The sequence below is a fragment of the Geodermatophilus nigrescens genome, assembly GCF_900129495.1.
Classification (GTDB): Bacteria; Actinomycetota; Actinomycetes; order Mycobacteriales; family Geodermatophilaceae; genus Geodermatophilus; species Geodermatophilus nigrescens.
In genome coordinates, this window is sequence record NZ_FQVX01000004.1 from 1 (window position 1) to 113,831 (window position 113,831).

A 113,831-nucleotide genomic window follows, 5' to 3' on the forward strand; every position below is an offset into this window, starting at 1 on the left:
TGCAACGCGTCCACGACCGGTGGCGCACCTGGCGACCCGACGGCACCGAGATCCTCATCACCACCACCCGGCTCCGCACCTGACCCCACGACCCGACGCGCCGCCGCCCACCCGGACGGCGGCCCGGCGGCATGCCCGGGTGCGGCCGGCGGGCGTGCGAGGGTGGACGGCGTGACCGAGAACCTCTGGGTGCGCATGACGCAGGCCGATCCCGGCCACTCGGCCGCCTACGTGCAGCGCTTCCGCGACCTCGCCGCCGGCGGGATGGACATCGTCGGCGAGGCCCGGCTGGTCGACGCGATGCTGCCCCGCGGGGCGCGGGTGCTCGACGCCGGCTGCGGGCCCGGCCGGGTGGGCGAGCACCTCGCCTCGGTGGGTCACGACGTCGTCGGCGTCGACGTCGACCCGGTGCTGATCGCCGCCGCCGAGCAGGACCACCCGGGGGCGCGGTGGCTGGTCGGCGACCTCGCGGAGCTCGACCTGCCCGACCGCTTCGACGTCGTCGTGTGCGCCGGCAACGTGGTGACCTTCCTGGCGCCCTCGACGCGGGTCGAGGTGCTGCGGCGCTTCCGCGCGCACCTCGCCGACGGCGGCCGGGCGGTGGTCGGCTTCGGCGCCGGGCGCGACTACGCCTTCGACTCCTTCCTCGACGACGCCCGTGCCGCCGGCCTCGAGCCCGACGTGCTGCTGTCGAGCTGGCACCTGCACGCGTTCACCGCGGACTCGGACTTCCTGGTCGCGGTGCTGCGCCCCTCGTGAGCCCGGTCAGCTGACCTCGGCGAGCCACCCGACGACCCGCAGGTCGCCGTCGAGGTGGACGACGAGCGTCTGCCCGTCGGCACCGCGCAGGTGCGCCTCGAACAGGCCGTCGCCGTCGACCTCCAGCCACTCGATGGTCGCGCCGGGGTGGTCGGCGAGGGCGGCGGCGGCCACCTCGACGGCGACGTCGGCGGTGAGCTCCGGCGGGAGGGACGGGCGCGGACGGCGGACCCAGGCGTGCCGGCCGACGGTCTCGTGGGTGCGGTTCATGGCGGACCTCCTCGCTGCCCGCGGCGCCGGGGCGGTGCCGCGATGGGTCCGACCCTCGCGGCCCGGCCTGGCAGGACCCTGTGCACGGCGTGCCAGTTCGCCGCGACCCGCCGCCGGCCGGCACCTGCCGCGTTCCGGGCCGCGGGCGGGCACCCCCAGATCGCCAGCCCGCCACCGGGCATGCAGACGACCTCCGCCCCTCCCGGACCGTCGTGGGCGCAGGCCTCGTACGAAGGGTCCGGGGCGCAGCGCAACGTCGTCGGCCCCACGGTGAACGACAGGGCACCCGTCGCGTCGACGCCCGCGTCGCGGGCCGTGGTCCGCAGCCAGGGATGCAGGGGCGCGACGCCGTCGAGGGAGGTCGGCTCGACGCAGACGCCTGACTGGCCGGCGACCGTCACCGGGCATGCGAGCGTCAGCAGCGAGCCGTCGTCGAGGACCACCTGGACGTCACCGACGCCGACGCGCACCTGGTCGGCCGACCGCCCGTCCAGCGACCGCAGCAGCCGGTCGGCCTCCTCCACGTCGCCCACCCGATCAGCGTCCCAGCCCGTCCTCGTCGCGTTCAGGGCGCGACTCCGCGATCATGGAGCTCGCGTGACGACACGCGGGGAGACGGCGGCGTGTCGCCACCGCAGGTCCATGATCGCGGGGACGGCGGCCCGCAGCCAGGGTCAGCGGGCACCGAGGGCGAGGGTCAGCTCGAGCACCGTCGTCGGGTCGTCGAGGCGGGCGCCGTACAGCTCGCGGAGCTGGCCCATCCGGTAGCGGACCGTCTGCGGGTGCACGAACAGCTCGGCGGCCACCTGCTCGCGGCGGCCGTGGTGCAGCAGCCACGAGCGCAGCGTCTCCAGGAGCTTCTCCCGCGGCCCGGGACCGAGGTCGTCGAGCGGCGCCAGCACCTGCGCGCGCAGGTCGGCCAGCGCCTCGCCGTCGGCCCGCAGCACCAGGTCGGCGAGCCGGACCTCGGTGTCCACCGGCGCCTCGCCGTCGGGGAGCAGGCCCAGCTGCAGCGCCCGCAGCGCCCGCGAGTACGAGGAGCGGGTGTCCTGCCACGGCCGCGCCGGGCCGACGACGGCGCCTCGGCCGGCCAGCGAGGACAGCAGCGCCGCGCGCGCGAAGCCCTCGGCGTCGGGGACGAGCAGCACCGCCCGCTCGGTGGAGGGCTCGGCGCCGGGCAGGTCCTCGCCGGCCTGCAGCGTGCGGGAGTCGAGCACCCCCAGCGCGCCGCGGGCGTCGGCCTCCGGCAGCAGCACGGCGGTGAGGGTGCGCGGCGGCGTCCAGTCCGCCCGCTCGGCCGCGACGTTCAGCTCGTAGGCGGGCGCGCCGGTGACCAGCAGCTCCGCGAGCCGCTCCAGCTGCCGGCGCCGCTCGCGCCCGCTGGCCGCGAGGTGGTCGGCGTGGCCGGACGCGCTCGCCGCCGACAGCCGGTCGATGTAGGCGAACACCAGCTCGGCGAAACGGGCCAGCGACCCCGCGGGCATGCCGGCCGCCACCGCCGTCGCGCTCAGGTGCCGCCACGCCACCCGGGCCCCCACTCGGTAGGCGGCCAGCAGCGCGTCCATCGACCGGCCGGTGCGCGCCTCCCCGCGGCCCAGCGCATACGCGCCCTGGATGGCGGGGTCGATCGGCCGGCTGGCGTCGACCCCGCCGGCCGAGGTGGCGAGCTCCAGGAACCCGGCGAGCGCGAGCTGGACGGCGTTTTCGATCTTGCGACCCATCGGCCCGCGGAACGCCTCGGCGTAGCTGGGGACCTCCACGACGATCGCCGCCACGGTCCGCTCGGCGACCGCCGGCAGCTCGGCCATCACGGCCTCCGCGACGTCGGCGGCGAAGGTCTGCTGCTGCACCGTCACGTGACCTCCTCGTGACCTCACTTGTTCGCTCCGAACAGTATCCGCGTCCACGTTCACGTCGAAGGCACAGGTAGTTACGCGAGCCGCAGGGAACTGTAGGGACATGACCGCGACCGTTCCGCGCCCTTCCCCGGCCCGGCCGGCCCTGAAGGCGCTGCGCGACCGCGCCCTGCGCCTCGCCGAGCTCGTCACCACGCCCCTGCTGCCCGCCGACTACCTCGACCTGATCGACCCGCTGCGGTCCGGCGCCGCGCTGCGCGGGCGCATCGAGGCGGTCCTGCCCGAGACGCGCGACGCCGCGACCGTCGTCATCCGGCCCGGCGCCGACTGGCAGCCGCACCGGCCCGGCCAGTACGTGCGGATCGGCATCGACGTCGACGGCGTCCGCATGTGGCGGGCGTACTCGATCACCTCCGACCTCGGCCGCACCGACGGCTGCTTCACGGTCACGGTCAAGGCCATCCCCGGCGGCAAGGTCAGCAACCACCTCGTCCGCCGCGCGGAGCCGGGCACCGTCGTCCAGCTCGACCAGGCCACCGGCGAGTTCTGCCTGCCCGCGCAGCTGCCGGCCAAGGCACTGTTCGTCACCGCCGGCTCCGGGATCACCCCGGTCATGGGCATCCTGCGCAACCACCCCGAGCTCGCCGACGTCGTCCTCGTGCACTCCGCGCCCACCGCCGACGACGTCGTCTTCGGCGCCGAGCTGCGGCAGCTGGCCGCCGACGGCCGGATCCGGCTGGTCGAGCAGCACACCGACACGGCCGGGATGCTCGACGCCGCCGCGATCGCAGCGCTCGTCCCCGACCACGCCGAGCGCGCCACCTGGGCGTGCGGGCCGGTCGGCATGCTCGAGGCGCTGGAGGAGCACTGGGCCGCCGCCGGCCTCTCCGACCGGCTCTACACCGAGCGCTTTCGCCCGAAGGTGCTGGTCGCCGGCGAGGGCGGCACGGTCACCTTCACGAAGAACGGGACGTCGCTCGAGGCCGACGGGGCCACCCCGATCCTCGACGCCGCCGAGGAGGCCGGCGTCCTCATGCCCAGCGGCTGCCGCATGGGCATCTGCTACGGCTGCGTCCTCCCGCTGCGCGAGGGCGCCGTCCGCGACCTGCGCACCGGCGAGGTGACCACCGCCGCCCCGGGCGACGGCGTCCTCGTCCAGACCTGCATCAGCGCCGCCGCCGGCGCCTGCGACATCGACCACTGAGCAGGACCCGGCTCACAGACCACCGACCCCCCTACGCGACACCGAGACCCAGAGGAGCCGCATAGACATGACCGTGCTGCAGAAGAAGGCCGACAACCCGATCGAGCACCTCACCCCCGAGGACATCGAGCTCATCGGGAAGGAGCTCGACGAGATCCGCCAGGGCGTGATGGACAGCCGCGGCGAGGCCGACGCGCGCTACATCCGCAAGGTCATCGACGTGCACCGCAAGATCGAGCTGGGCAGCCGTGCCGTCCTGCTGGCCTCCGGTTTCCCGCCGGCCTGGATCGCCGGGACGATCGGCCTGTCGATCGCCAAGATCCTCGAGAACATGGAGATCGGGCACAACATCCTGCACGGCCAGTGGGACTGGATGCGTGACCCGAAGATCCACTCCACGACGTGGGAGTGGGACATGGCGAGCCCGGCCGAGCAGTGGAAGCACTCGCACAACGAGCTGCACCACACGTACACGAACGTGATCGGCAAGGACAACGACCTCGGCTACGGCATCATGCGCGTCGACGAGGACCAGCCGTGGACGCCGATGTACCTCGGCCAGCCGCTGTGGAGCTTCATCAACGCCTGCTTCTTCGAGTACGGGATCGCCGCCTACGACCTCGAGCTCGGCGCCGTGATCGCCAAGAAGCAGACCGGCGACCCGGAGTTCCGCCGCCGGGCCAAGCAGGTGCTGGTCAAGATCGGCCGGCAGGTGCGCAAGGACTACGTCATCCACCCGCTGCTGTCGGGCCCGAACTTCGTCGCCACCCTGGCCGCGAACTTCACCGCGAACATCGTGCGGAACCTGTGGTCGAACTCGGTCATCCTCTGCGGGCACTTCCCCGAGGGCGTCGAGACCTTCGAGAAGAAGTCGATCGACGGCGAGACGCGCGGCGAGTGGTACCTGCGCCAGATGCTCGGCTCGGCCAACATCTCCGGCTCCAAGGCGATGCACATCCTGACCGGCAACCTGTCGCACCAGATCGAGCACCACCTGTTCCCGGACCTGCCGAGCAACCGGTACGCCGAGATCGCGCCGAAGATCCGTGACCTGTTCGACCGCTACGGCCTGAACTACCACACGGCGCCGCTGCCGCAGCAGGTCGCGTCGGCCTGGCACAAGATCATCCGGCTGTCGCTGCCGAACGGCTGGCTGCAGAACACCACCGCCCGCAACCTGCCCACCCAGCTGGGCAAGCTGTGGAAGATGACGACGGGCAAGCCGCGCGTCCGGCGCGTGCTGCTCCGCGAGCAGGCCGCCATGGCCGCCGCTGCCTGATCCACCGCGCACGACAGAGGGGCCCGGGACGACGTCGTCGTCCCGGGCCCCTCTGTCGTCACTCGAACCGGACGGTCACCCGGCCGTTGATCAACGTGATGTCCCCCCGGTAGAAGCGCTGGCCCTGGTTCCAGCCGGACCCGACGGCGTCCCCCGTGGGGTAACCCAGCCGGCCGTTCTCCCAGCCCTGGGCCGCCCAGGCGGCGAGGAAGGGGCCCTGGACGGCGTAGGCGGTGCCGGTGCCGAGCCACCCGCCCGTCTCACCGTTCCAGTAGAGCGAACCGCCCTGGAAGTGCTGGCCGCACCCGCCGCCGCGCAGGCCGCAGAACATCTCGGAGGTCGGGTACCCCAGGCTGCCGTACTCCCAGCCGTGCCGGGCCCACCGGTCGGCGAAACGCCGGTCGACCACCCGGGCCCCCGTCGCCGGCGACCAGTAGACCGAGCCGTTCTGGAAGTGCTGGCCGCACCCGCCGCCGCGCAGGCCGCAGAAGGTGTCCGAGGTCGGGGAGCCCAGCGGTCCGCGCTCCCAGCCCTGCGCAGCCCAGCGATCGCGGATGGGCCCGAGGACCGCGAGGACGCCCCAGTTGGTGTCGTAGAGCGAGCCGCCCTGGAAGTGCTGCCCCACCCGGTGGTGCACCCCGTGGAAGGGATCCGACGTGGGATAGCCCAGCGGCCCGAACTCCCAGCCGAACTGGCCCCAGCGGACGCCGGTCGGTGCGGTGACCACGTGCGCACCCGACCCCGGGGACCAGTACACCGAACCGGCCTGGAAGTGCTGACCGCAGCCGCCGTTCCGCAGGCCGCAGAAGGCCGCGCCGGTCGGGTACCCGAGCCGTCCCCACTCCCAGCCCTGGGCCGCCCACAGGTCGGCGATCGGCCCGCTGCGCACCGCCACCGCTCCGCTGGCGGGACTCCAGTACACGCTGCCGCCCTGGAAGTGCTGCCCGCAGCCGGTGTCCCGGAGTCCGCAGAAGGCCGCGGAGACGGGATAGCCGAGGGGGCCCCGCTCCCATCCGTCCGCCGCCCAGCGGTCCCGGATCGGCCCGTCGATGCGCACCGGGCTCGTGCGGGCGGACCGGTAGATCGACCCGTTCGCGAAGTGCTGGCCGCACCCGCCGTCCGGCAGGCCGCAGAAGGTGTCGGACGCGGGGACGCCGACGCCCAGGACCAGGGAGCTGAAGGCGCCCCCCGTCCGCTGCCAGGCCTGGACGAGTGCGCTGTCGGTGAGGGCGTAGGCCGCCGCGGAGCGGTCCAGCGACCAGAACAGGGACCCGTGGTCGAAGTGCTGCCAACAGACCACGTCGTCCATGCACAGCTTGGTCTCGCGTGGGGCGCCGAGCACGCCTGCCGGGCCGCCGAGTGCGGCGTACTTTGCCTCGATGCGGTCGCCGTCGATCCCCGGGAGACCGGCCGGAGCCGTCGTCGCCGGCGCGGACGTCACCTCCGCCGGGAGCGCCGGCTCCTCGGCGAGTGCCTGCCCGGGCGCGAGCAGCGCGCCGGCCAGCGTCACCGCCGCGACCGCGCCGTGCAGCCAGCGCGGTGCGCCGCGCCCCCGTGTCCCCATCGTCCGCTCCTGGTGCCTCGTCCCCGCACCGGCGCGGGGGAGGCGGACGCTAGGGGCGGCCGGCGAGGTCGACACGCCCGACACCCCGCCCGTCGGACGCACGTGACCGGGACGGGACCACGGCGGCGGATGACGAAGGGGCCCGGGACGACATGTCTTCCCGGGCCCCTCTGCGGTCAGCGGCCGGTCAGGGCCGCAGCGCCGGTGCCGCGTAGTTCAGCGGCAGCAGGAGGGCCGGGTCGCTGATCGGCACCTCCCACACCGCGTCGCCGCCGTCGGGGTCGATGACCTGCCCGGTGCGCAGGAAGGTCGCCACCTGCCGCTGGCCCTGCAGCGCCGCCGGGAGGGTCAGCTGCAGCAGGAAGGAGTGCGGGTTGTTGGCCGCGTTCGCCGTCCTGTCGTTGCGGTAGAGGCTGGTCCGCGACCACAGGTCCCCGGCGTCGACCAGCGTGTACGACGTCGGGTTGGGCACCGTCTGGTCACCGAAGGCCACCTGGACGACGACCCGCTCGGGCGCGATGAGCGGCGAGAAGGTCTCCGGGCTGCCCGGCCGGGACAGCCAGGTGGCCCGCGCCAGGTACTCCTGGATCGCCGCCGCCCCCGGCACGGTCAGCGTCACGGGGCCCTCGCCGCGCAGCGGCATCTGCTCCTGGAAGAAGCCGCGGGTCGGGTCGCTGCTGTTGAGCAGGCCGGCCGCCTGCAGCGCCTGGGTGGTCAGTGGCCGGAACGACGGCGACAGCCGCGCGATCTCGGTGATCGGGCCGCCGGGCACGTTGAGCACCGAGCGGGCGATCGCCGGGTCGGCGCCGGTGACCATCGTCCCGTAGATGCCACCGAAGCTCTGGCCGAAGTAGGTCACCCCGCGGCCGGAGAGGTCGGCGCTGCCGTTGCGGTCGACGTCGGTGCCCAGCGAGCGCACCAGGGTCATGACGTCCGCGGCGGTCTGCCGCAGCGCGTCCCGTGACGACGCCGCGGCGATCGCCCCGGTGGCCGAGGAGCCCTCGGTGTTGCCGATGACGCCGTCGCCGTTCTGGTCGACGCCCCGGCCGTAGGACGACAGCCGCGTCGTCTGGCCGCCGCTGGTGACGACCCACTCGCTGCCCGGCCCGTAGCCGTGGCCGACGACGTTGGTGCCGATCGTGGCGAGGCCGGCGTTGGCGTTGCCGACGGCGGCGAGGAAGACGCTCGTCGTCGAGGCGGTGAAGCCGTGGCCGAAGACCGCCGTCGGCCAGCCACCCGTCGGGGACGTGCCCGGCGGGAGGACGGCGACGATCGGCAGCCGGGCCTTGCCCACCGGCGCCGGGCCGCCGTCGCGGGTGGGCGTCTGCCGGATGGAGACGTCGGGCTGCAGCCACGACGGCGCCTCGTAGGAGCCGAAGACCAGCGTGCTGCCGGCCGGGTAGGGCGGGAGCACCACCGGGACGGTCTGGTCGGCGGCGCCGCGGTCCTGCAGCTGCGCGACCGTGGTGCCGGCCGCCGGGAAGACGCCCTCGATCCGCAGGCCCGGCACGATGCCCTGGGCGCGGAGGGCCGCGCCGCTCTCGATCTGCCGGCGCAGGTCGAGCAGGCCGTCGGTCGCGCTCAGCGTGGTGAAGATGTCCTGGGTGGCCTTGTTGTCCGGGCCGCCCTGCACCTTAAGCCGGTACGTCGTGCCGGGCGCGAGCTGCTCGGCCGGGTGGGCGTACAGGGTGTTGGTGGCCGGGTCCCACACGACGCGGTCGACGCCGGTGCGCCACCCGCCGTGCTCCTCCTGGACGGTGATGCGCGCGGCGGTCGCCGCCGGGTCGACGGGCGAGCTGAACCGCACGGCGATCCGCGGGTCCAGGTCGAAGCCGTCGAGCTGGTTGAGCGACTGCACCAGGCCGCAGGTGACCGGGGCCCCGCAGTCGGCCGTCGGGAGGGCGACCCGCCGTCCGGTCAGCTGGGCCGGGTCGCGGACGGTCAGGGAGTTCGACGGGAAGACCGAGAGGGGCTCGGCCTTCTGCGGGGCGGCCAGCGCGGGGGTCGCGGTGACCGAGAGGGTGGCCGTGAGGGCCAGCGCACCGAGGAGCGACGAGGTCGCCCGGTGCCAGCGTCGTTGCTGCACAGGCTTCTCCAGATGGAAGGGACGAACCGGTCCTTCCTAGCCTCCGGTGAGCCGTATCACAACTGGCGGGTGTTGCAGCCGGTCCTGCTCCACGTGGAACACCGGTGCCGACCGGGCCGTCGCCGTCCGCCCCGAGGACGCCGCAGCGGCCCGGAGCGGGGTGCTCCGGGCCGCTGCGGGCGCCTGGCTGGGTGGCCGTGTAGCGCCTAGTTGGCCATGTCCACGAAGCGGCTGTAGTGGCCCTGGAAGGCGACGGTGACGTTCGCGGTCGGGCCGTTGCGGTGCTTGACCAGCATGATGTCGGCCTCGCCGGCCCGCGGGGACTCCTTCTCGTACATGTCCTCGCGGTGGATCATCATCACCATGTCGGCGTCCTGCTCGATCGAGCCGGACTCGCGGAGGTCCGACAGCATCGGCTTCTTGTCCTGGCGCTGCTCCGAGCCTCGGTTGAGCTGCGACATCGCGATCACCGGGACCTCGATCTCCTTGGCCAGCAGCTTCAGGGCACGGGAGAACTCCGAGACCTCCTGCTGACGGCTCTCGACGCGCTTGCCCGACGTCATGAGCTGGAGGTAGTCGATGACCACGAGCTTGAGGTCCTGGCGCTGCTTGAGCCGCCGCGCCTTGGCCCGGATCTCCATCATCGTCATGTTCGGCGAGTCGTCGATGTAGAGCGGCGCGTCGGCCACCTCGCCCATCCGGCGGGCCAGCTTCGACCAGTCCTCGTCCGACAGCGTGCCCGCGCGCATGTGGTGCAGCGGCACCTTCGCCTCGGCCGACAGCAGCCGCATGGTGATCTCGTGCTTGCTCATCTCGAGCGAGAAGATGACGGCCGGCATGTGGTGCTTCACCGTGGCCGACCGGGCGATGTCGAGCCCGAGGGTCGACTTGCCCACACCGGGGCGGGCGGCGATGACGACCATCTGCCCGGCCTGCAGGCCGTTGGTCAGCTCGTCGAGGTCGCGGATGCCGGTGGGCACGCCGCGGGCGGTGCCGCCGCGGGAGGCGATCGCGTCGAGCTCGTCCATCGTGGGCTGCAGGACGTCCTCGAGGCGCGAGTAGTCCTCGCTCATCCGCTTCTCGGTGACCTCGTAGATCTCCTGCTGCGCGCGGTCGACGATGTCGTCGACGTCGCCCCGCCCGCCGGCCGCGCCGTAGCCGAGCTGCACCACGCGGGTGCCGGCCTCGACCAGCCGCCGCAGCGTGGCCTGCTCGGCCACGATCTGCGCGTAGTAGCCGGCGTTGGCCGCCGTGGGCGTGGAGGCGATGAGCGTGTGCAGGTAGACCGCGCCGCCCATCTTCGACAGCTGGTCGGTGCGGTTGAGCTCGGCGGCGACGGTGATCGCGTCGGCCGGCTCGCCCCGGCCGTAGAGGTCCAGGATGCAGTCGTAGATCACCTGGTGGGCCGGCCGGTAGAAGTCGTTGCCGGTCAGCTGCTCGACGACGTCGGCGATGGCGTCCTTGCTCATCAGCATGCCGCCGAGCACCGACTGCTCGGCGGCGACGTCCTGCGGGGGCTGCCGGTCGTACTCCGGCGCCGTGGCCTGCGGCCGGCTGAAGTCGTCGGCGACCGCCACCTGGTACCTCCCTGTGCTCGTGGGCGCGCGCGGACACAGCCCGGGCGGGAGCCCGGGCCCGGTGGGGGAGCACCAGGACGCGCGACGCTCGTGCCCGAACGTCCGTCCGAGCACGTTGCTACCGGGAGCCACCGACAGTTCTCCGCCGGGACCCGGTGCCGCAGAGGACGGTAGGAAACCGACGGCCGGTCCGTCCAACACCCGTGTGCACCGCGTTCTGCACAACTTGTGGACAAGTCGGTGGACAGCCCGAGTCGACATGTGGAGACGGGCGGGACACCGACCGGCCATCCGCGGGTCCTGCGGGTGTCACCTGCGGGCGCTCCGCCCACGGGCTGTGGACACGAAGAAGTCGGGCGATCCGACGTCCGGGCGTGTCGTGTCGTCCCGTCCGGAACACCGGTCCCAGCAGCCCACCCGCCGGGTCGTACGAGCCCCCGGGCGGCCCCGCGCGCGGCACGGGAGACTGGCCCGGTGGACCCCGCGGACCTCGGCAGCTACCTGTCCACCCGGCGCGCCCGCGTCCGTCCGGCCGACGTCGGCCTGCCCGAGGGCCCCCGCCGCCGGGTGCCGGGCCTGCGCCGCGACGAGGTCGCGCGGCTGGCCGGCACCTCGGTCGAGTACTACACCGAGCTCGAGCAGGGGAAGGCCACGCACCCGTCCCCGCAGGTGCTCGCGGCGCTGGCCCGCGCGCTGCGGCTCGACGGCGACGAGCGCGACCACCTGTTCCACCTGGCCGGCCTCGCGCCGCCGTCGTCGGGCGGCAGCGGGCACGTGCAGCCGGCGATGCTCACCCTGCTCGACCGCCTGGGGACGACGCCGGCGCGGGTCATCACCGACCTCGACGTGACCCTCGCGCAGAACCCCATGGCCGAGGCCCTGCTCGGCGACGCCGGGCCGCGGACCTGGCCGGCCGCGAGCTTCGTCTACCGCTGGTTCACCGACCCCGCCGCACGGGGCCTCTACCCCGCCGAGGACCACCTGCGGCACTCGCGGGAGAGCGTGGCCGACCTGCGCGCCGCCGTCGCCCGCCGGGGGCGCGACGACGAGGCCGAGGACCTGGTGGAGCGCCTGCACGCGGCCAGCGACGAGTTCGCGGCGCTGTGGGCCAGCGGCGACGTCGCCGTGCGGCGCAGCGTCCGCAAGCGGATCGTGCACCCGACCCTGGGCGTGCTGGAGCTCGACTGCCAACGCCTGGTCAGCGACGACGGCCGGCAGCGGCTGCTGTTCTTCACCGCCCCGCCCGGCAGCGCCGCCGTGGGCCAGCTGGAGCTGCTGTCGGTGGTGGGCCGCCAGGACCTCGGGACCCCCTCCGGGGCCTGAGCGCCCCCGTCAGGCGCCCGGCACCCGCCCGGCCAGTGCCAGGACCGCCAGGAGGGCCGAGCGGTCCAGCGGGGCGCCGTGGGACCCGAGCGCCGCGCCGAGGTCGGCGTCCAGCGCGGCCACCGCGTCGTGCCCCGCGGCGAGCAGCCGGCGCCCCTCGCCGGTCACCCGGAGCCCGGCCCGCCGGCCGCGCCCCGGGCCGGCGGGCTCGACGGCACCGAGCTCGACCAGCCGCCCGACGGTCGCGTGCACGCTCTGCGGCGTCACCCGCGCCCGCCGTGCCAGGTCGGTGTAGGAGAGCCCCTCGTCGCGGGCCAGGTGGCCGAGGACGCCGAACAGCCGCAGGGACAGGCCCAGCGGCGCCAGCCGGCTCCCCAGCAGGTCCTCCACCGCACGACCGGCGACCACGAGCGCCATCGCGGCGCTGTCCGGCGGCCGGTCTGCCGCTCCTCCGGGTCCCGTCACGGACGGATCCTCGCAGCACCGTCGGTTTCAGCCTGACTGATACCGTGGACGCACTCGGAGAGAGGAGTCCCATGGCCGCCGTGCTGCTCAGCGTCCACGTGGTCGTCGCCGTCGTCTTCGTCGGCGCGGTGACGATCGCGGTCAGTCTGTTCCCCCGCTACGCCCGGGAGGCCCTCGCCGACGGGACAGGCAGCGGGTCCAGCAGCGGGTCCATCAGCGGATCCGGCAGCGGGTCCGGAGCCGGGGTGCCGGCGCTGCGCCTGCTGCACCGGGTCACCCGCGTGTACGCCGTGCTGTCCCTGGCCGTGCCCGTCTTCGGCGTCGCGACGGCGAGCGCGCTGGGCGTCCTCGGGAACGCCTGGGTCCTCGCGTCGATGGCGCTCACGCTGCTCGCGGCGGGCCTCCTGGCCGGCGTCGTCCTGCCCGGCCAGCAGGAGCTGCTCGCCGCGGCCACCCGGACACTGCCGGCCGGCGGCACGCTCGTGGCGGCGCGGGCCCGCGTCGCGCGGCTGGCGGCGGCGTCCGGGGCCTTCAACCTGGTCTGGGTGGCCGTCGTCGTCCTGATGGTCGTGCGCCCGGGGTCGACCACCGGTGTCTGACCCGGCCGCCCGCCGGCTGGGCGTGGCCACCGCGGCCGAGCTGGTCACCCTCGCCGTCCTGCTGGGGAACCTCGCGACCGTGCACTGGGCGCCGCTCGCCTCGGCGGTCGGGCCGCTGCACGGCACCGCCTACCTGGTGACGGCGGTCCTGGCCTGGCAGCTGCCGCTGCCCCGCGGCGTGCGGCTGCGGGCCCTGGTGCCCGCGGTGGGCGGGCTGCTGGTGCTGCGGGCGGCCGCGCGGCGGGCACCCGGGACGGCGGCGCCCCCGAGCCCGTGACCGGCGCCCTCACCGGCCCCGGAGACGCCGCGGGGGGCGCCGGACACGGTGTCCGACGCCCCCCGGGCGGTGCTGCGGTGCGTCAGCCGGCGACGACGTCGATCGCCAGCTGGGTGGTGACCTCCGGGTGCACCCGCACGGTGACGGTGTGCTGGCCGGTGGTCTTGATGCTGCTCGGCAGCTCGATGCGGCGGCGGTCCAGCTCCGGGCCACCGGCGGCCGTGACGGCCGCGGCGACGTCGGCGGTGGTGACGCGGCCGAAGAGACGGCCCCCGTCGCCGGCGCGGGCCGGCACCCGGACGGTCAGGCCGGAGAGGCGGCCGGCCACGGCCTGCGCCTCCTCGAGCGACCGCACCTCGCGGGCGGCACGCGCCCGGCGCAGCGACTCGACCTGCTTCTCGGCACCGCGGGAGGCGACGATGGCCAGGCCGCGGGGGAGGAGGTAGTTGCGGGCGTAGCCGCCCTTGACCTCCACCGTGTCACCGGAGGACCCGAGACCGGTGACCTCCTGCGTCAGGATCAGCTTCTGGGTGCTCATGGTCAGCGCGCCGTCGAGGTGTAGGGCAGCAGGGCCATCTCACGGCTGTTCTTGACGGCCGTGGCGACGTCCCGCTGGTGCTGGCTGCAGTTGCCGCTCACGCGGCGGGCACGGATCTTGCCGCGGTCGGAGATGAACTTCCGCAGCAGGGTCGTGTCCTTGTAGTCGATGTAGGTCGCCTTGTCCTTGCAGAACTGGCAGACCTTCTTCTTGGGCTTGCGCACGGGGGGCTTGGGCACTGGGTTCTCCAGGTACGGCTAGATCTGGGTAGAGAGGGATCAGAAGGGCGGCTCGTCGGACGGGCCGGCCGGAGTGGACCAGGGGTCGCTCGCCCCGCCGCCACCGCCGCCGAAACCGCCACCACCGCCGCCGCCGAAACCGCCGCCACCGCCGCCGCCACCCTCACCGCGGGCGGCACGGGTGACCTTCGCGGTGGCGTAGCGGAGGGAGGGGCCGATCTCGTCGACCTCGAGCTCGATCACGGTGCGCTTCTCGCCCTCCTTCGTCTCGAACGAGCGCTGCTTGAGGCGCCCCGAGACGATGACCCGCGAGCCGCGGGTGAGGGACTCGGCCACGTTCTCGGCCGCCTGCCGCCAGACGTTGCAGCGGAGGAACAGCGCCTCGCCGTCCTTCCACTCCTGCGACTGCCGGTCGAAGGTGCGGGGCGTCGAGGCGACCGTGAAGTTGGCGACCGCGGCACCCGACGGCGTGAACCGCAGCTCCGGGTCGGAGGTCAGGTTGCCGATGACGGTGATGACGGTCTCGCCGGCCATGCTCAGTGGACCTCGGGCCGCATCAGCTTGGTGCGCAGGACCGACTCGTTGAGGTTGAGCTGGCGGTCGAGCTCGGCGACCGCCGCGGGCTCGGCCTGGATGTCGACGACGGCGTAGATGCCCTCGACGTGCTTCTTGATCTCGTAGGCCAGGCGACGCCGGCCCCAGATGTCGGTCTTGACGCTGCCACCGGAGTTGGTGACGACGGTCAGGAACCGGTCGAGGGAGGGAGCGATGGTGCGCTCCTCCAGGTCGGGGTCGAGGATGACCATCAGTTCGTAGTGACGCACGGAGAACCCCACCTCCTCTGGTCTGGGCGGCTGCAGGACGTCTGCAGCAGGAGGGTCGTACACGCGTCGCGCGCCCTGCCTGCCGGGACGGCACACGGGACGCGCAGGTCAAGGGTACCAGCGCGGCCGCCGACCCCGGCCGGGGACGGCGGCCGCAGGCGCGCAGGTCAGGGGCGCCGGCCGCCGGGCGCGCGCAGGGCGAGGTGCGTGCGGACGAGCGCGGCGGTGGCGCCGGCCAGCGCGACGACGGCGAGCAGCGCCGGGAGCGGCAGCCCGACGGCGGGAGGCGGCCCGTCGGCGGTGACGGTGCTGCTCTCCTCGTCGATCGCCGTGCCGTCGAGACCGCGGAGGTCGCCGGAGACGGGCACCGGGACGCCGTCGTGGTTCCCCGGCAGGCCGCCGGCACCCGCGCCGGGTGCACCGGCCGCGCCCCCTCCGGAGGACGCCGCGGGGAGGCCGGGAGCCGCCGCGACCGCGTCGCCCACCGGCGCCATCGCCGCGGCGGCGCCGCCGAGGTCGTAGCCGTACGGCTCGCCGTCGACGCCTCGCGCGGCCGGGGCGGCGGCTGCCGGGGCCGGGGCCTCCGGCGCCGCCTCGGGCTGCGGCGTCCCGGGGACGGGCGGCTGCGGCAGCGGCACGTCGACCGCCGGCAGCTGCGGCAGGCCGACCGACGGCAGGTCGGGCAGCGGCAGCAGCGTGTTCACGACGAACGGCGTCGGGACGCCGATCTGCACCTGCGTCTGCCGCCCGTCGACCGTGACCGGCTGGTCCTGCGGCAGCCGGCCGAGCGCCTGCGTCGTCACCCGGGTCAGCAGCGAGCCGGCGACGGAGGTGTCGGGCACGACGACGCGGTACGTGTAGGTGATCGCGCACTGCGGGAACACGCAGGTCCGGTCGAACCGCTCGCGGTGCTCCGCGTCCCTCGGCAGCGGGTGGGTGCCCGACGGCGTCTGCAGCGTGACGTCGGTGAACACCTGCGCGGTGACCAGGGACGGCAGCAGCCCGCCCCCGCCGACCTGCACCGTCCTCGGCTCGATCCGATTGACGAAGGCGACCTCGCCGCCCGGGTCGACCGAGACCAGCGGCGGGGTGAGGTCGCGGATCTCGACGGTGGCCGACGGCGCCGCGCTCGCGGAGGGAGCCGGCAGGACCGCGCCGCCCAGCACCGCGACCCCGGCGAGCACCAGGGCGGCGAGCCCGCGCCGGGCCCCCCGCCGGACCCTGCCGTCCCGCGCCGTACCGGTCCCCATCCGCGCACCGCCCCGTCGTCGTCGACGTCTCCAGCGGGGATCCGCCGTTCCTGGTGTCCCAACGACGGCCTCCGCGCGGCGATACGGGTGGGTGCCCGATCGGCGCCGAACTACTGTCGCCGGGGTGGCTGCACACCCGATCGGCGTACACGTCGGCCCCGGACTGACCGAGGACAACCAGCTCGACGACGGCGGCCCGCTCGCCCGCGCCGCGGAGATGGACGCCGACGGCGTGCAGGTCTTCCTCGGCGACCCGCAGGGCTGGAAGGCGCCGCTGCCGCGCCCGGACGCCGAGGAGCTGCTGGCGTCCGACGTCGCCGTCTTCGTGCACGCGCCCTACGTGCTCAACGTGGCCTCGACCAACAACCGCATCCGCATCCCGAGCCGGAAGAACCTCGCCGTGAACGCCCGGGCGGCCGCGGCGATCGGCGCCCGCGGGATGGTGGTGCACGGCGGGCACGTGCTGGCCAAGGACGACCCGGCCGCCGGGTTCGGCAACTGGCGCAAGACGTTCGCCCGGCAGGCCGAGGACGGGGGCTTCCCGCTGCCGCTGCTGATCGAGAACACCGCGGGCGGCGACAACGCCATGGCCCGCGAGCTCGGCGCCGTGTCCCGGCTGTGGGACGCCGTCGGGGAGTTCGGCGCGGGCTTCGTCCTCGACACCTGCCACGCCTGGGCGGCCGGCTGGGACCTCGCCACCGCCGTCGACGACGTCCGGGCGGTCACCGGCCGCATCGACCTGGTGCACCTCAACAACAGCCGCGACCCGCAGGGCTCCGGCCGCGACCGGCACGCGCCGCTCACCGCGGGCGAGATCCCGCTGGAGCTGCTGCTCGAGGTCGCCCGCGCCGCAGATTGCCCGGTCGTGTTGGAGACCCCGGGCGACGCCGCCTCCCACGCCGAGGAGGTCGCGCTGGTCCGCTCGGCGCTGGGCTGACGGCCGGCCGGGCGACCTCCCCCACGGCGTCCTGGCTCAGCCCACGGCGTCCTGGCTCACCGCCGACGGTGAGCTAGGACACCGCATGATCAGGCGGCCTGATCGTGCGCGGTCGCCGGCGCAGGACCACCCGGTCCTCCGCGCCGTCCAGGGGGCCGCCGGCGGGGTCGTCGACGGCCGGCCAGGAGGTGCGGACGACGTCGGCGTCGGGGCGCCACACGTCGCGCACCACGAGCGCCATCAGCACGATGACGGCGACGTCGCGCACCACGACGCCGAGGAAGAACCACTCGATGCCGACGCCGCGGTCGTCGGTGCCGAGGTACCAGAGCATCCGGACCACCCACAGCACCGCCTCGGTGGCCTGCCACAGCAGCAGCGAGCGCCAGCGCGGGCGGGCCAGCACCGCGAGCGGCAGCAGCCACAGCGAGTACTGCGGGCTCCACACCTTGGTGACCAGCAGGAAGCCCGCGACGAGCAGGAAGGCCACCTGGGCCACCCGCGGGCGCGCCGGCGCGGCCAGGGTCAGCCAGCCGACCGCGGCCACCACCAGCAGCACGCAGACCGCCACGAGCGCGTTGAGCACGACCGGCGTCTCGCCCTCGGCCAGCGGCCCGTCGAACAGGTCGCCGCCGGCCGCGGTGATGGCGATGTTCCACAGCGTGTCCGGATCGGCCGGCCGGCTGCTGTTGAGCCGGAAGAACAGCGACCAGTTCTCCGGCGCGAGCAGCGCCACCGGCAGGTCGGCGACGAGCCAGGCGGCGCCCGCGGCGACGGCGGCCCGCAGCCACACGCGCAGCGTCCCGGCGCGCACGCAGAGCAGGAACAGCGCGCCGAGCACCAGGACGGGGAAGAGCTTCGCGGCGGTGCCCAGGCCGAGCAGGACGCCGGCGAGCACCGGCCGCTCGCGCGCCCAGGCCCACAGCCCGCATGCGGCGAGGGCGACGGCGAGCAGGTCCCAGTTGGTGAAGGCGTGCACGAGCAGCAGCGGCGAGAGGCCGATGAGCGCCGCGTCCCAGGGCCGGCGGCCGGCCGCGCCCAGCACCGCCCGCACGGTGACCAGCGCGCACAGGCTCAGCAGCAGGCAGGTGGCGACGTAGTAGGCCTGCACCGGCGGCACCTGGGGCAGCAGGCCGGCCGCCGTCGCCAGGCTCTCGTAGCCGCGGCCGAGCAGGGCCGCCAGTGCCATGAACGCCCCGGTGAGCACCGGGTACTCGACGGCGGAGTCCAGGTAGGGGAGCGCGCCGGTGTCCAGGCCGTGCAGGCCGAACAGCGGGACGGCGTCGGAGTAGCAGAGGTGGGTGTACTGCACCGACCCGGCCCAGTTGCCGTCGGAGCAGGGCGCCTGCTTGAGCCAGGCGCCCGCGAGCACGACGGTCGCGTAGAGCAGGCAGACCCGCAGCGGCGTCCAGAACAGGGCGCGCCCGGTGACCGCGTGCCGCCCCCACGGGCCGCCGACGGCCTCGCTGGCCTGCGCGGCGACGGGGTCCGACCAGGTCGGCACCACGCGGTCGGGCCGGCGGGACGGCGCCGGGAACGCCGCGGGCCCGTCCGCCGGCGGGGGTGCCGGGGCGGACGGGCCCGAGGGGGTGGAGCTCACGTGCCCAGTGTGCCGGGCGGGTCAGCCGGTGGGCTGGGCCACCTGGCCGGGCGCGGGGGCCGGGGCGGGGGAGCCGTTCTGGTTGCCGCCCCCGTCGCCCTGGTCGCCGTCGCCGGGACCCTGGCCGCCGAGGTCGGGAACGCCGTCCCCGTCGGTGTCCCCGGGGACCGGCTGCGGCTGCGGCGGCGGCACCGGCTGGGTCGTCGTCGGCGGGGTGGTCGTGGTCGGCGCCGACGGCGTCGTGGTCTCCGGGGCCGGCTGCGTCGTCGGGGCCGACTGGGTGGTCGGCGCCGACTGGGTCTGCGGGGCCGTGGTCACCGGCGCCGGGACACCCTCGCCGGTGTCGCCGCGGATCTTCGGCGAGTTGGGCAGGTCCTCCTCCGGCGTGCCGGCGAGGACGGTGTCCATGAACTGCTGCCAGATGGCACCCGGCAGGCCCGAGCCGTAGATGATCGCGCCGTCGCTGTTGCGGATCGGCTCGTAGCGGTCGCTGCCCATCCAGACGGCCGTCGACAGCGAGGGCGTGTAGCCCACCATCCAGGCGTCGGAGTTGTCGTCGGCGTCGATGCCCTGCGTGCCGGTCTTCGCCGCCACCTCGCGGCCGCCGTCGAGCGAGCGGCGCGAGTACTGCGCCACGCCCTCGAGGGCGAAGGTGGTGTCGTTGGCGACGTCGGCCGACATGACCTGCTCGCCGGCGTCGGCGCCGCTCTCCAGCAGCACCGCGCCGGTGGTGTCGGTGACCCGGGCGACGAAGTGCGCGTTGTGGCGCACGCCGCCGTTGGCGAAGGTCGCGAAGCCGACGGCCTGGTCGATCGGGCGCATCTCGTACTCGCCGATGCCGATCGAGGAGCCGGTGACGCCGCCGGAGTTCGGGGCGGTGAGCGTCGGCTGGTCGTCGAGCAGACCGCCGGTGGTGGCGGGCCACGTCTCCGGCATGCCGGTGGCGGCCAGCGCCGTCGCCCGCACGTTCTCCGGGCCGACCTCGTAGGCCAGGCCGTAGAAGGTGGTGTTGAGCGAGCGGGTCATGGCCTCGACGAGCGTGCAGGCGCCGCAGGAGGCGCCGCCGGAGTTGCGCACCGGCGCCTCGCGGTCCGGGAACTCCTGCGGGGAGCTGCCGTCGCGGCGGGAGTTGACGCCGATGCCCTGGTCGAGCGCGGTGGCCAGCACGTAGGGCTTCATCGACGAGCCGGGCTGGCGGCGGGTCTGGGCGTAGTCGACCGCGCCCTCGCCGGCGCCGATCTCCCCGCCGTAGTAGGCGCGGACCGCGCCGGTCCTCGGGTCGACGGCGACCAGCGCCTGCCGCAGGTTGCCCGGCTCGCCCTGCATGACGTCGAGCACGCTGGCGCGCGCGGCGTCCTGCGTGGCCTTGTCCACGGTGGTGGTGATGCGCAGGCCGCCGGCGCGGATCTGCTCGTCGGAGTAGCCGCGGGCCTCGAGCTCGTCGATCGCCTGCGAGACGACCAGGCCCTCGGGGCCGGTGGGGATGCCCAGCGCGGAGGACTCCGGCCGCGGCGCGATCGGCGGGTAGACCGAGGCGTCGCGCTCGGCCTGGGTCATCCAGCCCTCCTCGACCATCGCGTCGAGGACCAGGCCCCAGCGGTCCTGCGCGCCCTCGGGGTTGTTCTCCGGGTCGTAGGAGCTCGGGCTGCGGACGAGGACGGCGAGCACGGCGCCCTGCTGCGGGGTGAGCTGCGCGGCCGGGACGCCGAAGAAGGTGTTCGCCGCGGCCTCGATGCCGTAGGCGCCGCGGCCGAAGTAGATGGTGTTCAGGTAGTTCTCGAGGATGTCGTCCTTCGAGTACTCGTTGTCGAGCTTGACGGCGAGGAAGAGCTCCTGGAACTTCCGGCTGAACGTCTGCTCCGAGGACAGGAAGGCGTTCTTCACGTACTGCTGGGTGATCGTCGAGCCACCCTGCGTCGAGCCGCCGGTGAGGTTGTTCCAGGCCGCGCGGACGATGCCGGTGAAGGAGATGCCGGGGTCGGAGTAGAAGTTCCGGTTCTCGGCGGCGAGGATCGCGTTGCGGGCGGGCTCCGAGACCTGGGCCAGATCGACGTTGGTGCGGTTCGTGTCGCCCAGGCGGGCCATCTCGGTGGTGCCGTCGGCGTAGTAGACGACGGTCGTCTGCGCGTTCTGCACCGAGCTCGGGTCGGGGACCTCGGTGGTGGCGTAGACGACGCCGACGAAGACGCCGAGCAGCACGAACATGCCGACCAGCAGGCCGAGCAGCACCTTCAGCCGGCGACGGCGGCGCTGCTTCTTCGTGCGCGCCTTCTTGCCGCCGGGCGCTCCGCCCGCGGGACGGGAGCCGGTGGGGCGGGAGCCGCCGGGGCGCGAGCCCCCGTCGCGGGCCGACGTCGTGCGACCGCGGGTGCCCCCGGACGGGCGGCGGGCGCCGCCCGAGCCGGGTGCGCGGGCGGCCGGCGGCCGCCGCGGCGGGCCGCCGGACGGCCCGACCGGCGAGGTCTCGTCGTGGGGAGGCACCAGGGAGCCCCTCCTCGGTAGTCGGTGGGCAGGTCTCGAACCGGCCCAGCGTGGCGTTGTCTGCTGTGTGCACCGGGGAGGACGCGCGGGTGCGCACCGTCCCCGGGACGGGTGTGACGGACGGGTCCGGCGGTGCGCCCGGCGGTCCCGCTAGCGCTGCTCGGTGGCCGTGCGGCCCCGCGCGCGCTGGCGGCCGCGCTGCGGCGAGCTCCCCGGCGCCGGCTCGGTACCGAGGACGTAGGAGCAGTCCAGGTGGTTCCAGCCGCAGCCCCGGCACACCTCGACGGCGTACACGGAGAACTCCTCCTGCATCGCGTCCATCCGGGCGAGCTCCGCGTCGGTCTTGGCCTGCCCGGCCACGTGGCCGAGCGCCTCGCCGTACACGTAGTTCACCATCGTCAGGCGCTCGCGCCGGCACACCGGGCACGTCTCGTCGGTGGGCTGCCCGTGGTACCTCGCCGCACGGGTGAGGTAGGGGCTCGCGTCACAGACCTCGAAGAGCCCGGTGCTGCCGGCCTGGACGTCCGCGAGGACGGCTCGCCGGTGCAGCGAGTAGTCCACGACGGAGCGACGTCCGGGCACGGCCGCCAATGTACGCAGGAACGCCAGTCCCGGACCCCGGACGCGGGCACTCCACGCCCCCCGGCGCGCCCCGCGGACGGTGTCCTCGCTCACCTCCCGCGCCCGATCGGGCGACCCCCGCCCGACGGCGGGATCTCGAGTTGCCGCCTCGTTCACACCCCGATGTATCGTCCCGATACATCGACCGGCAGGAGCCGATGGGGGGCGACGTGCTCGAGTTCGCCATCCTCGGACTGCTGCAGCAGGCCCCGATGCACGGCTACGAGCTGCGGAAGCGGCTCGCGGAGGTGCTGGGCGGCCTGCGCAGCATCTCCTACGGGTCGCTGTATCCCGCGCTCAAGCGGTTGCACGCCGCCGGGCTCGTCACCACCGACGAGCCCGACCGGGGGGCACCGCTGCCGGCCGACGCACCGCCGCTCACCGGCCGGCGCGGGAAGGTGGTCTACACGATCACCGCGGAGGGCAAGGAGCGCTTCGCGGAGCTGGTCAGCCAGGCCGGCCCCGAGGCGTACGACGACGGCAGGCTCTTCGGCGTCCACCTCGCCTTCTTCCGGCACACCGCCGCCGACGTGCGGCTGCGCATCCTCGAGGGGCGCCGCCGCACGGTCGAACGGCAGCGGGACGGCCTGCGGTCCTCACTGGCGCGGACCCGGGAACGACTCGACCGCTACACGCTGGAACTGCAGCGCCACGGCCTCGACTCGGTCGACCGGGAGGTCCGCTGGCTGTCCGAGCTCATCGACAGCGAGCGCCGCTCCCCCGGCCCGGGCCAGGACGCCGCGGACCGCGGCGGCAGCGGGCCGCCGGACCACGCACCAGAGCAGGACTGAACCCAGGCCTGCAGGCACGACCCGGCTGCGACCGCCACTGCAGCCACCGCCAGGACCGGAACGGTCCCGCGACACGGACCACCCGGTCCAGGGAGAAGGGAAGACCATGGGAGCTGTCAAGGTCGCCATCGTCGGCGTCGGCAACTGCGCCGCCTCGCTGGTGCAGGGCGTGCACTATTACCGGGACGCCGACGAGACCACCAAGGTGCCGGGCCTCATGCACGTCCGCTTCGGCGAGTACCACGTCTCGGACGTGGAGTTCGTCGCGGCGTTCGACGTGGACGCCAAGAAGGTCGGCCGTGACCTCTCCGAGGCCATCGTCGCCAGCGAGAACAACACCATCACGATCGCCGACGTGCCGCCGCTGGGCGTCACCGTGCAGCGCGGCACCACCCTCGACGGCCTGGGCAAGTACTACCGGGCCACGGTCGAGGAGTCCGACGACGAGCCCGTGGACGTCGTCGCGGCCCTGCGCGAGTCCGGCGCCGACGTGCTCGTCTGCTACCTGCCGGTCGGCTCGCAGCAGGCCGCCGAGTTCTACGCCCAGGCCGCCCTCGACGCCGGCGTCGCCTTCGTCAACGCCCTGCCGGTGTTCATCGCCGGGACCAAGGAGTGGGCGGACAAGTTCACCGCCGCCGGCGTCCCGATCGTCGGCGACGACATCAAGAGCCAGGTCGGCGCGACCATCACCCACCGGGTGCTGGCCAAGCTGTTCGAGGACCGCGGCGTGCAGCTCGACCGCACGATGCAGCTCAACGTCGGCGGCAACATGGACTTCAAGAACATGCTCGAGCGCGAGCGCCTGGAGTCCAAGAAGATCTCCAAGACCCAGGCCGTCACGAGCCAGGTCGACCGCGACATGGGCACCGACAACGTCCACATCGGGCCGTCGGACCACGTGCCGTGGCTGACCGACCGCAAGTGGGCCTACGTCCGGCTCGAGGGCCGCGCGTTCGGCGACGTCCCGCTGAACCTGGAGTACAAGCTCGAGGTCTGGGACTCCCCGAACTCGGCCGGCATCATCATCGACGCCGTCCGCGCCGCGAAGATCGCCAAGGACCGCGGCATCGGCGGCCCGATCCTGTCGGCGTCGTCGTACTTCATGAAGTCGCCGCCGGTGCAGTACACCGACAGCGAGGCCCGCGACGCCGTCGAGGCCTTCATCCGCGGCGACGTGGAGCGCTGAGGAAGGACCCCGTCCCCCTCACCGCTCGCGAGCTCGCGGTGAGCCTCCGGACGGGGCCGTTCCAGCGCGTCACCACGTGAGCAGGCCCGTCCCCCGACCCGGGGGGCGGGCCTGCGGCCTGTCGGGGGTCCGGTGCCGCCCCCGGGCTGCCTACGCTGGCCCGCATGCCGCGCCGCCTGCTCGCGACCGCGCTGGTCCTGCTCGGCGTCGGGCTGACCGGCTGCACGGACGAGGGCGCCGATCGGCAGCCCGGCGACCCCGTGACCGCCGAGGAGGCCGAGGTGCTCGCCGGCCTGCTGGCGCGGGAGACCGAGGAGGGCGGCGCGGACGTCGTCGTCACCGCGCCCTTCGGCGAGGAGGGCCTGCTCACCCTCACCGGCGAGGTCGACCTCGCGGGCTCGGCGGGCCGGGCGCGCGCCGTGACCTCCTACGGCGACGGGCGGCCCGACGACGTCCGCACGCTGTTCTTCACCCGCGAGCAGGTCTGGTTCGGCGACGTCCCCGGCCTGGGCGAGGCGCTCGCGGCCGCCGGCCTCCCCGACGTCCCGTTCGTGCGCCGCCCGCTGGCCACCGGCCCCGACGCGGTGCCGCTGGGCGACGTCCTCGTGCAGGTGGTGCTCAACCTGGGCGCGGAGGACGCCGACGACGCCGGCGCGTTCCTCGGTGCGGTGACCTGGGAGGGGCAGCGGTCGATCGACAGCCGGCTCGCGACGGTCTACGCGTCGGACGCGGGCTGGTCGGTGGCCGTCGACGACACCAGCGAGCTGCTGCTGCAGTACGAGACGGAGCTGCCCGGCCAGGGGACCGACGTGACGGTGACGCTGGCCGACCACGGCGCGCGGACGATCGCGCTGCCCGGTGAGGACCAGTCCCTCGACGCGACCGCGCACCCGGAGGTGGCCGCGGCCCTGGGCATCTGACGGCGCCTCGCACCGGGGCCCGGACATGGGAGGAGGGGGCGGCCTCTTCCCCAGACCGCCCCCTCCGGGGCCATTCCTACCACGGTCCGCCGGGCGGCGCCTCCCGCGACGGCGTGTCGGGGAGGGACCCATCCGGTCGGGGGACCGGGCCGGGTGCCTAGTTGGCCGAGGGGTCGGCCGGCGCGGTCGACAGCACCGCCAGGCGGCCCCGCTGGCGGCCGAGCACCGCGCGCCACAGCTCCGGGCCGGACAGGTCGCTGAGCACGTCGTCGGGGGTGCCGGGCACGCATGCCCAGGCGCCCTCGGCGAGCTCGCCGGCCAGCTGCCCGGGCGACCACCCGGCGTACCCGGCGAACACCCGCAGCCCGGTCAGGCCGCCGTCGAGGGCGTCGGGGTCGGCGTCGAGGTCGACGAGGTAGACGTCGCCGGCCACCCGCCGCAGGCCGGCCGGCTCGGCGCCCTCGCCGGGGCACGCGGCCAGGCACAGCGCCGTGTCGGTCTCGCACGGGCCGCCCACGTGGAACACCCCGGGCTCGACGGCGAGGTCGCACCAGCCGGGCAGCACGTCGCGGATCTCGACCTGGCTCGGGCGGCCCAGGACGACGCCGAGGGTGCCGCTGTCGTTGTGGTCGAGCACGTAGACGACGGTGCCCGCGAAGTTCGGGTCGCTCAGCGCCGGCATCGCCACCAGCAGCGACCCGGGGCCGACGTCGTCGAGGGTGCCCGTGGACAGCTGGGGCACCGCCGCGCGGCGTCGGCCCGGGACGGCCGGAGCGGGGCGGCCGGACTCGGGATCGGGTGACGAGGGCACCGAGGACATCGATCCCAGTGTGCAACAGTCCGGCCTCCGGGGGAGGGCGAGGCCGCACCGTACGGTGAGCAGGTGCCGCGCGCCGACACCTCCGTGCGGCACCTGCTCGCCCGCGGCGACTTCCGCCGGCTGCTGGCCACGCGCCTGCTCGCCCAGTCCGGCGACGGCGTCCTGCAGGCCGCGCTGGCCGGCACGGTGCTGTTCAACCCGCAGCGGGCGGCCGACCCGGTCGACGTCGCCGCCGCCTTCGCCGTCCTGCTGCTGCCCTACTCGGTGGTCGGGCCGTTCGCCGGCGTGTGGCTGGACCGGTGGAGCCGCCGGCAGGTGCTGGTGCGGGCGAACCTGCTGCGCGCCGGGCTGGTCGCCGTCGTGGCCGCGCTGGTGCTGGCCGGCGACGCCGGGGTCCCCTTCTACGCGGCGGGGCTGGCCGTCTTCGCCGTCACCCGCTTCCTGCTGTCGGCGCTGTCGGCGGGGCTGCCGCACACCACCGACCCGGAGTCGCTGGTGCCGGCGAACGCGCTGGCGACGACGTCCGGCGCGGTGGCCACGGTGGCCGGGGGGCTCGTGGCGCTCGGCCTGCTGCAGCTCGCCCCGCCCGGCGACGCCGCCTACGCGGCCGTGGCGCTGTCGGCGGCGCTGCCGTGGCTGGCCTCGGCCGCCGTCGCCGCCGGGTTCGCGACGGCGTACCTGGGGCCGGACTCCGGCGCCGGCCCGGCGCCGGTCGCGGCGCGGGAGGTGCTGCGCGGCATGGTCGCCGGCGCCCGGCACGTGGCCGCGCACCCGCCGGCCGCCGCGGCGCTGGCCGCCATCGGCGCGCACCGGCTCTGCTACGGCCTGCTGACGCTGCTCACGCTGCTGCTCTACCGGAACACGCTGACCGAGGGCGCGGGGACGCTGTTCGCCGGCGGGCTCGTGGGCCTGGGCCAGGTGCTCGCCGCCGGGTCGGCCGGCACGCTGCTGGCGGCCGCCGTGACGCCCGCGGCGGTGCGGCGGCTGGGCGCCCGCGGCTGGGTCCTCCTGCTGCTCGTGGCCGGCGGGGTGCTGCAGCTCGCGCTCGTGCTGACGTTCGCGCCGCCCGGCATGGTCGCCTCCGGGCTGGTGCTCGGCTTCGTCGCGCAGGGCGTGAAGATCTGCGTCGACGCCACCCTGCAGCGCTGCGTCGACGACGACTTCCGCGGCCGCGTGTTCTCCGTCTACGACACGCTGGTCAACGTCACCTTCGTCGCGGCGCTCGTGGCCGGGGCGTTCCTGCTACCCGCGTCGGGGCGGTCGGTGCCGGCGCTGGTGGTCGTCGCCGGCGTCTACCTGCTGACCGCGGCCGGCTACGCCCGGGTCACCCGGACCCACCGGGAACCGGACCGGGGAGCCGGCCCGGCGGCGGCCCGGTAGCGGCGTCCCGGTCGGCGGCTCGGCGGCGGTGGCTCGGCGGCGGCGGCTCAGAGGCCGGGCTCGCACTCCCCCTCGCCCAGGCGCGCCAGCCCGGCGAGGTCGCCGGGGCCGAAGCCCGTCTGGCCGGTGTTGGTCGCGTGCATCAGCGCGCTGGGGTCGTCGACGTGGTCCAGGCCCACCACGTGGCCGAGCTCGTGCATGAGCACGGCGCGGACGTCCTCGCGCCCGCCGGGGGACAGCGCCGCACCGGCCGACCAGCCGGCGTCGAGGGTGACGGCGCCGGAGACGTACACCCACGGGCCCCCCGCCGAGTAGGCGACGCTGCCGCCGAGCCCGGCGACGGTGTCGGCGAGCTCGGGCACCTCCTCCGGCGTCGACCAGCTGACCAGCACCGGCGCCCAGCGGTCGCCGTAGCGCTCGGGCTGGTAGGCCGGGCGCTGCTCCGACCACGCCTCGTCGGTGGTCCCGTCGGCCACGAACCGCAGGCCGGTCGCCGCCGACACCCGCGCGACGGCGTCGGCGACGAGCGCCTCCGCGTCGGCCGGGGCGCCGTCCAGCGCGACGACGTAGTGCACCGGGCGGCAGGGGTCGTAGGCGACGGGGGCGACGCCGTCGGCCTGGCGCTGGACGAAGGCGTACCCGCCGACGTCCGGGGCGGCACCGGGCCGGCCGAGGGGCGCGGCCTCCGACTCGAGGCCCGGGGGCGGGCGGTCGCCGTCCACCCCGAGCAGGCCGCCGCCGGGGGAGAGGTCCGGGGTGCCGGCAGCCGGCGCGGGCAGCCCGCCGGCGAGGTGCGCGGCGCCCAGGCTCAGCGCGACGACGGCGGCGACCGTCAGCAGGGCGCGGGCGGGGGAGGAGCGGCGGCGCGGCGCGGGCGGCGCCCAGGTGCGCCAGCCCGGCGGCGCGACGGGCCGGCCGGTCGCCTGGTCGAGCACCCACTGCGGCACCCGCCCGGTGGGGGAGGTGGGCACCGGCGGCGGGCCCCACGCGGGAGGTCCCGCGGGTGGCACGGCGGGCGGCGGCGGGCCCCACGCGGGAGGTGCCGGCGGCGGCGCCCACGCGGGCGGGAGCGGGCCGCCGGAGCCGGGCAGTTCCGAGGGCCACGGCGGCCGCCCGCCCCGGCCGTCCTGGTGTCCCCCGTGCACGCGCGCCCTCCCCGTCGGTCCCCCGCGGATCCTCCCGGTCCGGGCGCCTCCGGTGTACCGGCCGCGAACGCCCGGCCACCCCGAGGGGGGAGCGAGGTCAGAGGTCGGGCTCGCAGGCCCCGCGGCCGAGGCGCGCCAGGCCGGCGCGGTCGCCGGGTCCGAGCGCGCGCTGGCCGTCGTTGTGCGCGTACATGAGCTCACCGGCGTCCTCGACGTGCCCGAGGCCCACCACGTGCGCGAGCTCGTGCACCAGCACCGCCGACACCGCGCCGCGCCCCTCCGGGGTGGCGGCCCGGTCGGCGGCCCAGTCGGCGTCGACGAGCACGCTGCCGGTGACGTAGACGGCGGGGCCGCCCGCGCGCACCGCGTCGCTGCCGCCGCGCGCGGCGATGCCCCCGCCGACGTCGGGGTTCGCGGCCGGCGGCTCGAAGGAGACCAGCACCGGCGCCCAGCGGTCGCCGTAGCGCGCCGGCTGGAAGGCGGGCCGGTCGCGGGTGACCCGCTCGTCGGTGCTGCCGTCGTGGACGAACGTCAGGCCGGTGGCCGCGGCGACCTCCGCGACGGCGCCGGCGACGAGCTCCTCGGCGCCCGCGGGGGCGTCGTCGGGCCGGAGGACCCAGTGGACGGCGCGGCACGGGTCGTAGGCGACCGGGCTCGCGCCGTCGTCCTGGAGGCCCAGGTACTCCCAGGTGCCCGCGGCGGGGGCCGGGGGCGGGGTGCCGAGCGGGCCGGCCGACGCGCCGGTGCCGGGCGACGGCCGCGTGCCGGCCGGGGCCGCCGCGACCGCGCCCTCGGGCAGGCGGAAGTCGTACCGGTCCGCTCCCCGGGCGTCGCCCGCCCCCCGGCCGGCCAGCCAGAGCAGCAGCCCCAGGGCGAGGACCGCGGCGGTGGCCTCGCGCACCCGGGAGCGGGGGAGGACGGGCCGGCGCAGACCCGGCGCCGGCGGCCACAGCGCGGCCGCGCCGCCCTCGGAGGGCCACGGCGGCCGGCGCGCGCGACCGTCCGGTACCCCTGCGTGCACGCCTGCTCCCGTCCCGCGGTCCGGCGCTCCGTCCTACCGGCGCGGGGCGGGCCGCGGGAGGGGCCGGACGGGGGCCGTCACCCGGGCGGGGGAGGCGCTCAGGACAGGGCGAAGGGGCGCCCGGGCCCGGGCGGGGAGGCGCTCAGGCCCGGGCGGCCCACCAGGCGCGCAGCTCCGCCTCGGCCTCGTCGGGGTCGAGCGGGCCGCGCTCGAGGCGCAGGTCCTTGAGGAACCGCCACGCCTCGCCGACCTCGCGGCCGGGGCCGATGCCCAGGATCTCCATGATCGCGTTGCCGTCGAGGTCGGGCCGCACCCGCGCGAGGTCCTCGGCCGCGGACAGCTCGGCGATCCGGTGCTCCAGCGAGTCGTAGGTGGCCGACAGCGCCGCGGCCCGGCGCCGGTTGCGCGTCGTGCAGTCCGAGCGCACCAGCTTGTGCAGCCGGGGCAGCAGGTCGCCGGCGTCGGTGACGTAGCGGCGCACCGCCGAGTCGGTCCACTCCCCGCGGCCGTAGCCGTGGAACCGCAGGTGCAGGAACGTCAGCCGCGCGACCTGCTCCACGACCTCCTTGGGGTAGCGCAGCGCCGTCAGCCGCTTGCGGACCAGCTTGGCGCCGACCACCTCGTGGTGGTGGAAGGAGACCCGCCCGCGCGGCTCGTGCCGGCGGGTGGCCGGCTTGCCGATGTCGTGCAGCAGGGCCGCCAGGCGCAGCACCAGGTCCGGCGACGCCGCGTCCGGGTCCGCCCGCTCCAGCGCGATCGCCCGGTCGAGCACGGTCAGCGAGTGGGAGTAGACGTCCTTGTGCTGGTGGTGCTCGTCGATCTCCATCCGCAGCGCCGGGAGCTCCGGCAGCACGACATCAGCCAGGCCGGAGGAGACGAACAGCTCCAGCGCCGCGCGGGGGGCGTCCTGCAGCAGCGTCTTGGACAGCTCGGCCTGCACGCGCTCGGGCGTGATGCGGGACAGCTGGCCCGACATGTCGGTGAGCGCCCCGACCACCTCGTCGACCGGGGTGAGCCCGAGTTGGGCGACGAAGCGCACCGCGCGCAGCATGCGCAGCGGGTCGTCGGCGAAGGAGTCCGACGCGCGGCCGGGCGTGCGCAGCCGCCGCGCGAGCAGGTCGCCGAGGCCGCCGAAGGGGTCGGTCACCGTGCGGTCGGGGCCCAGTGACACCGCCATCGCGTTGACGGTGAAGTCGCGGCGGGCGAGGTCGTCGGTCAGCGACGTCCCCCAGGCGACCTCCGGGTTGCGCGACTCGCGGTCGTAGCGGTCGGCGCGGAAGGTGGTGATCTCCAGCCGCGTGCCGCGGACCTCGGCGCCCACCGTGCCGAAGGCGATGCCCTGGTTCCACGTGGAACCCGCCCAGCCGCGCAGCAGGCCGAGCACCTGCTCGGGACGGGCGTCGGTGGTGACGTCGAGGTCGCCGTCGGGGAGGCTCGCGCCGGTGCCGGCGGCCAGCAGCGCGTCGCGCACCGACCCGCCGACGAGGTGCGCCTCGAAGCCCGCCGCGGCGAACCGCTCGCCGAGCTCGACCAGCACGGGGGACACGTCGACCAGCGCGCGCACGGTCTCCTGGACCGCCGGCGGAACGGGCTCGGCGGCCGGACGACTCTGGGGCTCTCCGGACACGACGAGCCAGGGTAGGCGACGTCTCGCGCTACCCTCCTGGCATGGCAGGGACCGGCGGACGAGGGCGCCCCGGGCGGCGTCTGCGCCGGGTCGACGAGACCTCCGCGGGGGGCCTCGTGGTCGCCGACGACGGCGTCTCCGGCCCCCGCGCCGCGCTGATCGGCCGCACCGACCGCCGCGGCCGCCTGCTGTGGTCGCTGCCCAAGGGCCACATCGAGGAGGGCGAGACCCCGGAGGACACCGCCGTCCGGGAGGTCGCCGAGGAGACCGGGATCATCGGCGAGGTCCTCGCCCCGCTCGGGATCATCGACTTCTGGTTCGTGGCCGAGGGCCGGCGCGTGCACAAGACGGTCCACCACTTCCTGCTGCGCGCCATCGGTGGCGCCCTGTCCGACGCCGACGTCGAGGTGACCGAGGTCGCCTGGGTGCCCCTCGACGAGCTGAGCGGCCGGCTGGCCTACGCCGACGAGCGGGCGCTGGTCGAACGCGCGCCGGCACTGCTCGCCGACAGTGCGTGACCCCTCGCGCGAGGTCCGTCCCAGGCACGAGACGCCCGCGGCCGGGACCGGCCGGCGCCGGGGGACCGCGACGCGCTGCCCCCGCACGGGTCTCGGTGCCGGCCTGACCGCGGCGCTGCTCGCCCTCCCGCTGCTCGCCCTCCCCCCGGCGGCCCTGCCGCAGGCCGCCGCCGCCCCGGCCCCGCCCGCGGCCCCGGCGCCCGACCCCGAGCGCCCGGTGACCGTCTCGCTCACCCGCTTCGACCCGCGCACGGTCGCGCCCGGCGGCACGGTCACGCTGGCCGGCACGCTGACCAACACCGGCACCGAGGCGCTCGGCGACCTCGGCGTGCGGCTGCAGCGCGGCGCGGTGGTCACCAGCCGGGCCGATCTGCTGGCCAACGACGCCGACCCCGACCCGGCCACCGCCGTCACGGCCCCGTTCCAGCCCCTCGACGGCGTCCTCGAGCCCGGCGGCACCCTGTCGTTCACCTACACGGCCACCACCGCCGACCTGCAGCTCGACCGCGACGGCGTCTACCCGGTGCTGCTCAACGTCAACGGCACCGACCCCGAGGGCGAGCCGTCGCGGGTCGGCGAGATCGCCACCTCCGTGGTGCAGCAGACCGTCGCCCCCGCGGCCGCGACGTCGGTGGCCTGGCTGTGGCCGCTGGTCGAGCGCACGCACCGGGACGCCTCCGGCGGGTTCGTCGACGACGGCCTCACCGCGCTGGTGTCCGAGAACGGCCGGCTCGACCGGGCGCTCGCCGTCCTCGAGCGGCTGCCCACGGTGCTCGCCCCGGGCGCACCGGACGCCGCCCCGGTCGCCCCCGTGACCGTCGCCGTCGACCCGGCGCTGGTCGAGGAGCTCTCGCTCATGGCCGAGGGCCCGTACGACGTCGCCGGCGAGGAGGGCGCGGGCACCGGCACCGAGGCCGCCGCCGCGTGGCTGGAGCGGCTGCGCGCCGTGGCCGCCGACCATCCCGTGCTCGCCCTGTCCTACGGCGACGTCGACGCCGACGCGCTGGTGGCCGCGGGGCTGCCCGGCGCGGTCGCGCGCAGCCTGCCCGCGGGACCCGACACCACCGGGGACTCGACGGCCGACGACGAGACCGCCCCCGGCCCGGCCGGCGCGGCGCTGCTCGCCGAGGTGCTGGGCGTGACCCCGCGCACCGACCTCGCCTGGGCCGCCGGGGGCTCGCTGCGCGCCGACACCCTCGGCACGCTGCGCGACGGCGGCGTCGAGCGGGTCGTCGTCGCCTCCAGCGCGCTGTCCGGCGGGGAGGCGGTGCTCGGGACCACCGGCGACGGCGCGGCCGCCCGCACCACCGTGCCCGGCGCGGACGGCCCCGTGGAGGCGCTCGCGGCCGACAGCGGCCTGTCCGCCGTCGTCGGCGCGGCCGGCAGCACCGCCGGCGGCCCGCGGGTGGCCGAGCAGCGCTACCTCGCCGAGCTGGTGCTGCTCTCCCAGCAGCCGGTCGCCGACCCCGCAGGGCAGTCCGTGCTGGTGGCCCCGCCGCGCGACGTCGACCCCGAGCCCGAGGCGGTCGCCGCGATGATCGCCGACACCGCGCTGCCGGGGCTGCGGCCGGCCTCGCTCGCCGACCTGGCCGCCGGTCCCGTCGCCGAGGCCGGCGAGCCGGTGCAGCCCGCCGAGGCCGCGGCGCTCGACCCCGAGGGCCTGGCCGACCTCGCCGGCGCCGAGGGCGTGCGCGACGACCTCGCCGGCGCCGTCGTCGGCGACCCCGACGAGGCGCTGGCCCCCTACGACCGGGCGCTGTCCCGGACCGCCTCGGCGTCCTGGCGCGACGAGCCGGCCGCCTTCCGCACCGCCGCCGCCGACCTGCGCGACGCCCTGGGCGACCTGCGCGGCCGCGTCACGCTGCTGGCCCCGGCCGACGGCACCTACAGCCTCGCCTCCAGCGACGCGCCGCTCGTGCTCACCGTGCAGAACGACCTGCCCTTCGCCGTCCGCGTCGAGGTCGAGGCCCGCACCCGCGACAACGTCGGCCTGACCATCGGCGACCTCGGGCCCCAGGAGATCGCCCCCGGCGAGCGGACGACGCTGGAGGTGCCCACCGAGGTCCGCCAGTCCGGCCGCTTCGCCGTCACCGCCGGCCTCACCACGCCCGACGGCGGCCCGCTCGGCGAGGACGTCGCCATCCAGGTGCGCAGCACCGCCTACGGGACCATCTCGCTGTCGATCACGATCGGCGCGGCGGTGCTGCTCGGGCTGCTCTTCCTGCGCCGCGGCGTGCTGTTCCTGCGCCGCCGCGGCCGTCCCGACGACGACGCCGGCCTGCCCGACGGCGCGGCCTTCCCGCCGAGCCGGAGCCCCGTGTGACCGGCCGCCCCCGCAGCGACGAGGACGCCCCGGCCCAGCGGCCGCTGCCGCCGGTGCCGCCGTCAGTGGGCTCCCGCGGGCGCGGGCGCCCGCTGCCCCCGCCGCCCTATCCCGTCGCCCCGCCGCCGGAGTCGCGGCTGCCCGCGCCGCCGCGGCCGGTCCCGCCCGTCCCGCCGCCGGCCCGCCCGCGGCCCGAGGCGTCGTCCCGGCCGGAGGCGTCGTCCCGGCCGGAGGCGTCCCCCCGGCCGGAGGCGTCCCCCCGGCCGCCGGTCCCGCCGCCGTCGACGTCGCGGCCGCCCGCGGCGACACCCCCCGCGACGCCACCCGCGACGCCCCCCGACGCCGGCCCCGCGCGGCGGCCCGACCGGCCGCTGCCCCCGGTGCCCCCGCCGGTGCGCCGCCGCTTCATCCCGGCCGACGAGACGCAGGTCATCCCGATCCTGCAGCTCCCGCCGGTGCCGTCGGCGCCCGGCGAGACCGAGGAGGAGGCCCAGCAGCGCGAGGGCGCCCCCGGCGGCAGCCGCGGCATCCTCCGCGCGGCCGGGACGATGGCGGTGGCCACGCTCGTCTCCCGCATCACCGGCCTGCTGCGGACGATGGTGCTCACCGCCGTCCTCGGCGTCGGGCTGGTCGGCGACGCCTACACGACGGCCAACACGCTGCCCAACATCGTCTACGAGCTGCTGCTCGGCGGCGTCCTCACCTCGGTGATCGTGCCGCTGCTGGTGCACGCGCAGGAACGCGACCGCGACGGCGGCGTCGCCTACGCGCAGCGGCTGTCGACCCTCGCGATCGCCGGGCTGGTCGTGGTGACCGCGGTCGCGGTCGCCGTCGCGCCGCTGCTCACCGCCCTGTACGGCATCCAGGAGGACCCGGAGCAGGTCCGGCTGGCCAACTGGCTGGCGCGGATCCTGCTGGTGGAGATCGTCTTCTACGGCGTCGGCGCGCTCGCGCAGGCGATCCTCAACTCCCGCGGCGTCTACGGCCCGCCCGCCTGGGCGCCGGTGCTCAACAACGTCGTCGTCATCGCCACCGGCGTGCTGTTCGTGCTGTCCGCCGGCCCCGGCGACCTGGAGCCCGCGACGATCACCGCCGGGCAGGTGTGGCTGCTCGGCGGCGGCACGCTGCTCGGCATCGCCGTCCAGGCGCTGGTCCTCGTGCCGCTGCTGGGGCGCGCCGGGGTCCCGCTGCGGCCGCGCTGGGGGCTGCGCCAGACGGGCCTGCGCGAGGCCGGGAGTCTCGGCGTGTGGGTCGTCGTCTACGTGGCGGTCAGCCAGATCGGCGTCATCGTGGCCACCCGGGTGGCCAACGCCGCCGGCCGCGACGGCGGGCTGGGCAACTTCGCCTTCCAGAACGCGAGCCTGCTGTTCCAGATGCCCTACGGGATCATCGGCGTCGCCCTCCTGACGGCGCTGGTGCCGCGGATGAGCCGCGCCGCCGCCCGCTCCGACGTGCCCGGCGTCGTCCGCGACCTCGCGCTGGGCACCCGCCTGTCGGCGCTCGGCCTGCTGCCGGTCAGCGCGGCGCTCACCGTGCTCGGCCCGCCGCTCGCGGTGGTCGCCTTCGGCCGCGGCAACACCGGCCTCGAGGACGCCCGCGCCATCGGGCTGGCCCTCGCGATCGGGGCGTTCGGGCTGCTGCCGATGGCCGTGACGCTGCTGCAGCTGCGCGTCTTCTACGCCATGAAGGACGCCCGCACGCCCACGCTGATCCAGGTGGGCATGGTCGCCGTCCGGGTGCCGCTGCTGCTGCTCGTGCCGGCCGTCGTCGGGCCCGAGCACGTCGTGGCCGGGCTGATGCTCGCCACCAGCGCCACCTACCTCGCCGGCTGGGCGCTCGGGCACGTCGCGCTGCGCCGCCACCTGGGCGGCGCGGGCACCGGCGGGACCCTCGGCCCGGTGCTGCGGATGGTGCTCGCGGCCGTGGTCGCGGGGCTGCTCGGCCGGCTCGTCGTCGGGGTGACCGACGACGCGTTCGGGACCTCGGTGGGGGGCTCGCTCGGCACCCTGGTGATCGGTACGGTTGTCGTCGGAGTCACGGCCCTCGCCGGCTTCGCGCTCGCCCGTGTCCCGGAGCTCCGGGAGCCCCTCGCCGCCGTCCGCGCGCGGCTGGGCCGTGGGTGAGCGCGGGGGTGGCGGGGTACGGGACACCGGTGCCGGGGCGGCGTGCCTCCGGCGGGGAGCAGACAGGGGGTCGGCAGCGTCCGTGACGTCGACGATCACCGGGCTCCCCGACCGCTACCGCCCGCTCGACGAGATCGGTCCCGAGGAGCGCACCGACAGCGGGGTCATCCACAGCTGGCGGGCCAAGGACCGGATCCTCAACCGCGACGTCGCCATCCGCGTGCACGTCCCCGGCGGCCCGCCCGCCCGGGCGTGGATCGCGCGGGCGCTCACCGCCGGCGGCCTGGCCACCCCCGCCCTGGCGATGGTCTACGACGCCTCGGAGGGCACCGGCGGGGAGGCCGGCGTCGCCTACGTCGTCAACGAGTGGATCGACGGCCAGACCCTCGCCGAGCGGCTCGAGTCCGGGCCGATGGACGAGCGCCAGGCTCGCACCGTGCTGCGCCGACTGGCCGAGGGCGTCGCCGAGGCGCACCGGGTCGGCCTGGCCGTGGGCGGCCTGGGCCCCGAGACCGTCGTGCTGCGCCCCAACGGGCTGGTCGGCCTGCGCGCCGTGCCGGCCGCCGCCGGCAGCGTGCAGGAGGACATCGCCGCGCTCGGCGCCCTGCTCGAGTACTGCCTCACCGGCCGCACCTCCGAGGGGCCCGGCCCCGGCCCGGTCATCGCCGCGCCCGACCTCGCCGCCCTGGTCCGCCGCGCCCGCTCCACCGAGCCGGGCGCGCGGCTGGCCAGTGCCGCCGCGATGGCCGCGCTGCTCGCCGAGCGTCCCCGCTCGCACTCCTCGGTCCCCGTCCGCGACCGCGACGAGAGCGACAGCGGCTGGCTGCGCCGGCTGCGCGAGCACCGGGAGGCCGAGCAGTCCGGCGCCCGGCCCGACGCCACCCAGGCGGTCGCCCCGGTCGGCGGCGCGCCGCACCGGCTCGTCCCCGGCACGCTGCCCCCTGTGCCGCCCGCCCCCGCGCACGCCGAGCCCCGGCACGCCGAGCCCCAGCACGCCGAGGCCGAGGACGCCTGGCTCGAGGACGACCGCCGCGACGACGTCTGGGACGACGACGTCCTGGCCGGTGACGACCACGACGACGAGGACGACGAGCCGCGCTCGAGCACGTCCCGCCGGCTGCTGGTCATCGGCCTGCCGCTGGCCGCGCTGGTCGTCGTCGTGCTGCTGGCCCTGTGGGTGGGCAACAACCTGCTGTCGGTGTCCGGCGAGGTCGACTCGCCCGGGACCACGCCCCCGGCCCCGACCAGCAGCGCGCCGGCCGAGGACAGCGCCGCCCCCACCTCCGCCGCGGCCGGGCCGGTCGCCCTCGCCGGCGGCGCGGTGTTCGACCCCTTCGGCGACGGCGAGCCCGAGAACGACGACGAGGTCCCCGCCTCCTTCGACGGCGACCCGGCCACCACCTGGTCCACCCTGAACTACCGGGGCTCGGCCGACTTCGGCAACCTCAAGCCCGGCGTCGGCGTCGTCTACGACCTCGGCTCGGCCCAGGCCGTCGGCGGTGTGACCCTCACGACCAGCACCCCCGGCATCGCCGTCGAGGTGCGCACCGGCGACGCCCCGGACGGCGAGCTCGACTCGTTCGCGGTCGCCGCCGCCGGCACGGTCGACGGCACCGCCGAGCTGGCCTTCGAGGAGCCGGTGACCACGCAGTACGTGCTGGTCTGGGTGACCGGCCTGGTGCCCGCCGAGGACGGCTTCGCGGGCACGCTCGCCGAGGTCGCCGTCACCCCCGCCGGCTGACCACGGCCTGACCACGGCCTGATCGCCGGGCGCCGCCACGCGGCCGCCGGCGGCCCTCCGGCGGGAATCCCGCCCTACGATGCCGCGTTGTGCCGCACGTGACCGATCCCCAGCCCACCCCCGGCCCCGCCACGACGACCGAGATCACCTCCCCGGTCATCCCGCCGGCGGAGCACGATGGCGTCCGTGACCTGATCATCATCGGGTCGGGCCCTGCCGGGTACACCGCGGCGATCTACGCCGCGCGGGCCAACCTGCACCCGCTGGTCTTCGAGGGCTCCCAGTTCGGCGGCGCCCTCATGACGACCACCGAGGTCGAGAACTTCCCCGGCTTCGCCGAGGGCATCCAGGGCCCGCAGCTGATGGACGACATGCGCACCCAGGCCGAGCGCTTCGGCGCCGAGCTGGTCGCCCGCGACGTCACCGAGGTCGACCTGAACGCGACGCCCAAGGTCGTGAAGGTCGGCGACGAAGTGCACCGGGCGCACGCGGTCATCGTCGCCACCGGCTCCAAGTACCGGTACCTGGGCCTGGACAACGAGCAGCGGCTGCTCGGCCGCGGCGTGTCGGCCTGTGCCACCTGCGACGGGTTCTTCTTCCGCGACCAGGACATCGTGGTCGTCGGCGGCGGCGACTCGGCGATGGAGGAGGCCACCTTCCTCACCCGCTTCGCCAAGAGCGTGACCGTCGTGCACCGCCGCGAGGAGCTGCGCGCCTCGAAGATCATGCAGAAGCGCGCCCAGGACAACGAGAAGATCCGCTGGGCCCTCGGCAAGCAGGTCACCGACGTCCTCGGCGAGCAGACCGTCTCCGCGGTGCAGCTCACCGACGTCGCCAGCGGCAGCACCGAGGAGCTCCCGGTGTCGGGCCTGTTCGTCGCCATCGGCCACGACCCGCGCAGCGAGCTGTTCGCGGGCCAGCTCAAGCTCGACGACGAGGGCTACGTGCAGGTGGAGCACCCCAGCACCCGCACCAACATCGACGGCGTGTTCGCGTGCGGCGACGTCGTCGACCACGTCTACCGGCAGGCGATCACCTCGGCCGGCACCGGCGCGGCGGCGGCCATCGACGCCGAGCGCTGGCTGGCCGAGACCTTCGACGAGCGCTGACGAGGACCCCCTCGCAGGGCCGTTCCAGCACGTCACCACGGCGGGCATACCGCACCCCCTCCGCGGGTTATCCACCCCGGAGGCCCACCGGACCTCGACCGACCAGAGGGAGAACGACCATGGCAGGCAACACCGTGACGGTGACCGACGCGAGCTTCGCGAGCGACGTGCTGGGCAGCGACAAGCCCGTGCTCGTCGACTTCTGGGCGGAGTGGTGCGGGCCGTGCAAGATGGTCGCCCCGGTGCTGGAGGAGATCGCCCGCGAGCACGGCGAGAAGCTGACCATCGCCAAGCTCAACATCGACGAGAACCCCCAGATCGCCCGCGACTACCAGGTGATGTCGATCCCGACGATGACCGTCTTCCAGGGCGGCAAGCCGGTGAAGAGCATCATCGGCGCCAAGCCGAAGGGCGCCATCCTCTCGGACCTCGCCGACTACATCTGAGCCGGCGCACGGTCTGACGGAGGACCTCCCTGCCCCCACCGCTCGCACGCTCGCGGCGGGCCCCTGCAGGGAGGCCGTTCCAGACGGTCCCCAGGGCCCCGCTCGTCCGCACCGGACGGGCGGGGCCCTCGGCGTCCGCGGCGCGCGCGGGGCGACCCCCGGCGGGCCGGATGGTGTCGCGCACGGGACAATCGAGGGCACGATGGGTAGCGAGAGCAGCATGGAGCCGCTGGGTCCGGGCAGTACCGGACCGGCGGTGGCCGACGTCCGGGCGGCGCTGCGCAGCCTCGGGCTGCTGGCGGTCGACGCCGCCGCCGGCGAGAGCGTCGGCGAGGAGTACGACCCCGCCACCGAGCTCGCCGTCCGGCACTTCCAGCAGGTGCGCGGGCTCTCGGTCGACGGCCGCGTGGGTGAGGAGACCTACCGGGCGCTGTCGGAGGCGCGCTGGTCGCTGGGCGACCGGCTGCTGCACCACGACCCCGAGCGCCCGATGCGCGGCGACGACGTCACCAACCTGCAGGAGCGGCTGCTCGAGCTCGGCTACGACGCCGGCCGCGCCGACGGCATCTTCGGCCGCGAGACCGAGACCGGGCTGCGCGCCTTCCAGCGCGACTACGGCCTGACCGCCGACGGCACCTGCGGCCCGGGGACGCTACGCGCGCTGCGCCAGCTCGGCCGCAAGGTCACCGGCGGCCGCCCCCAGCTGCTGCGGCAGAGCGCGAACTTCGTCGACAGCGGGCCGCACCTCATCGGCCGGCGGATCGTCGTCGACCCGGGGCACGGCGGCGCCGACACCGGCTTCACCGCCGGGGAGACCACCGAGGCCGACCTGGTGCTCGACCTCGCCAGCCGGATCGAGGGGCGCCTGGCCGCCGCCGGCGCCACCGTCTACCTCACCCGCGGCCGCGACCAGAACCCGACGGCGGAGCAGCGGACGGCGTTCGCCAACGACGCCCGCGCCGACCTGTTCATCTCCCTGCACATGGACGCCCACGGCTCCGAGCACGCCCGCGGGGTGGCCAGCTACTACTACGGCACCGGCTCCGGCACGTCGTCGACGGTGGGGGAGCGGTTCGCCGACCTCGCCCGCCGCGAGATGGTCGCCCGCACCGGCATGCTGGACCTCGGCGGGCACCCCAAGACGTGGGACCTGCTGCGCTGGACCCGCATGCCCGCCGTCCGCCTCGACTGCGGCTACCTGTCCCACCCGGTGGACCGGCTGCTGCTGCTCGACGCGCGGCTGCGCGGCACGGTCGCCTCCGCGGTGCTCGCCGCCGTCCAGCGGCTCTTCCTCCCGGCGGAGGCCGACCCGCCCACCGGCACGTTCGTGTTGCCCCAGAAGGTGTGACGGCCACATCGTCGGCCTACCGGCCGACACCGCGGCCAGGAGCCGTCCCCCTGGTGGGCTGAGCCCTGCCCTGCCGTCCCGGCCGGGAGCCTCCGGCCCCGCGGTCGGTCCGGCATCCCGCGCGGGGCGGCTCACCGGTGTGACCTCTGTGACGGGTGTAGCCCCAGGTGTGACGGGTCCGTCTCACCCGCCGTGTCGGGGAGGCGGACCGGTGCCCGTCCCTACACTCGGTCCGTGGCCTCCACCCCGCCGTCGCACGGCCAGCCGCACCGCACCCCGCCGCAGCAGCACGGGCACGTCATCCCCCGTCACCCGCGGCTGGACCCCCTCGCCGACCGGTACGCAGCCCGCACCCACGGCATGAAGACCTCGGAGATCCGCGCGCTGTTCTCCGTCGTCAGCCGGCCCGAGGTGGTCTCGCTGGCCGGCGGGATGCCCGCGGTCACCGCGCTCCCGCTCGACGCCGTCGGCTCGATGATCGGCGAGCTGGTCAGCGGCATGGGCGCGCAGACGCTGCAGTACGGCTCCGGTCAGGGCGACCCCCGGCTGCGCGAGCGCATCTGCGACGTCATGGCGCTCGAGGGCATCACCGACGCCTCGCCCAGCGAGGTCGTGGTGACCGTCGGCTCGCAGCAGGGCCTCGACCTCGTCACCCGCGTCTTCTGCGACCCGGGCGACGTCATCCTCGCCGAGGGCCCCTCCTACGTCGGCGCGCTCGGCGTCTTCCAGGCCGCCGAGGCCCGCGTGCGGCACGTGCCCATGGACGACGACGGGCTGATCCCGGAGGCGCTGGAGCAGGCGCTCATCGAGTGCCGCGCCAACGGCGACCGGGTCAAGTTCCTCTACACGGTGCCGAACTACCACAACCCGGGCGGCGTCACGCTGTCCGAGCCGCGGCGCCAGGCGATCGTCGACATCGCCGACCGCTACGACCTGCTGGTCATCGAGGACAACCCCTACGGCCTGCTCGGCTTCGACCGGGAGCCGATGCGCGCGCTGCGGGCCCGCGACGCCCAGCGGGTCATCTACCTCGGCTCGTTCTCCAAGACCTTCTCGCCGGGCCTGCGCGTGGGCTGGGTGCTCGCGCCGCTCGCCGTCCGCGAGAAGCTCGTGCTGGCCACCGAGGCGCAGGTGCTCTGCCCGCCGTCGCTGACCCAGTACGCCGTCGCCCGGTACCTCGACACCCAGCCGTGGCGCGAGCAGATCAAGCTGTTCACCGAGCTCTACCGGGAGCGGCGCGACGCCACCCTGGAGTCCCTCGACGCGCTCATGCCGCCCGGCACCACCTGGACCCGCCCCGACGGCGGCTTCTACGTGTGGCTGAAGCTCCCGAACGGCCTGGACAGCAAGCTCATGCAGCCGCGCGCGGTGAACGCGCACGTCGCCTACGTGCCGGGCATCGGCTTCTACGCCGACGGCTCGGGCCGCGAGTACATGCGGCTGTCCTACTGCTACCCCGAGCCGGACCAGATCCGCGAGGGCGTGCGCCGCCTGGCCCGGGTCATCGAGGCCGAGCTGGACCTGCACTCCACCTTCGACGCCGTCGACACCGGCACCTTCCGCGCGGTCGGGCGGCCGACGCACACCGCGGAGACCATCGTCGGACCCGCCAACAGCGACCGGATCGAGGACTGAGCACGTGACCGAGCCCGCCCCCTCCCCCGTGGCCGAGCGCCCGGCCGAGGAGACGCCGCTGCGCGCCGTCGTCCTCGCCGGCGGCCTGACCTTCGAGCGCGAGGTCAGCCTGTCCTCGGGCACCCAGGTGGTCGAGGAGCTCGCGCGCGTCGGCGTCGACGCCGAGCTGCGCGACGCCGACGCCGAGCTGCTGCCGGGCCTCGCCGCGGCACCGGCCGACGCCGTCTTCATCGCCCTGCACGGCGCCACCGGCGAGGACGGCGCCCTGCGCGCGGTCCTCGACCTGGCCGGCGTCCCCTACGTCGGCTCCCCGGCCGCGGCCTGCCGCCTGGCCTGGGACAAGCCCGCCGCCAAGTCGGTGGTCCGCACCGCCGGCGTGACGACGCCGGACTGGGTGGCCCTGCCGCACTCGACGTTCCGCGAGCTCGGCGCGGGCGCCGTCCTCGACCTGATCGTCGCCCGCCTGGGGCTGCCGCTGATGGTCAAGCCCGCCTCCGGTGGCTCCGCGCTCGGCGCCCAGAAGGTCTCGCGGGTGGAGGACCTGCCCGCGGCGATGGTCAGCTGCTTCGCCTACGGCGACACGGTGCTCGTCGAGCGGTTCGTCGACGGCGTCGAGGTGGCGCTGTCGGTCGTCGACCTGGGGGAGGGCCCCGAGGCGCTGCCGGCGGTGGAGATCGCCCCGGAGTCCGGCGTCTTCGACTACACCGCGCGGTACACGCCCGGCCTCACGGAGTACCACGCGCCGGCCCGGCTCGCGGACGACGTCGCGGCCCGCGCGGCGCAGCTCGCCGTCCGGGTGCACGAGGCGCTCGGCCTGGCCGACCTGTCCCGCACCGACGCGATCGTCTCGCCCGACGGCGAGGTGCACTTCCTCGAGGTGAACGTCTCCCCGGGGCTGACCGAGACGTCGATGTTCCCGATGGCCGTGGAGGCCGCCGGGCACGACCTCGGCGAGGTGCTGGCCCGGCTGCTCACCCGCCGGGCCCGAGCCCAGCGCCCCTGAGACCGGCTGCGACAGCGCCCGGGTTCCGTCCGTGACGGAACCCGGGCGCTGTCGTCTCAGGACTCCTCGTCGTCCTCGCGGCGGCCGGTGATGTCCGGCGCCATCTGGCCGATGATGCGCTGCAGGTCGTCGACCGAGCCGAACTCGACGACGATGCGCCCCTTCGCCCGGCCGATCTGGATCTTGACCTTGGTCTCGAAGACGTCGGACAGCCGGCCGGCGAGGTCCTCGACGCCGGGCGCGCTGATCCGGCGGGCGCGCCGGCGCGAGGCCGGCTGCTCGGCGGCGGCGAGGGCCACCGCCTCCTCCGTCGCCCGCACCGACAGGCCCTCGGCGACGATCCGGCCGGCGAGCGCCTCCTGCGCCTCGGCGTCGCCCAGCCCGAGCAGCGCCCGCGCGTGGCCGGCCGAGATGACGCCGGCGGCCACCCGGGTCTGCACCTTCACCGGCAGCTTGAGCAGCCGGATGGTGTTGGTGACCTGCGAGCGGCTGCGGCCGATGCGCTGGGCCAGCTCCTCGTGGGTGGCGCCGAACTCCTCCAGCAGCTGCTGGTAGGCCGCGGCCTCCTCCAGCGGGTTGAGCTGGACCCGGTGGATGTTCTCCAGCAGGGCGTCGCGCAGCAGCGCGTCGTCCTCGGTGTCGCGGACGATCGCCGGCACCGTCTCGAGCTCCGCGGCGCGGGCGGCCCGCAGCCGCCGCTCGCCCATGATGAGCTCGTAGCCGCCGCCGGAGTCGCTGCCGCGCTCGCGGACGACGATCGGCTGCAGCAGGCCGAACTCGCGCACCGAGTAGGTGAGCTCCTCCAGCGCCTCGTCGTCGAAGACCTGGCGGGGCTGGCGGGGGTTGGGGACGACGTCGGTGACCGCGACCTCGCGCAGCTGCGCGCCGGGCACCCCGACGGCCGCCTCGGCCTGGGCGGCGACGGTCGCCGCGGCCTGCGCGGCGGGGGGCAGGAGGGTGACCGGGGAGCCCGCCATCGTCCCACCCGTCTCCGGGGCCCCACCCGCCTCGGGGGCGGGCGCGGCCTCGGTCTGGGGCAGCGTCGGCTGCTCGACCGGGGGAGCGGTGGGGATGAGCGCCGCCAGGCCCCGGCCCAGGCCGCCACGCTTGCTCATCGGGTCTCCTCGGAGGTGGGGACGGGCAGGACGCCGGCGTCGGACTCGGGGAAGGCGCGCTTCAGGGCACCCGACGGCGGGCCCGAGGACGGCCGGATGGCCGGCATCGGCGCGGTGGCCGGGGCCGGCGGGGGAGACGGCGGGCCCATCGGCCGGGGGTCGCGCTCCGGCTGCAGGTGCACGCCGCGCTCGGCGAGCTCGCGGGCGGCCTCGACGTAGCTGGTCGACCCGCGCGAGCCCGGGTCGTAGGTGAGCACCGACTGCCCGTACCCCGGCGCCTCGGACACCCGGACGTTGCGCGGGATGACCGTCGTCAGCACCAGGTCGCCGAAGTGGCTGCGGACCTCCTCCGCGACCTGGTCGGCGAGCTTGGTCCGGGCGTCGTACATCGTCAGCAGGATGGTGCGGACGGCGATCCCCGGGTTGAGGTGCGCCCGCACCAGCTCGATGTTGTTGAGCAGCTGCCCGAGGCCCTCCAGCGCGTAGTACTCGCACTGGATGGGGATGAGCACCTCGTCGCCGGCCACGAGCGCGTTCAGCGTCAGCAGGCCCAGCGACGGCGGGCAGTCGATGAGGACGTAGTGCGGCCGCTGGTCCTCGGGCAGGCCCTGGATGTAGCCCTCGATGGCCCGACGCAGGCGGTACTCGCGGGCGACGACGGACACGAGCTCGATCTCCGCGCCCGCCAGGTCGATCGTGGCCGGGACGCAGCGCAGCAGCGGGCTCGCCGTCGTGGGGTGCACGACGTCGGCCAGCGAGCTGTCGCCGACGAGCGCGTCGTAGATCGACGGCGTCCCGACGGTGTGCTCGACGCCGAGCGCCGTGCTGGTGTTGCCCTGCGGGTCGAGGTCGATGACCAGCGCCCGCAGGCCGAACAGCGCCAGCGCGACGCCGAGGTTGACCGTCGAGGTGGTCTTGCCGACGCCGCCCTTCTGGTTGGCGACCGTGATGACCCGGATGCGGCCCGGCGGCGGGAACGGCTCCTGGTCGGCGGCGTGCAGCACGCGGGTGGCCCGCATCGCCTCCATCGCGATGGGGCTGTCGAACTCCGCGCCGCCGGAACTGGCCGACGAGTCGGCCGCGAGGCTGCTCCGCAGCCGCTGGCCCGGGTCGGTCATCGGGGGTCCTCCCTGCCGTCCCGTTTCACGTGGAACGGGTACGGGTTGCTCTGTGCGTTCCACGTGGAACGCGGCGTAGCCGAGCGGTCACCGCGTGCCGCGCGTCATGACCACCACGGTAGTGGCAGCGTCCCCGAGCCCGGCACCGACAGCCCGCGCGTGGACGTCGCGCATCCCGGCGGCGGTCAGTTGCGGGAGCATCGCCGGCAGCTCCTCGACCGCGCGGGCGCCGACCAGGGCCACCAACCGAGCGCCGGGGCGCAGCAGGCCCCGGCACCAGCCGACCAGCCGGGGGAGCGCCGCGACCGCCCGGGCGGTGACGACGTCGACCGGCCCCACCGCGGTGACCACCGAGCGCTCCTCGGCGCGGCCGCGGACCACCCGCCAGCCGGTGCCGAGCTCGGCGACGACCTCCTCGAGGAACTCCACCCGCCGCGCCATCGGCTCGACGAGGGCGAGCGAGAGGTCGGGTCGGGCCAGCGCCAGCGGGATGCCGGGCAGGCCCGCCCCGCTGCCGACGTCGACGACCCGGGCGCCGTCGGGGACGGCCTCGGCCACCGCGGCGCTGTTGAGCACGTGCCGCTCCCACAGCCGCGGCACCTCCCGCGGCCCGATCAGGCCGCGGGTGACGCCGTCGGAGGCCAGCCGGGCGACGTAGCGCTCGGCGTCGGGCAGCGCCGCCCCGAAGACGTCGCGTGCGACGGGCGGGGCCGGTGGGGCGGACGGGGCGCCGGCCGCCTGCTCGGAGGGGCCGCTCACCGCTCCGGCAGGACCACGACGCGGCGGGCGGGCTCCTCGCCCTCGGACTCGCTGCGGACGCCGGCCACGCCGGCGATGACGTCGTGGACGACCTTGCGCTCGAAGGGGTTCATCGGCGACAGCCGCTCGGGCTGCCCGCTGCCGGCCACCCGCGCGGCCGTGTCGGCGGCCATGGAGGTGAGGTCGGCGCGCCGCTTCGCGCGGTAGCCGCCGACGTCGAGCATGAGCCGGCTGCGGACGCCGGTGGCCTGGGCGACGGCGAGTCGGGTGAGCTCCTGCAGCGCCTCGAGCACCGCGCCGTCGGAGCCGACGAGGTCGTCGAGCTCGCCGCCGACGATGGCCACCGAGGCCCGGTCGCCCTCCACGTCGAGGTCGATGTCGCCGTCGACGTCGAGGATGTCGAGCAGCCGCTCGAGGTAGTCGCCGGCCACGTCGCCCTCGCGGACGAGCAGGTCGGTGCCGCGGGGGGCCACGCCCTCGACGGCCGGCTCGAGCGCGGCGTCGGCGCCGGTCTCGTCGGTGTCGGGGAGCTCGACGTCGGCGACCGGGCCGGTGGCCGGGCTCAGGACGGCGCCGGCGGTGACCTCGGCGGTCGCGGCGGTGTCGCCGGCGGGCTGGTGCGGAACGCTCACGGAGGGACCTCCAGTCGGTGCGGGCAGCCGGGCGTACCCGGGGGTCAGGAGCCGGCCGGCGCCGTCGCGGGGACGGCGGCTCGGGGCCGGCGGGTGCGTCCGCGGGACGCAGGGGTCAGCGGCGCTTCTTCTTCCCGCCGGTGCCGGCCGCGCGGCCGTGCGGCGGGCGGCCGGGGCGGTTGCCCCTGCCGGCGCCGTTGGCCGACGCGCCGCCGGAGCCGCCGGACCCGTTGCCCGACCTGCCCGACGCGGTCGCGCCCCCGGCGCCGGTGCCGTTCGCGGGCGTGCCGTCGGCGGGTGGGCCGTCCGCGGGGCCCGTGGCGGGCGTGCCGCCGGCCGTCGCGCCGCCGGTGGCCGCGCCCGTGGCGCCGTCGGTGCCGTTGCCGTCCTTGGTCAGGGCGACGCCGGGGGTGGCGGGGCGGCCGCTCCTACCGGGGCGGACCGGCTTGGCGCCGGGCTTGGGGGCCAGCGTCTTCGGGTCGATCGCCGGCTTGTCGGCGGCGGCCTTGGCGAGCGCGGCGGGGGAGCCGGGCGGGGGCAGCTTGCGCAGGATGAAGAACTGCTGGCCCAGCGTCCACAGGTTGTTGGTCATCCAGTAGAGCAGGACGCCGATCGGGAAGAAGAAGCCCGTGACGAAGAGGCTGATCGGCATGCCGTAGAGCAGCAGCTTCTGCACCATCGCGGCCTGGCCCTCGACCGGGCCGGAGCGCGCCATGATCTGCTTCTGCGTGATGTACGTGGTGACGCACATGATCACCATGAGGATCAGCGCGACGGTGCGGATGCCGCCCTGGGAGACACCGGGCAGGGCGAGGATGTCGGTGGCCTTCTGCCCCGTCATGTTGAACGACGAGGAGATCGGCGCGCCGAACAGCTCGGCCCGCGCCGCCTGGTCGGTGAGCTCGTCGGACCAGCTGTAGAGGCCGTCGGCGCCCGGACGCAGCCGGCGCAGGACGTGGAACAGCGACAGGAAGACCGGGATCTGCGGCAGGATCGGCAGGCAGCCGGCCAGCGGGTTGACCCCGCGCTCCTTCTGCAGCGCCATCATCGCCTGGCTGAAGCCCTGACGGTCGGCGCCGTACTGCTTGCGCAGCTTCTGGATCTCCGGCTGGATCTCCTGCATCGCCCGCTGGCTCTTGACCTGCTTGACGAACAGCGGGAACAGGATCAGGCGCACGGTGACGACGAGGAACACGATCGCCAGCGCCCAGGTGATGCCGGCGGCCGGGTCGAGGAACGTCGAGAACACCGAGTGCCACGTCTTCATGACGAAGGCGATCGCGGTGTACAGCCAGTCAAGCAACGCCAGCCTCCTGCTGCGGGGTCCGGCGGTCAGCCGGCGGGGTCTCGGGGGCGGGGCGACGGGCGCCGTCGGCGGCGGGCGCCGCGGGAACCGGTCCCGCGGGCGTCGCTGTCATCGACGTGCGGCCGTCGCCGCCGGTTCCGGCGGTCGCCCGCCCGGCGCGCGGCGCCGGGACCGGGTCGAAGCCACCGGGGTGCCAGGGTGCGCACTTGAGCAGCCGCCGCAGTGCCAGCCACGACCCGCGGGCGGCGCCGTGGACGGCGACCGCCTCGGCGGCGTAGGCGCTGCAGGTGGGCGCGAAGCGGCAGCGGGGCGGCAGGGCCGGGCTGATCGCGCGGGAGTAGAAGCCGATCGCCGCGAGCAGGGCGCGGGCGACCGGGCCGCGGCGACGGGGTCCGGGCCCCGCTCCGCCGGTCACGACCGCGTCCGCTCGCGCAGCAGCCGGTCGAGGCCCGCGGCGAGGTCGCGGCGCAGCACCGCCGAGTCGGCGGTGCCGGCCTCGGGCCGCGCGCGGACGACGAGGTCGGCCGTGGCGGGCAGGCGGGACAGCTCCTCGCGGACCGCCGCGCGCAGGCGCCGGGTCACGCGGTGGCGGACCACCGAGTTGCCCACCGCCCTGCCGACGACGAAGCCGGCCCGGGGGCCGGACGCTGCGGCCGGACCGTCCCCGGACACGTCAGGACCCCCGGCCGCGCTGGCCGGGGGTCGGACGGGGAGGTAGTGGAGCACCATGGTCGGCCGACCGGCCCGCCGGCCGGACCGGACGACCGCGGTGAACTCCGGACGCCGGCGCAGGCGGGCCTGCGCGGGCAGCACCTCAGGCGGAGAGCTTCTCGCGACCCTTGCGGCGGCGGCCGGCGAGGATCGCGCGGCCCGCACGGGTGCGCATCCGCAGCCGGAAGCCGTGGGTCTTGGACCGCCGGCGGTTGTTCGGCTGGAAGGTGCGCTTGCTCACGGGGAACTCCTACGGCAGGACGTCGGTGGTGCGGACCCGCCGGTGGGCAGGCACGCTGCGGGGTACGGGGCGGGACGGCACTCGCCGCTCCGCGCGACCCCGGAGGCTGGTCTCCGGGCACCCCGACGGGTACACGGACTCCGCCCATCATAACCAGGGCGGCGGGGAGGACGGCCAGGACCGGCGACGGCCCCTCCGACCGGGCGCCCGGTACGGGACCCGGCCGGGGACCGGGCCCGGTGCGACCGCTCAGGCTGCACCCCCGGGGCGGACGGTTGGTGGCGACGCGCCGACCGGGAGGGGACGACACGCCGAACGACACGCACACCGGGGGCCACCGGGGCGCCGGGACGTCGTTGCCGGGCTGTGGACGGGGCTGTTAGCGTCGCCGTCGCTCCGGTCCGGGTGACCTGCCCGGCACGGGGGCCGACCACCCGGTCGACCTGACCGCCGTCCGCCTCGAGCCGTATCACGACCTCCCTCCCGATCAGCGACGACGCCGGGACCGACCCGCCAGCGGCGAGTCGACAAGGCGCCGTGTCGCCGGTCGTGCACAGCCTGTGGACACTCGTGTGGATCCCGTGTGTCCGGACGTCCACACCCGGGCGCCGCGGCACCGGGGACCCGGGACGCGCGGGACGGTCGGACCACGGGGACAGCACCAGCTTGGGGAGGACACGGTCATGGCCGATGCCACGGAGGACCTGGCGGAGGTCTGGGACTCGGTCCGCGAGCGGCTGGCCACGAGCCTGACCCGTCAGCAGAACGCGATGCTCAACCTGACCCGGCCGGTGGGCCTCGTCGGGGGCACCGCCGTGCTGGCCGCCCCCAACGAGTTCACCCAGACCGTGCTCGAGTCCCGCATGCGCCGGGTGCTGGCCGAGGCGCTGTCCGAGCAGCTCGGCCGCGACATCGGCGTCGCCATCCAGCTGGAGGACGCCCCCGCCGGCGCCACCGAGCCCGAGGCCCCGACCCGCCGTCCGTGGACGCCGCCGGTCCCCGAGCCGACCGACGAGGACCGCGAGCGGGCCGACGACGGCCGCAGCGCCTTCGGTGTCCGCAGCGACGCCCGCCCGCTGGAGCGCGCGCCCCGCGACGGCGCCCCCGGCTACGACGACCGTCCCGCCTTCGACGACCGTCCCTTCGACGACCGCCCGTTCGACGACCGCCCCTTCGACGACCGTCCCTTCGACGGCGCGCGGGCCGAGGCGCCGCGCGGGCGGGAGGACGTCCGGTACCCCGACGAGCGCTTCGGCGACGGCCGGTACCCCGACGACCGCCGTGCCGAGGACCGTCGCGCCGACGAGCGCCGTGCGGACGACCGCCGTGGCGACGACCGCTACGCCGACGCCGCCCGCTACGAGACCGCGCGGCCGGCCGACACCCGTGCGGCCGAGCCGTCCGCTGACGGCGCGGGGGAGTGGGGCGGCACCGACTGGAGCCCCGCCGTGCGCGGCCGCGGCCGCCGGCGCGGCGTCCGGCCGGGGGAGGGCGCCGAGGTGCTGCCCTTCGACCTCGGCGACGACGCCCCGCCCGCCGACGAGCCCGAGGGCCGGCGCGACCGGGGCCCGGCGCGGTCCGGGGGCGGCGCGGTGCCGCTGTTCGGCGACCGCCGTCCCCCGGCGGGCCTGGACCCGGGCCTGAACCCCAAGTACGTCTTCGACAGTTTCGTCATCGGCAACAGCAACCGGTTCGCGCACGCCGCGGCGGTCGCTGTCGCCGAGGCCCCGGCGCGGGCCTACAACCCGCTGTTCGTCTACGGCGACTCCGGGCTGGGGAAGACGCACCTGCTGCACGCGATCGGCCACTACGCGGCGCGGATGTTCCCCAACGTGCGGGTGCGCTACGTCAGCACCGAGGAGTTCACCAACGAGTTCATCAACCTGGTGCACTCCGGCCGGGCCGAGGACTTCCGCCGTCGCTACCGCGACATCGACTTCCTGCTGATCGACGACATCCAGTTCCTGGAGCGCGCCGAGCGGACGCAGGAGGAGTTCTTCCACACCTTCAACACGCTCCACAACGCGAGCAAGCAGATCGTCATCACCTCCGACCGGGCGCCGAAGAAGCTGACGACGCTGGAGGACCGGCTGCGGACCCGCTTCGAGTGGGGCCTGATCACCGACGTCCAGGCGCCCGACCTCGAGACCCGCATCGCGATCCTGCGCAAGAAGGCCTACGGCGAGCGCCTGCAGGTGCCCGACCCGGTGCTGGAGTTCATCGCCAGCAAGGTGCAGACCAACATCCGCGAGCTCGAGGGCGCGCTGATCCGGGTCACCGCCTTCGCCAGCCTCAACAAGCAGCAGGTCGACCTGCCGCTGGCCGAGCTGGTGCTCAAGGACCTGATCAGCGACGAGCAGGGCCCGCAGATCACCGCGGCGATCATCATGGCGGCTACCGCGGAGTACTTCTCCGTGACGATGGAGGAGCTGCAGGGCGCCAACCGCAGCCGCACGCTGGTCAACGCCCGCCAGATCGCCATGTACCTGTGCCGGGAGCTCACCGAGCTGTCCCTGCCGCGGATCGGTGCGTCCTTCGGCGGCAAGGACCACACCACGGTCATGCACGCGGTCAAGAAGATCACCAACCTGATGAGCGAGCGCCGGGCCACCTACACGCAGGTGACCGAGCTGACCGCCCGCATCAAGAGCCGCGCCCGCCAGTAACCCGCGCCCGGCCCGCGCCGTCCCGCCGGCACGGAGGGGTCCCGCGCCGGGATGTCCACAGCCGGAGGACGGGGACCGGGGCCCGGGCGGCCACCTCCGGCTCCCGTCGTCCCGCGGCTGACGGGCGGTGACCGGCCTCCCGGCTGTCGACATCGCGCCGAGTTGTCCCCAGGGATGTGCACACCCTGGGGAGATCGTGATCGGGGCGTGACGCCGCCGTCGCGAGCGGCCTGGCACGGGGTGCCGTCCCCAGGGAACTCCCCAGTGTGTGTACGGAGCACCTCGCTCCCGTCCCGACCTGCGCCTTCGTCCCCTCCGGAGGCCTGCGTCCCCACCCCACGGCGGTCGCGGCGCGGCCGCCGCCGGCGGGCTGGGACACGGCCTGGGCACGGACTGGGGACGGGCAGGGGGTGGGACGGGGACAGGACGTGGATCCGCGGGGGTCGTTGTGCACGGCCGTCGAGATGTCCACGTGTCGACAACAGGAGCACGCCGGTTCCCCACAGCGGGCCAACATGTCGACTCGGGCGCTGACCTGCGCGAAGGGCCTCGATCCCCAGCTTCCACACCGGTGATGACGGAGATGAGGGATAGAGATCGAGATTTCCTTTAACCCCAGTAGGGGTGGGGAAGTCCCGGCCCGGGGGCCTCCAGGCGATGAAGAGCAGCGACGAGGAGCAGGGGACGCGACGACGGGGACGAGGACGAGAGCGACGACAGGAGCAGGAACAGGACAGCGACCCCGGCGGCATCACGGCGGCGACGGGACACCTGATCGGGTCCCGGGTTCCCCCGGCCGTGCACCGACGGGCACGATGAACCGCGCAGGACGGACAGCACCACCCCGGTGAGCACGGACGCCGGGGAGCGGTGCGCAGAGACAGCAGTGGACCGTGCAGAGCTGGGGTGGGTCGGTCATGGAGTTCCGGGTGACACGCGAGGTGCTCGCCGATGCCGTCGCGTGGACGGCGCGCAGCCTCCCGCCGCGGCCCTCGGTGCCGGTGCTCGCCGGCATCCTGCTCGAGGTCGACGGCAGCCAGCTGTCGGTGTCCGGCTTCGACTACGAGGTCTCCGCCCGCGCGGAGGTCGACGTGCAGGCCGCCGAGGCCGGCCGCGTGCTGGTGCCGGGCCGGCTGCTCGCCGAGATCACCCGCGCGCTGCCCCCGCAGCCGGTCGACATCCGCGCCGAGGGCCCACGGCTGGCCATCACCTGCGGCAACGCGCGGTTCAGCCTGCCGACGCTGCCGGTCGAGGACTACCCGTCCCTGCCGTCGATGCCCTCGTCGGCCGGCGTGGTCGACAGCGACGTCTTCGCCGAGGCGGTCGGCCAGGTCGCCGTCGCCGCCGGCCGTGACGACACCCTCCCCATGCTCACCGGCGTCCGCCTGGAGATCGACGACGACCGGGTGACCCTGGCGGCCACCGACCGCTACCGGCTCGCGGTGCGCGAGTTCGCCTGGCGGCCGGACACCCCGGGCACCTCGGCCGCGGTGCTGGTCCCGGCGCGCACGCTCGCCGACGCCGCCCGCACGCTCACCAGCGGCCCGGAGATCACCGTCTCGCTGTCCTCCGGCGGCTCGGGCGAGGGCATCCTGGGCCTGTCGGGCAAGGACCGGCAGACCACCACCCGGCTGCTCGACGCCGAGTTCGTCAAGTACCGCGCGATCATGCCGAGCGAGTCCGCGGCCAACGCCACGCTCCCGGTCGCGCAGTTCACCGACGCCGCCAAGCGCGTGGCCCTGGTGGCCGAGCGGGGCACGCCCCTGCGCTGCGAGTTCACCCCCGGCCAGGTCACCCTGCGCGCCGGCGGCAGCGACGACGAGGGGCAGGCCGAGGAGCGCTGCGACGTCGACTTTGACGGCGACCCGCTGACGATCGGCTTCAACCCGACGTTCCTGCTCGACGGGCTCGCCGCGGTGCACACCGGCCGCGCGCGGATGGACTTCACCAGCCCGCTCAAGCCCGCGGTGCTCTCCGGCGTCGAGGACCCGGCCACCGACGACGACGGCGCCTCGCGCCCGGCCGAGCGGCCCGGCAGCTACCGGTACCTGATCATGCCGGTGCGTCTCCCCGGCTGATCCCAGACCGCAGGACGGGGCCCGATCGGGCCCTCCACGGAGGTGTCCCGGGCCGTGCGCCCGGGCACCGCACCCCGCGGGCACCCGCACCGGCGCGTGCGCCCGCATGACGACGACGGTGTGCGACGAGAGGAAGAACCGTGCAGCTGGGGCTGATCGGGCTGGGCAAGATGGGCGGCAACATGGCCGAGCGGGTACGCCGCGCCGGCCACGAGGTCGTGGGGTACGACCGGGCGCCCGGCAAGCGGGACGTCGACAGCCTCGAGGGGCTCGTCGGCGCGCTCTCGGCACCGCGCGTGGTGTGGGTGATGGTCCCCGCCGGGGAGCCGACCCGGCAGACGGTGCGCGAGCTCGGTGAGCTGCTCGAGCCCGGTGACGTCGTCGTCGACGGCGGCAACTCCAAGTTCACCGACGACAAGGTGCACGCCGAGATGCTCGGCGAGAAGGGCATCGGCTACGTCGACGCCGGCGTCTCCGGCGGCGTGTGGGGCCTGGAGAACGGCTACGCGCTGATGGTCGGCGGCTCGGCCGACGACGTCGCGAAGGTGCAGCCGGTCTTCGACGCGCTCAAGCCGCCCGCGCCCACCGACGAGTCGGGCGAGGCGATCCCGGGCGCCGGCTTCGTGCACGCCGGCCCGGTCGGGGCCGGCCACTACGCGAAGATGGTCCACAACGGCATCGAGTACGCGCTGATGCAGGCCTACGGCGAGGGCTACGAGCTGCTGGCCGCCGTCGACCTGATCGAGGACGTCCCGGGCGTCGTCGCCTCGTGGACCCAGGGCACCGTCATCCGCTCGTGGCTGCTGGACCTGCTGGTCCGCGCGCTGCAGGAGGACCCGGCCCTCGAGCGCATCCGGGGCTACGCCGAGGACTCCGGCGAGGGCCGCTGGACGGTCATGGAGGCGATCGACAACGCCGTCCCCATGCCGACCATCGCGGCGTCGCTGTTCGCCCGCTTCTCCTCCCGCCAGGAGGACTCGCCGACCATGAAGGCGGTCGCCGCGCTGCGCAACCAGTTCGGCGGGCACGCCGTCCAGGCGATCCAGGCGCAGGAGGTCGAGCGCCCGGCGTGATGGAGGACCCCCCTGCCCCCCACCCCTCGCAGGCTCGCGGCGGGGCCCTGCAGGGGGGCCGTTCCAGCACCTCACCACCGGCCGGGTGCTGACGTGTACGTCCGGCACCTCCAGCTCGTCGGGTTCCGCAGCTGGGACAGGGTCGACCTGACGCTGCGGCCGGGGCCGACGGTGTTCGTCGGCCGCAACGGCGAGGGCAAGACCAACCTCGTCGAGGCGGTCGGCTACCTCGCGACCATGGGCAGCCACCGGGTCTCCGGCGACGCGCCGCTCGTGCGGCACGGCGCGCCCCAGGCGGTGGTCCGGGCGGCGCTGCGCCGGGAGGACCGCGAGCTGCTCGTCGAGGTGGAGATCAACCCCGGCCGGGCCAACCGGGTGCGGGTCAACCGCTCCCCGCTGGCCCGGCCGCGGGAGCTGCTCGGCCTGGTGAAGAGCGTGCTGTTCGCGCCGGAGGACCTCGCGCTGGTCCGCGGCGACCCGGCCGAGCGGCGCCGGTTCCTCGACGACCTGCTGGTCAGCCGCACCCCGCGGCTGGCCGGCGTGCGCAGCGACTACGAGCGGGTGCTCAAGCAGCGCAACGCCCTGCTCAAGACCGCGCGGATGGCCCGCGGGGACGCGCTGGCCACCCTCGACGTCTGGGACGCCCACCTCGTCGACCTCGGCGGGCAGCTGCTGGCCGCCCGGCTGGCGCTGGTGGCCGACCTCGCGCCGCACGTGGCGCGGGCCTACGCGACGGTCGCCGGCGCGGGCGCCGCCGTCGCCGGGCTGGGCTACGCGAGCACCGTGCCGCTCGCCGGCGAGGGCGCGCCGCTGGCCGAGGGCGCGGCGACGCCGACGGCGGGCGAGCTGTCAGCGGCGCTGCGCGAGCGGATCGCCGAGCGGCGGCGCGACGAGGTCGACCGCGGGATGACGCTGGTCGGCCCGCACCGCGACGACCTCGTGCTGCACCTGGGCCCCGCGCAGGCCAAGGGCTTCGCCAGCCACGGGGAGTCCTGGTCGCTGGCCCTGGCGCTCAAGCTCGGCTGCTTCGCGCTGCTGCGGGCCGACGGCGAGGAGCCCGTGCTCGTCCTCGACGACGTCTTCGCCACCCTCGACGCCGGGCGGCGGGCCGCGCTGGCCGACGTCGCCCGCTCGGCCGAGCAGACGCTGATCACCGCCGCCGTCCTCGACGACGTCCCGCCCGAGCTCCGGGGCGCCCGCGTGGAGGTCGGCGGCGGACACGCGATCCTGACGGTCGAGAACACGGCCGACGACGAGGGAGGGTCCCCGTGAGCGAGGACCGGCCGGCCCGGCCCAGCGACATCGCCCGCGCCGCGCTGGAGGCGGCCCGCGCGGCCTCCGCCGCACGGCCCGCGCCCACCCGCCGCCGGGTGGCCGGCCCGCGCCGTCGCTGGACCGGCCCCCGCCCCGGCGACGACGACCCGCAGCCCCTGGGCCGGCTGGTCGACTCCCTGGTGAGCACCCAGGACTGGTCGGAGCAGACCCGCGTCGGGGCGGTGTTCGGCCGCTGGTCGGCGATCGTCGGCGCCGACATCGCCTCGCACTGCCGGCCGGAGACCCTCACCGAGGGCGAGCTCCTCGTCGTCGCGGAGTCCACCGCCTGGGCCACCCAGCTGCGCCTGCTCGCGCCGACGATCCTCGCCAAGCTGCGCGCGTCGGTGGGCGGGGACGTCGTGACCCGGCTGCGCGTTGTCGGACCGACGGCCCCCAGCTGGAAGAAGGGCCCGCGGTCGGTCCGCGGGCGGGGGCCCCGCGACACGTACGGATGAGGACGGAACAGCGATGAGCAGCCCCCGGGACGACGACCCCCGCGACGACCCCCGCGACGACGACCCCCGCCGGCCGGAGCCGGGTCCCCTCGGCGACGACGGTCCCGACGCCCCCGGCGGCGTCCGGCGGGACCCGTCCGCCGGCGGGCCGGTGGTGTCCTGGTCGCCGGCGGCCCCGGGCGGGCCGCGGCCGCGCACGCCCGGCGTCGTCGAGCAGGTCTTCGCCTACCGGGGCGACACCGTCGGGGCGCAGGGCTGGGCGCTGCAGCACGGCTGGACGATCTCCGACGGCACCGCGCCCGAGGACGCCGTGCTGGCCGAGCTGGTCGCCTCCGCGCCGGTGCGCGCGAGCCGCGACCACCGCGCGGCCGGCGTGATGCGCGGTCGCGCCGGCAACCTCGAGCTCGTCGCGTTCGACGTCGCCTACACCGACAAGCGCTACACGGTGCCGGAGTGGGCGGTCACCGCCGCGCCCGTGCTCGTGCCGCTGCCGCCCGGGCTGCGGCTGTCCCCGGCGCGGTTCTGGCGGCACCGCACCGGCGGGCTGCTGCACGTCCCCAGCGGCGACCAGGCGTTCGACGACCGGTGGGTGCTGCTCACCGCCGAGGACGGCCCGGCGGTGCGCCGCCTGGTCGCCGACCCGGCCGTGCGCGACCTGCTGCTGCACAGCGACGACGGCGACGAGTTCTGGGCGGCCGCGGGCCACCTGGCCGCCGTCCGGCCCGACGGGCACCGGCCCGCCCTCATCGAGCACCACGCCCGGCTGCTGACGGCGATGGTCGCCGCCCTGGCCGGCGCCGCCTGAGCCGCGGCCGGCCGGCGACCCCACCGTGACCGTCCCCGCCGAGCCCGCGACGTCCGCGGGCCTCCGCGAGCTGCTGCCGCTCGTCCGTCCGCACCGGCGGGCGCTGCTGGCCGCCGCCGGCCTGTCGCTGGTCGGCGCGGCCGCGGCCCTGGCGCAGCCCGCGCTCACCGGCCGGGTCATCTCCGCCGTCGGTGCGGGCCGGCCGCTGCTGCCCGCCGTCGCGGCGCTGCTGCTGGTCCTGGTCGCCGGCGCCGTGCTCAACGCGTTCCAGTCCTACCTGCTGCAGCGCACGGGGGAGGGCGTCGTCCTCACCACCCGCCGGACCGTCGCCGACCGGCTGCTGCGGCTGCCCGTCGCCGAGTACGACCGGCGGCGCACCGGCGACCTGATGTCCCGCGTGGGCGCCGACACCACCCTGCTGCGCGCGACGGTCACCTCCGGCCTGGTCGAGGTGGTCGGGTCGGCGGTCGTCGCGGTCGGCGCGCTGGTGGCCATGGCGCTCGTCGACGTCTGGCTCCTGCTGGTCACGGTCACCGCCGTCGCGGTCGGCCTGACCGTGGTCGTGGCGAGCAGCCGGCGGATCCGGAAGCTGTCGCGCCGGGCGCAGGAGGAGGTCGGCGCGATGACGGCGGCCGTCGAGCGGGCGCTGTCGGCGGTGCGCACCATCCGGGCCAGCGGCGCCACCGCGCGCGAGGTCGGCACCGTCGGCGCCAGCGCCGAGCGCGCCTACCGCGCCGGGGTCTCGGTGGCCCGGGTGGAGGCGTTCGTGGCGCCGGCCGGCGCGATCGCCGTCCAGGGCGCGTTCCTCGCCGTCCTCGGCCTGGGCGGCTACCGGGTGGCCACCGGCTCGATCGCCGTCGCCGACCTCGTCGCGTTCATCCTCTACCTGTTCCTGCTGGTGATGCCGCTGGCCCAGGCCGTCGGCGCCTGGACGCAGCTGCAGACCGGCCTCGGCGCGCTGGCCCGCATCCAGGAGGTGCTGGTCCTCCAGCCCGAGCGCGACGACGTCGCCGAGGTCGGCGGCGCGACCGCCGCCCCGCGCGCCCCGGCCGCCGGGGTGCCGCTGCTCGAGCTCGACGACGTCTCGTTCGCCTACCCCGACGGCACCCGCGTCCTCGACGGGGTGTCGCTGTCGGTGCCGGCCGGCAGCCGCGTGGCGCTGGTCGGCCCGTCCGGTGCCGGCAAGTCGACGGTGCTGGCGCTGGTCGAGGGCTTCTACCCGCTGTCGGGCGGCACGATCCGGTGGGCGGGCACCGACGTCCGGGAGCTGCCGCGGGCGGCGCTGCGCGCGCGGCTCGGCTACGTCGAGCAGGAGGCGCCGGTGCTGGCCGGCACCGTGCGGGAGAACCTGCTGCTGGCCGCGCCGGACGCCGCCGACGACGAGCTGTGGGCGGTGCTGGCCGACGTCGGCCTCACCGGCGTGGTGCAGCGCTCGCCGCGCGGGCTCGACGTGCCGGTCGGCGACGAGGGCGTGCTGCTGTCCGGCGGCGAGCGGCAGCGGCTGGCGATCGCGCGCTCCCTGCTGGCCCGCCCGGCCCTGCTGCTGCTCGACGAGCCGACCGCGAGCCTCGACGCCCGCAACGAGAACCTGCTCCGGGAGACGCTGGCCGCCGCGGCCGCAGACCGGGCGCTGCTCGTCGTCGCCCACCGGCTGTCCACCGTGCTCGACAGCGACCAGATCGTCGTCCTCGACACCGGCCGCGTCGTCGCGCGCGGGACCCACGCCGAGCTGGTCGACACCAGCCCGCTGTACCGCGAGCTCGCCGCCGCGCAGCTGCTGGTCTGACCCCCGCCGGTCCGGCGCCGCGTTCCACGTGGAACCACGCGACCGGCCCAGCGCCCCTGGGCGGGCGTGTCGGGCCCGGGGGCAACACCGGTGGTGCAGCCGGTGCCGCGAGTGGCGCAGAACGGACGTCAGGGGCTGCGTGACGCCGTTCCTGTCGGTGGACCCGGTAACATGGAGGCCAGGAATCCCCAGCATCCGGCTGAGCGGCGCTGTGCGCCCTCGGAGCCCCTCCCCAGGTGGGAGGGCCGGCGCGCCGGCTGCTCGACAGAAGGGCCCCACGTGGTCGCTCGGACCCAGACCGACACCAGCTACTCCGGCAGCTCCATCACCGTCCTCGAGGGGCTCGAGGCGGTCCGCAAGCGGCCCGGCATGTACATCGGCTCCACCGGTGAGCGCGGCCTGCACCACATGGTGTGGGAGGTCGTCGACAACTCCGTCGACGAGGCGCTGGCCGGCTTCTGCGACACCGTCCGCGTCACGCTGCTGGCCGACGGCGGCGTCCGCGTCGAGGACAACGGCCGCGGCATCCCGGTCGACATGCACCCGCGCGAGAAGCGCCCCACGGTCGAGGTCGTCATGACCGTGCTGCACGCCGGCGGCAAGTTCGACGGCAAGAGCTACGCGGTCTCCGGCGGTCTGCACGGCGTCGGCGTCACCGTCGTCAACGCGCTGTCCACCTCGCTCGACGTCCGCATCTGGCGCGACGGCCGCGAGTGGCACCAGTCCTACGCGATGGCCAAGCCCGGTCCGCTCGAGGAGATCGGCGCCACCACCAAGCGCGGCACCCAGATCACCTTCTGGGCCGACGGCGACATCTTCGAGACGACGACCTACTCGTTCGACACGATCAGCCGCCGGCTGCAGGAGATGGCCTTCCTCAACAAGGGCCTGACCATCGTCCTGCGCGACGAGCGGCCCGGCCGCGGCAAGGCCGAGACCGGCCTGGCCGAGGAGACCTCCGTCGCCGACGCGGCGCCGGCGCCCGGCCACGAGGACGCCGCCTTCGAGCCCACCGAGATCACCTACCGGTACGACGGCGGCCTCGAGGACTACGTCCGCCACATCAACGCCAAGAAGACGCCGATCCACCGCTCGATCGTCGGCTTCGGCGCCGAGGGCACCGGCAAGAACGACATGCGGATGAGCGTCGAGGTCGCGATGCAGTGGTCCGACGCCTACTCGGAGTCGGTCTACTCGTTCGCCAACACGATCAACACGCACGAGGGCGGCACCCACGAGGAGGGTTTCCGCACCGCGCTGACGTCGATCGTCAACCGGTACGCCGTCGAGAAGAAGCTCCTCAAGGAGAAGGACGAGAAGCTCACCGGCGAGGACATCCGCGAGGGCCTGGCCGCGATCGTCTCGGTCAAGATCGGCGACCCGCAGTTCGAGGGCCAGACGAAGACCAAGCTCGGCAACACCGAGGTCAAGGGCTTCGTGCAGCGCATCTGCAACGAGCAGATCTCGCACTGGTTCGAGGCGAACCCGACCGAGGCCAAGACCATCATCACCAAGGCCGCCTCGGCCGCCCGCGCCCGCCGCGCGGCGCAGGACGCCCGCAAGCTCGCCCGCAAGAACCTGCTGAGCAACAACTCGCTGCCGGGCAAGCTGGCCGACTGCCGCTCCACCGACCCGCGGGCCTCGGAGATCTACATCGTCGAGGGCGACTCCGCCGGCGGGTCGGCCAAGTCCGGCCGCGACTCGATGTTCCAGGCGATCCTGCCCATCCGCGGCAAGATCATCAACGTCGAGAAGGCGCGCATCGACCGGGTCCTCAAGAACAACGAGGTCCAGTCGATGATCACCGCCTTCGGCACCGGCATCCACGACGAGTTCGACCTGACGAAGCTGCGGTACCACAAGATCGTCCTGATGGCCGACGCCGACGTCGACGGCCAGCACATCCGCACGCTGCTGCTCACCCTGCTGTTCCGCTTCATGCGGCCGCTGGTGGAGGCCGGGCACGTCTACCTGGCGCAGCCGCCGCTGTACAAGATCAAGTGGGGCGGCAAGGTCGGCGACGAGTACGTCTACACCGACAAGGAGCGCGACGCCGTCCTCAAGGCGGGTGCCGAGGCCGGCCGCAAGCTGCCCAAGGACGACGCGATCCAGCGGTTCAAGGGCCTCGGCGAGATGAACGCGACCGAGCTGTGGGAGACCACGATGAACCCCGAGACCCGCGTGCTGCTGCAGGTCACGCTCGAGGACGCCGCCACCGCCGACGAGCTGTTCAGCGTGCTGATGGGCGAGGACGTCGACGCCCGCCGCAGCTTCATCACCCGCAACGCCAAGGACGTCCGCTTCCTCGATGTCTGAGACCGGCGGCGTGTGACGCGCAGGCCACCGGGAGGAGTCCTCCCGGTGGCCGCCACACGTCGCTGACCTGCGACTTCGTCCACCGACTGTGCACCGACCTGTGGAGACCCGAACGTGACCGAGACCCCGTACCGCGACCGCGTCGAGCCGGTCGACCTCCAGCAGGAGATGCAGCGGTCCTACATCGACTACGCGATGAGCGTGATCGTGGGCCGCGCGCTGCCCGAGGTGCGCGACGGCCTCAAGCCGGTGCACCGCCGCGTGCTGTTCGCCATGTACGACCAGGGCTTCCGCCCCGACCGCGGCTACGTCAAGTGCGCCCGCGTCGTCGGCGAGGTCATGGGTAACTACCACCCGCACGGCGACAGCTCGATCTACGACGCCCTCGTGCGGCTGGCCCAGCCCTGGTCCATGCGCTACCCGCTGGTCGACGGCCAGGGCAACTTCGGCTCGCCGGGCAACGACCCGGCGGCGGCCATGCGCTACACCGAGGCCCGGCTGACGCCGCTGGCCATGGAGATGCTGGCCAACATCGACGAGGAGACCGTCGACTTCCAGCCCAACTACGACGGCAAGAACCAGGAGCCGCTGGTCCTGCCGGGGCGCATCCCCAACCTGCTCATCAACGGCTCGGCCGGCATCGCCGTCGGCATGGCCACGAACATGCCGCCGCACAACCTGCGCGAGGTCGCCGACGCGGTGTTCTGGGTGCTCGAGCACCCCGACGCCGAGCCCGAGGAGGCCCTCACCGCGTGCATGGAGCGGATCAAGGGCCCCGACTTCCCCACCTACGGCCTGATCGTCGGCCGCGACGGCATCGAGGACGCCTACCGCACCGGCCGCGGCTCGGTCCGGATGCGCGCGGTGGTCACCGTCGAGGAGGACGCCCGCGGCCGCGTGCAGCTCGTCGTCACCGAGCTGCCTTACCAGGTCAACCCGGACAACCTGGCCGAGGCGATCGCCGACGCGGTCAAGGACGGCCGGCTGCAGGGCATCAGCGAGATCGCCGACGAGTCCAGCGACCGCGTGGGCCGCCGGCTGGTCATCACCCTGCGCCGCGACGCCGTGGCCAAGGTCGTGCTGAACAACCTGTACAAGCACACCCAGCTGCAGACCTCGTTCGGCTGCAACATGCTCTCGATCGTCGACGGCGTCCCGCGGACGCTGCGCCTCGACGAGCTCGTCCGCCTCTACGTCGACCACCAGATCGAGGTCATCCAGCGGCGGACGCGCTACCGGCTGCGCAAGGCCGAGGAGCGTGCGCACATCCTGCGCGGCTGGGCCAAGGCGCTCGACCAGCTCGACGCCGTCATCGCGCTCATCCGCAGCAGCCCGTCGGCCGACGAGGCCCGCACCGGCCTGATGGAGCTCCTCGACGTCGACGAGATCCAGGCCGTCTCCATCCTCGACCTGCAGCTGCGCCGGCTGGCCGCCCTCGAGCGCCAGCGGATCATGGACGAGCTCGCCGAGATCGAGGCCCGCATCGCCGACCTGCAGGCGATCCTCGACTCGCCCGAGCGGCAGCGGCAGATCATCCGCGACGAGCTGGCCGAGATCGTCGAGAAGTACGGCGACGACCGTCGCACGAAGTTCATCGCCAACGACGGCGACGTGACGATGGAGGACCTCATCGCGGAGGAGGAGGTCGTCGTCACCATCACCCGCACCGGCTACGCGAAGCGGACCAAGAGCGACCTCTACCGGTCCCAGCGCCGCGGCGGGAAGGGCGTCATGGGCGCCCAGCTCAAGCAGGACGACCTCGTCGACCACTTCTTCGTGGGCTCCACCCACGACTGGATCCTGTTCTTCACGACCAAGGGCCGGGTGTACCGGGCCAAGGCCTACGAGCTGCCCGAGGCCAACCGCACGGCCCGCGGCCAGCACGTGGCCAACCTCCTGGCGTTCCAGCCCGACGAGAAGATCGCCCAGGTCATGCAGATCAAGGACTACGGCGTCGCGCCGTACCTGGTCCTGGCCACCGCCAACGGGCAGGTGAAGAAGACCCGGCTGTCGGACTTCGACTCCCCGCGCAGCGGCGGCGTCATCGCGATCAACCTGCGCGAGGGCGACGAGCTCGTCGGCGCCGCGCTCATCGACCCGGAGCAGGACCTGCTGCTGGTCACCCGCTCGGCGATGTCGATCCGGTTCAAGGCCGACGACGCGACGCTGCGGCCGATGGGCCGGGCCACCGAGGGCGTCCGCGGCATCTCGCTCGCACCCGGCGACCGGCTGCTGGCGATGATGGTCGTGGAGGAGGGCGTCGACGTCCTCGTCGCCACCGAGCGCGGCTTCGCCAAGCGCACCGGCATCGAGAACTACCCGCCGCAGGGCCGCGGCGGCAAGGGCGTGCTCACCGCCGACCCCAAGGCGCGCAAGGGCGCCCTGGTCGGGGCCCTGGCGGTGCGTCTGGGCGACGAGCTGTACGCCATCACCTCCGGCGGCGGCGTCATCCGGACCCCGGTCAACGGGGTGCGCCACAACAAGGACCGGGCCACCATGGGTGTCAAGCTCATGAACTTGCCCGAGGACGTGTCGATCGTGGCGATCGCGCGGACGACGGACAACGACGAGCCCGCCGCCTAGGGTGAGACCGGGAGCACGGCGCGTGGTGGCCACCGGCCGCCACGCGCCCCCGGCTCCCGCTGACGGACACGACCGGCGCCCGGGCGCCACCGGCACCCCGCCGGTCACCCCGGGCGCGAGAGCGCGGCGAGGGCCGCAGGCGAACGGGAGAACGGCATGAGCGACCGGCCGCAGGCGGTGCGCACCGGGGTCCGCCCGGAGGGCGCAGCCGGAGCGGACGGAGCCCCGGCGACGGGCTCGGCGCCCGCCACCGGGCAGACGCCGGCCGCCCCGGCCGGCGCGTCCGCGGTGGGGGCCGCCCCCGCCGGCGCGGGCTCCCCGGGTGCCGCCCCCTCCGCCACGGCGGCGTCGCTGACCAAGCCGATCAGCAGCGCGGTGCCGGCGCAGCAGGCGGTCCCGGCCGACGCGACCGTCCCGCCGCCGTCGGCCGGCCAGGGCGTGCCGCCGGCGGGCAGCCGCGTGCCGCAGCAGGCACCGCAGCAGGCACCGCAGCAGGTGGCCTCCCAGGCCCCCGCCCAGCAGGCGCCGCAGCAGGCCCAGCAGCAGGCCCCGCAGCAGGCCCCGCAGCAGCAGGGTCAGCCGGCCGGCCGGCCGGCCAAGAACCGCGGCAACCGCGGTCCGCGCCGGGCCCGCCTGCAGCTGCGGCACATCGACACCTGGTCGGCGCTGAAGATCTCGCTGGTCGTGTCGATCGCGATGTTCTTCATCTGGATGGTCGCGGTCGGGGTCCTCTTCGGCGTCCTGTCCGGCCTGGGCGTCTTCGACACCCTCAACGACCTGTTCGGCCAGCTGGGCACCGCGTCCGGCGGCGAGGGCGGCGGCGACGTCATCACCCCGGGCATCGTCTTCGGCGGCGCGGCCGTCATCGGCGCGATCAACATCGTGCTGATGACCGCGCTGTGCACCGTGGCGGCGTTCATCTACAACCTCTGCGCCGACCTCGTCGGCGGCCTCGAGGTCACCCTCGCCGAGCGCGACTAGGGCGGTCCGGGGCCCCGCCCGCCGGGGCCCCGGGACGCCCTTGTACGCTTGTCGAGGTTCACGGGCCTGTAGCTCAGGCGGTTAGAGCGCATCCCTGATAAGGATGAGGCCGGAGGTTCAAGTCCTCCCAGGCCCACCCGTGTACCGGTGCCCCGAGCACCGCGGCAGCGCGGCCCCGTCCGGCGCCGCGGTCGTCCCCAGGAGGTACCGAGTGCTCAAGCAGCTGGCCCTGGTCGCCGCGGCGGCCGGTGCCGCCGTCGTCGCCGTCCGCCGTCGCTCCGCCGGCGCGGGCAGGGGCGAGGCCGACCTGTGGCACGAGGCCACCAACGGCCCGCAGGCCGTCAGCCGCCCCACCACCCGCTGACCCGCGGCCTCCGCGAGGGGGGCCGTCCCGGGGACGTAGCTCAATTGGCAGAGCACCGCCTTTGCAAGGCGGGGGTTAGGGGTTCGATTCCCCTCGTCTCCACTCCCCGGACCGCGCTCCGTGGCTGAGCTCCCGGCTCACCGGACCGGCGCGGGCGTCCCCCGGCCGGCGAGCACCGGCAGGGAGCTCAGGCGTCGAGGCCGCTGAAGGTAGGCGTGGCCTCCTCGCCGTCCCAGGTCACGCGGAAGCTGAACGCCTCCTCCAGCGCCGCCCGGTACCGCTCGGCCTCGTCCTCGGTGATCTCGCCCGAGGCGAGCACGGCGTCGATCGCCGTCCCCCACGACCCCGTCAGCGCGTCGACCAGCTCCTGCGGGTCGATGCCGAGGTCCTCGGCGACGGCCGCCAGGTTCTGCCCGGCGTCCATCCGGACGTGCAGCTCGTCGTGGCTGATGGTCAGCACCTCGTCGAGCACGTCCTGCACGGGCTGGTGGCCGCGGTGCAGGTCGAGGCCGGCGTCGCCGTAGGCCTCCTGGACCAGCTCGACGAGCTCGGCCTCGGTGTCGACGGAGGAGACGTCGATGCCGCCCGGGCCGCCGCCCCCGCCGGGGAGACCGGTGCCGGTCGTGCTCGTGCCGGTGTCGGTCGACACCGAGCTGCTGGTGCTCGTGGTGGAGGAGGCCTCGGCGGTCGTGCCGCAGGCAGCGGCGACGGGGACGACGGCGGCGAGGAGGACGGCGGCGACGGTCGTGCGGAGCTTCACGATGGGCTCATCTCGGGATCGGGGTGAGTCGGTCGGGAGCGAGACTCCGGTCGCCGCCTGGACGCCGGCTGGACGCCGCCGGGGAGGTCGCTGCGGAGTCCCTGGACGCGCGCACAGGTTGGTCCCGGCCCGCTGACAGGACCGCTCCGCACCCTCGGGACCCATGTCCTCCCCGCCCTGGCGCCCCCGCCTGCGCCGCGCCCTCGTCCCGGCCGCCGGCCTGACCGTCCCCCTCGCCGCGGGCCTCGTCCTCCTGACCCCCGGCGTCGCGAGCGCGCACAGCCTGGAGAGCAGCACGCTGTCGGTGGTGGTCGGCGAGGAGTCCGTCGAGACCACCGTCAGCGTCGCCCTCGAGACGCTCGACCGGGCGCTGGGCACCGCGTACGCGAGCGAGACCGACGTCGCGTCCTACGCCGACGCGGTCACCGCCTACCTCGGCGAGCACCTGACGGTCACCGGCGCCGACGGCACCGTGTGGACCGGGACGTGGCACGACGTCGTCCGCGAGTCCGTCGAGGGCATCGAGTCCCTGAGCGCGACCGTCACGCTCGACCCCGCCGGCGCCGACCCGTCCGCCTTCACGCTGGCCTACGACGGCGTCGTCGAGGCGGTGCCGTCGCACGAGGCCGTCGTCGTGCTCACCGACGCGGCGGGGGACATCTCGACGGCGGGCGTGCTCACCGCCACCGACGGCAGCCTGCGGGTGGGGGAGGCCGCCCCGACCGGGCTGGCCGACCTGGTCGGGTACGGCCTGCACCACGTCCTGGAGGGCGCGGACCACCTGCTGTTCCTGCTGACGCTGCTGCTGGTGGCGCCGCTCGTCGTCCGCGCGGGCCGCTGGGAGCGCGGGGCGGGCCTGCTGCCCGCGCTGCGCCGCGTCCTCGGCGTCGTCTCGGCCTTCACCGCCGGGCACTCCCTGACCCTCGTCGCCGCCGCGCTCGGCGGGGTGACCGTCCCGTCCGCGCCGGTCGAGGTGCTCATCGCCGTCTCGGTGGGGGTGGCGGCGGTGCACGCCGTCCGCCCGCTGGCCCGCCGCGGCGAGGTCCTGGTCGCCGGCGGCTTCGGGCTCGTGCACGGCCTGGCCTTCGCCGGCATCCTCACCGACCTCGGGCTCGACGGGTCGGCGTCGGTGCCCGCCCTGCTCGCCTTCAACGTCGGCGTCGAGCTCGCCCAGCTGGCCGCCGTCGCGCTCGTCGTGCCCTCGCTGTACCTGGCCTCGCGCACCCGCTGGTACCCGGCGCTGCGCCTGGCCGGTGCGGCGGTCGCGCTGGCCGCCGCCACCGGGTGGGCCCTCGACCGGCTCGGCGTGCTGGCGGACCCGCTCGCCGGCGTGGAGGAGGCCGCCGTCGCCCACCCGTGGGTGGTCGTGGTGGGCCTCGCGGCGGTGGCGCTGGCCTGCCGGCTGGCCGACCGGGACGGGGCCGGGCGAGCCGGGAGCGTCTCCGTTGACGCCGGCCCGGCGACGGGGCCAGGGTCCCGGCTGCCTGCCCAGCGGCAGGCCGGCGCCGGGCGGCCGCAACGAGGCCGCCCTCCCCTCGCCCCCGGCCCCCGGGCCGCCGGCGCACCCGGGCCCGCTCCGCGGGCTCCCCGCACCCACCCGCACCCCCAGGGATGGCCATGACCATCGACCAGGACCGCCTCGATGCCCTGCTCGGCCGCTTCGTCACCGACGTCGGGGCCGGCTTCCACGCCGTCAACGCCGTCATCGGCGACCGGCTCGGCCTGTACCAGGCGCTCGCCGCCGTGATGCCCGCGACGCCGGAGGACGTCGCCCGGCACGCAGGCGTCGACGAGCGGCACGTCCGCGAGTGGCTGTCCGGCCAGGCCGCCGGCGGCTACGTCACCTACGACCCCGACACCGAGCGGTTCTCGCTCACCGAGGAGCAGGCCTTCCTGCTCGCCGCGCCCGACGGCATGCAGGCCGCCGCGGCCTTCCACCTCCCGGTCGCGCTCGCCCGCAACGTCGAGCCGGTGACCGAGGCGGTGCGCACCGGCAGCGGCTTCGCCTGGCACCGGCACGACCCCGAGCTGTTCGAGGGCACCGAGCGCTTCTTCCGGCCGGGCTACGCCGCCGCGCTGGTCCCGTCGTGGATCCCCGCGCTCGACGGCGTGGAGGAGCGGCTGCGCACCGGCGCGCGGGTGGCCGACGTCGGCTGCGGTCACGGCGCCTCCAGCCTGCTGATGGCGCAGGCCTACCCGGCCACGACGGTCACCGGCTTCGACTACCACCGGGGCTCGGTCGAGGTGGCCGGCAAGCGGGCGGGCGACGCCGGCCTCGGCCACCGGGTGTCGTTCGAGGTGGCCTCGGCCGCGGACTTCCCGGGCAGCGGCTACGACCTGGTCACCGTCTTCGACGCGCTGCACGACATGCCCGACCCGCTCGCCGCGGCGCGGCACGTGCGGGAGGCGCTCGCCGACGACGGCGTGTTCATGCTGGTCGAGCCCTTCGCCGGCGACCGGCTGGAGGACAACCTCAACCCGGTGGGCCGGCTCTACTACACGGCGTCCACGGCGATCTGCGTCGCGCACTCCAAGACCGCGCCGCCCGCGACGGCGCTCGGCGCCCAGGCCGGCGAGGCCCGGCTGACGGCGCTGCTGCGCGAGGCCGGCTTCACGCGGGTCCGCCGGGCGGCCAGCACGCCGTTCAACCTGGTGCTGGAGGCCCGGCCCTGACCTCCGCCCCGGCGGGGCGGGCCCGGACCCGCCCCGCCGGGGGATGGGAGAGTGGGGACGTGACCGAATCGACCTCGCCCGCCCGCCGCGCGGTGCTGCACACCAACCACGGCGACATCACCGTCGACCTGTTCCCGGACCACGCGCCCAAGACGGTCGCGAACTTCGCGGACCTGGCCGAGGGCCGCCGTGAGTGGACGCACCCGGCCACCCGGCAGAAGACCACCGACAAGCTCTACGACGGCACGATCTTCCACCGGGTCATCTCCGGCTTCATGATCCAGGGCGGCGACCCGCTGGGTCAGGGCTTCGGCGGCCCCGGCTACCAGTTCGGCGACGAGTTCCACCCCGAGCTGCAGTTCGACCGGCCCTACCTCCTCGCGATGGCCAACGCCGGCCCCGGCACCAACGGCTCGCAGTTCTTCATCACCGTGGGCCCGACCCCGCACCTGAACCGCAAGCACTCGATCTTCGGCGAGGTCACCGACCCGGCCAGCCGCGAGGTCGTCGACCGCATCGCCACCGTCCGCACCGGCCGCAACGACAAGCCCGTCGAGGACGTCGTCATCCAGTCGGTCGAGGTGCAGCGCAGCTGACCGGTTCCCCGCCCGACGAGGGCGCCGGCGGCGCGGTGCCGCCGCCGGCGTCCCCGCCGACCACCTGCTACCGGCACCCGGACCGGCCCACGGGCGTGCGCTGCGCGCGCTGCGACCGGCCGATCTGCCCGGAGTGCATGACGCCGGCCGCCGTCGGCTTCCAGTGCCCGGACGACGTCCGCGCCGGGAACGCCGGGGTGCGCCGCCCGCGCCGAGCCTCCGGCTGGAGCGCCGCGCGCCGCCGGTTCGGCCCGGTCACCGCCACCCTCGTGGCGGTCAACGTCGTCGTCTTCGTCATCACCGCGGTCTCCGCGGTGTCCGAGGGCGCCAGCCCGCTCGACAACTACGAGTCCGAGGTCTTCCGGGACTTCTCGCTCGTGCCCGTCCTGGTCGACGTCTACGGCCAGGACTGGCGTCTGATCACCGGTGCGTTCCTGCACATCGGGATCACCCACCTGCTGCTCAACATGCTCAGCCTGCTGCTGTTCGGCCCGGAGATCGAGGCGCGGCTGGGCTGGTGGCGCTACCTCGCCGTCTACCTGGTCTCCGCCCTCGGCGGGGCCGTGGCCATCCAGCTGTTCGGCGACCCCGGCCGTCCCGTGGCCGGCGCGTCCGCGGCCATCTACGGCCTGCTCGGGGCGATGGGCGTGCTGCTCGTCGCCGCCCGGCAGGACCTGCGCGGCCTGCTCGCCCTCCTGGCCATCAACGTCGTCATCAGCTTCCTGCCCGGCGTCTCGCTGCTCGGGCACCTCGGCGGCCTGGCCGCCGGCCTGCTGGCCACCACGCTGCTGGTGCTCGCCCGCCGCCGCGTCGCCGTGCAGGCGGCGGGGCTGGCGCTGCTCGCCGTCGCGATGGTCGTCCTGGTGCTGGTCGTGCCGGTGCCCGTGGTGGTCCTCGGGCTCTGACCCCTCGGGGGTCAGGCCGGCCGCAGCGCCTCGAGCGCCGCGGCCACGGCCGCCGGGTCGGCGCCCAGGTCGCGCCGGCCGAGGAGCACCAGGACGCCGTCGTCGTCCGGGCCCGCCGCGGTGTCGAGCTCCAGCAGCCGCGAGCGCACGCCCAGCCGCCGGGTCGTGCGCAGCCGGACGCTCAGCAGCGGCCAGGGCAGCGAGGTGCGCCCGGTGAGGCCGCGGACGACGACGCCGCCCGCGTCGGCCGCCAGCCGGGGCCGCAGCACGACGTCGCGCACCGCCAGCGCGAGCAGCAGTCCGCCCGCGGCGCCGACCAGCACCCGGCCGCCGGCGTCGAGCGTCAGGGCCGCCAGGACGAGCAGGAGCCCGCCCAGCGCCAGCACGACCGTCTCCGCCGTCCGGGCCGCCCACTGCACGTCCCCACCCTCCCAGGTGGACGGGGAACGGGGCGGACCGCTCCGTCCACAGGCAGCGGGCCCTGGGGACGACGCCCGCGGACGGTAAGTGCCCTGTTCAGCGCGCGTGTCGACTCCTCGACCGCATGCCCGCGGTAGCAGCCGGTGACCGTCCACAGGCTGCGGTCATGTCGACTCGTCCACAGCTGGGTACACAGCTGGGGACAAAGCACAGAGCTGTAGTTACGCCGCCGTCCTCGTCGTCACACGCGCCCCACGCGACACGAAACCGCAGGTCAGACGGGTGTAGTCGAACACCCGTTCTCCACACGTCGTGGACAACCCTGGGGGCGGGACGTCATGTCGACCTGTGGATCCACCGAGCGGGTGTGCACAGCGGTGCACACCCCGCTTCGGGCGGGGGAGACGGAGGGGTGTAGGGCCCCGGGACGCGACGAGGCCCCCGTCCCGGGGAGGGGACGGGGGCCTCTGGCGACGTGGTGGAACGGCCCTGCTGCAGGGTCCCGGGCCGAGCCTGCGAGGTCCGGGGGCAGCAGGGCCCTTCGTCTACCGCCAGCGCATCGACATCACCAGGCCGACGACCATGGCGCCGAAGCCGATGGCGAAGTTCCACGCCGACAGCGACACCATGAAGGGCACCCGGTCACCGGCCACGTAGTAGACGACGATCCACAGCAGGCCCAGCACCATGAGCGTGACCATGAGCGGCGCGTACCAGCGCGGGCTCGGCTGCACCGCACGGGCGGCCGACCGGGACTGCAGCACGCCCTCCGGCGGCGTGTAGACCGACTTCTTGCGCACCTTGGACTTGGGCACCGCGACCGACTCCTGCTGATCCTCCCGGGGTGCCGGTCCGTCGCGACCGGCACGCTGGCCCCCCAGCCTAAGCTGCGCGGGGAGGACGACGGCCCCGCCGAGCCGTGCGCCTCCCCCTCCCGTCCCCCAGGAGCCCCCGTGACGCCGTCCGAGCCCGCCGCCGCGGCCCCCGGGCGCCCGCGGCGGTCCCGGACGGCCTGGGGCGCCCTGGTGCCCGTCGTGGCGCTCGCCGCGGGGCTGCTGTTCGCCACGTCGAGCCAGACCGCGCAGGGGTCGGACCTGCGCGCCGGCGACGTCACCGAGCTGCGGGCGCTGCTCGCCGAGCGCAACGGGTCGATCGCCGAGCAGGAGACGCAGCTGGCCGCCCTCGAGGCGCAGATCCAGGCGCTCACCGACCAGGCCGCCACCCGTGACGGCGCCGTCGCCGCGGCCGCGGCCACGGCCGAGGAGGGCGAGCTGTCGGCCGGCCTGGTGGCGCTGACCGGCCGCGGCGTGGAGATCACCCTCGACGACGCCCCCCGCCGTCCTGACGGCGGGCTGCCGGTGGGCGCCCGGCCCGACGACGTCGTCATCCACCAGTCCGACGTGCAGGCCGTGGTCAACGCCGTGTGGGCCGCCGGGGCCGACGGCGTCGCGATCATGGACCAGCGGCTGATCGCCACCAGCGCCGTCCGCTGCGTCGGGAACGTGCTCCTGCTGCAGGGCCGCACCTACTCCCCGCCGTTCGTCGTCACCGCGATCGGCGACGCGGCGGCGATCCGCGCCCAGCTCGCCGCCTCGCCGCAGGTGGCGGTGTTCGAGCAGGCGGTCGAGGCCTACGGGCTCGGCTTCGCCGTGCGCGAGCGGGCCGACGTCGTGCTGCCGGCCTACGCCGGCTCGCTCGACATGGACTTCGCGACCCCCTCCGAGGGCTGATCTCCCTCCCGGCCGCCCGACCGCCCGGTGTACACAGGGAGCGTGAGCAGGCCGGTCCTCGTCGTCGACAACTTCGACAGCTTCGTCTACAACCTGGTCCAGTACCTGGGACAGCTGGGCGTGCGGTGCGTGGTGCGCCGCAACGACGCCGTCGACGTCGACGAGCTCGCCGACCTCGACGTCGCGGGCGTGCTGCTCTCGCCCGGCCCGGGCACCCCCGCCGACGCCGGCGTGACCGTGCCGATGGTCCGGGCGGCCGCCGAGGCGGGCACCCCCGTGCTGGGCGTGTGCCTGGGCCACCAGGCGATCGCCGAGGCCTTCGGCGCCGAGGTGGTGCGCGCGCCGGAGCTGCTGCACGGCAAGACCAGCGAGGTCGTGCACGACGGGATCGGCGTGCTGGCCGGGCTGCCCTCGCCGTTCACCGCGACCCGCTACCACTCGCTGGCCGTCGACCGGGACACCGTCCCCGCCGAGCTGGAGGTCACCGGCACGACGCCGTCGGGCATCGTCATGGCGCTGCGGCACCGCGAGCTGCCCGTCGAGGGCGTGCAGTTCCACCCGGAGTCGGTGCTCACCGAGGGCGGCCACCAGATGCTGGCGACGTGGCTCGCCGCCTGCGGCCTGGCGCCCGACCCGGCCGTGGTCGAGGCCGCCGCCGCGGGCGCCCGCCGGCTGTCGGCCGCTCCCGCCTGAGCGCCTCCCCGGAGACGCGGAAGGGCCCCTCCCGGATCGGGAGGGGCCCTTCTGCACGTCCTGGGCGGGTCAGCCGCCGCCGCCGCCGCCCGGGCCGCCACCGGCGCCTCCGCCGGGCGACGGGCTGGTCGGCGAGGCCGTGGTCTGCTGCGCGACCAGCAGCGTGATGGCGCCGTCGGCCTCCACCGTCTGACCCGGCTGCGGGTCGCTGCCGACCACCGTGCCGGCCGCCTGGCCGGGCTCGCCCTCGGTGGGGACGACGGCGATGCTCCCCGTGAAGCCGGCCGCGGCCAGCGCCTGGCGGGCGGCCTGCTCGGTCTGCCCGACGATCGACTGCGGGACGGTGATCTCCGCGGCGCCGCCGCTGGAGACCTGCAGCGTGATCTGCGTGTCCGCCCGCGCCTGCTGACCGGCGGCCGGGCTGGTGCCGACGACGGTCCCGGCCGGCTGGTCGGACTCGACCTCCTCGGTGGCGAGGTTCGTGAAGCCCGCGCCGGCCAGCGTCTGCTGCGCCGCGTCCTGCGCCTGGCCCTCGACCGCGGGGATCTCCGCGTCGCCGTCGGACAGCGACAGCGTCACCGTGGTGGCCGGGGGCACCGAGGAGCCCTCCTCCGGGTCGACGGCCACGACCGTGCCCTCCTCCGCGAGGGAGTCGACCTGCTCGGTGTCCACGTTGCCGGTGAAGCCGGCGCCCTCGAGCGCCGTGCGGGCGCGGTCCTCGTCGAGGTCGACGACCTGCGGCACGGTGACGGCGTCGGGGGCGACGCCGACGGTCAGGGCGACCTCGCTGCCCTCCTCGACCTGCGCCCCGGAGGCGGGGTCGGTCTCGAGCACCCGGCCGACCTGGGCGTCGTCCTGCACCTCCTGCGGCGTCACCTGGGCGGCGACGGCCAGGCCGGCCGCCTCGATCGCGGCGCGGGCGTCGGCCTCCGGCTGCCCCACCAGCCCGGCGGGCACGGTGACCTGGGCGACCTCCGGCGGCGCCTCCTCGTCCCCCGAGTTGACCAGCAGGGCGATGCCGACGACGGCGCCGACGAGCACCAGCGCGCCGACGACGGCGGCGATGACGCGGTTGCGCTTGCGCCGGCGGGCGGCCTCGTCGTCGTCCCAGCCGTCCTCGCCGCCGTAGGCGCCCGGCGCCGCGCCGAGGATGGTGGTGCGCTCGTCGTCGCCCATCACCGGCGTCGCCTCGACCCGCTGCCCGGCCAGGGCCCGGAGCAGGTCGTTGCGCATCTCGGCGGCCGACTGGTACCGGTTGGCCGGGTTCTTGCTCAGCGACTTGAGCACGATCGCGTCGAGCTCCGGCGGCACGGCCGGGTTCACCGACGACGGCAGCTTCGGGTCCTCGCGGACGTGCTGGTAGGCCACCGACACCGGCGAGTCACCGGTGAACGGCGGCGCCCCGGTGACGAGCTCGTAGGTCAGGCAGCCGACGGAGTAGACGTCGGAGCGGGCGTCGACGGCCTCGCCGCGCGCCTGCTCGGGCGAGAGGTACTGCGCCGTGCCGATGACCGCGGCGGTGGAGGTCATCGTGGCCGCGGAGTCGGACACCGCGCGCGCGATGCCGAAGTCCATGACCTTGACCGAGCCGTCGGGCGTGAGCATCACGTTCCCGGGCTTCACGTCGCGGTGCACGATGCCGTTGCGGTGGCTGAAGTCCAGGGCGGCGCAGATGTCGGCGGACAGGCTCATCGCGCGGTCCGGGGACAGGACGCCCTCGCGGCGGAGCAGGTCGCGCAGGGTCTCGCCCTCGACGTACTCCATGACGATGTAGGGCGTCGCGCCGGTGCTGGTGCGGTCCTCGCCGGTGTCGTAGACGGCCACGATCGCCGGGTGGTTCAGCGACGCGGCGGCCTGGGCCTCGCGGCGGAACCGGACCTGGAAGGACGGGTCGCGCGCGAGGTCGCTGCGCAGCACCTTGACGGCGACCTCGCGGCCGAGCCGCAGGTCACGGCCGCGGTGGACCTCCGCCATGCCGCCGCGCCCCAGGACCCCGCCGATCTCGTAGCGCTCACCGAGAACCTGGGGCGTGGTCATCGGAGGTCCTCTCGGGCGGTGCGGGGGCGCGTCGCGGGCGGACCCGGGCGCGGCGGGACCCGGACGGCGGTCCCGGCCCCGGCGGGGAGCCTAACGGGCAGCGAGCGGCGGACCGGGACGGTGAGTGAGCGCGCCGTCACGCCGGTGCACCGTCGGCCACGGCAGCCCCCGCAGCCGCAGAGGCGGGTGCGCCGGCACCCTCCGCGGTGCCGGCGTCCCCGCCGGAACCCGCGCCCGTGTCCGGCTCGACCGGCTCCTCGGTGGCCGGCGGCGGGACCGGCGCGGACGTGCCGCCCTGGTTGCCGGGACTGCTCGGGCCCGTCTGGCCACCGGTGTTCCCGGGCCCGCCGGAGTTCCCGGAGCCGCCGGTGTTCGACGGCGCCGTGCTGGTGGTCGTCGGCGGGTTGGTGGTCGTCGGGGGGTTGGTCGTCGTGGTGCCGCCCTGCCCGCCGCCACCGCCGCCGTTGCCGGTGTCGCCGCCGCCGGTCGGCTCGGCCTCGCCGCCGCCGGAGTCCTCGGTCTCCTCCTCCGGAGGGCTGTAGTCGGACTCGGCGACCGACAGCGTCACGGTGGTGCCGCGCGGCACGGGGATGCCCGCCGGGTCGACGCCGGCCACCTCGCCGGCGTTCAGGTCGATGCCGGCGGCGGTGAGCACCTCGTCGGTCGCGTCGATGCGGGTGACCTCGAGCCCGGCCTCGAGCAGCTCGGCCTCGACGTCGTCGGCGTCCTCGCCGAGGTACTGCTCGGCCCCGGGGATGGTGACGAGGTCCTGGGTCGGGCTGGCCGACCCGCTGCTCGGCGCGCTGCTGCTCGTGGAGCCGGCGCTGCTGCCGCCCGGGTCCTCGCCGTTGCCGGAGAACAGGAAGAACGCGCCGGCGATCAGCGCGGCCACCAGCACGAGCGCCCCGAGGGCGACCGCCCACCGCCGGCTGCCGCCGCCGCGCCGCGGCTGCGGGTCCCGCCAGTCGCCGGTGTCGTCGCCGTCGACCGGGGGGCCCTGCAGCGGCGGCATCGTGCGCGGGTTGCCGGCGGCGTGCCGGCCGCCGGTGCGCGGTCCGGCCGAGCGGGGGACCGAGGTGCGCGGGCCCGCGGCCGCGGCGGCCGCGGCGCCGGCCGCCGCCCCCGCGGCTGCGCCGGTCACGGGGCCGCCGAGCACGCGGGTGCCGTCGCCGTCGACCTCCGGGATGACCTCGGTGGCCGCGGCGGCCAGGCCGGTGGGCACCGCGCCGGTGACCGGGCCGGCCCCGCCGTGGCGGCCCGCGGCGGCGACGGCGCGGACAGCCGCGGCGAACGCGGCGCCGTCGGTGAACCGGTCGTCGGGGTGCTTGGCCAGCGCGCGCTCGATGAGCTGCCGCACGGCCAGCGGGATGTCGGCCGGCAGCGGCGGGGGCTGCCGGTTGATGTGCGCGAGGGCGATGGCGACCTGGGAGGTGCCGTCGAACGGCCGCCCGCCGGTGAGGCACTCGTAGCCGACGACGCCGAGGCTGTAGACGTCGGAGGCCGCGGTGACCTCCAGGCCCTGCGCCTGCTCCGGCGACAGGTACTGCGCGGTGCCCACGACCATCCCGGTGCGGGTGAGCGGCGTGGCGTCGCGGGTGCGGGCGATGCCGAAGTCGGTCAGCTTCACGACGCCGTCGGGCCGGACGATGAGGTTGCCCGGCTTGATGTCGCGGTGCACGACCCCCGCGGCGTGCGCGGCCGAGAGCCCGTCGGCGGCCTGGCCGAGCACGTGCAGCGTCCAGTCGACGGGGAGCCGGCCCTCCTCGTGGAGGATCGTCACCAGCGGCTTGCCCTCGACCAGCTCCATGATCAGGAAGGCCAGCTGCGAGCCGCGCTCGTCGGTGCTCTCGCCGTAGTCGTAGACCGAGGCGATGTTCGGGTGGGCCAGCGCCGCGGTGTGCCGCGCCTCGTTGCGGAAGCGGGCGACGAAGCTCGGGTCGCCGGTGAACTCGCTGCGGAGCACCTTGGCCGCCACCACACGGTCGAGCACGCGGTCGCGCGCCCGCCACACCTCGCCCATGCCGCCGGTGGCGATGGGCTCGGTGATCTCGTAGCGGCCGGCCAGGATGGTGCCGGTGGACAGGGCCATCAGCCCCCCTGACCCTCGAGGTAGGCCTGCATCACGTCGCCGGCGATCGGCGCCGAGACGTCGCCGCCGGTACCCCCGCCGTTGGCCACGAACACCGCCACGGCGATGCGCGGGTCGTCGGCCGGGGCGAAGCCGATGAACCAGTTGTGGTCGGGCACGTCCTCGGCGACCTGGGCCGTCCCGGTCTTGCCGGCGACGGCGGTCCCGGGGATGCGGGCGGCGCGCCCGCTGCCGTTGGCCACGACGCTCTCCATCATCTCGGTCAACTGGCCGGCCACCTCCGGGGTCACCGGCTCGGAGAGCTCCTCCGGGTCGGCCTGGTCGATGACGGTGAGGTCGGGGGCGCGCACCTGGTCGACCAGGTACGGCGTCATGAGCGTGCCGTCGTTGGCGACCGCCGAGGCCACCATCGCCGCCTGCAGCGGGGTCATCCGGACGTCGCGCTGGCCGATCGAGCTCTGGCCGAGCGCCGCCTCGCTCTCGATGTCGCCGACGCTGCTGCCGGCGGTCGTCATCGGGATCTCCAGGCCCTCGCCGTCCATGCCGAACGCCTCGGCCATCTCCCGCACGCGGTCCTCGCCGAGGTCGATGCCGAGCTGCGCGAACGCGGTGTTGCAGGAGATCGTCAGCGCGTCGATGAGCGACTGCTCCTGGCTGCTGCTGCACGAGGAGCCGCCGAAGTTCTCCAGCGTCGTCGACGTGCCGGGCAGGGTCAGCAGGTCCGGCGCCGGGATGACGGTGTCGGGCGTGTACTCGCCGGTCGACAGGGCCGCGGCCGACACGATGACCTTGAAGACCGAGCCGGGCGGGTAGTTGTCCTGGGTCGCGCGGTTCAGCCGCGGGTCCTGCTCCTGCGCGTCGAGCTCCGCGGCGTAGGCGCGGATGGCGTCGGGGTCGTGGCTGGACAGCTGCGCCGGGTCGTAGGTGGGCGTGCTGGCCATGCCGAGCACCGCGCCGGTGGAGGGGTCGAGTGCGACGACGGCGCCGGTGACGCCCTCCAGGCCCGCCATGGCCGCCTCCTGCACGCCGGCGTCGAGGGTCAGCACGACGTCGCCGCCGGCCGGGTCGCGGCCGGTGAACAGGTCGGCGATGCGCCGGGTGAACAGCCGGGCGTCGGAGCCGGCCAGCACGTCGTTGACCGCGCGCTCCATCTGGGCGCTGTTGTAGAGCAGCGAGTAGTAGCCGGTGACCGCCGCGTACACGGGGCCCTGCGGGTACTGGCGCAGGTACTTCAGCGTGTCCTGGGTGGGCACCGACAGCGCCACCTCGGTGCCGTCGACGACGATCGAGCCGCGCTCCCGCGAGTACTCCTCGGTGAGCACCCGGGTGTTGCCCGAGTCCTCGCGCAGCTCGTCGGAGCGCACGACCTGGATGTAGTTGACGTTGACGATGAGCAGCGTGAAGAGCACCAGCACGCTGATCGCCACGCGGCGCAGGGGCGCGTTCACCGGGACACCACCTCGGTGGGCGCCTCGCCGATCGCCGTCTTCGGCGGGGCCGGCGGCGCGGCCGGCCGGCGGGCGGCGTCGCTGATGCGGACCAGGATCGCGACCAGGCCGAAGTTGGCCACCAGCGAGGAGCCGCCGTAGGCGACGAACGGCGTCGTGAGGCCGGTCAGCGGCAGCAGCCCGGTGACGCCGCCGAGGACGACGAACAGCTGCCAGGCGACGGCGAAGGCCAGGCCGCCGGCGAGCAGCTTGCCGAAGGCGTCGCGCACGACCAGCGAGGTGCGCAGGCCGCGCTCGACCAGCACCAGGTAGATGACGATGACGGCGACCAGGCCGAACAGGCCGAGCTCCTCGCCGAGCGCCGAGGCGATGAAGTCGCTCTTGGCCACCGGCACCTGGTCGGGGCGGCCGCCGCCGAGCCCGGCGCCGAACAGCCCGCCGGTGCCCAGGCCGAACAGCGACTGCACGAGCTGGTAGCCGCCCTCGTCGCGGTAGGCGAACGGGTCCAGCCACGTGTCGACGCGGACCTGCACGTGCCCGAACACCTGGTAGGCGATGAACGCACCGCCGGCGAACAGGCCCAGGCCGATGAGCAGCCAGCTCGCCCGCTCGGTGGCGACGTAGAGCATCACCACGAAGATGCCGAACAGCAGCAGCGAGCTGCCGAGGTCGCGCTCGAACACCAGCACGAGGATCGACACGACCCACACGGCGAGCACGGGGCCGAGGTCGCGGGCCCGCGGGATCTCCAGGCCGGCGACCCGGCGGCTGGCCAGCGCCAGCACGTCGCGCTTGTCGACGAGGTAGGCGGCGAAGAAGACGATCAGGCAGATCTTGGCGAACTCGCCGGGCTGGATGCTGAAGCCCGCGACCCGGATCCAGATCTTGGCGCCGTACACCTCGGAGATCGACGCGGGCAGCACGGCGGGCAGCGCGAGCAGCACCAGCCCGACCAGGCCCAGGGTGTAGGCGAAGCGGGACAGCACCCGGTGGTCGCGCAGCACCACGACGACGGCCACGAACAGGACCACGCCGATCGTCGCCCACAGCAGCTGCACCGGGGCGTCCTCGCGGGTGGTCTCGCCGTCCTGCAGGCCGGCCAGGTCGAGCCGGTGGATCATCGTCAGGCCGAGGCCGGTGAGCACCGCGACGGCGGGCAGCAGCAGCGGGTCGGCGTAGGGCGCGAAGCGGCGCACGACCAGGTGCACCACGACCCACAGGGCGGCGAACCAGCCGCCGAAGGTCGCCAGCTCCGCGCGCAGCGAGCCGGTGATCGTGATGTCGACGATGCTCTGCGCGGCGAGCGTGATGAGGACGGCGAAGCCCAGCAGCGCCAGCTCGGTGTTGCGCCGCTTCGGGGGGACCGTGCCCGGGGCCGCGGCCCGGGGGTCGGTGGTGGGGCCGGCCATCACTCCGCCTCCCGGCAGTCCACCCCCGGCTCGGGCCCCGCCGTCGAGGAGCCGGCCGTCGAGGAGCTCGCCGAGGCGGAGCCCGTCGCCGACGGGGACGCCGACGAGGGGCTGCCGGGGGTGGGGGTGTCCGTCGCACCGCCGGGCTGCGCGGTGGGGACGACCTCGGACGGCGGGTCGGACGGCGAGGCGGACGCGCCGGCGGAGGGCCGGTCGTCGTCGGCCGGGCACTCGGGGAGCGACGCCTGCTGGAGGTCGTCGACGATCCGCCGGGCGTCGTCGGAGCCACTGGCCTCGATGCCCTGGCGGACGCTGTTCTGCTGGTAGGAGGAGAGGTCCTCGAGCGGGATGCCGGTGACGTCGTCGACGCGGAAGAGGTCCAGCCCGAGCAGCTCGGTGTTGAAGCCGCGGTAGACCGCGACGTGGTCGGTGCCGTCGGCGGCCGCGACCCCGACGAACCAGTGCGTGAGCACCCACAGCCAGGTGGCGATGCCCGCGCCGACGAGGAGCAGCACCGTGCCCCCAGCGACGAACAACCGCCGCCGGGAGCGGCGGCGGTCGGGTGGGGCGGAGGCTGAGGCGGACGTCGGTGCCGGTGGGGGCGCCGGTGGCGGGTCGGCGAGCGCGGCCCGCCCGGCCGCGGAGCGGGGGTCGACGGCGCGCTGGCCGCGGTTGTCGCCCGCGGCGCCGTCGACGACGGGCTCCATGGACGTGCCGGTGCCGGAGTCCTCGACGACGTCGGCGACGATCACGGTGATGTTGTCCGGGCCGCCGCTGCGCAGCGCCAGCTCGACGAGCCGGTCGGCCGTGGACTGCGGGTCCGGGTCCTCCAGCGCGTGGGCGAGGGTCTCCTCGCTCACCACGCCGGACAGGCCGTCGGAGCACAGCAGGTAGCGGTCGCCGGCGCGCGCCTCGCGCATCGACAGGTCGGGGTCGACGTCCTGGCCGTTGAGGGCCCGCAGCAGCAGCGAGCGCTGCGGGTGGTGGTTGGCCTCCTCGGCCGTGATCCGGCCGTCGTCGATGAGGGTCTGCACGAAGGTGTCGTCGTGGGTGATCTGCGTGAAGACGCCGTCGCGCAGCAGGTAGGCGCGGGAGTCGCCCACGTGGCACAGGGCCAGCCGGCCGCCGGCGAACAGGACGGCGGTGAGCGTCGTGCCCATGCCCTCCAGCTGCGGCGACTCGCGGATGACCTCGCGCAGGTGCTCGCTGCCGTCGAAGACCGCCTCGCGCAGCGCCTGCAGCATGTCGCCGCTGGGCGCGTCCTCGTCGAGGTGCTCGAGCGCGGCGATCACGACCTTGCTGGCGACGTCGCCGGCCGCGTGACCGCCCATTCCGTCGGCGACGGCGAGCAACCGGGGCCCGGCGTACACCGAGTCCTGGTTGTTGCCGCGGACGAGACCGCGGTCGGAGCGGGCGGCGTAGCGCAGCGCGAGACTCATCGGACCCTGCTCACGTCTGCTCTGTCGCTCCCCGTCGTCGTGGGCGTGCTGCTGCCCATCAGCGTGTTGCCCATCAGCGCAGCTCCAGAGCGGTCTGGCCGATGCGGATCGGCTGGCCGGGAGCCACGAGCAGCGGGCCCTGGACCCGCTGCTGGTCGAGGTAGGTGCCGTTGGTCGACCCCAGGTCCTCGACGTACCACTGTCCACCACGGTTGGTCAGCCGCGCGTGCCGGCTGCTGGCGAAGTCGTCGGTGAGGACGAGCGTGGAGTCGTCGGCGCGGCCGATGAGGATCGGCTGCTCGCCGAGGGTGATCTTGGTGCCGCTGAGCGGGCCGGCGGTGACCACCAGCGTGCGGGGCCCACGGCCGCGGCGGCGGCCGGCGGCCGCGGCGCGCGGCGGGACCGAGGCGACCCGGCCGGTGCGCCCGCCGAACAGGTCGGCCCGCACCACGCGGAACGCGGCGAAGATGAACAGCCAGAGCAGCAGCAGGAACCCGAAGCGGAAGACCTGCAGGACGATCTCGGCGGTCACGACCGGCCCCCGGTGCCCCGCCTCGTCGAGCGCACGACGTCGGTCACGCGCCGTCCTGCCGGTAGACCAGGACGGAGTGGCCGATGCGGATGACGTCGCCGTCGGCGAGCGCCTGCCGGCTGATCCGTCGGCCGTTGACCAGCGTGCCGTTCGTGGAGCCGAGGTCCTCGGCGAAGGCGGTGCCCTCGTCCAGGACGACGTCGACGTGCTTGCGGCTGACCCCGGTGTCCGGGAGCCGGATGTCGGCGTCGGTGCCACGGCCGATGACGTTGCGGCCGGTGGTCAGCTCGTGCCGGGTGCCGGGCCCGTCGACGACGAGCACGTGCGTGACGCCGGGTCGGGAGCCGGCGCGGCCGACGACGGAGGGGTGCTGGCGGCCGGTGTCGGTGGGCACCCGACCGCCCAGCGGCGGCAGCGGCGGGACCGCGCCGGAGCCCATCGGCGGGGCGGCCGGCACGGCGTCGGCCCGCGTGCCCGGCCGGGCCGGGTCGGCGACGTGCGAGCTCACCTCGAACACGCCGGTGGGCAGCTCGTCGTCGCGCTCGAGGCGGACCTGGACGGCGCCGAAGGTCTGCCAGCCCTCGTCGTCGATGTGCTCGGCCACCATGTCGGCGAGCTGCGCGGCCAGCTGGTCGGACCACTCGGCGAGGTTCTCGTAGTCGGTGGGGCCGAGCCGCACGTCGTAGACGTTGGGCGCCAGGACCCGGCCCTCGCCGAGCACCGAGCGCTGCTCGTCGGCCTCCCGCTGCAGCGCCTTGGCGATCTCGGCGGGGTGCACCTTGCCCTTGAACAGGCGGGCGAACGTGACGCCGACGATGCCCTCGAGTCGTCGCTCGAAGCGCTGCAGCACGCCCACAGTCGCTCCTCCACGCTCGCTCGGATGGGTGGTCCTCGGTTGATCGTAGCCGGGTGGTCGGCCGCCGACCGGCCAGGAACGCGCAGCGTCACAGCGCGCCGCGCACCCGGGTCACGGCACGCCGCGTGCCCGGCCCGTGGCGCGCCGTGCGGGCGGCCCCGACCCCTCCGCCGTCGGCCCGAGCGCGGCTGCTACTGTCCTTCCTCGCCAGGGCAAGTGGCGGAATGGCAGACGCGCACGGTTCAGGTCCGTGTGTCCGAGAGGACGTGGGGGTTCAACTCCCCCCTTGCCCACCCAGACGAGAAGGCCCCCGGGACTCCCCGGGGGCCTTTCTCGCGTCCCGGGCCCGCCCCGCGCCCGGAGGACCGCCCGGCCCGTGGCCCGATCGTGACCGGCGGCTGTCGCGGATCCGGGGTCCCCGCCGGGTCACCTGGTCAGACGCCCGGCCACGACCACGGCCGGGCACACGGCGGACGGGGGAGCATGGGCGCGGACCGGGACGACTTCACGGCGTTCGTCGTCGCCCACGAGGCGGCGCTGCTGCGCACCGCCTACCTGCTCACCGGCGACCGCGGCCACGCCGAGGACCTCGTGCAGACGGCGCTGGCCCGCGCGCACCGGCACTGGCGGAGGGTGCAGCGGGCCGACGTCCCGATCGCCTACGTGCGCCGGCTCCTGCTCAACTGCCACCTGAGCTGGCGGCGGCGCCTGATGCACGGCGAGCAGGTGCTCGAGACGCTGCCCGAGCGCGCCGTCGGCGACTGGCAGGACGCGCACGCGCTCGGTGACGAGCTGCGCCGGGCGCTGGACACCCTGTCGCCGCGGGCGCGGGCGGTGCTCGTCCTGCGCTTCTACGAGGACCTCGGCGAGACCGAGACCGCGCGCGTCCTCGGCTGCTCGGCCAGCACCGTCCGCACCCACACCGCGCGGGGCCTGGCCGCCGTCCGCCGGGCGCTCGACCCCCCGCCGGCCCGGCCCGAGCCCGCCCCCCTGACCGACGGGAGCCCGTCGTGACCGACCTCGACGTCCGGAACGCCCTGCACCGGCTGGCCACCGAGGCCGGACCGCCGCGGGGACACGACACCGCCGACGCCGCCATCGGCGTGGCGCGCCGCCAGCGCCGGGTGCGGGCGGCGTGGGCCGGCGGCGCCATCGCCGTCGCCCTGCTGGCCGGCGCCGTCCCCGCCGTGCTGCCCGACGCCGGCCCCGCGGCCGGTCAGGCCGCCACGGACCGGACGGCGCAGGCCGCGCCCGGGCTGTTCGACGTGCCGACGCGCGGCTCCCTCGCGGGCGACGAGGCGTTCGTCGCCGGGGTGGCCGCCCTCGAGTGGTCGGCGCCGGTGGGTCTGAACGGCGCCGAGCTGCGCCCGCCGGCGGACTCCCGGCACGTGCTCTTCGCCGGCGACCTGCCCGGCGGCCGCCGCTGGGCGCTGGTCATGGGTGCCGACGGCGGCCAGCGGGTGGTCGCCTGGTTCGGCGGCCCGGCCGGCGCGGCGCCCGGCGAGCTGACGCTCCTGGCGCAGCCGCAGCGGGGGAGCCTCGCGCAGCCCGTGGTCCTCCTCGACGCATCGGGAGCGGGCACGCTGCTCGTCGTCGTCGGCCTGCCCGGGGACACCGCCCGGTACTCCCCGGGCACCGTGCGGTTCGACGACGTCACCGTCGGCCGGGTGTGGACCGACCTGCCCGGCACCGACGGCGTGCTGGTGGCCGAGGTCGACCGGCCCGTCTACGTCGGCGCGGAGATGGTCGAGGTGGTCCGGGACGGGGACGTCGTGACCACGGCTCGCGGCGTCCCCCGGACCGAGACGTCGGACGAGGCCGAGCAGTAGGCCTTCGCCCAGCCGGTGGACGAGCGCCTGTACGGCGACCCGGCCGCCCAGGAGCGGTTCGTCGCCTGCCTGCCCGAGGGCTTCGCCGTCTCGTTCGGCGCCGCGGACGGCTCGATGACCTTCACCTACCCCCCGATCGAGGGCGAGCGCAGCGACGTCGAGCTCATGCAGGTGTACGCCGGCTGGGACGCCACCCTCGCCGACTGCGCGGCGCGCGCGGTCGGCGAGGGCTGAGGTCCGCTCAGGCGGTGCCGGCGGTCTCCTGCAGGAAGGCGGCCGAGTCGTAGTAGGTGCGCACGCCGGTGAGCAGGCCGTCGTCGGAGCCGTCGCCCTCGATCACGGTGACGCCGCGGTAGGTGAAGGGCCGGCCGCTGCGCAGGGTGCCGCGCGACTCCCACTCCAGCGCCGCCGTCTTCTCGCCGACGGTGCTCGAGGTGAACGTCGTCTCCAGCTCGCCGAAGACGTTGCGGTAGTCCTCCCAGAAGCGGCGGGCGCCGTCGGGGCCCTGCGCCTCGTGGTCGGAGTTCAGCTTGATCAGCGTGGCGTCCTCGCCGGTGAGGTCGACCATCCGCTGCGGGTCGGACTCGGCGTCGAGGTGGTGCAGGGCTGCGGTGAAGCGCTCGGTGAGCGTGTGCACGGGGTCCTCCCGGTACGGCGACTGCGGTCGCGGGAGGGCCTACCCGGGCGGTCGCGGGCGCACCCGCGCCGGTTCAGGCCGGCAGCTGCCGGTCGCCGCGCGAGCGGCGCTCGCCGAGCGTGCGGGCCAGCAGGACGACGCCCCACGGGCCGACGACCCACACCGGCCACGGGTAGACCAGGTCACCGCTGCCGAGCATCGAGACCAGCCAGATGCCGGTGACGATGACGCCCGTGACCAGCCAGCTGGTCCAGGCGGCGCGCAGGTCGTTGCCCCAGGCGCCGTGCCAGGCGCCGCCGTACACGGCCCGGGCCACCGGTGACGGGCCGGGCGCGGCCGGCGTGGCCGGGGCCGCCGGCCGGGGGAGGTCGGTGGTCAGCTCGGCGAGCTCGCCGTAGGTGCGGGCGCCGTGCGCCCGGGTGCTGCGGTCCTCGTACTCGGCGAGGGTGAGCCGGCCGTCGGCCAGGGACTCGTCGAGGCGGGTGACGACGGCGGCGCGGTCGGCGTCGGCGGCGAGCTGGTGCGGCTCGGGCATCTCGGGCTCCTCATCGGCGGGGTGGTCCGAGTCTTTCCCGCCCCCGCGCCCGCCACCATTGACAGACGTCACCCATCGCCGGTGCGTCCTGCACGGTCGGGTGCCGGTCCGCCCGGCCAGGATGGCGGGGTGACGACCACCGACGCCGGGGCGACGCTGTCGCCCGCCGCCTGGGACGACGACGAGGTACAGCGGCTGACGGCCGCCCAGCAGGCCGAGCTGCGGGAGCGCTACGACGGCGACCTGGAGCCCGGCGCGAAGCCGTCGGCGGCCGACGTCGCCGTCGTGCTGCTGGCGCGGGACGCCGCCGGGTCGGCCGTCGGCTGCGGCGCGCTGCGGCCCCTGGGCGAGGGTGCCGCGGAGGTCAAGCGGATGTACGTGGTCCCGGAGGCCCGCGGGCGGGGCGTCTCCAAGGTGCTGCTCGCCGGGCTGGAGGCGGCGGCCGCCGAGCGCGGGTGGACGACGCTGCGGCTGGAGACCGGCCCGCGCCAGCCGGAGGCGATCCGGCTGTACGAGGGCGCGGGCTACCGGCCGATCCCCGCGTTCGGCGCCTACGTGGACGACCCGGACGCCGGCTGCTCGCTGTACTACGAGCGGGTGCTGGGCGGGGCCTGAGCCGCGCCGCCGGTCAGGCGGGGAGCGCCTCGTCCGCCTCGGCGTCCTCCTCGTCGGGCAGCGTCCAGGCGAGGTGCCAGTACGGGAGCAGGCCGGCGACGAACCACAGCAGGGCGCCCAGGCACAGGGCGAGGGCGGTGTGCCCGGTGCCTGCGGCGAGCAGGACGCCACCCGACCAGGCCAGCAGCGTGAGCGCGGACGCCGGCCAACCCACACGGGCGTGCGAGTGCTCCCGCATCCGCTGCTGGTGCTCGTCGAGGGAGGGCCGCGCGCGGTCGAAGACCCCGCGGATGCCCAGGTTGAGCAGCGAGTGCAGCGGGATGAACAGCAGCATCCCGGCCGTCCACAGGACGAAGTAGGGAGTGGTCCAGCCCTCCTCGGTGGAGGCGGCCACGAGCGTGCCCGCGACGAGGACGGTGAAGAGGGCCGCCTGGGCCAGGACCGCGCGGTGGCGGGTGGTGCGGGTGCGGGTCCAGGCGTAGCGCTCGTCCTCGAACGTGCGGACCAGGGAGCTCTGGGTGGTGGTCACGGGTTCCTCCTGAGCAGCTCGGAGCCGATCGCGGGCAGGGGGTCGAGGGAGAAGACGGCCTCGACGGGGAGGTCGAAGAAGCGGGCGATCCGCAGGGCCAGCGCCAGCGACGGGCTGTACTCGCCGCGCTCGAGGTAGCCGATGGTCTGTGGGTGGACGCCCACTCCGTCGGCCAGTTCCCTCCGGCTGACGCGGCGCTCCGCCCGGAGCACCGCGATGCGGTCGTGGACGCGGTCGGCGTCCGTCCGTGGCTGACGACCCATGCCCCCATTCGTAGCATTACTGCTACAAGATGAGCAAGGGATCCGGCGGATCGGCATCCTGCGGTCGAGCGGGCGGGACGCTGCCGTAACGCTCCTGCCGAGCCGGACATGGAGGGGTGTGATCGCGATGCACGGGCCGCCGCCCGCCACGGACGACCCTCCCGCGACGGCGGAGGAGCGGCTGGAGGCGGCCTACCGGGCGTGCGGCACCGCCGTCCTCGGCTACGCGCTGCGGCGCGCGGCCACGCGGGAGGACGCCTATGACGTCGTGGCCGAGACCTTCGCGACGGCGTGGCGCCGCCGGGCGGACCTGCCGGCCGACCCGGAGGAGGTCCGGCCGTGGCTGTTCGGCGTCGCCCGGCTGTGCCTGGCCAACGCCGCGCGCGGCAGCCGGCGGGCCGGCCGGCTGGGGGAGCGGCTGGCCGGCGCGCTCGCGGACGCCGACGTCCCGGACCCCGCCGCGCTGCACGAGGACGGGGTGCTGCGGCGCTCGGTGCGCGCGGCGCTCGACCGGCTCTCCCCGGAGGACCGGGAGCTCGTGACGCTGGTCGCCTGGGAGGGCCTGAGCCCCACCCAGGCGGCCGCCGCTCTCGGCATCGCGCCCGGCACCGCCCGGGTCCGGCTGCACCGGGCGCGCGCCCGCCTCCGCGTCCTGCTCGACCCCACCGACCCCGAGGAGGCCGGCGATGCTCGCTGACCGCGACCTGGACGCCCTGCTCGACGGCGCCGCCGGCGTGCGCGACGCCGACCTGCCGGCCCTGCCCGAGGAGCTGCTGGCCGCGGTCACGGCCGACGCCGGCCTGTCGCTGGTCGTCCCGGAGCCGGAGCCCGCCTCGGTGGTGGCCGCCCGGCAGCTCGTGGCCGACGCGCACGAGGCCCGCACCGCGCCGCGGCGGAGGACGCGGCGGAGGACGGTCGTCCGCGTGGCCACAGCCGTGGTGGCGCTCGCCGCGGCCTGGGCGGCGGCCGTGGTCCTCGGAGCGCCACCGGAGCCCGGGGCGCCGGCCGTGCCGTCGGCGAGCGGGCCCGTCGTCCCCGGCGCGCTGGCGCTCGTGGCGGCCGAGGCGGTCACCTTCCCGGTGACCGTCGAGGCGCCGCCGGAGGGGCTGGCGCCCTTCTACAGCCGGTACGGCGGCATGCCGCAGTACGGGGACGCGCCGCCCTGGTACGTGGCGGCCTACCTGCCCGTCGACCCGCAGTCCGGCGCGATCGGCCCTCCGGGCTCGGGTCAGGTGGTGCTCGGCCTCTATCCCGAGGACCCCCGCTCCTCCGACGAGTACGGCTTCTCGGCCGAGGGCGAGCCGACCGGGACGGCGACCGTCGACGGCACCGAGGCCGCGGTCTGGCGGCAGGACGGCGTCGTCGGACTGCTCTGGGAGCGCACCGACGGACGCTGGGTCTCGCTGACCGGTGAGGGCACCCGCGTCGACGTCGCCGCGCTGGTGGCGGTGGGGGAGTCGGTCGTCGACCGGCCGCAGCCGGTGGGCCTGCAGTTCGGGCTGGCGCCGGCCGGCTGGTCTGTGGGCGGCTACGAGGAGAGCCGCAGCCTCGACCTGGTGAGCGACGCGGACCCCCTGCTGGCGCTGCGGCTGAGCACGGTGGGCGCGCAGTACACCGGGACGATCGACGAGCTCCTCGAGGGCATGCCTACGGCCGCGTCGACGGAGACGGTTCCCGTGCAGGGCCGCGACGGCCGGCTGGCGCTCTTCGCCGGCGACGAGGGTCAGCCACCGTTCTGGACGCTGGTCGGCCGGCTCGCGGACGGCCGCTTCTTCCGCCTGCTCGCGCCCTCCGCGCTCACCCGCGACCAGGTGCTGCAGATCGGCGAGCAGGTGACCGCCGCGTCCTGACGGCGCGCAGCCCGGCACGGCCGTCCGCTCGTGGCGGGCGGCCGTGTCCGGGCGTGGCCGGGCTCAGGCGGGGACGAGGGGCGGCGACCGCAGCGCCGCGGGTGTGCGGATCTCGGTGCCGTCGGGCCGCCAGGTGTGCCATCGCCCGTCCGGTAGTCGCTGCACGCGGAAGCCGGCGTGGACCTTGGTGTGGTGGCGTTCGCACAGCAGCGCCGAGTTGGCGAGCGAGGTCTCGCCACCGTCGAGCCAGTGCACGACGTGGTGGACGTCGCACCACCAGGTGGGGGCGCCGCAGCCGGCGAACACGCAGCCACCGTCGCGGACCTCCGCGGCGCGGCGGACATGCCGGTCGGCCAGCCGCTGCTCCCGGCCCAGGTCGAGCGGGACGCCGTCGGGGCCCATGACGACGCGGGCGATGCTGCTGTCGCAGGCCAGCCAGCGGGCCCGGGCGGCGGAGACCAGCGCTCCGGAGCCGAGCTGGGCGCTGCCCCGCCCGGTGGCGAGGTCCTCGGCGTCGACCTTCACCACGACCTGCGGCTTGACTCCGCGCAGTTGCGGGGTGGCGCCGGTGGCCAGGGCGGTGTCGGCGAGCTGGACGGCGCCGTCGGCGAGCCGCTGGGCGCGGGTGCGGTCGTCGCCGGCGGGCCGGTCGGTCTGCACGTGCGCCTCGACCGCGGTGGCGAAGCGTTCGGCGCCGACCGGGTCGAGGTGCAGGTGGAAGGAGACGGTGCCGTCGGCGTGGCGGACCACGCTCATCCGCCGCCCCTCGGTCGGGTCCGGTTCGGGACCGTCGGGATCGAGTGCGTTGCAGTACCGCCGGACGACCACGATCAGTGCGTCGTGTTCCTGCTCGATCGCCACGGCGGTGAGCACCGCATCGATCTCGCCCAAGTCGACGCCCTGCACCGCGGCGGCGGCCCGCCGCTTGGGGGTGACCGCCCGCGCCGCCTCGGCCAGCTGGGCGGCGGTCACCAGACCCGCCTCGTGCGCCTCCGCGAGGGCCGGCAGGTGCTCCATCGTCCGGCCGTTCGCCACCACGCGGGACGCCTCGGCACCCCACATCCGCAGGTGCCCACGCAGCCACGACGCCACGGACTTCAGCCCGTCGCGCTCCGGAGCCTGCGACAACTCCGCCGCGCGCACCGCGCGGGCGAGGCGGGCGTCGATCCGGTTGCGCTCGGCGACCAGCGCGGCGACGTCGTCGAGGACGTCACCACTGCCGATCCTGCTCGAACACATGTACGGAGTCTAGCCCGTCGGCGGGCCCGTGGCGAGACGAATCCGCAGGTCAGACCCGTGTCCACAGATGTCCAGGGGTCCTTGACGCCGCCAGGGTAGGGAGGAGTGGTGAGCACCCGGGACACCGTCCGCGCCGTCCTCGACCGGTACGGCACCACCTACGCCGAGGAGGCGGGCATCCGCCTCGCCGACACCCCTGCGCCGCTGTGGCAGCTGCTCGTCCTCACCGAGCTGCTGTCGGCGCGGATCGACGCCGGCATCGCGGTCGCCGCGGCGGCCGAGCTGCGGGAGGCCGGCCACACCACCCCCGAGCGGACTCGCGACACGACGTGGCAGGAACGCGTCGACGCGCTGGTCCGCGGCCGTTACACCCGCTACGACGAGCGCACCGCCACCCAGCTCGGCGACGCGGCCGACCTCGTCGTCGAGCGGTACGGCGGCGACCTGCGGCGGCTCGCGCGCGAGGCCGACGGCGACCCCCGCGAGGCCGCCCGCCTGCTGCAGGAGTTCCCCGGCATCGGCGCCACCGGGGCCTCGGTCTTCCTCCGCGAGGCGCAGGCCGTGTGGCCGTGGCTGCGCCCGTACCTCGACGACCGGGTCCTCGACGGCGCCCGTCGCGCGGGCCTGCCGTCCGGCGCGGAGGAGCTGCGCGGCCTGGTCGGCGGCGACGACCTCGCCCGCCTGGCCGCCGGCCTCGTGCGGATCACCCTGCTCCGCGACGACGAGGACCCGCTGGGTTGAGGCGGCGACCGTCGGCGGCGTGCTGCAGGCTGCGCCCGACCGCACACGTCAGGAGGCCGCATGGGCACCGTCGTCCGCATCCCGTTCGAGGTCACCGGCTGGGAGCCGGAACCGTTGGACCTCGGTGGCGGGGGGTCGGTCTCGTCGTCGCGGGTGACCCTCCGCAAGTCCTTCTCCGGTCCGCTGACCGGCACCAGCGTCGTGGCGATGACCGCGGTCGCCGTGGGAGGGGCGCCCGCCGGCTACGTCGCGGTCGAACAGGTGACGGGCACCCTCGAGGGCCGGTCCGGCAGCTTCGTCCTGCAGCACGGCGGCGTCGTCGACGGCGACCCTCAGCCCGCGACGGGAGTGGTGCTCCCCGGGACGGCGACCGGCGACCTCGCCGGCCTGCGCGGCACCGTCGAGCTCCGGCACGACGCAGACGGCGCGGTCCTCGTCCTGGACTACGAGCTGGGCCGGGACGCCGCGGCTGTGGTGGGGTGAGCCGGTGACGATCCCGCCGATGACCGCGTGGCCCGCGACCGAGCCGGCGGAGGTGGAGCTGGTCAGCGGCGACGCCCGCCTCGCCGTCGACCTGCGCGGCGGCGGCCTGCGCGCGCTGACGGTGGGGGACCGGGCGGTCCTCGACGGCTACCCCGCCGGCGCGGTGCCGGCCGGGCGGCGCGGCGGCGTCCTGCTGCCCTGGCCCAACCGGCTGCGCGACGGGCAGTGGACGTGGGAGGGGCAGCAGCTCCAGCTCGACGTCGCCGGACCCGGCAAGCCCGCCGCTCACGGCCTGGTCACCTGGCTGCGGTGGGAGGTGCTGGCCCGGCACTCCGACGCCGTCACGGTGGGCACCGTCGTCGAGGCGCGGCCCGGCTACCCGTTCCGGCTGGCGGCCGCCGTCGACCACGTCCTGGCCCCCGACCGGCTCACCGTCACCGTCCGGGTCCGGAACGCCGGCGACCGCCCCGCGCCGTTCGGCACCGGCATGCACCCCTACCTCGCGGTCGGTGCCACGGCCGACGGCGGCATCGGCGACGCCGAGCTGACCGTCCCCGCCCGTACCGCGCTCGACCTCGACGGCGGCCTGCCCACCGGCACCCGCCGTCCCTTCGACGGCGAGATCGGCCGGATCGGCGACCGCGCCCTCGACGACGCCGTCACCGACCTCGTCCGCGACGACGACGGCTGGGCGCGGGTGCACCTGCGCGGGCCGGCCGGGACGCTGGAGCTCGCCGTCGACGGGTCGTGGCCGTGGCTGCAGGTCTACAGCGGCGACACGCTGCCCGAGGGCCAGCGCCGGCGCAGCCTCGCTGTCGAGCCGATGACCTGCCCGCCCAACGCGCTCGCCGACGGCGCGGACCTCGTCGTCCTCGCGCCGGGGGAGTCCTGGTCGGGCACCTGGACCCTCGCGTGGGGGGCCTGACGTGCGGGTGCTGGAGCTGTGGCGCTACCCGGTCAAGTCGCTGCAGGGGGAGCGCCTGGACGCCGTCGACGTCGGGACGCAGGGCCTGGCCGGTGACCGGCAGTGGGCGCTGTTCGACCGCTCGACCGGCTACGGGCTGACCGCCCGCCGCGTCCCCGACCTGCTCTTCGCCGCCGCCCGCCTGCGCGCGGACGGCGGCGTCGAGGTGGTGCTGCCCGACGGGACGGCGACCACCGACGACGACGTCCTGTCCGACTGGCTGGGCCGGCCGGTGACGCTGCGCGCGGCCGACGTCGAGCGCGGGCCCCGGCACTACGAGGCGCCCGACGACGACGAGGACGTGTGGGACGCCTTCGAGGGGGCGTCCGGCGCCTTCCACGACAGCTCGCGCATCCGGGTCTCGCTGGTCTCCACCGGCACGCTCGGCACCTGGGACCGGCGCCGGTTCCGCGCCAACGTGCTGCTCGACGGCTCCGGCGAGGACGACCTGGTGGGCAGCACCGTGCGGCTCGGCGGCGCCGTCCTCGACGTCCTCAAGCCGGTCAGCCGCTGCGTGATGGTCACCCGGCCGCAGCCCGGCGGCATCGCCCGCGACAACGGCGTCCTCAAGACCATCCACCGCGAGCGCGGCAGCACCCTCGCCGTCGGCGCGTTGGTGCCGGTGCCCGGCCGGGTGGCGGTCGGCGACGCGCTCACCCCCGCGTGAGGATGGGGGACGTGCGCACCGTCGAGCTCCGTCCCGGTGAGGACTCCATCCGCCTCGGCCAGCTGCTCAAGCTCGTCGACGCCGTGCCCACCGGCGCCCAGGTGAAGGACGTGCTGGTCACCGGCACGGTCCGGGTCAACGGCGAGCTCGAGGACCGCCGCGGCCGGCAGGTCCGGCGGGGCGACGTCGTCAGCATCGAGGGCGCCGAGGACGTCCGGGTCGCGTGAGTTCCACGTGGAACGCGGTCGTGCCGCGCTGGCCGGCCGCCGTCCCGGGCCCCGACTTCGCCGCGATCCGCGCCGAGTTCGACGTCCCGGAGGACTTCCCGCCCGCGGTGCTCGCCGAGGCCGAGCGCCTCGCCGCCGACCCGCCGATGCCGGACGACGACGCCACCGACCTGCCGCTGGTCACCCTCGACCCGCCGGGCAGCCGCGACCTCGACCAGGCCGTCCACCTCGCGCGGGAGGACGGCGGCTACCGGGTCAGCTACGCGATCGCGGACGTCGGCGCCGTCGTCGCGCCGGGCAGCGCGCTCGACGCCGAGGCCCGCCGCCGCGGTCAGACCGTCTACGCGCCCGACCGGCGCACACCGCTGCACCCGCCGGTGCTCAGCGAGGGCGCCGCCAGCCTGCTGCCCGGCGAGGACCGCGCCGCCGCCCTGTGGACCATCCGGCTCGACGCCGACGGCGGGGTGCGCTCGGTCGACCTGCGCCGCGCCCGCGTGCGCAGCCGCGCCCAGCTCGCCTACCCCGACGTCCAGGCGCAGGCCGACGCGGGCACCCTGTCCGGCGCGCTGGAGCTGCTGCCCGAGCTCGGCCGGCTGCTGCGGGCGCGCGCCGCCGACCGCGGCGCCGTCGAGCTCGGCTCCCCCGACCAGGAGGTCGTGCGCACCGACGGCGGCGGCTGGACGCTCGTCGCCCGCGCGCCGCTGCCCGTCGAGGGCTGGAACGCGGAGATCTCGCTGCTCACCGGCCGCGCCGCCGCCCGCCTGATGCTCGACGGCGGCGTCGGCGTCCTGCGCACGCTGCCGCAGGCGCGCCCCGAGGACGTCGGGCGGCTGCGCCGCCTCGCGCCCGCGCTCGGCGTCGACTGGCCCGCGGACGCCGGCGCCGGCGCGGTGCTCGCCGGCCTCGACCTCGCCGACCCGCGGCACCTCGCCTTCCTCGAGGAGGCCACCGCCCTGCTGCGCGGCGCCGCCTACACGCCGTTCGACGGCGACCCGCCCGCCGACCCCGGGCACGCCGGCGTCGCCGCGCCCTACGCCCACGTCACCGCGCCGCTGCGCCGGCTGGTGGACCGCTTCGGCACCGAGGTGTGCCTGGCGCTGGCCGCCGGGCGCGAGCCGGACCCGGCCGTCCGCGCGGCGCTGCCCGAGCTGCCGGCGCTCATGACCGCCTCCGACCGGCGCACCCGGGCGGTCGAGCGGGCCGTCGTCGACGCGACCGAGGCCTGGCTGCTCGCCGGCCGCGAGGGGGAGGAGTTCGACGCCGTGGTGGTCGACGCCGACGACGACCGGGGCACCGTGGTGCTCGCCGACCCCGCGATCCGGGCGCGCTGCGCCGGCGCGGGCCTCGCGGCCGGCGCGCGGGTGCGGGTGCGGCTGGCCGAGGCCGACGTCGCGCGCCGGACCGTGCGCTTCACGGTGGCGGCATGAGCGCCCCGTACCTGGCGGAGCGCCTGCAGGGCTTCGGGACGACGGTCTTCGCCGAGATGAGCGCCCTGGCGGTGGCCACCGGCTCGATCAACCTGGGCCAGGGCTTCCCCGACACCCCGGGCCCGGCGGAGGTCCTCGACGTCGCCCGCTCGGCCATCGGCACCGCGCACGACCAGTACCCGCCCGGGCCCGGCACCCCGGAGCTGCGGGCGGCGATCGCGGCCCACGTCGCGCGCTTCCGCGGCCTGGCCTACGACCCCGACACCGAGGTGCTGGTCACCGCCGGCGCCACCGAGGCGCTCACCGCCGCGATGCTCGCGCTGGTCGAGCCCGGCGACGAGGTCGTGGTCTTCGAGCCGGTCTACGACAGCTACGCCGCGGCGGTCGCCATGGCCGGCGGCGTGCTGCGCCCGGTGCCGCTCACCCCGCCCCCGGCCGACACCGACGGCGCGGTGTGGACGTTCGACCCCGCCGACCTGCGCGCCGCCGTCACCCCGCGGGCGAGGCTCCTGCTGCTCAACACCCCGCACAACCCCACCGGCAAGGTGTTCCGCCGCGAGGAGCTCGACGCCGTCGCCGAGGTCGTCCTCACCGCCGGCCTGCTCCTGGTCACCGACGAGGTCTACGAGCACCTCGTCTTCGCCGGCGCGGAGCACGTCTCGCCGGCGACCCTCCCGGGCCTGCGCGAGCGGACGCTGGTGGTCGGCAGCGGCGGCAAGACGTTCAGCACGACCGGCTGGAAGGTGGGCTGGACCTGCGGGCCGGCGCCGCTGGTGGCCGCCGTCCGCACCGCCAAGCAGTTCCTCACCTACGTCAACGCCGGGCCGTTCCAGCCGGCGATCGCCGCGGGGCTCGCCCTGCCCGACGCCTACTTCACCGGGATCGCCGCCGACCTGCAGCGGCGCCGGGACGTCCTGGTGGGCGGGCTCCGGGAGGCGGGGCTGCCGACCGTCAGCCCGGAGGCCACCTACTTCGCCACGGTCGACGTCCGCGGGATCGCCGACGGCGACGACGGCCTGGCCTTCTGCCGGGAGCTGCCGCACCGGGCGGGGGTGGTCGCCGTGCCGGCGGGTGTCTTCTGGACGGCGGAGCACGCGGACCTCGGCCGGCACCTGGTCCGGTTCGCCTTCTGCAAGCGCGACGAGGTGCTCACCGAGGCCGTGCGGCGGTTGAGCAGGATGTCGGCATGAGGTCCGGCCGGGGAGGCGCAGCGTGAGGTTCGGGGTGGTCCAGCACGACATCGTCTGGGAGGACCGGGAGGCGAACTACGCCCGGCTCGCCCCCCAGGTCGCCCGCGCGGCCGCCGCGGGCGCGGAGTTCGTCCTGCTCAGCGAGACGTTCTCCACCGGCTTCTCCATGACACCGGGCATCGGCGAGCCCGAGGACGGCCCGTCGGCGTCCTTCCTGCGAGCGCAGGCCGCCGAGCACGGCGTCTGGGTGGCCGGCAGCTGCCCGGAGATCGCCCCCGGTGGCGACCTGCCGTTCAACTCCCTCGTCCTGGCCGGCCCGGACGGGCAGGTGCACCGCTACCGCAAGCTGCACCCGTTCACCCACGGCGGCGAGGCCGAGCGGTTCCGCGCCGGGGAGGCGCCGGTGACGGTGGACGTCGGCGGCCTGCGGGTCACGCCGTTCATCTGCTACGACCTGCGCTTCGCCGACGTCTTCTGGGCCGCCGCCGAGCAGACCGACGTCTACCTCGTGACGGCGAACTGGCCCGCCCCGCGCCGTCACCACTGGACGACGCTGCTGCGGGCCCGGGCCATCGAGAACCAGGCCTACGTGGTGGCCTGCAACCGCGTGGGCACCGGCGGCGACGGACTCGAGCACGCCGGCGACAGCCAGGTGGTCAGCCCGATGGGCGACCTCCTGGCCACCGCCGCGGGTGGGGAGACGCTCGTGCTCGCCGACGTCGACGCCGCCGAGGTCGCCGCCACCCGCGCGCGGTTCGCCTTCCTGGCCGACCGCCGCGGCTAGCGCGGCGGGGCCTGGCCGGCCTGCGGGACCGGGCTGATCTGCTGGGTCCGGTCGGCCGGCGGGACGGCGCCGATCTGCTGGGTCCGGTCCGCGGGGGCCGGGCCGGCCTCCGCGGTCCCGGTCTGCGCGGTCCCGGTCTGCGCGGTCCCGGCCGGCGCCGTGCCGGCGTGTCGCGCCGGTGTCTCGTCGACGACGATCTGCTCGCGCTGCACCTGCTCGGTGATGCGCTCGTGGCCCTGGACGAGCTCGGTGCGCAGCCGCACCCGCTCGACCGGCACGACCTCGACGGTGACGACCGGCCGCTCGGCGTGCAGCACGATCTCGTCGGGCACGCCGGCGAGTCCGACGCCGACCTGACCGCCGCTGCCGACCTCGCTCCCGACACCACCGGCGACCCCGCCGCCCGTGGCGCCCCCGGTCACCCCGCCTCCCGTGCCGGCACCGCCCGGGACGAGCGACTCGCCGGGCCCCGGGTCGGGTGCGTCGAACGGCACCTCCTCGATCCGGATCTCCTCGCGCCGGATCGGGACGGTCACCTGCACCTCCTCGGTGACCACGTACTTCACGACGCGCACGCGCGTGGCGGCGACCTGCTCGGTGCCCACCCGCACCTGCTCCTCGCTGCGGGTCATCGCCCCGTCGGAGTGCTGCGGGACCGGCGGCGCGGCCTGCTCGGTGGTGGTGCGGACGTCGGACGCCGGCGGCGGCACCGGGCGGGTGCCCGGGTCGGTCGCGGGTCCGGGGACCAGGCCCGCGGCCTCGGCGCTCGCCCCGGAGGCCGGGGCGGTGCCGGCGACCCCCTGCGCGGGCGCCTGGGCCGTCGTGTCCGCCGTCCCCGTCGTCCGGTCCGTCGTCGTGCCGGTCGTCGTCCCGGTCGGGACACCGGTGCCGGCACCGGCCTCCGTGCCCGTCCCGATGCCCGTCCCGGTGCCCGTCCCGATCCCGTAGTGGCGGCGCAGGTCCGCCTCCTCCTCGGGGCTCAGGTGGTCCCCGTGCACGGCGGGCGCGTGGCGCACCGCCTCCTTGCCCACGGGGACCTGCAGCATCCCGTCGGTGAAGGTGGCCTCGGTGGCCGGCACGACCGAGTGGCGGGTCCCGAACAGGCCGGTGCTCACGGCCACCCAGGTCGGTGCACCGGTGCGGTCGTCGACGAAGAAGCTCTCGACGGTGCCGATCTTCTCGCCGTCCGGTCCGTGGGCCGTGCTCCCGATCGCCGCCGACAGGTCTCGCTCGCTCAACACGGTGCTCGCCTCCTCCGCACGCCTGCTCTGGCGTCCTCGGGCGGGAGAGTGCCCGGTGCCGTGTGTCCCGACACGCGGTCGACGCCTACGGTCTGTACGGGAGAAGGCCACCTGAGGAGGACGACGTGGGCAGCGGCAAGCTCGAGGTCGAGCGGAAGTTCGAGGCGGGGCCGGACGTCGTGCTGCCGGACCTGACCGGGGTCGGCCGCGGCGTCGTCACCGTGGGTGACCCGGTGACGCACGACCTGGACGCCACCTACTACGACACCCCGGACCTCCGGCTGCTCCGCGCGCGGATCACGCTGCGCCGGCGCACCGGCGGCACCGACGCCGGCTGGCACCTCAAGCTGCCGACCGCCGTCGCCGGGTCGCGCCGCGAGGTGCACGCGCCGCTGGGCACCCGCCGCACCGTCGTGCCGCGCGCCGTCACCGAGCCGGTGACCGCCGTCCTGCGCGGGAAGCGTCCCGAGCCGGTCGCCACCCTGCAGACCACCCGCCAGGTCACCGAGCTGCTCGACGCCGACGGCCGGGTGCTCGCCGAGGTCGCCGCCGACACCGTCACCGGCACCGCGATGGCGCCCGACCCGGGCTCGCCTGCCGAGGTGACCACGTGGCGCGAGATCGAGGTGGAGCTCGTCGACGGCGACCCGGAGCTGCTCGACGCCGTCGCCGACGCCCTGGTCGCCGGGGGCATCCGGCCGTCGGACTCGCCGTCGAAGCTCTCGCGCGTCCTGGCGGGCCGGCTGGCGGCCGCCGCGCCGGCCGCCACCTCCGCGCCCGCCCCCGAGGCCCCCGAGGGCAGGGCCAAGGCCAAGGGCAAGGGGAAGAAGGGCAAGAAGGCCAAGGGCAAGGGGGAGGACGACGCCGCGGCCGCGCGTACGGCGGGCGACGTCGTCCTCGCCGCGCTGCGTGCCCAGGTCGAGGCGCTGCAGGTCGCTGACATCGGCGTGCGCACCGGCGACCCGGAGGGCGTGCACGACCTGCGGGTGGCCTGCCGGCGGCTGCGCAGCATCCTCGCCGCCTTCCGGAACGTCCTCGACCGCACCGCCACCGACCCGGTCCGTGGCGAGCTGCAGTGGATCGGCGGCGCGCTGTCCGGCGCCCGCGACGGCGAGGTGGCCCTGGAGCACCTGCGCGCCGTCGTCGCCGCGCAGCCGGTCGAGCTGGTCCGCGGCCCGGTCTCCGCGCGGCTGCGCTCCACCGAGGTGGCCGACGTCGAGCGCGGCCGCAAGGCGGCGATCCGCGCGCTGTCGGACAAGCGGCACCTCGCGCTGCTGGACTCCCTGGACGCCCTGCTCGCCGACCCGCCGCTGGCCGAGGCCGCGGGTCAGCCTGCCCGGGCCGTCCTCGCCGACGCGGTGAAGCGCGCCGGCAAGCGGCTCACCGCGCGCATCGACGAGGCCCGCGGCCGCGAGGCCGTCGACCCCGGGGCGCACGAGGAGGAGACGGAGCACGCCCTCCACGAGGCGCGCAAGGCCGCCAAGCGGGTCCGCTACACCGCCGAGGTCGCCGCGCCGGTGCTCGGCGCGCCCGCGGAGGCGCTGGTGGCCTGCATGAAGCAGGTGCAGGACGTCCTCGGCGAGGCCCAGGACACCGTGGTCACGCGGACGTGGTGCCTGCGGCTGGCCACCGCCGCCGTCGGCGCGGGGGAGGACACCTTCACCTACGGCCGGCTGCACGGCCTCGAGGAGGCCCGCGCCGAGCACGCCGACCGGGCGTTCTGGGCGCTGGAGCCCACCCTGCGCGACGCCGTCCGCGCCGCCGCGCGGGCCTGAGCACGACCGGCCGGCCGGCGCGCGCGGGAACGCCGCGGGCCGGCCGGTCGTCTCCCTGGCCGGGCACGTCCGCCCCGCCGTCCCCCGCGAAGCGAGGTCCGTCCTGTCCCTGATCGCCCTGCTCGGGTTCGGCACCGTCGTCCTCGTGGCGATGCTCCTGCTGCACGGCTACCTGTGGTGGCGGCTGGTCCGCAGCACCACGCGGCCGGGCCGGGTGCGCCGGGCGCTCACCTGGGTCACGGTCCTGCTCGCCCTCTTCCCGGCCGCCGCCGTGCTGACCCGCCGCGACCTGTCGCTGTCGGCGCAGGCGCCGCTGGCCTGGGTCGGCTTCACGTGGCTGGGCGTCGCCTTCTACGCCTTCCTCGCGCTGCTGGCGCTGGAACCGGTGCGCTGGCTCCTGGACAGGCGCACGAGGCCGGCCGTGGCTGCGGAACCGGCCCGGGAGCCGGCGACCGTGCCCGCTGCCCCCGCTGCCCCCGCTGCCCCCGCTGCCCCCGCTGCCCCCGCTGCCCCCGCGCCGCCCCCGCCGGCCGCGGAGCCGCAGGCCGGACCCCCCGATCCCTCGCGGCGGCTCTTCCTCGCCCGCTCGCTGGCCGTCACCGCCGGCGCCGTGGCGCTGGGCACCGCCGGCACCGGCGCGTACCTCGCCAACTCCCCGCCGGTCGTGCGCCGGGTGCCGGTGACCCTGCCGCGGCTGGACCCGGCCCTCGACGGGCTGCGGGTCGTCACCTTCTCCGACGGCCACCTGTCGGCCACCTACGGCGGGCGGCGCTTCGAGCGGCTGGTGGAGATCGTCAACGAGCAGCGGCCCGACGTCGTGGCGATCGTCGGCGACCTGGTCGACGGCGAGGTCGACGAGCTGCGCCGGGACGTCGCCCCGCTGGCCGACCTGGTCAGCGAGCAGGGCGTCTACTTCGTCACCGGCAACCACGAGTACTTCGTCGACACCACCGCCTGGCTGCGGCACCTGCCCACCCTCGGCGTCGAGGTGCTGCGCAACGAGCGGGTGCCGATCACCCGCGGCGGCGCCTCGTTCGACCTGGCCGGCATCGACGACCGCACGGCTGCCGGCTCCGGCGTCCCCGGGCACGGCGCCGACCTCGACGCCGCCCTCGACGGCCGCGACGACGCCACGCCGGTCGTGCTGCTGGCCCACCAGCCGGTGCAGGTGGAGCAGGCGCGGGCGGCGGGCGTCGACCTGCAGCTGTCCGGGCACACCCACGGCGGGCAGCTGTGGCCCTTCGACTACGCGATCCGGCTCGACCAGCCCGCCGTCGAGGGCCTGTCCCGGCACGGCGACACCCAGCTGTACGTGACCTCCGGCGCCGGCTACTGGGGGCCGCCGATGCGGGTGGGCGCCCGCCCCGAGGTCACCGTCGTCGAGCTGCGGGCGCCCTGAGCGGCCCGGATCTCACCCGGGCGGGAGACGTCTCATACGACATGACGTCCGCAGACGTCTTCCTCCGCATACCCTGGCGGTCGTGACGGCAGCGGCGGCGGGACCGAAGTACCTCTCGGTCCGGGAGCACCTCCGGCGCCGGGTCGCGGCGATGCCGGAGGGGGCGCTGCTGCCCCCGGAGCCCTCGCTGTGCGCCGAGTACGGGGTCAGCCGGATCACGCTGCGCCGGGCGGTCGACGGGCTGGTGGCCGACGGGCACCTCGTGCGCGAGCAGGGCCGCGGCACCTACGTCACCCGCCCGGCCATCCGGCACGAGTACCGCGAGAGCTTCGTCCACCGGATCGCCGGCTGGAGCTCGCTCATGGCCGAGCAGGGCGCGCAGGTGGGCACCACGGTCCTGCAGCAGCGCGTCGTCCCGGCGCCGCGGACGGTCGCCACCGAGCTCGCCCTCGACGTCGCCGCGGACGTCGTCGAGCTCGAGCGGCTGCGCAGCGTCGACGGCGCCCCGAACCACGTGGCGCACAGCTTCCTGCCCGCCGACCGGTACCCGAAGGTCGCCGTCGAGGACTTCACCGAGGGCTCGCTGTACGAGTTCCTGCGGCGCGAGTACGGCGCCGACCTCGCCCACGCGCGGATCGTCGTCGACGTCGGCACCGCCGCCCCCGACGAGGCCGACCTGCTGCAGATCGCCGCGGGCTCGCCGCTGCTCGTCGTCCGCACCACCGTGCGCGACAGCTCCGGCCACCCGCTGGTGCACTCCTTCTCCCGGCTGCGCCCCGACGTGAGCCAGGTCGAGTTCGAGGTCTCGGTCACCGGCCGCTGAGCGCCGCCAGCCGCGGTTCGAGGTCGAGCACCATCCGCACGAACCGCGCCCGCTGGGCCGCGTACGCCAGCAGCTCGTCGGTCACCGGCCGGGACAGCACGTGCAGCGGCATCCCGGTGCACGGGTAGCGCAGCAGCGCGGCCAGCAGGACGGCGGTCTCGAGCTCCGCGGGGGACACCGTCACGCCCTCGGCGGCCAGCCCGCGGGCGTGGGCGGCGACCGCCGGGCCCAGCAGGCCGGGCACCTCACCGGGCGCCCCGGCCCCGCACTCGGCCCGCCCGAACAGCAGCGGCACGAGGTCGAAACCGGCGGGCGCCGGGCCGGACATCGCCCAGTCGACCAGCACGAACGTGTCCGGGGCCGCGGCGGGCCGGAGCAGGTTCATCGGCGTCGCGTCCCCGTGCGCGGGCAGCACCGGCAGCGGGGCGAGGCCGGCGTGCACCTCGGTCACCCGGCGGGCCAGCGCGCAGACCTCCTCCCGGAGCGCCACCACCTCGGCCACCTGCATCACCGGCGCGGCCCAGGTGGCGTCGTCGAGCAGCCACGGCACCGCCCAGCGGCCGAGCTGGTCGTCCCGGTAGCTGGTCAGGAAGTCGCCGGTGGGCATCGGGGGCACGGGGTGGTGCCGGCGGCGGGCGGCGAGCCGGCCCAGGAGCTCCGCGGCCCGGAGGGTGTCGGCCTCGGTCCACGGGGCGTCGAGCGGGTCGGCGTCCTCGAGCCACAGGGTCAGCCGGTCCCCGGGGTGCTCCTGCACGTGCACCACGGCCGGCGGGCGCAGACCCGGCGGGGACAGCGCGGCGACGCCGTCGACGAGGACGTCGGCCTCCAGCCGCCAGGGGATGATGCCGTCGAGCCGGGCCCGTTCGACGTCGGGCATCTCCGGCGGGAGGCCGTAGCGGGCGGCCTGCAGCTCCTTGGCCACCAGGCGCAGCACCACCGGCCGCCCGTCGCCGCCGCGGCCGGCGACGGCGACCCGGGTGAGCGCCCGCGTGGACGGCGCGGTGACGTGGTGCGGGATCGGCGCGCAGGTCACCCGCTCGACGGTCAGGTCCGGGTCGCCGGCCCAGCGGCGCAGGGCGGGCAGCAGCCCGTCGACCGTCGTCCCGCCCGGCAGCAGCCCGTCGACCGTCGTCCCGCCCGGCAGCCCGGTCACCGGGGACGCCGGGGACCGGGGCGGTGCGGGCGGCGGGGGTGCAGCGGCCGGAACAGGGCCAGCCAGGGGGAGGTCGTCATCGCGGGCTCCGTGGGAGGATGGTCAAGCCGCTTGTCTGACACGGAGATGGTGAAGCACCTTGACGGAATCCGTCAACGGGGACGACGGCCCCCTCGTGGTCGTCCTGCTCGAGCACGCCATCCACCGGATCCGCGCCGAGCTGTACGCCCTGAGCGACGAGTCCTTCCCCGGCCTGCGCACGCGGCACTACCGCCTGCTGTCCATGGTCCCGCCGGGCGGCGAGCGGCTGAGCCGGATGGCGACCACGAGCGGGCTGACCAAGCAGGCGCTCGCCCAGGCCCTGCAGCCGCTCGAGGACGGCGGCTACGTCGAGGTGGTCCCCGACCCCACCGACGGACGGGCCCGCCTCGTCCGGCTCACCGGCCGCGGCCGGCAGGTCAACGACACCGTCCGCGCGCACCTCGCCGCGATCGAGCGCGAGTGGGCCGGCCGGGTGGGGGAGGAGCGCTACGCCGTCGCCCGCGCCGTGCTCGCCGACCTCACGCCGGGGCCCGCGTGAACGCGGCTACCGTCGGGGTGTGACCACGGCGAGCGGGACCCGCGAGGTGGCCGCGCCGCGCAGCCGCGTCTGGCGGGCGCTGGCCGTGCTCGAGCCCTACTGCGCCGTGTGCGACGTCTCCTACGTCGTCGACGGGGAGGGGTCGGGTCGCGGCACCCGGTTCGTCTGCGTGCCCGGGCAGCTCGCCGGCGACCAGCGCCCCCGCGAGGGCGCGCCGCGCGGCGAGATCGTCGAGTGGGAGCCCGAGCGGGTGGTGGCCACCCGGCTCGAGCTCACCCCCGAGACGTGGACGACGCGGATCGAGCTGGCCGACGCCGGCGACGGCGGCACCCGGGTGACCATCACGCTCACCCACGCCCCCCGGCGGGTGCGGCTGGCCGACCGGTTCACCCGCTCGGCCCTGCAGCGCATGGTGCAGCAGACCGTCGACGGCGAGCTGGACAAGCTGCCGGCCCACGTGGAGCAGGTCACCGCCGGGTGAACCGGGCGCCCCGTGTGTGTGCGGGGTGATCTTGCGGGTAGTGATCTCCCCGGCCAGGACGCCGTCCGGCGTCCGCAGGACACAAGGGAGACAGACGTGCAGATCCTCGGTCTGATCGTGGTGGGCCTGATCATCGGTGCGCTCGCGCGCCTCATCAAGCCCGGCCGTCAGCGGCTGAGCATCGTCGCCACGCTGCTGCTCGGCGTCGTCGGCGCCCTCATCGGCGGCGTCGTCGCGAGCCTGCTCGGCACCGGCGACATCTTCGAGCTCAACGTCATCGGCTTCATCGTCGCGGTGATCGCTGCGGTGCTGCTCATCGGCGTCGCCGAGGGTCTGTCGGGCGGCCGCAACCGCGCCGTCCGCTGACCCCGGGCCGGGGGAGCCGGGCGGGCGCTCAGAGCCCGACCGACTCCCCCGGCGCCAGCCGGGCGTACGGCGTGGGCGTGCCCGGTCCCCGCTCGCCGAGGAGCCCGGCCACCACGCCGAGCCCGGTGTCGTTGAGCAGGCCGTCGTGCACGGCGAAGGCCCGCTCCGCCCCCACGGCGCGGACGTAGTCGACCACCTCCGCGGTCTTCGACCAGGGCGCGTGCAGCGGCAGCAGCAGCGCCGGTACCGGGGCGTCGGGCACGGTGAACGCGTCGCCGGGGTGGAAGACCCGGCCCGCCACCAGGAAGCCGACGTTGCGCACCCGGGGCAGCTCCGGGTGGATCACCGCGTGCCACTCGCCGTGCACCTGCACGTCGAAGCCGGCCACGGTCACCGCGTCGCCGTGGCCCACCGCGTGCACCCGCCCGCCGAGGCCCTCCAGCTGCCCGGCGACGGACGGGTTCGTCCACACCTCCAGCGCGGGGTCGGCGTCGAGCGCCGCGCGCAGCCGCTCGCCCACGAAGTGGTCCGGGTGCTCGTGCGTCACCAGCACCGCCGTCGCGCCGTCGAGCGCCGCCGGGTCGGTGAAGGCGCCCGGGTCGACGACCAGACGGCGGCCGTCGTCCTCCAGCACCACGCAGGCGTGCCCGTGCTTCGTCAGCTGCATGCCGGCATCCTGCACCTCACCCGGAGGGGGGAGGGGAGCGCGCCCCGGCTGGCGCGCGGCCGCGGGGCTGCCGACCTCTCCGGCATGGCCCCCACCACCGCCGCCGGCAGCACCGCCCGCACCGCCGCCGCGACCGCCCCCACGCCGTTCGCGGCCACGACGTACGCCGCCGCCCGCAGCCGGGCGCACGGCCCGACCGCGGCCCTCTGGCACGCCGTCGAGCTGCACCGACCCGCCGCCGAGGTGGACGGCGCCTGCGAGCTCAGCCTGTGCGGCAGCCTCGCCCGCGTGGCCGTGGACGAGCCGTGGCCGCCCACGACCAGCGACGTCTGCGGCGCCTGCACCACCCTGGCCCGCTGACCTCCCGAGCCCGCTGAGCCCCTGGGCCCGCTGAGCTCCCGGGGCCCGCTGGGCTCCTGGGCCCGGTCAGCTCCCGGTGAACCGGGGCGCGCGCTTGGCCAGGAAGGCCTCGACCGCCTCGGAGTGGTCCGCCGTCGACCCCAGCGCCGTCTGCAGCCGCGCCTCGTGCGCCAGCGTCTGCTCCAGCGAGTCGGTGGGCGCGGTGGCCAGCACCGTCTTCACCGCGCGGTAGGCAGCCGTCGGCCCCGCGGCCAGCCGCTCGGCCAGCGCCCGCGCCTCCGCGGCGACCTCGCCGGGCTCGACCACCCGGTGCACCAGGCCCCACTGCAGCGCGGTCTCGGCCGTGAACGGGTCGGGCAGCAGCAGCAGCTCGGTGGCCCGTCCGACGCCCACGGTGTGCACCAGCCGGGCGGCCAGCGCCGAGTCGCTGCCCAGGCCCACGCCGGTGAACGCGGTGGTGAACTTCGCGCCGGCGGCGGCGACCCGCAGGTCGCCGGCCATCGCCAGGCCCAGGCCCGCCCCGGCGCACGCGCCGTTGATGCCGACGACGACCGGCACGCGCAGCGCCGACAGCGCCAGCACCAGCGGGTTGTACTCGTCCTCGACCACCCGCAGCGACGACGCGGCGTCCCCGCGCAGGGACTCGACGTGCTCGGCGAGGTCCTGACCGACGGAGAACGCGCGCCCCGTGCCGGTGAGCAGCACCGCCCGCACCGACCCGTCGCCGGCGATGCCCCGCACCACCTCGAGCAGCTCGCGGCGCAGCGCGCGGGAGATCCCCGACTGCTGGAGCGTCACCGTCGCGACGCCGCCGGCGTCCTCGCGGGTCACGGTCGTGGTGGCGGTCGTCGTCTCTGACATGCCGGTCACCCTGCCACGGGCGCGAGCGGCCGCGGGGGCCTCTCGCACGGAGGGGCTGGATCGGTCGTGCGCGATGAGTAAGGTGTGCCTGCCCTCAGTCCGGTGACGGGGGACACCCGATCCCCGACAGATGGGTCAGCCATGGGCCAGGCGTTCCTCGCCAGCTACCTCATCGGCCTCCGCGAGGGCCTCGAGGCCACGCTCGTCGTCAGCATCCTCGTCGCCTACCTGGTGAAGAGCGGCCGGCGCCGCCAGCTGGTCCCGCTGTGGGCCGGCGTGGCCGCGGCGCTCGCCCTGTCCGTGCTCTTCGGTGCCCTGCTCACCTACACGTCGACGACGCTGCTGGCCGACTACCGCTCCCGGGAGCTGTTCGAGGCGGTCACCTCGGTGCTGGCCGTGGCGCTGGTGACCTGGATGGTCTTCTGGATGCGCCGGACCGCCCGCCGGCTCAAGGGCGAGCTCACCGGCCAGCTCGAGCACGCGCTCGGCATGGGCACGCTCGCCGTCGCCGGCGTCGCCTTCCTGTCCGTCGTCCGCGAGGGCCTGGAGACGACGCTGCTGTTCTACGCGGCCGCTCAGGGCGCGACGACGTCGGCGACGCCGCTGCTGGCGATCAGCGCGGGCGTGCTCACCGCCGTCGTCATCGGCGTCGGGCTCTACGCCGGGGCGATCCGGATCGACCTGTCGCGGTTCTTCACCGTGAGCGGCGTCCTGCTGGTGTTCGTCGCGGCCGGGATCCTCAAGTACGGCGTCCACGACTTCCAGGAGGCGGGCGTCCTGCCGGGCCTCGACGTGCTCGCCTTCGACATCTCCGGCGTCCTCGACCCGGCCAGCTGGTACGGCGCGGCCATCGCCGGGATCTTCAACGTCACCGCGGCCCCCACGGTGCTCGAGACGGTCGCCTACGTCGCCTACCTCGTGCCGGTGCTCGTCGCCTTCCTCTGGCCGGCCCGCACGCCGGCCGCCCCCGCCCAGCCCTCCGGTGCCGCCCCGGCCCGGACCCCCTCCTCGCAGCCGGAGACCCCCTCGCATGTCCGTTCGTGACCGCCGCCTCCCCCTCCTGACCGCGGGCCTCCTGGCCGCGCTCACCACCGCCGCCTGCGGCGGCGCCGGTTCCGGCTCCGGCTCCGGCGGGGCGTCCGGTGGCGGGGAGGCCGCCGACACCGTGGCCGTCGCCGCCACCGACGACGCCTGCGACGTCGCCAGCAGCGAGCTGGCCGCCGGCACGCACAGCTTCTCGGTGACCAACTCCGGGCAGCAGGTGACCGAGTTCTACGTCTACGCCGAGGGCGACCGGGTCATGGGCGAGGTGGAGAACATCGCCCCCGGGCTCACCCGCGAGCTGCTCGTCGAGCTGCCCGCCGGCGACTACGAGACCGCCTGCAAGCCCGGCATGGTCGGCGACGGCATCCGCGGCGACCTCACCGTCACCGGCGAGGCCCAGTCGCTGTCGGAGGACGAGACCCTCGCCCAGGCGAGCACCGACTACCAGCGCTACGTGCAGAGCCAGACCGGCGCGCTCCTCGAGCAGACCACCGCGTTCGTCGACGCCGTCAAGGCCGGCGACGTCGAGGGCGCCAAGGCGCTCTACCCGGTCGCGCGCACCTACTGGGAGCGGATCGAGCCGGTGGCCGAGGTCTTCGGCGACCTCGACCCGCTCATCGACGGCCGCGAGGGCGACCAGGCCGAGGGCGAGGACTTCACCGGCTACCACCGCATCGAGCAGGCGCTGTGGGTCGGCGGCACGACCGAGGGCATGACGCCCTACGCCGACCAGCTGCTCGCGAACGTGCAGGAGATCGTCGACCTGGCCAACGAGACGACGCTGGAGCCCCTGCAGCTCGCCAACGGCGCCAAGGCGCTCCTCGACGAGATCGCCACGGGCAAGATCACCGGCGAGGAGGATCGCTACTCGCACACCGACCTGTGGGACTTCGCCGCCAACCTCGAGGGGTCCGAGGCCGCCGTCCAGGCGCTGCGGCCGTTCCTCGAGGAGGCCGACCCCGACCTGGTCGCCGAGATCGACGAGCGGTTCGCCGCCACCGAGGCCGAGCTGGAGCAGTACCGCACCGAGGGCGGCTGGACGCTGCACGACCAGCTCACCCAGGAGCAGCTGCAGGGGCTGTCGGACAGCATCACCGCCCTGTCGGAGTCGGTGAGCCAGGTGGCGGCGGTCGTCGCCGACCGGTGAGCGGGGCGACAGCGGTCCCGGGAGTGGGCGGACCCCCCGGGACGTTGGCCCTGAGGACCCGGACCCCCAGCGCGAGAGAGCCATGACCGAGCCGAGCCCGACCGAGGCGGCCGCGGACCCGCGGCCGGCCGGACTGTCCCGTCGTCGACTCCTGGGCGCCCTCGGCGCCGGCACGGCGGGTGTGCTCGCCGCCGGTGCGGCGGGCGGCGTCATCGGCCGGGCCACCGCCGACGACGCCCCGGCGGCCGCGGGGCCCGCGCCCACCGACGCGGTGCCCTTCCACGGCGAGCACCAGGCGGGCATCGTCACGCCGGCGCAGGACCGGCTGCACTTCGTCGCGCTCGACGTCACCACCGACGACCGCGAGGAGCTCGCGCAGCTGCTTCGGGACTGGACCGCCGCCGCCCGCCGGATGACCGCCGGGCAGGACGCCGGTCCCGACGGCGCGGTCGGCGGGTCGGAGTGGGCGCCGCCCGACGACACCGGCGAGGCGATCGGCCTGCCGGCGTCCGGGCTCACCCTCACGGTCGGCTTCGGCCCGACGCTGTTCACCACCGCCGACGGGCGCGACCGCTTCGGCCTGGCCGCCCGCCGCCCGGCACCGCTGGTCGAGCTGCCGGCGTTCCCCGGCGACCAGATCGACCCCGCCATCAGCGGCGGCGACCTGTGCATCCAGGCCTGCGCGAACGACCCGCAGGTGGCGGTGCACGCCGTGCGCAACCTGGTCCGGATCGGCGCGGGCGTGGTGAGCGTGCGCTGGTCGCAGCTCGGGTTCGGCCGGACGTCGTCGACCAGCACCGCGCAGGCCACCCCGCGCAACCTCTTCGGGTTCAAGGACGGCACCGACAACCTCAAGGCCGAGAACGGCAGCGCGCTCGACCGGTTCGTCTGGGTGGGCGACGGGGACGCCGACTGGCTGCGCGGCGGCTCCTACCTGGTCACCCGGCGCATCCGGATGCTCGTCGAGCCCTGGGACAGCTCGCCGCTGCGCGAGCAGGAGCTGACCATCGGCCGGGCCAAGGGCAGCGGCGCCCCGCTCGGGCAGCGCGCCGAGTTCGACCCCGTCGACTTCACCAAGCAGGTCGACGGTGAGTTCGCGGTCCCCGAGACCAGCCACGTCTTCCTCGCCCACCCGACCAACTCCGGGACGGCGATCCTGCGGCGCGGCTACAGCTTCGTCGACGGCACCGACGGCCTCGGCCGCCTCGACGCGGGCCTGTTCTTCATCGCGTTCCAGAAGGACCCGGAGACCGGCTTCGTGCAGGTGCAGCGCAACCTGCGGCTCGACGCGATGAACGAGTACGTCCGGCACACCTCCTCGGCCGTCTTCGCCTGCCCGCCGGGCGTGCGCGACGACGCCGACTGGTGGGGCCGCGCCCTGCTCGAGGGCTGACCCCCGCCGGTCACCGGCGCGTCGCCCGCGCGTCGGCCCCGTGTCGTCGTGTCGATGCCGACATGTGACCGGTGGGACTCCCCGGACGGGTGGGACGACTGGGAAGATGTGTGGCTCCGGACGGCGCGGGCACCTCGACGGGGGGTGCGGCGTCCCGGGGGGACGGCGCCGGCCCGACGACCGGCAGGGATGGGAGAGCTCCCGTGGTGGAACCGGGTCGCCGGATGCTCGGTGACCGCTACGAGCTCGCCCAGCTCATCGCCGCCGGCGGCATGGGCCAGGTCTGGCGCGCCTCCGACCTCCTGCTGCACCGCGAGGTCGCCGTCAAGGTGCTGCGCAGCGAGTACACCGGCGACCCGACGTTCCTCGCCCGCTTCCGCGCCGAGGCCCAGCACGCCGCCGCGCTGAGCCACCCGAACATCGCCGCCGTCTACGACTACGGCGAGACCACCGCCGGCGACACCGGCGAGACCCTGGCCTACCTGGTCATGGAGCTGGTCGAGGGCCAGCCGCTGTCGGCGCTGCTGCGGCAGGAGGGCCCGCTCGATCCGCCCACCACGCTGTCGGTGCTCTCCCAGACCGCCGCCGCGCTGGCCGAGGCCCACCGCGCCGGGCTGGTGCACCGCGACGTCAAGCCCGGCAACATCCTCGTCCGGCCCGACGGCAGCGTGAAGATCACCGACTTCGGCATCGCCTGGTCGGCCGGCAGCGTGCCGCTCACCCGCACCGGCCAGGTCATCGGCACGCCGCAGTACCTCTCGCCCGAGCAGGCCGAGGGGCACCACGCCACCCCCGCGAGCGACGTCTACGCGCTCGGCCTGGTCGGCTACGAGTGCCTCGCCGGGCACCCCGCCTTCGACGGCGACAACGCCGTCACCATCGCGCTCAAGCAGCTGCGCTCGGACCCCGAGCCGCTGCCGGACACGCTGCCGGTCGACGTCCGCACGCTCATCCGGCGGGCGCTGGCGAAGGACCCGTCGCTGCGGATGCCCGACGGCGCGGCGTTCGTCGAGGCCGTCGAGGACGCCCGCGCCGGCCGGCTGCCCGCCTTCGAGCCGCCGGTCCCCGCCGGGCCGTCCACCGTCGCCGCGGGCTGGGCCGTCGCCCCGGCCGACCCCGGCCCGCCCACCCAGGCGGCCGCCGGTACCCCCGCGGCCGCCGACCTCGCCGCGGGCGCCGGTCTCCCCGCCGGCGCCCTGCCCCGCCGCAGCCCGCCGCCGGCGCCGCGCCGTCGGGTGGCCGCGGTGCTCGTGCCGCTGCTCGCGCTGCTGCTCGGCGCCGGGGCGGCGGCCGCGGTGGTCACCGCGCTGACCGATCCCGGCCCGCCGCCCGTCGTCGTCGCCCAGACCCGCGACGAGCAGGAGGGCGTGGTCGTCGAGGCCGGGGACTACGTCGGGCGGCCCATCGAGGACGTCGCCACGCAGCTGTCCGCGCTCGGCCTGTCCGTGGAGCGCCGCGAGCAGGTCACCGGCCGCACCGTGCCCGGCCTGGTCCTGGCGGTCTCGCCCAGCGGCGTCACCCTCGAGCCGGGCGACGACGTCGTCGTCACCTACGCCGTCGCGCCCTCCGGGGGCGGGTCCCGCCCGTCCGGCGACGGGGACGACGACGGCGGCATCTCGCCGGTCACCGGCGCCGGGCCGTCGGCCCCGGCGGTGGAGACCACGACGCCACCGCCCGGCAGCGCCGGCGGCAGCTCCGCGCCCGGGACGCCGACGCCCACGGACGGGCAGCCGACGGGCGAGGAGTCGGCGCAGGAGGAGCCGACGGGGACGACCGAGCCGTCGGAGACCACCACCCCGACCACGACGGCCCCGACCACGACCACGCCGGGCAGCACGTCGCCGACCACCACGAGCGGGGGACCCGCGTCGTCCACCGCGAGCGGGTCCTCGGCCGCTGCGGGAGGATCCGGCCAGACCTGAGACCAGGGGGGACCCGTGACCGGGAGCGTGGTCAGGCGCGTCGTCGGGAGCCGCTACGAGCTGCTGGGCCTGATCGCCACCGGCGGCATGGGCCAGGTCTGGCACGGCCGCGACGCCCTGCTCGACCGGCCGGTCGCGGTGAAGCTGCTGCGCGGTGAGTACAGCGGCGACGCCACCATCCGCAGCCGCTTCCGCACCGAGGCCCGGCTGGCGGGCAGGCTCGCGCACCGCAACATCGCCGCGCTGTTCGACTACGGCGAGGAGGTGTCCGACGCCGGCGAGGTCTGCGCCCACCTGGTGATGGAGCTGGTCGACGGCGAGTCGCTGTCGTCGCTGCTGGCCCGCGAGGGGCGGCTGCCGTCCGGGCGGGTGCTCGACCTGGTGGGCCAGACCGCCGCGGGCCTCGGCGCCGCGCACGCCGCCGGGGTGGTGCACCGCGACGTCAAGCCCGGCAACCTGCTCGTCGGCCGCGACGGCGTCGTGCGGATCACCGACTTCGGCGTCGCCTGGTCGGCGGGCAGCGCGCCGCTCACCGGCACCGGGCAGGTGGTCGGCACCGCGCACTACCTGGCGCCCGAGCAGGCCGCCGGCGGCAAGGCGGGCCCGGCCAGCGACGTCTACGCGCTCGGCATGGTGGCCTGGGAGTGCCTGGCCGGGCACCGCGCCTTCGAGGGCGACAACCCGGTGCAGATCGCCCTCCGGCAGCTGCGCGAGGACCCGCCACCGCTGCCCGCCGACGTGCCCGGGCCGGTGCGCGACCTGGTGGCGCGGATGCTGGCCAAGGACCCCGCCGGGCGGCCCGCCGACGGCGCGGAGCTGGCCGCCGTGGTGGAGACCGTGCGCGCCGGGCGGCCGCTGCCGCCGGCCCCGCCGCCCGGGACGGCGCCGCTGCCCCTGCCCCTGGGCTTCGTCGCGCCGACGCCCCCGCCTCCTCCGCCCCGCCGCCGTGCGGTGCGCGCGCTCGCGGTGGCCGGCACGCTCGCCGCGGGTGCCGTCCTCGGGATCGGCGCCCTGCAGCTGGCCGCCCCGGGCACCGGCACGCCGCCGGCCGCGGTCGCGGACGCCGCGCCGGCGGGGGTCGACGTCCGCCGCGACGCCCTGGCCGGTCGGCCCGCCGACGAGGTCGAGGACGAGCTGGTCGCCGCCGGGTTGCGGGTCACCCGGGTGACGCAGGACGACGCCGCGACGGCGGCCGGCACCGTGCTGGCGGTGACGCCGGTCGGCGCGCTCGCGGCGGGCGACCTGGTGACCCTCACCGTGGCGGTCGCGCCGCCCGCGCCGTCGTCGGCTCCCGCCCCGGTGCCCGCTCCCGCGCCGACGCCGGTGACGGTGACCGTCCCGGTACCGGTGGAGGTCCCCGTCCCGGTACCCGCTCCCGGCTGGGAGGCCCCGCCGGTCGCGGAGCAGCCGCAGCCGCCGGCGGAGGTCCCCCCGGCCCCCGCGGCGCCCGAGGGGCCGGGCGACGGCCCCGGGAACGGTCAGGGCAACGGCAACGGCAACGCGGGCGGGAACGGTGGCGGGAACGGCAACGGCCGCGGCCGGGGATGACCCGGCCGCGGCCGCGAGGAGCGGATGAGGCGCTCAGCGCGCCCGGCGGTGCGGCGCCAGCCAGACCCCGACGGCGAGGGCCCCGAGCGCGGCGGTGAGCAGGAAGCCGCGGTCGGAGTCGACGCGCGGCAGGGCGATGAGCACCCAGAACACCGCCAGCCCGGCGAGGCCGCCGAGCGCCAGCTTGTCGGCGACGGCGGGGGAGAGCCGGCCGCCGGGGAGCAGGCTCGCGGCCAGGCCGACGACGCCGGCCAGCGCGGCGAGCGTCGCGAAGCCCGACCACAGCGGCAGGTCGGCCCAGAGCACCTGACCGCCC

110 protein-coding genes and 3 tRNA genes (1 of these 113 running past the window's edge) are annotated in these 113,831 nt (G+C 75.8%); 66 read left to right on the forward strand and 47 right to left on the reverse strand.

The features are described from left to right. Positions 1-171 precede the first annotated feature (171 nt). Complete coding sequence (locus tag BUE37_RS19055; RefSeq protein WP_217651328.1) at positions 172-759, forward strand: class I SAM-dependent methyltransferase; 588 nt, start codon at positions 172-174, stop codon at positions 757-759. A 6-nt stretch (positions 760-765) separates the two neighbouring features. Here BUE37_RS19055 and BUE37_RS19060 read toward each other — a convergent pair whose 3' ends face one another. The 3 genes from BUE37_RS19060 to BUE37_RS19070 all read right to left on the reverse strand — a co-directional run bounded on the left by BUE37_RS19060 (position 766) and on the right by BUE37_RS19070 (position 2,885). Then, positions 766-1,029, reverse strand: coding sequence for a hypothetical protein (locus BUE37_RS19060; RefSeq protein ID WP_073422038.1), 264 nt, complete (start codon positions 1,027-1,029; stop codon positions 766-768). Continuing rightward, the gene (locus tag BUE37_RS19065) at positions 1,026-1,562 is read right to left on the reverse strand and encodes a DUF6188 family protein (protein ID WP_073422039.1); all 537 of its coding nucleotides are present in this window, start codon (positions 1,560-1,562) and stop codon (positions 1,026-1,028) included. The genes BUE37_RS19060 and BUE37_RS19065 overlap by 4 nt, the downstream gene beginning before the upstream one ends. A gap of 141 nt (positions 1,563-1,703) precedes the next feature. After that, a complete protein-coding gene (locus BUE37_RS19070; protein WP_245794760.1) occupies positions 1,704-2,885 on the reverse strand; it encodes a PucR family transcriptional regulator in 1,182 nt (393 codons plus the stop codon). A gap of 103 nt (positions 2,886-2,988) precedes the next feature. Here BUE37_RS19070 and BUE37_RS19075 point away from each other — a divergent pair, with 103 nt between their 5' ends. Both BUE37_RS19075 and BUE37_RS19080 read left to right on the forward strand, forming a co-directional pair. Beyond that, a complete protein-coding gene (locus BUE37_RS19075; RefSeq protein ID WP_073422041.1) occupies positions 2,989-4,089 on the forward strand; it encodes a ferredoxin reductase in 1,101 nt (366 codons plus the stop codon). 67 nt (positions 4,090-4,156) lie between these two features. Further along, positions 4,157-5,368, forward strand: coding sequence for a fatty acid desaturase family protein (locus tag BUE37_RS19080; protein ID WP_073422042.1), 1,212 nt, complete (start codon positions 4,157-4,159; stop codon positions 5,366-5,368). A gap of 58 nt (positions 5,369-5,426) precedes the next feature. On the opposite strand, the gene BUE37_RS19085 is transcribed toward BUE37_RS19080, so the two are convergent. The 3 genes from BUE37_RS19085 to dnaB form a co-directional block, all read right to left on the reverse strand. After that, positions 5,427-6,932, reverse strand: a complete 1,506-nt coding sequence (locus BUE37_RS19085) for an LGFP repeat-containing protein (RefSeq protein ID WP_073422043.1) — start codon at positions 6,930-6,932, stop codon at positions 5,427-5,429. Between the two features lie 187 nt (positions 6,933-7,119). After that, positions 7,120-9,018 (reverse strand): Ig-like domain-containing protein, encoded by a 1,899-nt coding sequence (locus BUE37_RS19090; RefSeq protein ID WP_073422044.1) that lies wholly within the window; start codon positions 9,016-9,018, stop codon positions 7,120-7,122. 206 nt (positions 9,019-9,224) lie between these two features. Then, on the reverse strand, positions 9,225-10,595 hold the full coding sequence (dnaB, locus tag BUE37_RS19095) for a replicative DNA helicase (RefSeq protein WP_073422045.1): 1,371 nt from the start codon (positions 10,593-10,595) through the stop codon (positions 9,225-9,227). Positions 10,596-11,069: 474 nt separating this feature from the next. On the opposite strand from dnaB, the gene BUE37_RS19100 reads away from it, so the two are divergent. After that, a complete protein-coding gene (locus BUE37_RS19100; RefSeq protein WP_073422046.1) occupies positions 11,070-11,918 on the forward strand; it encodes a helix-turn-helix transcriptional regulator in 849 nt (282 codons plus the stop codon). A 9-nt stretch (positions 11,919-11,927) separates the two neighbouring features. Here BUE37_RS19100 and BUE37_RS19105 read toward each other — a convergent pair whose 3' ends face one another. Then, entirely contained in the window at positions 11,928-12,383 is a 456-nt protein-coding gene (locus BUE37_RS19105; RefSeq protein WP_139253068.1) for a MarR family winged helix-turn-helix transcriptional regulator, read from the reverse strand. Positions 12,384-12,454: 71 nt separating this feature from the next. Between BUE37_RS19105 and BUE37_RS19110 the strand changes: the two genes are divergently transcribed. Both BUE37_RS19110 and BUE37_RS19115 read left to right on the forward strand, forming a co-directional pair. Then, positions 12,455-12,982 (forward strand): hypothetical protein, encoded by a 528-nt coding sequence (locus BUE37_RS19110; RefSeq protein WP_073422048.1) that lies wholly within the window; start codon positions 12,455-12,457, stop codon positions 12,980-12,982. Next, the gene (locus tag BUE37_RS19115) at positions 12,975-13,259 is read left to right on the forward strand and encodes a hypothetical protein (RefSeq protein WP_073422049.1); all 285 of its coding nucleotides are present in this window, start codon (positions 12,975-12,977) and stop codon (positions 13,257-13,259) included. The genes BUE37_RS19110 and BUE37_RS19115 overlap by 8 nt, the downstream gene beginning before the upstream one ends. 82 nt (positions 13,260-13,341) lie before the next feature. Here the strand turns inward: BUE37_RS19115 and rplI are convergent, their stop codons facing one another. The 5 genes from rplI to BUE37_RS19140 all read right to left on the reverse strand — a co-directional run bounded on the left by rplI (position 13,342) and on the right by BUE37_RS19140 (position 16,110). Beyond that, a complete protein-coding gene (rplI, locus tag BUE37_RS19120; RefSeq protein ID WP_073422050.1) occupies positions 13,342-13,797 on the reverse strand; it encodes a 50S ribosomal protein L9 in 456 nt (151 codons plus the stop codon). 2 nt (positions 13,798-13,799) lie between these two features. Then, positions 13,800-14,036, reverse strand: a complete 237-nt coding sequence (gene rpsR, locus BUE37_RS19125) for a 30S ribosomal protein S18 (RefSeq protein WP_073422051.1) — start codon at positions 14,034-14,036, stop codon at positions 13,800-13,802. Positions 14,037-14,075: 39 nt separating this feature from the next. Continuing rightward, complete coding sequence (locus BUE37_RS19130; RefSeq protein ID WP_073422052.1) at positions 14,076-14,570, reverse strand: single-stranded DNA-binding protein; 495 nt, start codon at positions 14,568-14,570, stop codon at positions 14,076-14,078. A gap of 2 nt (positions 14,571-14,572) precedes the next feature. Further along, entirely contained in the window at positions 14,573-14,860 is a 288-nt protein-coding gene (gene rpsF, locus BUE37_RS19135) for a 30S ribosomal protein S6 (RefSeq protein ID WP_073422228.1), read from the reverse strand. 167 nt (positions 14,861-15,027) lie between these two features. Further along, positions 15,028-16,110 (reverse strand): hypothetical protein, encoded by a 1,083-nt coding sequence (locus BUE37_RS19140; protein ID WP_073422053.1) that lies wholly within the window; start codon positions 16,108-16,110, stop codon positions 15,028-15,030. 124 nt (positions 16,111-16,234) lie between these two features. On the opposite strand from BUE37_RS19140, the gene BUE37_RS19145 reads away from it, so the two are divergent. After that, complete coding sequence (locus tag BUE37_RS19145; protein WP_073422054.1) at positions 16,235-17,047, forward strand: deoxyribonuclease IV; 813 nt, start codon at positions 16,235-16,237, stop codon at positions 17,045-17,047. 73 nt (positions 17,048-17,120) lie between these two features. On the opposite strand, the gene BUE37_RS19150 is transcribed toward BUE37_RS19145, so the two are convergent. The 3 genes from BUE37_RS19150 to BUE37_RS19160 all read right to left on the reverse strand — a co-directional run bounded on the left by BUE37_RS19150 (position 17,121) and on the right by BUE37_RS19160 (position 21,710). After that, a complete protein-coding gene (locus BUE37_RS19150; protein ID WP_073422055.1) occupies positions 17,121-18,647 on the reverse strand; it encodes a glycosyltransferase family 87 protein in 1,527 nt (508 codons plus the stop codon). Between the two features lie 21 nt (positions 18,648-18,668). Further along, on the reverse strand, positions 18,669-21,128 hold the full coding sequence (locus tag BUE37_RS19155; protein ID WP_073422056.1) for a transglycosylase domain-containing protein: 2,460 nt from the start codon (positions 21,126-21,128) through the stop codon (positions 18,669-18,671). Positions 21,129-21,278: 150 nt separating this feature from the next. Continuing rightward, on the reverse strand, positions 21,279-21,710 hold the full coding sequence (locus BUE37_RS19160) for a DUF5318 family protein (RefSeq protein ID WP_083628929.1): 432 nt from the start codon (positions 21,708-21,710) through the stop codon (positions 21,279-21,281). A 197-nt stretch (positions 21,711-21,907) separates the two neighbouring features. On the opposite strand from BUE37_RS19160, the gene BUE37_RS19165 reads away from it, so the two are divergent. The 3 genes from BUE37_RS19165 to BUE37_RS19175 all read left to right on the forward strand — a co-directional run bounded on the left by BUE37_RS19165 (position 21,908) and on the right by BUE37_RS19175 (position 24,646). Continuing rightward, complete coding sequence (locus tag BUE37_RS19165; RefSeq protein WP_245794762.1) at positions 21,908-22,540, forward strand: PadR family transcriptional regulator; 633 nt, start codon at positions 21,908-21,910, stop codon at positions 22,538-22,540. Positions 22,541-22,646: 106 nt separating this feature from the next. Continuing rightward, a complete protein-coding gene (locus tag BUE37_RS19170; protein WP_073422057.1) occupies positions 22,647-23,726 on the forward strand; it encodes an inositol-3-phosphate synthase in 1,080 nt (359 codons plus the stop codon). A 164-nt stretch (positions 23,727-23,890) separates the two neighbouring features. Next, positions 23,891-24,646 carry a hypothetical protein gene (locus BUE37_RS19175; protein ID WP_073422058.1) on the forward strand — a complete coding sequence of 252 codons (756 nt, stop codon included), beginning with the start codon at positions 23,891-23,893 and terminating at the stop codon, positions 24,644-24,646. 157 nt (positions 24,647-24,803) lie between these two features. Here BUE37_RS19175 and BUE37_RS19180 read toward each other — a convergent pair whose 3' ends face one another. Further along, entirely contained in the window at positions 24,804-25,466 is a 663-nt protein-coding gene (locus tag BUE37_RS19180; RefSeq protein ID WP_083628931.1) for a YqgE/AlgH family protein, read from the reverse strand. A 63-nt stretch (positions 25,467-25,529) separates the two neighbouring features. Here BUE37_RS19180 and BUE37_RS19185 point away from each other — a divergent pair, with 63 nt between their 5' ends. Then, positions 25,530-26,846, forward strand: coding sequence for an MFS transporter (locus tag BUE37_RS19185; protein WP_073422059.1), 1,317 nt, complete (start codon positions 25,530-25,532; stop codon positions 26,844-26,846). Between the two features lie 47 nt (positions 26,847-26,893). On the opposite strand, the gene BUE37_RS19190 is transcribed toward BUE37_RS19185, so the two are convergent. From BUE37_RS19190 to BUE37_RS19200, 3 genes are all read right to left on the reverse strand, one after another. Further along, positions 26,894-27,817: a matrixin family metalloprotease gene (locus tag BUE37_RS19190; RefSeq protein ID WP_245794764.1), complete on the reverse strand. Its 924-nt coding sequence runs from the start codon at positions 27,815-27,817 to the stop codon at positions 26,894-26,896. Between the two features lie 271 nt (positions 27,818-28,088). Next, positions 28,089-29,012, reverse strand: coding sequence for a matrixin family metalloprotease (locus BUE37_RS24875; RefSeq protein ID WP_073422060.1), 924 nt, complete (start codon positions 29,010-29,012; stop codon positions 28,089-28,091). A 142-nt stretch (positions 29,013-29,154) separates the two neighbouring features. Continuing rightward, a complete protein-coding gene (locus BUE37_RS19200) occupies positions 29,155-30,639 on the reverse strand; it encodes a CCA tRNA nucleotidyltransferase (RefSeq protein WP_073422061.1) in 1,485 nt (494 codons plus the stop codon). 41 nt (positions 30,640-30,680) lie between these two features. On the opposite strand from BUE37_RS19200, the gene BUE37_RS19205 reads away from it, so the two are divergent. The 9 genes from BUE37_RS19205 to BUE37_RS19245 all read left to right on the forward strand — a co-directional run bounded on the left by BUE37_RS19205 (position 30,681) and on the right by BUE37_RS19245 (position 42,885). Further along, on the forward strand, positions 30,681-31,157 hold the full coding sequence (locus BUE37_RS19205; RefSeq protein WP_073422062.1) for an NUDIX hydrolase: 477 nt from the start codon (positions 30,681-30,683) through the stop codon (positions 31,155-31,157). After that, positions 31,150-33,480, forward strand: a complete 2,331-nt coding sequence (locus BUE37_RS19210; protein WP_073422063.1) for a DUF6049 family protein — start codon at positions 31,150-31,152, stop codon at positions 33,478-33,480. Before BUE37_RS19205 ends, BUE37_RS19210 begins: the two co-directional genes overlap by 8 nt. Beyond that, the gene (gene murJ, locus BUE37_RS19215) at positions 33,477-35,603 is read left to right on the forward strand and encodes a murein biosynthesis integral membrane protein MurJ (RefSeq protein WP_245794766.1); all 2,127 of its coding nucleotides are present in this window, start codon (positions 33,477-33,479) and stop codon (positions 35,601-35,603) included. The genes BUE37_RS19210 and murJ overlap by 4 nt, the downstream gene beginning before the upstream one ends. Positions 35,604-35,685: 82 nt before the next feature. Further along, on the forward strand, positions 35,686-37,344 hold the full coding sequence (locus tag BUE37_RS19220; RefSeq protein ID WP_073422064.1) for a hypothetical protein: 1,659 nt from the start codon (positions 35,686-35,688) through the stop codon (positions 37,342-37,344). A 98-nt stretch (positions 37,345-37,442) separates the two neighbouring features. Beyond that, positions 37,443-38,453 (forward strand): thioredoxin-disulfide reductase, encoded by a 1,011-nt coding sequence (trxB, locus tag BUE37_RS19225; protein ID WP_073422234.1) that lies wholly within the window; start codon positions 37,443-37,445, stop codon positions 38,451-38,453. A gap of 119 nt (positions 38,454-38,572) precedes the next feature. After that, positions 38,573-38,899: a thioredoxin gene (trxA, locus tag BUE37_RS19230; protein WP_073422065.1), complete on the forward strand. Its 327-nt coding sequence runs from the start codon at positions 38,573-38,575 to the stop codon at positions 38,897-38,899. Between the two features lie 256 nt (positions 38,900-39,155). Further along, positions 39,156-40,247: an N-acetylmuramoyl-L-alanine amidase gene (locus tag BUE37_RS19235; RefSeq protein ID WP_245794767.1), complete on the forward strand. Its 1,092-nt coding sequence runs from the start codon at positions 39,156-39,158 to the stop codon at positions 40,245-40,247. 234 nt (positions 40,248-40,481) lie between these two features. Beyond that, complete coding sequence (locus BUE37_RS19240; RefSeq protein WP_073422067.1) at positions 40,482-41,882, forward strand: aminotransferase-like domain-containing protein; 1,401 nt, start codon at positions 40,482-40,484, stop codon at positions 41,880-41,882. A gap of 4 nt (positions 41,883-41,886) precedes the next feature. Then, complete coding sequence (locus tag BUE37_RS19245) at positions 41,887-42,885, forward strand: D-alanine--D-alanine ligase family protein (RefSeq protein ID WP_073422068.1); 999 nt, start codon at positions 41,887-41,889, stop codon at positions 42,883-42,885. A 56-nt stretch (positions 42,886-42,941) separates the two neighbouring features. Here the strand turns inward: BUE37_RS19245 and BUE37_RS19250 are convergent, their stop codons facing one another. From BUE37_RS19250 to rpmH, 8 genes are all read right to left on the reverse strand, one after another. Continuing rightward, positions 42,942-44,000, reverse strand: coding sequence for a ParB/RepB/Spo0J family partition protein (locus BUE37_RS19250; RefSeq protein ID WP_073422069.1), 1,059 nt, complete (start codon positions 43,998-44,000; stop codon positions 42,942-42,944). Continuing rightward, on the reverse strand, positions 43,997-45,118 hold the full coding sequence (locus BUE37_RS19255) for a ParA family protein (protein ID WP_073422070.1): 1,122 nt from the start codon (positions 45,116-45,118) through the stop codon (positions 43,997-43,999). The genes BUE37_RS19250 and BUE37_RS19255 overlap by 4 nt, the downstream gene beginning before the upstream one ends. Before the next feature lie 87 nt (positions 45,119-45,205). Then, positions 45,206-45,877, reverse strand: a complete 672-nt coding sequence (rsmG, locus tag BUE37_RS19260; RefSeq protein ID WP_073422071.1) for a 16S rRNA (guanine(527)-N(7))-methyltransferase RsmG — start codon at positions 45,875-45,877, stop codon at positions 45,206-45,208. Beyond that, positions 45,874-46,509: a Jag family protein gene (locus BUE37_RS19265; RefSeq protein WP_245794769.1), complete on the reverse strand. Its 636-nt coding sequence runs from the start codon at positions 46,507-46,509 to the stop codon at positions 45,874-45,876. Before BUE37_RS19265 ends, rsmG begins: the two co-directional genes overlap by 4 nt. 115 nt (positions 46,510-46,624) lie before the next feature. Continuing rightward, on the reverse strand, positions 46,625-47,812 hold the full coding sequence (gene yidC / locus BUE37_RS19270; protein WP_073422072.1) for a membrane protein insertase YidC: 1,188 nt from the start codon (positions 47,810-47,812) through the stop codon (positions 46,625-46,627). After that, entirely contained in the window at positions 47,805-48,230 is a 426-nt protein-coding gene (gene yidD, locus BUE37_RS24920) for a membrane protein insertion efficiency factor YidD (protein WP_073422073.1), read from the reverse strand. Before yidD ends, yidC begins: the two co-directional genes overlap by 8 nt. Further along, positions 48,227-48,691: a ribonuclease P protein component gene (gene rnpA / locus BUE37_RS19280; RefSeq protein ID WP_342742291.1), complete on the reverse strand. Its 465-nt coding sequence runs from the start codon at positions 48,689-48,691 to the stop codon at positions 48,227-48,229. The genes yidD and rnpA overlap by 4 nt, the downstream gene beginning before the upstream one ends. After that, positions 48,630-48,767: a 50S ribosomal protein L34 gene (rpmH, locus tag BUE37_RS19285; RefSeq protein WP_040338882.1), complete on the reverse strand. Its 138-nt coding sequence runs from the start codon at positions 48,765-48,767 to the stop codon at positions 48,630-48,632. Before rpmH ends, rnpA begins: the two co-directional genes overlap by 62 nt. A 683-nt stretch (positions 48,768-49,450) precedes the next feature. Between rpmH and dnaA the strand changes: the two genes are divergently transcribed. The 13 genes from dnaA to BUE37_RS19345 all read left to right on the forward strand — a co-directional run bounded on the left by dnaA (position 49,451) and on the right by BUE37_RS19345 (position 65,290). Beyond that, positions 49,451-51,433, forward strand: coding sequence for a chromosomal replication initiator protein DnaA (gene dnaA, locus BUE37_RS19290; protein ID WP_073422075.1), 1,983 nt, complete (start codon positions 49,451-49,453; stop codon positions 51,431-51,433). Between the two features lie 893 nt (positions 51,434-52,326). Continuing rightward, positions 52,327-53,511 (forward strand): DNA polymerase III subunit beta, encoded by a 1,185-nt coding sequence (dnaN, locus tag BUE37_RS19295; protein ID WP_245794771.1) that lies wholly within the window; start codon positions 52,327-52,329, stop codon positions 53,509-53,511. 140 nt (positions 53,512-53,651) lie between these two features. Next, positions 53,652-54,584: a phosphogluconate dehydrogenase (NAD(+)-dependent, decarboxylating) gene (gene gnd, locus BUE37_RS19300; RefSeq protein ID WP_073422077.1), complete on the forward strand. Its 933-nt coding sequence runs from the start codon at positions 53,652-53,654 to the stop codon at positions 54,582-54,584. A 93-nt stretch (positions 54,585-54,677) separates the two neighbouring features. Continuing rightward, a complete protein-coding gene (gene recF, locus BUE37_RS19305) occupies positions 54,678-55,856 on the forward strand; it encodes a DNA replication/repair protein RecF (protein WP_073422078.1) in 1,179 nt (392 codons plus the stop codon). Beyond that, the gene (locus BUE37_RS19310; protein ID WP_073422079.1) at positions 55,853-56,353 is read left to right on the forward strand and encodes a DciA family protein; all 501 of its coding nucleotides are present in this window, start codon (positions 55,853-55,855) and stop codon (positions 56,351-56,353) included. The genes recF and BUE37_RS19310 overlap by 4 nt, the downstream gene beginning before the upstream one ends. A 13-nt stretch (positions 56,354-56,366) precedes the next feature. Then, complete coding sequence (locus BUE37_RS19315; protein WP_175562936.1) at positions 56,367-57,158, forward strand: hypothetical protein; 792 nt, start codon at positions 56,367-56,369, stop codon at positions 57,156-57,158. Between the two features lie 25 nt (positions 57,159-57,183). Beyond that, positions 57,184-58,944: an ABC transporter ATP-binding protein gene (locus BUE37_RS19320; protein WP_073422080.1), complete on the forward strand. Its 1,761-nt coding sequence runs from the start codon at positions 57,184-57,186 to the stop codon at positions 58,942-58,944. Positions 58,945-59,223: 279 nt separating this feature from the next. Then, complete coding sequence (gene gyrB, locus BUE37_RS19325; protein ID WP_073422081.1) at positions 59,224-61,260, forward strand: DNA topoisomerase (ATP-hydrolyzing) subunit B; 2,037 nt, start codon at positions 59,224-59,226, stop codon at positions 61,258-61,260. A gap of 114 nt (positions 61,261-61,374) precedes the next feature. Continuing rightward, complete coding sequence (gyrA, locus tag BUE37_RS19330) at positions 61,375-63,843, forward strand: DNA gyrase subunit A (protein WP_073422082.1); 2,469 nt, start codon at positions 61,375-61,377, stop codon at positions 63,841-63,843. A gap of 156 nt (positions 63,844-63,999) precedes the next feature. Next, positions 64,000-64,824, forward strand: coding sequence for a DUF3566 domain-containing protein (locus BUE37_RS19335; protein ID WP_073422083.1), 825 nt, complete (start codon positions 64,000-64,002; stop codon positions 64,822-64,824). Between the two features lie 62 nt (positions 64,825-64,886). Further along, positions 64,887-64,960 (forward strand) — tRNA-Ile (locus BUE37_RS19340). Positions 64,961-65,035: 75 nt separating this feature from the next. Further along, positions 65,036-65,188 carry a DLW-39 family protein gene (locus BUE37_RS24020; protein WP_175562937.1) on the forward strand — a complete coding sequence of 51 codons (153 nt, stop codon included), beginning with the start codon at positions 65,036-65,038 and terminating at the stop codon, positions 65,186-65,188. 29 nt (positions 65,189-65,217) lie between these two features. Continuing rightward, positions 65,218-65,290: transfer RNA gene (locus tag BUE37_RS19345), tRNA-Ala, on the forward strand. An 85-nt stretch (positions 65,291-65,375) separates the two neighbouring features. On the opposite strand, the gene BUE37_RS19350 is transcribed toward BUE37_RS19345, so the two are convergent. Next, the gene (locus tag BUE37_RS19350; RefSeq protein ID WP_073422084.1) at positions 65,376-65,948 is read right to left on the reverse strand and encodes a hypothetical protein; all 573 of its coding nucleotides are present in this window, start codon (positions 65,946-65,948) and stop codon (positions 65,376-65,378) included. A 163-nt stretch (positions 65,949-66,111) separates the two neighbouring features. Here BUE37_RS19350 and BUE37_RS19355 point away from each other — a divergent pair, with 163 nt between their 5' ends. The 4 genes from BUE37_RS19355 (at position 66,112) to BUE37_RS19370 (ending at position 70,122) form a co-directional block, all read left to right on the forward strand. Next, entirely contained in the window at positions 66,112-67,569 is a 1,458-nt protein-coding gene (locus BUE37_RS19355) for a HupE/UreJ family protein (RefSeq protein ID WP_073422085.1), read from the forward strand. Then, positions 67,566-68,621 (forward strand): class I SAM-dependent methyltransferase, encoded by a 1,056-nt coding sequence (locus tag BUE37_RS19360; protein WP_175562938.1) that lies wholly within the window; start codon positions 67,566-67,568, stop codon positions 68,619-68,621. The genes BUE37_RS19355 and BUE37_RS19360 overlap by 4 nt, the downstream gene beginning before the upstream one ends. 59 nt (positions 68,622-68,680) lie before the next feature. Continuing rightward, a complete protein-coding gene (locus BUE37_RS19365) occupies positions 68,681-69,217 on the forward strand; it encodes a peptidylprolyl isomerase (RefSeq protein WP_073422086.1) in 537 nt (178 codons plus the stop codon). Between the two features lie 137 nt (positions 69,218-69,354). Beyond that, positions 69,355-70,122, forward strand: coding sequence for a rhomboid family intramembrane serine protease (locus BUE37_RS19370; protein ID WP_083628955.1), 768 nt, complete (start codon positions 69,355-69,357; stop codon positions 70,120-70,122). A gap of 11 nt (positions 70,123-70,133) precedes the next feature. Here the strand turns inward: BUE37_RS19370 and BUE37_RS19375 are convergent, their stop codons facing one another. Both BUE37_RS19375 and crgA read right to left on the reverse strand, forming a co-directional pair. Next, entirely contained in the window at positions 70,134-70,541 is a 408-nt protein-coding gene (locus BUE37_RS19375) for a PH domain-containing protein (protein WP_073422087.1), read from the reverse strand. Between the two features lie 546 nt (positions 70,542-71,087). Continuing rightward, positions 71,088-71,357 (reverse strand): cell division protein CrgA, encoded by a 270-nt coding sequence (gene crgA / locus BUE37_RS19380; RefSeq protein WP_073422088.1) that lies wholly within the window; start codon positions 71,355-71,357, stop codon positions 71,088-71,090. 138 nt (positions 71,358-71,495) lie between these two features. Between crgA and BUE37_RS19385 the strand changes: the two genes are divergently transcribed. Further along, entirely contained in the window at positions 71,496-72,272 is a 777-nt protein-coding gene (locus BUE37_RS19385) for a DUF881 domain-containing protein (protein WP_073422089.1), read from the forward strand. A gap of 42 nt (positions 72,273-72,314) precedes the next feature. Further along, entirely contained in the window at positions 72,315-72,965 is a 651-nt protein-coding gene (locus BUE37_RS19390) for an aminodeoxychorismate/anthranilate synthase component II (RefSeq protein ID WP_073422090.1), read from the forward strand. A 69-nt stretch (positions 72,966-73,034) separates the two neighbouring features. On the opposite strand, the gene pknB is transcribed toward BUE37_RS19390, so the two are convergent. From pknB to BUE37_RS19425, 7 genes are all read right to left on the reverse strand, one after another. Then, complete coding sequence (gene pknB / locus BUE37_RS19395; RefSeq protein WP_073422091.1) at positions 73,035-75,002, reverse strand: Stk1 family PASTA domain-containing Ser/Thr kinase; 1,968 nt, start codon at positions 75,000-75,002, stop codon at positions 73,035-73,037. Between the two features lie 136 nt (positions 75,003-75,138). Beyond that, entirely contained in the window at positions 75,139-77,091 is a 1,953-nt protein-coding gene (locus BUE37_RS19400) for a protein kinase domain-containing protein (RefSeq protein WP_073422092.1), read from the reverse strand. Further along, entirely contained in the window at positions 77,091-78,539 is a 1,449-nt protein-coding gene (locus tag BUE37_RS19405) for a peptidoglycan D,D-transpeptidase FtsI family protein (RefSeq protein WP_073422093.1), read from the reverse strand. The genes BUE37_RS19400 and BUE37_RS19405 overlap by 1 nt, the downstream gene beginning before the upstream one ends. Beyond that, on the reverse strand, positions 78,536-79,948 hold the full coding sequence (locus tag BUE37_RS19410; RefSeq protein ID WP_073422238.1) for an FtsW/RodA/SpoVE family cell cycle protein: 1,413 nt from the start codon (positions 79,946-79,948) through the stop codon (positions 78,536-78,538). The genes BUE37_RS19405 and BUE37_RS19410 overlap by 4 nt, the downstream gene beginning before the upstream one ends. Continuing rightward, the gene (locus BUE37_RS19415) at positions 79,948-81,387 is read right to left on the reverse strand and encodes a PP2C family protein-serine/threonine phosphatase (RefSeq protein WP_073422094.1); all 1,440 of its coding nucleotides are present in this window, start codon (positions 81,385-81,387) and stop codon (positions 79,948-79,950) included. The genes BUE37_RS19410 and BUE37_RS19415 overlap by 1 nt, the downstream gene beginning before the upstream one ends. A gap of 73 nt (positions 81,388-81,460) precedes the next feature. Beyond that, positions 81,461-81,919: an FHA domain-containing protein FhaB/FipA gene (locus BUE37_RS19420; RefSeq protein WP_073422095.1), complete on the reverse strand. Its 459-nt coding sequence runs from the start codon at positions 81,917-81,919 to the stop codon at positions 81,461-81,463. 43 nt (positions 81,920-81,962) lie between these two features. Continuing rightward, the gene (locus tag BUE37_RS19425) at positions 81,963-82,775 is read right to left on the reverse strand and encodes an FHA domain-containing protein (protein WP_073422096.1); all 813 of its coding nucleotides are present in this window, start codon (positions 82,773-82,775) and stop codon (positions 81,963-81,965) included. A 210-nt stretch (positions 82,776-82,985) separates the two neighbouring features. Here BUE37_RS19425 and BUE37_RS19430 point away from each other — a divergent pair. The 4 genes from BUE37_RS19430 to BUE37_RS19445 all read left to right on the forward strand — a co-directional run bounded on the left by BUE37_RS19430 (position 82,986) and on the right by BUE37_RS19445 (position 84,838). Then, a tRNA-Leu gene (locus tag BUE37_RS19430) sits at positions 82,986-83,068 on the forward strand. Between the two features lie 190 nt (positions 83,069-83,258). Continuing rightward, complete coding sequence (locus tag BUE37_RS19435; protein ID WP_073422097.1) at positions 83,259-83,789, forward strand: SigE family RNA polymerase sigma factor; 531 nt, start codon at positions 83,259-83,261, stop codon at positions 83,787-83,789. Continuing rightward, positions 83,786-84,604, forward strand: a complete 819-nt coding sequence (locus BUE37_RS19440; protein ID WP_073422098.1) for a hypothetical protein — start codon at positions 83,786-83,788, stop codon at positions 84,602-84,604. Before BUE37_RS19435 ends, BUE37_RS19440 begins: the two co-directional genes overlap by 4 nt. Before the next feature lie 15 nt (positions 84,605-84,619). Then, a complete protein-coding gene (locus BUE37_RS19445) occupies positions 84,620-84,838 on the forward strand; it encodes a hypothetical protein (RefSeq protein WP_073422099.1) in 219 nt (72 codons plus the stop codon). 7 nt (positions 84,839-84,845) lie between these two features. Here BUE37_RS19445 and BUE37_RS19450 read toward each other — a convergent pair whose 3' ends face one another. Together BUE37_RS19450 and BUE37_RS19455 are read right to left on the reverse strand one after the other, a co-directional pair. After that, positions 84,846-85,241 (reverse strand): nuclear transport factor 2 family protein, encoded by a 396-nt coding sequence (locus BUE37_RS19450; protein WP_073422100.1) that lies wholly within the window; start codon positions 85,239-85,241, stop codon positions 84,846-84,848. A gap of 73 nt (positions 85,242-85,314) precedes the next feature. Next, positions 85,315-85,776, reverse strand: a complete 462-nt coding sequence (locus BUE37_RS19455) for a DUF1707 SHOCT-like domain-containing protein (RefSeq protein WP_073422101.1) — start codon at positions 85,774-85,776, stop codon at positions 85,315-85,317. A gap of 129 nt (positions 85,777-85,905) precedes the next feature. On the opposite strand from BUE37_RS19455, the gene BUE37_RS19460 reads away from it, so the two are divergent. Further along, positions 85,906-86,391 (forward strand): GNAT family N-acetyltransferase, encoded by a 486-nt coding sequence (locus tag BUE37_RS19460; RefSeq protein ID WP_073422102.1) that lies wholly within the window; start codon positions 85,906-85,908, stop codon positions 86,389-86,391. Between the two features lie 13 nt (positions 86,392-86,404). Here the strand turns inward: BUE37_RS19460 and BUE37_RS19465 are convergent, their stop codons facing one another. Both BUE37_RS19465 and BUE37_RS19470 read right to left on the reverse strand, forming a co-directional pair. Then, entirely contained in the window at positions 86,405-86,920 is a 516-nt protein-coding gene (locus BUE37_RS19465) for a hypothetical protein (RefSeq protein ID WP_073422103.1), read from the reverse strand. Continuing rightward, a complete protein-coding gene (locus BUE37_RS19470) occupies positions 86,917-87,183 on the reverse strand; it encodes a helix-turn-helix transcriptional regulator (protein ID WP_073422104.1) in 267 nt (88 codons plus the stop codon). The genes BUE37_RS19465 and BUE37_RS19470 overlap by 4 nt, the downstream gene beginning before the upstream one ends. A 127-nt stretch (positions 87,184-87,310) precedes the next feature. On the opposite strand from BUE37_RS19470, the gene BUE37_RS19475 reads away from it, so the two are divergent. Next, positions 87,311-87,880 carry an RNA polymerase sigma factor gene (locus BUE37_RS19475; RefSeq protein WP_073422239.1) on the forward strand — a complete coding sequence of 190 codons (570 nt, stop codon included), beginning with the start codon at positions 87,311-87,313 and terminating at the stop codon, positions 87,878-87,880. Then, entirely contained in the window at positions 87,870-89,033 is a 1,164-nt protein-coding gene (locus BUE37_RS19480; RefSeq protein WP_073422105.1) for a hypothetical protein, read from the forward strand. Before BUE37_RS19475 ends, BUE37_RS19480 begins: the two co-directional genes overlap by 11 nt. Positions 89,034-89,096: 63 nt before the next feature. Here BUE37_RS19480 and BUE37_RS19485 read toward each other — a convergent pair whose 3' ends face one another. Continuing rightward, entirely contained in the window at positions 89,097-90,272 is a 1,176-nt protein-coding gene (locus BUE37_RS19485; protein ID WP_073422106.1) for an HNH endonuclease signature motif containing protein, read from the reverse strand. Between the two features lie 108 nt (positions 90,273-90,380). Here BUE37_RS19485 and BUE37_RS19490 point away from each other — a divergent pair, with 108 nt between their 5' ends. From BUE37_RS19490 to BUE37_RS19525, 8 genes are read left to right on the forward strand one after another with little or no spacing between them, the layout of a single operon-like run. Continuing rightward, positions 90,381-91,013 (forward strand): endonuclease, encoded by a 633-nt coding sequence (locus BUE37_RS19490; RefSeq protein WP_073422107.1) that lies wholly within the window; start codon positions 90,381-90,383, stop codon positions 91,011-91,013. A gap of 60 nt (positions 91,014-91,073) precedes the next feature. After that, the gene (locus tag BUE37_RS19495) at positions 91,074-91,496 is read left to right on the forward strand and encodes a DUF3224 domain-containing protein (protein WP_073422108.1); all 423 of its coding nucleotides are present in this window, start codon (positions 91,074-91,076) and stop codon (positions 91,494-91,496) included. 4 nt (positions 91,497-91,500) lie between these two features. Continuing rightward, positions 91,501-92,421, forward strand: a complete 921-nt coding sequence (locus tag BUE37_RS19500) for an aldose 1-epimerase family protein (protein ID WP_245794773.1) — start codon at positions 91,501-91,503, stop codon at positions 92,419-92,421. Position 92,422: 1 nt separating this feature from the next. After that, entirely contained in the window at positions 92,423-93,127 is a 705-nt protein-coding gene (locus BUE37_RS19505) for an MOSC domain-containing protein (RefSeq protein ID WP_073422109.1), read from the forward strand. Between the two features lie 2 nt (positions 93,128-93,129). After that, a complete protein-coding gene (locus tag BUE37_RS19510) occupies positions 93,130-93,354 on the forward strand; it encodes an RNA-binding S4 domain-containing protein (RefSeq protein ID WP_073422110.1) in 225 nt (74 codons plus the stop codon). Then, complete coding sequence (locus BUE37_RS19515; protein WP_245794774.1) at positions 93,351-94,781, forward strand: RNB domain-containing ribonuclease; 1,431 nt, start codon at positions 93,351-93,353, stop codon at positions 94,779-94,781. Before BUE37_RS19510 ends, BUE37_RS19515 begins: the two co-directional genes overlap by 4 nt. Further along, positions 94,778-95,971, forward strand: a complete 1,194-nt coding sequence (locus tag BUE37_RS19520; protein WP_073422111.1) for a pyridoxal phosphate-dependent aminotransferase — start codon at positions 94,778-94,780, stop codon at positions 95,969-95,971. Before BUE37_RS19515 ends, BUE37_RS19520 begins: the two co-directional genes overlap by 4 nt. A gap of 22 nt (positions 95,972-95,993) precedes the next feature. Beyond that, on the forward strand, positions 95,994-96,755 hold the full coding sequence (locus tag BUE37_RS19525; protein WP_073422112.1) for a nitrilase-related carbon-nitrogen hydrolase: 762 nt from the start codon (positions 95,994-95,996) through the stop codon (positions 96,753-96,755). Here the strand turns inward: BUE37_RS19525 and BUE37_RS19530 are convergent. Continuing rightward, positions 96,752-97,996: a PRC-barrel domain-containing protein gene (locus tag BUE37_RS19530; protein ID WP_073422113.1), complete on the reverse strand. Its 1,245-nt coding sequence runs from the start codon at positions 97,994-97,996 to the stop codon at positions 96,752-96,754. The two genes, BUE37_RS19525 and BUE37_RS19530, sit on opposite strands and share 4 nt — an antisense overlap. A gap of 125 nt (positions 97,997-98,121) precedes the next feature. Between BUE37_RS19530 and BUE37_RS19535 the strand changes: the two genes are divergently transcribed. The 3 genes from BUE37_RS19535 to BUE37_RS19545 all read left to right on the forward strand — a co-directional run bounded on the left by BUE37_RS19535 (position 98,122) and on the right by BUE37_RS19545 (position 101,993). Next, positions 98,122-99,771 (forward strand): CYTH and CHAD domain-containing protein, encoded by a 1,650-nt coding sequence (locus tag BUE37_RS19535; protein WP_073422114.1) that lies wholly within the window; start codon positions 98,122-98,124, stop codon positions 99,769-99,771. A gap of 151 nt (positions 99,772-99,922) precedes the next feature. Further along, the gene (locus BUE37_RS19540; protein WP_073422242.1) at positions 99,923-101,170 is read left to right on the forward strand and encodes a metallophosphoesterase; all 1,248 of its coding nucleotides are present in this window, start codon (positions 99,923-99,925) and stop codon (positions 101,168-101,170) included. 82 nt (positions 101,171-101,252) lie between these two features. Beyond that, on the forward strand, positions 101,253-101,993 hold the full coding sequence (locus BUE37_RS19545) for a GntR family transcriptional regulator (protein WP_073422115.1): 741 nt from the start codon (positions 101,253-101,255) through the stop codon (positions 101,991-101,993). On the opposite strand, the gene BUE37_RS19550 is transcribed toward BUE37_RS19545, so the two are convergent. Further along, positions 101,980-103,146, reverse strand: a complete 1,167-nt coding sequence (locus BUE37_RS19550) for a hypothetical protein (protein ID WP_073422116.1) — start codon at positions 103,144-103,146, stop codon at positions 101,980-101,982. The genes BUE37_RS19545 and BUE37_RS19550 overlap by 14 nt on opposite strands. 139 nt (positions 103,147-103,285) lie before the next feature. Between BUE37_RS19550 and BUE37_RS19555 the strand changes: the two genes are divergently transcribed. The 3 genes from BUE37_RS19555 (at position 103,286) to BUE37_RS19565 (ending at position 104,573) form a co-directional block, all read left to right on the forward strand. Then, positions 103,286-103,726, forward strand: a complete 441-nt coding sequence (locus tag BUE37_RS19555; protein ID WP_139253070.1) for a MarR family winged helix-turn-helix transcriptional regulator — start codon at positions 103,286-103,288, stop codon at positions 103,724-103,726. Between the two features lie 19 nt (positions 103,727-103,745). Continuing rightward, positions 103,746-104,207, forward strand: a complete 462-nt coding sequence (locus BUE37_RS19560; protein ID WP_073422118.1) for an SRPBCC family protein — start codon at positions 103,746-103,748, stop codon at positions 104,205-104,207. Between the two features lie 96 nt (positions 104,208-104,303). Further along, on the forward strand, positions 104,304-104,573 hold the full coding sequence (locus BUE37_RS19565) for a GlsB/YeaQ/YmgE family stress response membrane protein (RefSeq protein WP_217651330.1): 270 nt from the start codon (positions 104,304-104,306) through the stop codon (positions 104,571-104,573). A gap of 28 nt (positions 104,574-104,601) precedes the next feature. Here the strand turns inward: BUE37_RS19565 and BUE37_RS19570 are convergent, their stop codons facing one another. Then, positions 104,602-105,240: an MBL fold metallo-hydrolase gene (locus tag BUE37_RS19570; RefSeq protein WP_073422119.1), complete on the reverse strand. Its 639-nt coding sequence runs from the start codon at positions 105,238-105,240 to the stop codon at positions 104,602-104,604. A gap of 84 nt (positions 105,241-105,324) precedes the next feature. On the opposite strand from BUE37_RS19570, the gene BUE37_RS19575 reads away from it, so the two are divergent. Further along, positions 105,325-105,600 (forward strand): hypothetical protein, encoded by a 276-nt coding sequence (locus BUE37_RS19575; RefSeq protein WP_073422120.1) that lies wholly within the window; start codon positions 105,325-105,327, stop codon positions 105,598-105,600. 66 nt (positions 105,601-105,666) lie between these two features. Here BUE37_RS19575 and BUE37_RS19580 read toward each other — a convergent pair whose 3' ends face one another. Continuing rightward, entirely contained in the window at positions 105,667-106,461 is a 795-nt protein-coding gene (locus tag BUE37_RS19580) for an enoyl-CoA hydratase/isomerase family protein (RefSeq protein ID WP_073422244.1), read from the reverse strand. A gap of 141 nt (positions 106,462-106,602) precedes the next feature. Between BUE37_RS19580 and efeU the strand changes: the two genes are divergently transcribed. From efeU to BUE37_RS19605, 5 genes are all read left to right on the forward strand, one after another. Beyond that, positions 106,603-107,505, forward strand: a complete 903-nt coding sequence (gene efeU / locus BUE37_RS19585) for an iron uptake transporter permease EfeU (protein ID WP_073422121.1) — start codon at positions 106,603-106,605, stop codon at positions 107,503-107,505. Further along, the gene (gene efeO / locus BUE37_RS19590) at positions 107,492-108,652 is read left to right on the forward strand and encodes an iron uptake system protein EfeO (protein WP_073422122.1); all 1,161 of its coding nucleotides are present in this window, start codon (positions 107,492-107,494) and stop codon (positions 108,650-108,652) included. The genes efeU and efeO overlap by 14 nt, the downstream gene beginning before the upstream one ends. A gap of 82 nt (positions 108,653-108,734) precedes the next feature. After that, positions 108,735-110,045, forward strand: a complete 1,311-nt coding sequence (gene efeB, locus BUE37_RS19595) for an iron uptake transporter deferrochelatase/peroxidase subunit (protein WP_073422123.1) — start codon at positions 108,735-108,737, stop codon at positions 110,043-110,045. 203 nt (positions 110,046-110,248) lie between these two features. After that, the gene (locus BUE37_RS19600; RefSeq protein ID WP_083628935.1) at positions 110,249-111,967 is read left to right on the forward strand and encodes a serine/threonine protein kinase; all 1,719 of its coding nucleotides are present in this window, start codon (positions 110,249-110,251) and stop codon (positions 111,965-111,967) included. 15 nt (positions 111,968-111,982) lie between these two features. After that, positions 111,983-113,515 carry a serine/threonine-protein kinase gene (locus BUE37_RS19605; RefSeq protein WP_245794776.1) on the forward strand — a complete coding sequence of 511 codons (1,533 nt, stop codon included), beginning with the start codon at positions 111,983-111,985 and terminating at the stop codon, positions 113,513-113,515. A gap of 33 nt (positions 113,516-113,548) precedes the next feature. On the opposite strand, the gene BUE37_RS19610 is transcribed toward BUE37_RS19605, so the two are convergent. Continuing rightward, positions 113,549-113,831, reverse strand: partial view of a hypothetical protein gene (locus tag BUE37_RS19610; RefSeq protein WP_073422125.1) — the 3' portion only. 566 nt of this gene lie beyond the right edge of the window; 283 of the gene's 849 nt are visible here — the last part of the coding sequence; the start codon falls outside the window, past its right edge; its stop codon occupies positions 113,549-113,551.

Bases quoted from the DNA above. Each gene is read 5' to 3' on its own strand.
- BUE37_RS19060 (WP_073422038.1), bottom strand. From the start codon at position 1,029: ATGAACCGCACCCACGAGACCGTCGGCCGGCACGCCTGGGTCCGCCGT.
- BUE37_RS19075 (WP_073422041.1), top strand. From the start codon at position 2,989: ATGACCGCGACCGTTCCGCGCCCTTCCCCGGCCCGGCCGGCCCTGAAG.
- BUE37_RS19080 (WP_073422042.1), top strand. From the start codon at position 4,157: ATGACCGTGCTGCAGAAGAAGGCCGACAACCCGATCGAGCACCTCACC.
- BUE37_RS19085 (WP_073422043.1), bottom strand. From the start codon at position 6,932: ATGGGGACACGGGGGCGCGGCGCACCGCGCTGGCTGCACGGCGCGGTC.
- BUE37_RS19110 (WP_073422048.1), top strand. From the start codon at position 12,455: ATGGCCGCCGTGCTGCTCAGCGTCCACGTGGTCGTCGCCGTCGTCTTC.
- rplI (WP_073422050.1), bottom strand. From the start codon at position 13,797: ATGAGCACCCAGAAGCTGATCCTGACGCAGGAGGTCACCGGTCTCGGG.
- BUE37_RS19130 (WP_073422052.1), bottom strand. From the start codon at position 14,570: ATGGCCGGCGAGACCGTCATCACCGTCATCGGCAACCTGACCTCCGAC.
- BUE37_RS19140 (WP_073422053.1), bottom strand. From the start codon at position 16,110: ATGGGGACCGGTACGGCGCGGGACGGCAGGGTCCGGCGGGGGGCCCGG.
- BUE37_RS19165 (WP_245794762.1), top strand. From the start codon at position 21,908: ATGGGGGGCGACGTGCTCGAGTTCGCCATCCTCGGACTGCTGCAGCAG.
- BUE37_RS19170 (WP_073422057.1), top strand. From the start codon at position 22,647: ATGGGAGCTGTCAAGGTCGCCATCGTCGGCGTCGGCAACTGCGCCGCC.
- BUE37_RS19175 (WP_073422058.1), top strand. From the start codon at position 23,891: ATGCCGCGCCGCCTGCTCGCGACCGCGCTGGTCCTGCTCGGCGTCGGG.
- BUE37_RS19180 (WP_083628931.1), bottom strand. From the start codon at position 25,466: ATGTCCTCGGTGCCCTCGTCACCCGATCCCGAGTCCGGCCGCCCCGCT.
- BUE37_RS19205 (WP_073422062.1), top strand. From the start codon at position 30,681: ATGGCAGGGACCGGCGGACGAGGGCGCCCCGGGCGGCGTCTGCGCCGG.
- trxA (WP_073422065.1), top strand. From the start codon at position 38,573: ATGGCAGGCAACACCGTGACGGTGACCGACGCGAGCTTCGCGAGCGAC.
- BUE37_RS19250 (WP_073422069.1), bottom strand. From the start codon at position 44,000: ATGAGCAAGCGTGGCGGCCTGGGCCGGGGCCTGGCGGCGCTCATCCCC.
- BUE37_RS19255 (WP_073422070.1), bottom strand. From the start codon at position 45,118: ATGACCGACCCGGGCCAGCGGCTGCGGAGCAGCCTCGCGGCCGACTCG.
- dnaA (WP_073422075.1), top strand. From the start codon at position 49,451: ATGGCCGATGCCACGGAGGACCTGGCGGAGGTCTGGGACTCGGTCCGC.
- BUE37_RS19315 (WP_175562936.1), top strand. From the start codon at position 56,367: ATGAGCAGCCCCCGGGACGACGACCCCCGCGACGACCCCCGCGACGAC.
- BUE37_RS19335 (WP_073422083.1), top strand. From the start codon at position 64,000: ATGAGCGACCGGCCGCAGGCGGTGCGCACCGGGGTCCGCCCGGAGGGC.
- BUE37_RS19355 (WP_073422085.1), top strand. From the start codon at position 66,112: ATGTCCTCCCCGCCCTGGCGCCCCCGCCTGCGCCGCGCCCTCGTCCCG.
- BUE37_RS19360 (WP_175562938.1), top strand. From the start codon at position 67,566: ATGACCATCGACCAGGACCGCCTCGATGCCCTGCTCGGCCGCTTCGTC.
- BUE37_RS19370 (WP_083628955.1), top strand. From the start codon at position 69,355: ATGACGCCGGCCGCCGTCGGCTTCCAGTGCCCGGACGACGTCCGCGCC.
- pknB (WP_073422091.1), bottom strand. From the start codon at position 75,002: ATGACCACGCCCCAGGTTCTCGGTGAGCGCTACGAGATCGGCGGGGTC.
- BUE37_RS19400 (WP_073422092.1), bottom strand. From the start codon at position 77,091: ATGGCCCTGTCCACCGGCACCATCCTGGCCGGCCGCTACGAGATCACC.
- BUE37_RS19410 (WP_073422238.1), bottom strand. From the start codon at position 79,948: ATGGCCGGCCCCACCACCGACCCCCGGGCCGCGGCCCCGGGCACGGTC.
- BUE37_RS19415 (WP_073422094.1), bottom strand. From the start codon at position 81,387: ATGAGTCTCGCGCTGCGCTACGCCGCCCGCTCCGACCGCGGTCTCGTC.
- BUE37_RS19435 (WP_073422097.1), top strand. From the start codon at position 83,259: ATGGGCGCGGACCGGGACGACTTCACGGCGTTCGTCGTCGCCCACGAG.
- BUE37_RS19455 (WP_073422101.1), bottom strand. From the start codon at position 85,776: ATGCCCGAGCCGCACCAGCTCGCCGCCGACGCCGACCGCGCCGCCGTC.
- BUE37_RS19470 (WP_073422104.1), bottom strand. From the start codon at position 87,183: ATGGGTCGTCAGCCACGGACGGACGCCGACCGCGTCCACGACCGCATC.
- BUE37_RS19475 (WP_073422239.1), top strand. From the start codon at position 87,311: ATGCACGGGCCGCCGCCCGCCACGGACGACCCTCCCGCGACGGCGGAG.
- BUE37_RS19480 (WP_073422105.1), top strand. From the start codon at position 87,870: ATGCTCGCTGACCGCGACCTGGACGCCCTGCTCGACGGCGCCGCCGGC.
- BUE37_RS19485 (WP_073422106.1), bottom strand. From the start codon at position 90,272: ATGTGTTCGAGCAGGATCGGCAGTGGTGACGTCCTCGACGACGTCGCC.
- BUE37_RS19495 (WP_073422108.1), top strand. From the start codon at position 91,074: ATGGGCACCGTCGTCCGCATCCCGTTCGAGGTCACCGGCTGGGAGCCG.
- BUE37_RS19510 (WP_073422110.1), top strand. From the start codon at position 93,130: ATGGGGGACGTGCGCACCGTCGAGCTCCGTCCCGGTGAGGACTCCATC.
- BUE37_RS19520 (WP_073422111.1), top strand. From the start codon at position 94,778: ATGAGCGCCCCGTACCTGGCGGAGCGCCTGCAGGGCTTCGGGACGACG.
- BUE37_RS19540 (WP_073422242.1), top strand. From the start codon at position 99,923: ATGCTCCTGCTGCACGGCTACCTGTGGTGGCGGCTGGTCCGCAGCACC.
- BUE37_RS19570 (WP_073422119.1), bottom strand. From the start codon at position 105,240: ATGCAGCTGACGAAGCACGGGCACGCCTGCGTGGTGCTGGAGGACGAC.
- BUE37_RS19575 (WP_073422120.1), top strand. From the start codon at position 105,325: ATGGCCCCCACCACCGCCGCCGGCAGCACCGCCCGCACCGCCGCCGCG.
- BUE37_RS19580 (WP_073422244.1), bottom strand. From the start codon at position 106,461: ATGTCAGAGACGACGACCGCCACCACGACCGTGACCCGCGAGGACGCC.
- efeU (WP_073422121.1), top strand. From the start codon at position 106,603: ATGGGCCAGGCGTTCCTCGCCAGCTACCTCATCGGCCTCCGCGAGGGC.
- efeO (WP_073422122.1), top strand. From the start codon at position 107,492: ATGTCCGTTCGTGACCGCCGCCTCCCCCTCCTGACCGCGGGCCTCCTG.
- efeB (WP_073422123.1), top strand. From the start codon at position 108,735: ATGACCGAGCCGAGCCCGACCGAGGCGGCCGCGGACCCGCGGCCGGCC.